Origin of the sequence: Weissella cibaria, from assembly GCF_004521965.1 — a bacterium.
Lineage (GTDB): Bacteria > Bacillota > Bacilli > Lactobacillales > Lactobacillaceae > Weissella > Weissella cibaria_A.
In genome coordinates this window covers 1-86,676 of record NZ_SDGK01000080.1, presented here as the reverse complement: position 1 = coordinate 86,676, position 86,676 = coordinate 1, and the positions used below count along the sequence as shown (strand labels likewise).

The following is an 86,676-nucleotide window of genomic DNA, read 5'->3' as shown; positions in this document are numbered from 1 at the left end:
TCGCATCCGCACACAATTGGTTCACCCACGAATCATTCCCGCTTAAAAAGAAAAACCTGGATTGTGTAGGCAATTGGCCGTTGCCAATCACCCACACAATCCAGGTTATAAAAACTCAATAATCACCAATTTTAGTCAGAATTTTCTCCGACCAACACCATTTGACAAAGAGCCAAAAAAACGGTCATCACTGACCGTTTTTTCTTTAACTGAACATCAACGTTGAAATCCCCGCAACGAAGACGTATGTCATATATGCACCGAATACCCAGTGAAGCGCATTAAACAGTACTGGAAATGCCCGCAAAATGCGGTGCCCAACGAAATACAAAACCGTTGGTGCCACCATAATTAAGGAGAAAATTTCCAACCCCATTAGCCATGTATTTGGTGCCATTGGCATCAAAAAAATCATAGCTTTTTCTCCAAATCAACATCTGGATACTTGTCTTTAAACCAGCGTTCTGCGAATTGGTTTTCAAACAAGAATACCGGTTGCTCAGACCGATCACGTACCAACAAGTTACGTGATGAGGCCATGCGTGGATCTAATTGTTCAGGGTTAATCCAACGGGCAATCTTTGATCCCATTGGCTCCAATGAGACTTCGGTATTGTATTCATTTTCCATACGGAATTGGAACACTTCAAATTGCAACACACCCACAGCACCCAAAATATAATCGCCTGAATCCCAAGCAGTGTACATTTGGATTGTTCCTTCTTGCACCAATTGGGTCACACCCTTGTGGAATGACTTTTGCTTCAAGACATTCTTTGCGTGCACCCGCATGAATAATTCTGGCGTAAACGTTGGTAGCTCTTCAAATTCAACCGCCTTCTTACCGGCATAAATCGTGTCACCAATTTGGAAATTACCCGTATCATAAACACCGATAATATCACCTGGATAAGCATTTTCAACGTTTTCGCGAGTGTCTGCCATGAATTGGGTCACGTTCGACAAACGCAACTTCTTGTTAGTACGGGCCAAAGTGACATCCATACCACGTTCAAATTCACCAGATACAATACGCACAAAGGCAATACGGTCACGGTGATTTGGGTTCATATTGGCTTGAATCTTAAACACAAAGCCAGAAAATTGGGCTGTCGCTGGTTCAACTTCATCCCCACTCACCGTCTTCTTAGCAGAAGGCGCTGGCGCAAATTGCATGTATGTTTGCAAGAATGTCTCAATACCAAACCCTTGCAAGGCAGAACCGAAGAAGACTGGTGTCAATTCTCCGTTCATCACGGCTTGCTCATCGAACTGGTTACCGGCATCCTTCAACATTTCGATTTCATCGCGTGTTTCCGCCCACAATGAATTCTCCTGCAACTCGTTTGGTTCAGCCAAGTCCGTGCCTGCAGCGTTCAAGGGCAAGAAACGCTCTGCTTCAGACTCTGGACGGAAAACCTCGACATTGTTGTGGTACAAGTCAAACAAGCCCGCCAAAATTTGACCTGATCCAATTGGCCAGTTCATTGGATAAGCGTTGATTCCCAACGTCGATTCTAGCTCATCCACCAGGTCCAACGCATCACGACCATCGCGGTCTAACTTGTTGAAGAATGTGAAAATTGGAATGTGGCGTTCACTAACGATTTCAAACAACTTCTTCGTTTGTGGCTCGATACCCTTGGCTGAGTCGACCACCATGATAACTGAGTCAACCGCCATCAACGTACGGTACGTGTCTTCAGAAAAATCTTCGTGTCCTGGTGTATCCAGAATGTTGATACGCTTACCGTCAAAATCAAACTGCAAAACTGATGAAGTAACTGAGATACCACGTTTTTGCTCAATTTCCATCCAGTCAGATTTTGCGAAATTTCCCTTACGGCCCTTAACAGTTCCAGCTTCACGCACAACACCACCAAGCTTCAACAGTTGCTCCGTGATGGTCGTTTTACCGGCGTCAGGGTGGGAAATGATGGCAAACGTGCGGCGCGTTTGCAATTCCTCTTGTAATGATGCCATTTTTATCGACCTTAATTTCTTTACTTTATTTACCGATTTTTTGAAAAATCTTAATAATTTAGTATACCGAAAAAACGTCCGTGATTCAACACCACGACCGTTCCGTTTTTGACGTATTTAGTTGTCCGAAAGGTGCTTACCACTTGTGTTGCTTGGCAATATCTTCGAGCGTCATGCCACCATGTGAGTCAATCACCTGGTTCATCGCCGCTTGCAATTCCGAGGCTGGCAAATCTTGCACATTGTATCCCTTAGCAATCAACTCTGCTCGTGCTGCTGCGACATCAGCTGAATCCATCTGACGTTCTGATGATGAACCTGCCGGAACTGAACCTGCGTCTGAAGACGTCGTATCTGATGAATCACTAACAGAGCTCTCAGTTGTGCTGGCACTAGCTGCCTTGCTTGACTTGAACGCCCCGCTAATTGATTGTGAAGCCGATGAACGACTAACAGACGCCGCAACAGATGATGATAACTCCGCTGCTTTCCGTGATGAGGATGCTGCTTCACTTGCTGCCTTACTCTGCGAGGCGGCGACACTTGCAGAAGCTGCCTTAGAAGACGCAACAGACGCCGCCTTGCTTGATGACACCTTGGCCTCAGAAGACGCCCGGCTCGTCTTGACCTTACGAACAGCCACATCAATGTTCTCGTTCACTAAGTCCACCGCACCGTCAACGACTTTCGCAGTGTGGTACCAATCCAGGGCATCTTGCCAATCACCCTTATTGGCACCTTTATCTGCCCGAATAGCATAAACCAGTTGATCCAACGCTGTTCGCGCTTCAACTGACTTCTTTTCCTTTTGTGCTTCTTGGTAGTAGAACTTGGCATCTGACCAATTCTGCTTATTTAATGCATTGTGCGCATTTGTCATCGTTGCCTCATACCCTTGATTGTTGGTGACGTGGCGGTACCCGATAATACCACCAACAAACACGATAATTAGCAATAAGACTAACCCAAACTTTTTCATATTGTTTATCCCCTTAGAACATTTCCGTTTTTGATTATAAAGTAAAAGCAGCCAAAATGCGCTAACATTCTGGTTGCCTTTACAAAATCATATTGCGACTAACGATTATTACGACGCTTGATTTCCAAGTAGCGTCGATACCACAAGTCGATGTACTCATCAGAGAATGGGCCCTGGTGCTTATTGATCCAATCCACGAGAATTTTCACGTGCTCCTTTACGATAAAATCAATATCCGCCGGGTATTGCCACTGCGCTTTGTGTAGTTCGTACTCATCCGTATCCAACAGACGCTTCTCACCGTCTGGGAAAACCTTCACGTCTAAGTCGTAGTCTACGTATTTTAGGGCTTCTTTATCCAAAACAAATGGTGAAGCGAGGTTGCAGTAATATGACACCCCATTATCTCGTATCATCGCGACGATGTTAAACCAATACTTACGGTGAAAATACACAATAGCCGGCTCACGTGTCACCCATCGACGACCGTCATCTTCGGTCACCAATGTGTGATCGTTCAACCCAATAATTGCATTTTCACTGGTTTTAAGGACCATCGTATCACGCCAAGTTCGATGTAAACTGCCGTCGTGCTTGTAGCTCTTAATCGTAATAAAGTCGCCTTCCCTAGGTAGTCGACTATCTTTCATCTTTGAGCCCTTTTACGGCCTTTCACCAAATTTATTCTTTTTTATTGTATCACGTGACACGGTCCAACGCACTGTTGTCTTGGGATGCATCTCTTAACAATGCTTGTGGATCCCCCAAATTTTAATCATCACAGTGACGATGGCCACAACCAACACAAGCAATATCATCACCAGCACGGTATATAACCACGACCAAGTATTGACGTGACGCGTCATGAATTCATCGGCCATGTCATTTTTGAATAAGGGGCCATTGTCATGCCTGCCTGTTCGCGTTGCAAGACAATCTTGCCGTTCTTATCCACTACCTGCGCTGTAACTCGGAATTTATTTACGAAATTACCGTGCGGGTTGCGAACTAAAATACCCAGTGCTGGTTTTCCTTTAATGCGCTTAACCGCTGCTGAAGCGAATGCCTATTTTACCACGGGCAGGTCGTCTTTATTACGGACAAAGACGTCAATCGTTGTGATGCCTTGATCGTCACCACTTTGTGATTTTTTAGTTGCCACTTCGCCACGCGGGGAAATTTTAATGCCACCAGCTAGTAACCCTTGCCAAACCGTTTTAGACGTTACAAGTGTGACATTAAACCCTGTATTTGTAGACGCCTTGGCGGTCACAGTTGCCGGAATCCGCATGTCCTCACCGATTGGTTCGGGCAACGTTGCATCAAATGTCGTATCGTTCGCCGTGTAGTTGATGTTCCCATTTACCGTGGTTTTAGCCGTTCCTTTGGCAATATCAAATACGATATTTTTGTCCGTGTGATTTATAATCACACATGACATGTTCTGGGTTTGATTTGGCACCAGCACCATATCAAATGCTCCCGTGTGATTTCCTTTAATCTTCGTTGTCGGAATTAATGCATGGACTTCATAATCCGCGACATCTGCATGCACCTGGCTTTGTAAGCCAACCAATGCTACAACGAATACCAATGCTAACCCAAAAAACGCCCCGCCGACAAATCAGAGCGTTAGCTTTATATTCATTAATTTGTATATTATTGCATTTCCGTCTCGTTTTGCTTTATCCACTTATCCACAAGGGATAAGTCGTAACCTTTTCGAAACATCGCGGCTTTTACTCTTTTCTTAAATTCCCACCCCTCATACTGGCGGTAACGATTGGCAGCTGACGACGCATCCCGCTCTAAGTTCTCCCACTCCTGGTCTGTGTCGGTTTCATTCTCTGCTTCATAACGCTTCAGCGCTGCCACAACAAGTTTACTATCATAACCCAGTTGAGCCAGTTTTTGTTTGGTTTTCTGCTCCGCCATAAAGTGCGCCTGTCGAGCGTACTTCTGCATAAGTTTTTCGACTTTTTCATCAAGTTGCACGGCTTGGTCTTCTTCGTCATATTCCACCAAAGCATCTTCAACTAGATACTTATCGACCCCAAGTTGTTGCAGCTTCGTCCTAACACCGCGTGGTCCCAATTTACCCGAGTGAATCGCACTACGGACATACTCTTCAGCAAAGCGAGCATCATCAATCACATTTGCTGCCTCTAACCGGTCAATCACATGCGCAATCACGATGCCTGGAAATTCGTTTTCCTTTAGCTTGATAATAACTTGCATTTTTGAACGCATTCGACCAGTTGCATAGACAAGCGCCTTCGTATAGGCTTTCTGTTCAAATTCCGCATCTTCAATTTTCTTGAGATCTTCATCAGACAGCTCAGTATCTTTGAACAAGTTATATTTAATCAGGATTTTTTCATCAACCGCCCACGCAAACTCATCATCCAAATAGATATTATAACGCCCTGGTTTCCGTTGCCGGGTGACCTTCGTGACTTTTTTCATGCCATCCTCCTGTTAAACTAATTTCGCCAACATTAAGTTTAACCTAAAATCACAAAAAGAGCCAATGCTTGTGCGTTGGCTCTTTTAATTTATCGCTTAAATAAATGATGAAATTCCTGGGTTCAATTCAACAATCTTACCCGTGCGCTTGTAGATAATCCACTCCGCAATGTCTGTCACGTAGTCTGACGTACGCTTCAAGTAACCAGCAACCACCAAATAATCCGTTGAGGCCGTCACCAATTCTGGGTCTGACTTCATGGCTTCGATTGCCATTTCACGAATCTCACCAGTAACATGTGATACCGACGTTGCCACTTCAGCAATCGCTTCAGCAGAAGCCGCATCGTCATTCACGTAGTAATCCAACACATCCGACACCATCTTGGCTACTGTTGAACCAGTCATACCGACCTTTTCTTCAATTGCCGCCACACGCTTGTTACCCTTCACGTGAATTGTTGAAAGTGCAATGTTTCGTGCATTGTCACCAATTCGCTCCAAAACTGAAACAGCCTTTAAGACCGTTACAATTTCACGCAAATCAGTCGTTACTGGTTGGTACAAGGCAATCATTTCGAAAGTCTTCTTTTCCAAAGCAATTTCGCGTTGGTTGATAGCCTTGTCACCATCGATAATTTCTTGTGCCGTGGCACGGTCGTGGTCCAAGAAAGCTTGTACCGCGCGACCCAACGTCTCAGATACCAGCAGTCCCATTTCCTTAAAAGACGTATCCAAATCAGCTAGTTCTTCATCAAAATATTGACGCATTTGATAATTCCCCGTTTCTGTTAATTGTTTGTTTAGTATAGCACAGGCTATCCGAAGCGACCTGAGATATAATCTTGGGTCTCCTTCTTGTCTGGATCCAAGAACATCTTCTTTGTGTCATTCGCTTCAATCAAGTCACCGTTCATAAAGAAGGCCGTTCGATCAGAAATACGTGATGCTTGCGCCATTGAATGCGTTACAATAATCATCGTTAACTTATCACGCAATTGCATCAATGTGTTTTCAACCGCGTGGGCTGACACTGGGTCCAGCGCGGCCGTTGGTTCATCCAACAACAAGATTTCTGGTGATGTGGCCAAAGCGCGTGCGATTGACACACGTTGTTGTTGTCCACCTGACAACGACAAGGCTGACTTGTGCAAATCATCCTTCACTTCATTCCAGATAGCTGCTTGCTTCAATGATGTCTCAACCATTTCATCCAATACAGCTTTATTCTTCTCACCAGAGATGCGCATCCCAAAGGCCACGTTATCGTAGATTGAGAATGGGAATGGGTTCGGTTGTTGGAACACCATGCCAATATCCTTACGCAATTCAACCGTGTCGGTAGATGGCGCGTAGATATCTTGCCCCTTGAACAGGAACGTGCCGTTAACCGTCACGTTATCTGTCAAATCGTGCATACGGTTCAAAGCACGTAGGTACGTTGACTTACCTGAACCAGATGGTCCAATCAACGCCGTAATACCGAACTTATCATAGTCCAAATTGATGCCGTGCAACGCTTCTTTTTCACCGTAGTAGAGACGCACGTTTTCAGTTGTCAAAATTTTTTCTGCCATTTGATAATGCCTCTCTTAACCAAAGTTCCCGTTCACATAATCAATCGTCAATTGTACCTTTGGGCGTGTGAAAATCTTACGTGTTAAATCGTATTCGACCAACTTACCGCTATTAAAGAACGCTGTATAGTCAGAAATACGTGCTGCTTGTTGCATGTTGTGCGTCACGATAATAATCGTGTACTTTTCCTTCAATTGCATCAATGTATCTTCAATCTTCGCTGAAGAAATCGGATCCAACGCTGATGATGGTTCATCCATCAACAAAATATCAGGATTCATGGCAATCGCGCGGGCAATAACCAAACGCTGTTGTTGCCCACCTGACAATGACACGGCTGACTTACCCAAGTCGTCCTTCACTTCATCCCACAAAGCAGCTTGACGCAATGACGTTTCAACAATTTCGTCCAATTGTTGCTTGTCACGCATGCCGTGTTGCTTCAACGCGAACGTGATGTTATCTGAGATTGACTTTGCGAATGGATTTGGCCGTTGGAAAACCATGCCGATGTGCTTACGCATCTCATAGACATCGATACCTTTTGAGTTGATATCCAAGCCACGGTACATAATGTTTCCCTTAACCGTCGCCACTGAGTCATTCATGCGGTTCAACGAACGCAGGAACGTTGACTTACCTGAACCAGATGCCCCAATCAATGAGGTAATCTTGTAGCGTTCAAACTTCAAATCGGCATCTTGCAAGGCCAACTTGTCGCCGTAGAACACTTGCAAGTCCTTTGTTGACAAAGCAACCTCGTGCTTCGCTTCGTCCATATCATAGACGTAGCGCTCTGGTTGTTCCTCGTCAAAAATTAAATGTTGCTCTTCAGCCATGACAAATGTCCTCTTTCTTACTTCGTTGCCGTCAAACGCTTGAACAAAACTCCACTCAAGTAACGAGCAAAGAAGTTGAACAACAAGACAGCGATGATCAAAACGGCAGATGAGCCAGCGGATACGTCAGCCGCATCAGGCATGATGCCTTCTGAATTAACCTTCCAAATGTGCACCGCCAACGTTTCGGCGGGACGCATAATGTTCAATGGAGATGAAACGTTGAATGGGTTCCAATCCGTAAAGTCCAAAGCTGGTGCTGATTGTCCAGCTGTGTAAATCAATGCGGCGGCTTCACCGAACACACGACCTGCTGACAAAACCACACCGGTCACGATCGATGGCAAGGCAGCTGGCAAAATAATGTGACCAACAGTCTCCCAACGAGACAAACCGAGGGCCGCACCGGCTTCACGTTGCAAATCAGGAATCGTTCGCAATGACTCTTCAACGGAACGTGTTAGCAATGGTAGGTTGAAGAACGTTAGTGAAATCGCACCTGACAAAATTGAGAAGCCAAGTTTGAATTGCACAACGAACAACAAGAAACCAAACAACCCCACAACCACAGAAGGAAGTGATGACAAAATTTCAATGGCCGTGCGAATCAAAGCGGTTGCACGACTCTTCTTGTTAGCATACTCATTCAAATAAATTCCAGCACCCAATGCAATTGGGAATGAAATTAACATCGTAATAACCAACAAGTATAGCGAATTAAATAGTTGGATACCGATACCACCACCGGCAGTAAAGGCTGTCGCAGGCGCCGTCAAAAAGTGCCATGACAAATGTGGTACACCTTGGTACAAAATATAACCAAGCAGTGCTGCCAAAATCAAAATTACAAAGCCTGCAATTGCGTAAAGAACGACACTTGCAATTTTATCGACTTGCTTTGGGTTCAACATCTTACATGACTCCCTTCTTAGCAATTGCACGGATAACTGAGTTGAAGACCAACGACATCAACAACAAGATCAATGCCAAACTCCACAACGCGTTATTTTCGAGTGATCCCATAACCGTGTTTCCAATTCCTTGCGTCAAGACTGACGTCAATGTGGCGGCTGGTGATGTCAAATTCTGTGGCATCAACGCCGCATTACCGACAACCATTTGAACAGCCAAGGCTTCACCAAAGGCGCGGGCCATGCCGAAGACTACGGCTGTCAAAATACCAGGCGTTGCTGCACGCAAGATTACCTTGTAAATCATTTGCCAGCGGGTTGCGCCTAGGGCCAATGATGACTCGCGGTAGTGACGTGGTACTGATTTCAACGTATCAACCGTCATTGATGTGACCGTTGGCAAAATCATGACGAACAACACCATGGCCCCGGCCAAAATCCCGAACCCAGAACCGCCAAACAAATGACGCATCACTGGTACGATGACTGACAAACCAATAAATCCATAAACAACGGATGGAATACCAACCAACAATTCCGTCACAGGTCCCAAAATTTTCGCACCACGCTTGGGTGATATTTCAGTCATAAAGACGGCGGTTCCAATGGCAAATGGTGTGGCAATTAAAGCCGAAATCAACGTAACCAAAAATGAACCAACAATCATCGGTGCAGCACCGACGAATGGGTGACCGTTGGCATCCTTTTGACCAGGTGCCCACTTAGTGCCTGTTAGAAAATCCCATAGGTTAACTTTATTTGCAAAAAACGTTGCCAAACCTTTTGAAGCAACAAACCAGAAAATTGATAATACAACCACAACAATCAATAGCAAAGCTGCTAGTGAAATATAACGTCCAAAACGATCCTTGCGGGTTGCGGCTGATTGTTTCAATAGTGATTCACGGATGTTATCCATGTGCCCACACTCCTTAATTTTCAGATGTAATCTTTCCGTTCACGTCACGTGAAATTTCCATATCGTGAATGGCAATGTAGCCCAATTGTGGAACTAGTGTCGTTTGAATGTGCTTTGAATCGATGAAATTCAAGAACGCTTGGACATCCTTAGTTGGCTTGCCCTTTGTGTAGACGTGTTCGTATGACCAGATTGGCCACTTGCCGTCCTTCACGTTGTCATCATCAGCCTTCACACCATTCAAGGTTGGCACTGAAACTGTCTTATCCAAGTAGGCGAACGCCGCGTATGAAACGGCACCCGGCGTCGTTGAAACAATCGAACGTACCATTCCTGATGAATCTTGTTCTTGCGCGTCAGCTGACTCTGCCCCCTTCAAGCCCCACTTTTCAAATGTTGCGCGGGTTCCTGAACCTGACACACGATTTACCAAAACGATTGGCAAATCAGCACCACCGACCTCTTTCCAATTTGTAACCTTCTTCGTGAAAATCGCAATTAATTGGTCTTGCGTTAGATTTTTAATATTGGCTTGCTTATTAACCATTGGCGCGATCCCAACAACCGCTACCTTGTGGTCAACCAATTGATTGGCTTTGATACCGTCTTTTTCTTCGGCAAACATATCTGAATTACCTAGGTCGACGGCTCCTTGCTGAACCTGTGCCAAACCGGTGCCTGTTCCACCACCTTGCACGTTAACGAACACGCCCATGTTCTTCGCAGCATAATCTTCTCCAGCTGCTTCAACTAGCGGTTGCAACGCGGTTGATCCGACGGCGGTGATATTCACACTGCCGTTTTTCTCTCGCGTTGTGTATCCCAAAGCTAATAGGCCGCCTACAACCACGACGATTGCGGCACTTATCAACCAACTGCGCTTCATAATGAACGCCTCCTAATATTCTTCTGCTACTGTAAACCATTATCTCTAACTTTTGTAAATGTCACACTGCAGTCTTGTAAAGGTTTTCGTTACATATCGTATATAGTTATTATTCTACCCTACTGTTAACTGGATTTCGCGGTTTCGACTACTATTTTTATAACTTTTTTGCGTCGTGATTGCGCACGAGGCATGGTTGTGGGGGAGTGGCTTCGACAAAAATGACAGGAAGGAAACTTCGCCGGCGCGAGCACCGGCTAACTCCCAAATAATTGGGCTAAGGGGGTCGGGTTCCTAGTACATTATTTAACCGGCGGTCGGCCGAACTTGTGAGTTCTCTATCTGTTATCGCTACGCCACTCCCCCACAACCATGACGGCAGCCAAGATATTCTCTGTTAGTTTGAAATCATTAATAGACCAAAAAGCCAGGCGCTTTTTTTGCACCTGGCTTTTAATTATCGCGTGATAATTGTTGTTAGGCGTTGCCTTGGACACTTAATACATTCGTTGCCACTTTGGACGCAAAGTGGTGCGTTTGGCCGGATACGGAGTCGCGTGCTATCAGCCAAACACCGGATGTTTAAGTGTTCATTTTGCAGTGTCCAGGCAATTGTGCCGACTGCTGGTAGTTTTGGCTGGCATGTTAAACAGAGTTCACCATTAATGACGCAACCACCGGTTAGCCAACTTAAGAAGCCGGTTAAACGTTCTTCTAAATCCGTTTCGTTAGTTAAATTATGCAAACGCCCTGTTAAGTCGGTTGCTGGTTGTACTAACAATTCATAAAGTTTTTGCTCCCCTAATTGCAACCGAGTACGATACAGTGCCCAGCGGATGTTTCGTTGCCAATTATGATCCGCACTAATTTGTACATCTGTGCGCGCCCAAAAGGTTTGCCAGCGGGCTCGCTTTTGGAGCGCGACTTGTTCAAACGACAGTCCTGTTCGTCCATCTAGATAGTAACTGATTTTCAGCGGACGTTCTGGTGTTACTTGTTGCGAGATAACTAGTCGACCATGCGCCCGTGACAAACGTCCGGTCGTCACAATGTCATCAATTAACGCCAGTGGGAGTGTGACAACAACATGATGATTACCAGCAATCGTTAAACGCTTCGCGACATCACTATTATCTTCGAACTCGCGTACCGTGCTAATTTGCACATCCAAATAATCGTGATGCCGCATTTCGTAGGCAAAATTCGTCAGCTGACATCCCCACCGCATATCCTCGACCGTCAACCACGGATTATTATCCTGCGGCACAATTGGCAACCGCTCCCCATCAATCATCAGCGACCAATCTGGTAGCACGTTTGGCGCAACAGCTGGTGCAATTGCATTACTTGTCCGTCGGGTCCACAGCACCGTCTCATGGAGTTGTCCATTATCTAGACCGCGCACCGCAATATTTAAATTACAGCGGACAATCCAAGCGTGTACCCAAATCTCCGTGACGATTTTCCAACGCATTGGACACGTTTGTTGCAGACCATCGTTTACCAAATTAATCCGATCAACTCCTGTAATTTCTTGCAGCGTCGCCGTCACCATATGGTACATTCCTAACACGCTTTGATTGTCCCAGGCCAATTTATCGTGGCGCCCAATCAGCACTTCATCAGCCGTGAACCGAACTGTCATACTTTTCATTACTCAATCACCCAAATTTACGCTTCCCAATTAAAATTCCCATACAAAAAAATCCCCCCTAACCGCAAATTATACGGAAGTGGGGGATTTTGTCTAGGCAAGGTGTTAACTGTTAACAGCTGAAATAGTTAACCACTTATCACCATTAATGCGGGCTTGGAATTCCTTTTTGCGACGCCAGAACGCTGCCAAAAGTCCAAACATACCAGCAACCATCAAGCTAGCAATGATAATGCCAATATAGTTTTCTGAGGTATTTTCAGTCATGTTGATTGAAGCCTTGTTAACCTTAGCCTCATTCAACATATCGTGAATACGATCTGCATCAGTCTTTGGTGTATCGGCAGTTGTTGCAATAACTCGATTATTAATCTTGGCAACACTTGCCCCGTTATTCAACGCAACGGTTACCTTGTTACCACGCGTTTCCGCTTGCTTAGCAGTCGTCATCGTCGCCACATCTTGCACCGCCTTTGCCACAACAGTCCCCTTAGCGTCTGACGTCTTTCTTGCCGCCACAGCAGTCGTGCGAGACATATTAACACTATCGTGATGTTCAGCCACAGTTGCCACTGGCTCCTTGGTAGCCGGTACGTTTGTGTTCACAATTGTCTCACCTTGGTGACCGTCAACAACCCCTTGGTGCATTGCATTCAACTCCGCCAAACGGTTTTGCACCGCCGTCAAAGCTGTACTTAAGTCTGAAACAGTTGTATCAGTCTGATTAGCTAGGTCTTTCAAGTCCGTTACCATTTGGATCAAGTCACCAGCATTGTTTTGCAAGTTTGCTGGTACCTTGATGGCATTAGCTTGGTCGACAACCGAACGCAACGTTGCTTGCGCATTTGCAACCGCCGTTGCCAAACTTGTGGCTAACATTTACATCAGCTGTGGCGTTTGTTCCTTGGAAATATGAGATACCGCCATAAAACAATTCCAAGCGCGTTCCCTGTGCTGCAAACAGTCCAACAGTCATCAAGAGAGCGCGCCCGCCTTATTCTTAACATTGGGGGTTAGGGCCTTCCAATAGATTCCGTTATCGTCCGTCACTTCTGGCAACGTGGTATTCACCAAATTATTTGCCGTATCCAAATCATCTGTAAATTGAATGCCACGTGCAGCCAACGCGTCCTGATCTGCGGAGCGCTTGTTCAATGACGGCGTGTAAATCGTCTTAATTACCACATTTTCATTTTCCATTAAGTATGGCAAGCGATAACGATTTGCACTGTTCCCAACAGCCTACCAAGGCCATCACTAATTTATCTGACATGTTTATTACTCCCCGAATCAATGGATTTATTCATTTATTAACAAGGATAGTTGTACGCGGTTGCAAATAAATAAGCAATCAAATTCACAGAATGTTCAAACTATTATCTTTAGGATGCCATTGGCCAGGTCTTTAGGTTCTATTCTTTTTGGCGTTGGTGGTTAATCGCCAACGCTTTTTTGCATTTATCAATCATTCTCAGAACAACAATAAAAACACCAATAGCTCGGTGTATCCTAAAGTCGTCTAAGACCAAAATACAAGGAGAGCTATTGATGTCTTTAAATGATTCTATCCTACGTAGCGTCGGATTAACAGACCCAAATTTCGAATTTTTAATGGATGATAACGGTGAATTCAACCACATCTCATATCGTGGAAAAGATAATCATAAAACTATCGTTTATGAAGCTGCACTACACGGTGATATGGATCGATGCACGTTGTGTGGCCAAGAGAGTATATTAACCAAAAATGGTTTCAGCAAACCCACCGAAGTAAAGCTACCCGCAACTAACGGTTTCGACAACCGCCTACGCCTGCGTAAGCAGCGCTATTACTGCCATGAGTGCAACGCTTCCGTAGTTGTGTCATCACCCGATTTAGAAGAAGCCCGAAACATCTCTAAACCCCTACGCCTTCAAGTTATTCGACTGGCTATGGAGGATATTTCAGAGAAAGTTATCGGTTTTATTTTGCGTCTTTCACACTCAACAGTTCACCGTGTTATCAACGACGAACTCCAGGATTATCGTTATGACTACAGTCATTTACCAGCAGTTCTAAGCTTCGATGAAATTCGAATTAGCAGATCATACGCTTTCGTGTATGCATCACCTGACAACTTTATGGAGATATTGCCAAGTCGTGATTTAAACACAATCCGAAGTTATTTCTATGGCTTCTCTTTGAAGCAACGCCAGGCAGTCACGCACGTCGTCATGGACATGAACGCTAGCTACGCTACCCTCGTGCCGGAACTATTTCCTAATGCCCAAATTGTCATTGATCGATTCCATATCGTTCAACTAATGACCCGTGCCATCAACACTATTCGCACAGGCATTCAGCATCTACTTGATAAGCACTCTCGTGAATACAAAATAATGAAAAACGGCTGGCGCCTTTTCCTCAAAAAATACAGCAACTTAGAAACTACCCATCGTAAATATATGCGAGGCTTGAACGAATATATCACGGAAGAAGAAGCTCTCACGCTAGTGTTCAAATCATTTCCGGTTCTCGAGGCGGCTTATTTAGTGTACCAAGAAGCTTTAGAAGCAATGGACAAGCGTAGCCCCGAGCTAATTCATGCATTGATCAGCACTTACAAACCGGTGGGTTCCGCCATGGACGTGACCATCGGTACTTTTAAGCGCAATTTAAAAGGCATCCTCGAAAGTCTTCGTTGCCCATGGTCAAACGGTAAAATCGAAGGCATCAACCGTCGCCTTAAGCAAATAGCTCGTACCGCATACGGTTATCAAAACCTCGGTAATTACATGCGACGCATCCGTATCCAAATGAAGTATGGAAAATTCTAAAAAAAGTGGTGACAACATTTCTGTCATCACCACTTTTTGCGACTCTTCAAATCGCGTTAATTTTCAAATTCATTGTCGACCAACGCTATTTGGCATAGAGCCAAAAAGACGCCGTCAACATCACTGTCGATAGCGTCTTTTCAATTACTTATTAAGCTTCTGGCTTCAAAACCTTCTTTGAAACAACTGACAAGTTATCTGCCAAGTCGTATACCAAAGGCTCACCGTTAGCGATTTCAACACCCAAGATATCGTCATCTGAGATACCTTCGATGTGCTTTACCAAGGCACGCAATGAGTTACCGTGGGCGGCAATCACAACGTTCTTACCTGCTGCCAAATCCTTTGAGATGTTTGACTCCCAGAATGGCAATACACGTTCCAAAGTAACCTTCAAGTTTTCGCCGAATGGCAATTCACCTTCAGGTACATCAGCGTAACGACGGTCGAAGGCTGGGTATTCCTTACCCAAAACTTCAACAGTCTCCGTTTGCTCTTCTAGCAATGGAGGTAAAACGTCGTATGAACGACGCCATTGCAAAACTTGCTCGTCGCCCCACTTTTCAGCGGCGTCGGCCTTGTTCAAACCTTGCAAAGCACCGTAGTGACGCTCGTTCAAACGCCATGACTTCATTTCAGGAATCCACAATTGACCAGCTTCTTCCAAAGCGTAGTGCAATGTCGTGATCGCACGCGTCAAAACTGACGTGTATGCTTGGTCAAATTGGATGCCTTCCTTAGCCAACAATTCACCTGCAGTACGAGCTTGGGCAATACCCTTGTCGCTCAACTTCGTGTCTACCCAACCATTGAACAAGTTCAATGCGTTCCATTCACTTTGACCGTGACGGATCAAAACCAACTTTGCCATTGGTGATACCTCTTTTGTATTAGAATATTTCGTTACTATTGTAACAAAGTTTCAGCATAATTAGTAGTGATTAATTAGTCTCCACCATAATTTTGTACATCATAAACAGAATTGGTACTGCATAAAACGTTGCGACCCACATCATGACCTTATTCGCCTTTTCAAAGTTGCGTGCTATGTTATCCATACGCACGTTAAGCGCCTTCATGTCTCCGCGTATTTCAGCGCGGAACTCAGTAAACTCATTCCGCAACTCACGAACATCATCTTGTAGTTCACACACATCGACCTGTAGCTCACGAACATCCGAGCGTAGTGCCTCAAAATCCCCATCCCGAAACGCTTGAAACTCTATTTTTGTCACATACTTTTCATCCATTTTGATTCCTCCGTTAATTGGTTAGCATTGGTACCATTTCCTCTAATACGACAACAGAGGTACCGCATAGTTGCGATACCTCTGTTAAAAATCGTTTTAATTGTTAAATCCAATATAACGGATTATCGATTAACAAACAAGCTTTTAACGCTTGATTTCACCATTCTCAATAACCAATCCTGATGAGTGAACAGGGCCTTGGCGATCTGGGTAAATACGCTTGATAATACTGTTCACAGCCGTTGGCACTTCACCAAAACCAGTCGCAATCAATTCTGCTTTACCAAGGTATTCAGCCACATCACCGACCGCAAACAAACCCGGCACCGTCGTTTCCATCTCTTGGCTAACCGTGAACTTCTGGCGTTCTACTTCTGGTTGGACGGTCCAGCCAGCAACAATCTTGTTCTCTGATGTAAAGCCGTAGTTGACCATCAAGTCATCGACATTCAAAACCTTCTTTTCATCTTCGCGGACCTTAGCCAAAGTCACATTCAATGAACCATCTTCAACCTTTTCAACCGTTTCAATGTTATATGGTGTCTCAATAGCAACGCATGACTTTTGCAACTCAGATACAGCGTGCTCCATCGCACGGAACTTATCACGGCGGTGCGTCAAGTGAACCTCGGCTGCAACTGTATCCAACAACGTTGACATATCAACAGCTGAATCTCCACCACCAGCAACCAACACACGGTGATCACGGAAGTCTTCAACGTCGTTCAAGAAGTAGTGGATGCCTTGCCCTTCAAGGCCATTTTCGACGGCTTCTGGCAAACGACGTGGCTCAAAGGCGCCCTTACCCGTTGCAACTATCACAGACTTCGTGTGGAATGATCCCTTATCAGTCGTAATATCAAATCCAGTCCCAATTGGCTGAACATCGATAACCGTTGTATCAAGGTACAAATCTTGTGGGAATTGACGCATTTGCTTATCCAATTCCTTGATAATTTCAGCACCGGTCGTGTTCACATATCCAGCGATATCCAAAATCGTCTTTTGTGGGTAAAGGTTAGCAACTTGGCCACCAACACTCTCCAAACTTTCGATAACTGTGACATTCAATTCACGCAAACCAGCGTAAAAGGCGGCAAACATCCCTACTGGTCCCGCACCAATAATTGTTAAATCTGTATCTTTAAATTCAGTCATGATTGTTTCCGTTCCGTTTCTATCGGTTTCATTATTTTTCTTAATTACGAGTGTTATTATACGCCAACAAAAAATCCCCTGCACGGTATCAAGGAACCAGCAGGGGTATTTAAGTTACAAATTACGGTCGTACAAACTCGTGAATTCCGACAAATCCACATCAAAATCAGCTGCCGCGACAATATCAACCGCACTGCCTTCTTCGCCCGCCTTCTCTTCGAACGCCTTAGCAAAACGTGGGTATAGTTCTTGGAATGCATCCTTGTCAGGACCATCCACGACCAACAAATAATTAGCTGCGTTTGTCGCTCCATTCGTCAACCACAACAAGTGCATGTGTTCTACTGCACCCATGGCGTCATCCGCTATACCAATCAATTCGTAACGCAATGGCGTTGGAATGATTTCTTCAGCAGATGCAATTTGCATCTCGGCATCGCCATCCCCTTCTTGTGCTGCCACCATGCCGGCAATGTAAGCCAAGTTATCACGTGTGATTGGCATGCCATTTGTGAACGGGTTCAAGGCCAAGCCTTCAATATTTTCTGAATCATCATTTTGCAACAATGGCAAGTAATCAGCCAGTGACATCGCCCAAGGGTGTAACGGATCTTCTGAGTCAATTGGACCGGCATTGAAAGCATCCAAATCCGTAAAGATTGGGAATACTGAATGGCCGTTTTCCATCTCAAACGTCAACAAGCGCATCTCTGAGCCTTCTGGAATCTCAACGTCACCGTCTTCCTTAATAATTGGTGCTTCAGTGAAGTTAACCGGCGCAATAAAAACTGCCTCTACAAGCCCTTGAACAAATGCTTGTTCATTAGCTGGATTTTGTTCTTCGCGGAAAGCTTCCAACGTAGCTAAAAGCTCGTCGTTACGCAATACTTCTTCTTGGTTATCCATTGTCGTACTACCCCTGCTAGTTCTCGTTATTTGTTACTTAGTATAACGGAAATTCACCCCTTTGTCAGTGAAATCCGACGGCTAACGAAAAACCGCATCTACTTGAGATGCGGTTTTTGTATCAATTAGTTAGCCTTGTTGTAAATTGGCGTAAAGGCGGCTGCACGTGGGTAACCAATTTCCTCAATGCTCAACACATTTGAAAACGCTGGGGCATTGTTAATCGTTGCAAATGCAAAGAATTGTGCCTTAGCTTCTTCTGGATCACCTTCAGTGTGGATCACGTAAATCAATGTACGTTCTGGTGCACGAACCAAATCGATTGCCCATACCGTGTTCATCTCTGGCATGTTTTCTGGCAATTGCTCAGCCAACTTTGCCGCAAAGTCTGATTGGTCATCAACTGGCTCTTCCAGCGTGATTGGGTCTTGTTCGCGCATTTGCGTCAACGTTGCCATCACATAGTTCATGTTGTCTTGGTTCATCACAACATTTTGCCCAAATGCATTAATTACCAAACCAGTATCTGGGTTAGCTGACATCAAAGCTGCATAAGTTTCCAATGAAACCGTCAAGGCCACAACACCTTCAACATCTGTTGACCACTTGTTGTACTCTCCAGTGCTCGTAAATACTGGGAAGAACACTTCTTCCCTTTGGTTTTGGATAACTTGGTAGTTCAATTGTGCAGCTACTTCAGAATCAATTGAGAAAGTACCATCCCCATTATCAGTCAATTCCGCATCAACTTGAACTGGCGCAAGCAATTGCGCAGCGCCCAGCATCGCAATGAAATCATGCTCTGTTTCAGGGTTTACATCTTTCTCGTAAGCATCAAGCGTTGCTTCAAGATCTTCATTTTGTAGTGGACGGTTGAAAATCACATCTGCCATGTTCAAATTCCTCATTCGTTTATTTTTAGTTAGTATAACCCAACCCTAAATAAATGTGGTGGAAAAAGGGTTACTACTTAGACGACACTTTAACATCCCCCGCGACAATCGCCTTTTGCGCCTTTTGCACCGCTTGCCAAGCGCCATCAGACATTTGGCCGCGGGTCACCGCAACCCCCTTGTTTTTCAAACCATAGACTAGGTGTTGACCACCCGGGAACTTATCAGATGCGGCGCGTTCAGTGACATCCTTGACCGCTGTACCAACGCCCTTCGTTGCCGATGTTAATGTAAAGTTGCTCTTACCATCAGTTGCTTGATAAGCCCCATCGGCTGCTTGATCTACATCAACCCCCACAACCCAAACTTTGCGGGCCTTTGTTTGCTTCTCGTTCAAATCCTTTGCTTCAGTGAACACCCCAGCCCCGGCACCACCTGCCGCTTGATAAATTACGTCTGAGCCATTTTGGTACATTGAAGCGGCAATCGTTTTGGCCTTACCAGCATCAGCAAAATCACCAACATACTGCACATCGACCTTAATATCAGGATTAACAGACTTGGCCCCGGCAATAAAACCTGTCTCAAATGTCTTAACAACGGCGGATGCCATCCCGCCGACAAAACCAAGTTGATTTGTTTTAGTTGTCTTCGCAGCCGCAACACCGGCTAAGTAAGAAGACTGTTCAGTGTGGAACGTAACCGAGACAATATTTTGGCGTTTCTTAGCAATGTCATCAATAATCATGAAGTTATTTTTAGGATATTTTTTGGCAGCTGCATTAATCGCAGGCGTCTTAGGGAACCCAATCCCATAAATATTTTGGTAACCATTAGCCACGGCTTGATTGATATTTGTTTCAAAATCGGCAGATGTCTTTGCTTGGAAATAAGTGTAACCACCCTTACCTTGCTTCACATCATTTGCCTTAGCCCAACTCGTTAGCCCTTGCCAAGCCGATTGTTGGAACGACTTATCATCAATACCTGCCGCATCCGTAATCAATGCCACAGAAGCTTTACTAGTTGCCGCATCACTTTTATTTGCGCTCGCATAGAATCCAATTGCAACTGCTGCAACTACAACAACACCCGTACCCAAAACAACCTTACGATTCATAACTAACCCCTATTTTGTAAAATAAATTAATTTAAAGTTCGTGTTTTGCGTTAATTAAACGTTTTAATTAACCAACCTCACAATGATAACCCGAACAAAACGTTTTGTAAACACAATCATTCGTTTTTAAACAATAAAGTTCAGGACAAAACATAACAAACAGCACAAAACACGAACAAAAAGCACTCATCACGCTTTATGATGAATGCTTTTCGAACTTTAAATTACTTCACAGGTACTTCTACCTTACCGTCGATGATTTGCTTCTTAGCCGCTTGAACAGCATCCCAAGTTACTGCCGACATGTGTCCACGAGTCACGGCAACACCCTTATCTTCCAGCCCATAAACTAAGTGCTCATCTCCAGGAAACTTATCCTTAGCTGCCTCTTCAGTGACATCAACAACAGCCTTGCCGACCTTCTTTACTGATGACGTCAACGTAAAGTTTGACTTGCCATCCTTAGCCATGTAAGCACCGTCTGCGTTTTGATCACGGTCAACACCGATAACCCAAACCTTATCAGCCGCCTTCTTTTCACTGTTCAAATCCTTAGCTTCTGTGAAGACACCGGCACCAGCTCCACCAGCCGCTGCGAAAATAACATCAGCGCCGTTTTGGTACATTGATGCGGCAATCGTCTTACCCTTACCGGCATCAGTAAAGCTACCAACGTATTGCGCATCGACCTGAATGTCCGGGTTAACTGACTTCGCTCCAGCCGTAAAACCAGCTTCGAAAGTCTTCACTACGGCTGACTCCATGCCACCGACGAAGCCCAACTTATTCGTCTTAGTTGTCTTGGCGGCTGCAACACCAGCCAAGTATGATGACTGTTCAGACTTAAACGTTACTGACACCACATTCTTTTGCGTCTTCGCAACATCATCGACAATCATGTAGTTTGTCTTGGGGTGCTTCTTAGCTTCCTCATTAATGGTTGACGTCAATTGGAAGCCAATCCCATAAATATTTTTGAATCCGGCTGCTACCGCTTGATCGTAGTTCGTCTTGAAGTCAGCGTTCGTCTTTGACTGGTAGTATGTGTAACCACCCTTCCCCTGCTTAACGCCGTTCTCCTTACCCCACTTTTTCAAGCCTTCCCAAGCTGATTGTTGGAAAGACTTGTCATCGACACCCCCACCATCAGTTACCAAAGCCACTGATGTCTTGGCGGATTCGCCTGAAGCTGACTTGTTTCCAGATAGAGCGGCATAGGCGCCACCAGCAATAACCAGCACCGCAGCACCGGCAAGCAACATCTTTACGTTTGAAGCCATGTTTATTATTCCCCTTTATGAATAAAACCCTATAATTTTTGATAACTTTGTCATCTGTGTGAATAATATAACTGACTTTCGCGACTTTGTAAACCTCTTTGTTCGTGTTTTACCCAAAATAGCGAATTCACTTTTTATAATGTTCATTTTTAAATGGTTAAACGTTTAAATATTGAATATTCGTTCGTCAAATAAATGTTTAACGAGAACAAAAAGAAGCAATCATATCTGACCGCTTCTCAATGACTTAATTTACAAGTCGCACCATATACGTTTCGGGAACAAAACCACGTACGGCATTGTAAATCCGCTTTGCACGCGACGCTTTATCGGTAATTGCGAAAACGGTCGGCCCAGTACCTGACATTTGAACCGCTTCAGCCCCAAATTTAAGCATTTTTTCTTTTAATTTGATAATTTCCGGATACTTCGAGGCAGTAACCGGTTCAAGCACATTGAACATGTTATGAAAAGCCGTCTTAAAGTCACCAGCTTCAACTGCTGCCATTAAGCCACCCATATCTCCATGCACCAAACTATCATAATCAATCATTTTCAAAATTTTCGGTGTTGAAACACTTACAGCAGGCTTCGAAACCACTAGCCAAAGTGGTGGTAATTTTTGCGCCAGCGGATCGACCACTTCACCACGGCCGGTCACCCGGGCAGGGCGAGAGTAGACACAAAAGGGCACATCGGCATCAATCTTCAAGCCAATGTCAGCCAACTGGGCTTCTGTTAAGTCCAGTTGCCAAATTTTATTGAGTCCCCTTAAGACAGCAGCTGCATCTGAAGAGCCACCGCCCATTCCTGCCGCAACCGGTATATGCTTATCGATATGAATTTCCACCCCGTCCGCAACATCTGCGCGCTGTCGCATCAATTCTGCCGCTTGATAGGCCAGGTTTTTCTCATTCAACGGCAACAAGCCACTTGTCGAATCGACGATGATATTCGTATGCGCCGTAGTCGTCCTGATTGTCACCGTATCGGCCAAATCAATTGCGACCATCAACATGTCCCACTCTTGTTCACCGTCTGCGTGGGCAAACGGGGTATCAAGGCTAATATTGAGCTTTGCGTAGGCACGTTCCAATATCTCCATGGTCATGGCATCCTTTCGAGTCTTTTGTTTCATTATAGCAACTTTATAAGGGTTTGCGAAATTCTACCGTATCGGTTATGTTTCCCTTTTGTCGGACTGTTATCCTTGCTATACTGAAACTACTATCCAAAAGGACAACGATTTATGCGCTATTTATATATATTGGCCGGTCTAATTACCTTTGGTATCGGAACCGTCACAATTTGGGTGCCCGGGATACCAACCACCCCATTCTACTTACTAACCGCCTTCTTTTGGGGTCGTTCATCAGAGCGACTACACAGCTGGCTGATTAACAATAAACACTATCAGACGTACATTCATGAAGGTATCTATCAACGCAAACTCTCACAACGAGGGCGCATTGTGATTTACTTGGTGACCGCTGCGATGATGAGCATTCCGTTATTTACATCCGGTAAACTATGGCTCCAAATCACCTTGGTTCTTGCCTCATTGTCACAGATTATTTCCATGGAAGGCTTCTACCGTGGTTGGTGGATGAACAACTGGTTCCTTGTGAAAGAGGACGACGAAGCTTAAAAAGCCGTGTCACTACGACACGGCTTTTTAAGTTAGCATCACATATCAAAACGACTCTTCAAACTGGTCACCACATCAGGTGTCAACCGCATACTATTCTGTTGGATAAACTGTTGTAGATCCGTAAACGTGTCAAACCGCTGTCTAACTGGTTGTACCAAGTCAGCTTGCAACAATGCTTCCGCAAACTGGACATCAGCCATATTAATTGTTGTCATCCCCCAGGGTTGTGATAACAATAAATCTTCCCAAGCCCCCTTAATTAAAGCCTCCGCCCGTTCATAACGGCGATCCTTATTAATAAATGATCGTAAATCAATTGGGTTCAAATCAGTTTCGGCCATCAGTCCACTCCTTTATCCAAACAACAGCCTCATCGCTTAGCCATTGTTGATTTGTTTCGAAAAATTCTGCTGACGTATCGCGCAATGCCGCTTCCACAACCAAATCAGCATCAAGCAAAGCGGTTGCGAATTGTGCATCATCAAGTGCAATTGTCGTTGGTGAAATCGGATGACCGATGACAAACCGATTCCACTCGTTCCATAATAGTGCTACTGCACGTTCGTATTGTGGTGCTCGTAAAATGACAGCACGCAACATTAATGGATCTAACACACTAGTCCTCCCACTTTGTTAATCGCACGACCTGACCGAACGGTTCGGTCAATGATAAGTCCACGCCCTCGGGCAGTACCCAGACCAAACGGCGATACTTCGGTTGTACCATATCATGTTCGCCATCACCGTCCGTAAATATTACGACAACCGTACTTTCAGGACGATAAAGATCTTGCTGTAGTTGTTCAAATATCGGCGCAAATGCAGTGCCACCACCCGCACGGCGTTGACCCTTGGCCAGCCATTGTTTATCAATTGGTGTTGCAACTGTATCAAAGGCATAAAAATGGACACTCGCCGCCAATTGCTTCTGCATTTGAGCAACTTCAGCCATAAAACGCATCGCCGTCTCGTCTGAAATTGATGCTGAATTATCAATAAATACAACGACATTTGTTTGCGTGGCATCAATTTTTCCGGCCAGTTCCATCCGATATGGTTGACGACGATTAAATCGCGCGCGGCTATCTTGTTTATCTGCCGGCACATTACTAATAGCCTCCCGCAATAAGCCTCGCCAATTACGCCGTGGTGCTAATAGTTGTTCGATTTGCCGTTCAACTTCGCCTGACATCGTCCCACGACCAGCCACCAAGGCATCATGATTAGCATCTGCAACTACATTCCGCAAAGCAGATTCTGCTTCTTCGCCAGCTTCAGCCCCGGTTGACCATCCCTTATGATCATCACCTGGCAACTGCGAACTTGCGCCTTCATTATCGATTGTATCCATCAACGGATGCAACAAATTGTAGTAGGTACTTGAATCTGAATATTCCGGCAGTTGCAAGTCAATCATATCTGTCACCTCTTGCAAGGTATGCGCCCCCGGGAACCCGCCACGGATATATTGGTTAACCGCTAAGTCAGTTGCTAGACCAACCATTTTGGCTTCAGCTGCATTCTCATTCATTTTATCTGCATAACGAATTGGGTGTTCCCACACCATGTGTAACACCTGATGCGTGAGGGCGCCCTTTACTTCGGCAACCGTATGATAAACTTCTTCAAATAAAATCGGATTAATTCGCAATTCCCAAAATGGTGCCTGCCATGACAAACCCATCGTGCCCCCAACTGTTTCATCATAGATCCGATTTAATCGCAAAACGACTTCACCATAAAATCGGCTTTCGTCAAGCAATTTCATTGTGGCTTTCTGAACCAATCCATCAATCTTCTGATAAGTCATAGGCCGCAACCTTCGTAATCAATTGATACAACGCCTTAGCTGATTCATCATCTGCGCCATAAAGTTTTTCTAAGACATCACCAGCAGCCACTTGCTTCACAATCGCATACTGACCATCCTTGGCTGTTGCCGTTAAAATTTGTGCGAATCGCCCGGCATTATCTGGCTGGGCGACATCAATTGCGACCAAAGTTGACTTAAGCAAGGCCAACTTTTGAACTTCTGGTAAACCTTGGTACGTTTGCATCACCTTTTCGGGCACTACCGGACCCAAAGGTTGACTCACAAAAATATCCATTGGCGTCAGTGTTTCTTGATTAGTTTGCTTGAATTGCACAAAACGTTGTGCGGCAACTTCACCCAAATCACCCGCGACCAAATCAAAAACTAAAGCTCGTTGCGTCTCATCCGGCAATACCAGCAACTCAAACAAATTATCCGAGACACGCTGCCAAGCACGAGGGGTTGGATTCAAATCGTCTCCTCGGTCAACAGGATACAATTGGGTCGCATCCTCTTGAAGATAACGTTGTATCAAATCATGAATATGTGGGCGTTGCTTTTGTGCATCTTCTTCAGCAGCCCAGGCAAGCCAACCGGCTACATCAACCTTCATCACCAATCGCACCGTACGATCCTTGATAGCTGCATCACCAGCAACAACCCCATAATCTGCATTTTCAAATCCAGTCATCGTTTCATCAGGGTTTTCAGCAATTACCAACTTCACTTCTTCAGGCAACACCAACGAATTGATTTGCCGTTGCAACACTAGATTCATTAATTCACTTTGCACTGCTTGTGACCCACGATTAAATTCATCCAAGAACCACAAAATAGGGCGACCTGGTTGCGCTTGTGCGGTTTCAATAATTTCAATCAATGTGTGAGTGTAGCCATACTGCACATCGGCTAACGAACCATACTTTTCTGTTTCGACATAAGCCTCGCTTGTCAAAGGTGGTACAGGAATTGCCAAGTCACCTTTTTCTGACAATGACACAACCGTCGTAAACAAAGTTGCCCCCATTTGACGGGCCACTTCAGCAACTAAGGCTGACTTACCAATTCCTGCTTCACCGACAATATTTGGAACGTTACCACCCCGCAATACCACAGGTACTGCCGTTAATAACTCTTTAAATGATAATGCCATTTGTGTCACCTCAACCCTTTTAATCTTGATTCTAGTTTACGCTGTTTAATCGGCTTTTGCTTATGAAAAGTCATTTGGTCGATCGTAGTTTGTATCGATCGTCGCGTTGCGACGAGGCATGGTGGGTGGGGTGTGACTTCGCCAAATCAGACAAAAAACCCAGCAAACGTCTAGCAGGCGTTTGCTGGTTACCATGGTGTTTCGGTTGTCTCTCAGTCTGCAATCGCTTAATCATTCGCCGAGAACAAGGAAACAGGTTCGTCTTTCTGTTCGCTTCTTATCCAAGGAGGGCCTTGTCTTGGTAAATAATTAGGTTTAGGCACTCGCAATTCGCCTATCAAAAAAGGAACTTATTGCAAATACTGTTTTGCAATTGCTTCGTATAGGCCAACCATATCCAAATACGCCTTGCGTTCAACGTACTCATCAGCCTTGTGCGCTGTCGCATTACCCGGTCCAATTACTGCAAGTTCTAAGTTCGGATTAGCTTTGATAAACTGTGAAGCGTCTGTTCCCAAGGATACCGCAATAGCTGGTGCAGCCAAGGGTTCGGGCAAGTAGTCTGGCACCAACCGTTGAATCAATTGAATCAGTTGACTATCTTTTGGTGTCACCACCGCATCATCATAAGCGCTCACATGCAAGGCCAATTGCATGGTTTCATCGGTCGCATTTACCTCTGCAACCAGCCGCTCTAATCGTGCAATCAACGCTTTTGGTGGTAACTCAGGAATGATTCGGGTTAACACCGTTAGGGTTGCTGAGTCAGGCACTGAATTCTGTTGTTGCCCTCCCCGAATGACATCCGGTCCGTACAATGTCCGATCCAAGACTGGACTAACCTCTGGCAAGGTGCCATAGAATGTCTTCTCAGCTAAGTAATACGTTACCAGGTGGTCAATCGCGTTCACGCCAAGCTTGGGCATTGAACTATGCGCAGCTTTTCCCGTCGCCGTTACTTCATACGCCAAAAAGCCCTTGTGCGCGTGAAAGATGAAGTGTTGCTCCGGTGCTGTTGCAGTTTCAATAGCTACTTGCAATTCCTTCAAAGTCGCTTCATCAATTACTGCGCCACCACTTTGGAAATAGTCTGTAATATCTGGCAAAGCAACCCCTGTCGGCTCGGCAATGACCATCGCATCGATATCATCCGCATAACCCCGATCAGCTAACAGGCGTGCCCCGGCTTCAGTCTTTTCCTCATCAACCGTCACTAACAAACGTAATGTGCCATGGAGTGGGACAGCTTGTTCATGCAGTTCAATCATCGCAATCACATATTCTGCCAAACCACCCTTCATATCAGTCGTACCACGACCATATAAACGGCCATCTTGTTCAACCAGCGTAAAGGGATCCGTTGACCAAGTCGTTAAATCACCTTCGTGAACCGTATCTGCGTGACCAGCAAATGCCAATACTGGTCCTTGACCATCCCCAATTTCGGCCACCAAATTGGCACGCTTCGTATTATCGTCTGTCACCAATTGTGCATCAATCCCATGCTTGCGCAATAGACCCTGTAAAAAGATTGCAACCGATGTTTCATTATCCGCAACTGTATTCAACGTAATCAAATCACGCAAAATGGTTAACTTATCTTGTTCCCGCATACTTGTATCCCCACACGCTTAGTTTTCTCATGTAATTCTAATATAAGTTGCGGTAATATGCAAAAAAAACCTGGATCAACAACCCATTCAGGTCACTAAGCCAGACTTTTCGATCATCATTTTTTACTATGCCGTTGGCGCTCAGCCAAATCAGCCGCAATCGTAGCCACGTCACGCGGATGAACGCCAATGTTCATCACAATTGCAATCACGGTACCTAAGAACGTATCAAAGACACGTTCGATAGCATACATATAGCTGGCTCCTTCAGGGATCGTTAACGAAATCATCAAGAAGGCCGCTACAGAACCAATTAATCCTTTATTGTTGTTCAAACCGTCATTAATTGAAATCAATAGCATCAATAATAGCGGTACCACGATAATTGTGACCCACTGCGATTCATCTAATAAATCAAAAACAAAAAAATAGGTAATCGCGAAAATACCACCAATGGCGTTTCCAATCACACGCGACTTACCAAAGTCTAACGTTGTTTCAAAGTCCTGTCGCAACGAAAATACGGCAGCCAGTGAAGCAATCATTGGATTACCACGATGTAAAAACGCAAACAAGGCAATGATAACCATCACTGATAGTCCCGTTTTAAACGTCCGCATCCCCAATCGGAACATCCCTAATTTCATTGCAGACCCTCGCTTTATTCATATTGCGTGGTGTGGCGATAGCCGGTCATTATCATGATTGCTACCCCAATAAAGGCGATAAACACAACTCCTGCACCACCATAGAACATAGTACCATATCCACTTTGTTCTATGACAGCACCACCAATCAACGGTCCCACCGCCCGACCAACAGATGGTGCGGCAGCCGTCATTCCCTGATAACGCCCCTTTAGCTCTAATGGCGATAACTCATTAACTAACGCTGGAATCATTGGGAAGGCCGTTGCTTCACCAATGGTCGTGACAACCATTGCAATCGCAAAGCCAGTAAACGACTTTGCAAACGGCAAAATCATAAAGGCAAGGCCAAACATAATCAGCCCAGCATAAATTTGGATGAACATTGATTTACGGTCTGCCGATAAATTCAAGGCATTCATGCCCAATTGAATAATTGCAATCAAAACACCGTTGATAGTCCATAGCATTGAATATTGCCAAACTGGCAACTTCAAGATGCTAGACATGTAAATTGACAGATTTCCCTGCCACTGTGAATATGAAACCCACAGAACAACCAATCCAATAACGCCTGTGTAGATTAAGCGCACATTCCACTTGGGCAACTGCAGGGTTTGTTTTCGCTCAGTTTGTTGGATGCGTTCCACTTTAATTTTGAAGGTGAATTCTACGATTGCCATTAGCACTAAATACATGACGAGAGCCAACCAGAATAGCCAGGTAATGCCAAAATTATAAATTGGACCAACTGCAGCAGTCGCAAACACCATGCCAAAATTGCTAATAAAGTACAACATGTTGAATACAAAACGACCATCATGGCTTCGTACATATGTCCCATAAGAATTAATCGTGGCCGTGTTCCACCCACCGAAGAAACCGGCTAATGTCAAAATAACGGCATAACTTGGCCAGCCATGGAAGAAGATGAAGAGCAAATTAATGACAATCATCATTAGTGTACCAACCTGCATCAATTTACGGGGTTCAAACCGGTCAAATAATCGGCCACTTACTAGTGAACCAACCGCCTGTCCAATCGCGTTAGCCATCATGACCCAACCGATAACAACCAAGGTCTGATACAGTTGGTCATGTAGATAAATTGAAGTTAAGGGCCAGATAAATCCATAAGCCACATTATTAATAAAACTTGCCGTTAATAACCAACGAAGTGACATGCCGGCTTGTTGTGTTTGCATGATAACTGTATCTCCTTTTTTCCAAAAATAAGAACGAGGTTACCAAGTTGGTAACCCCGTTAATAACCGATATTGTTTAACCGAATCCACCCGGTTCTTCAGCGTGGAACTCAATGTTTGAGAACTTATTGTATGACTTAACAAACAATAAGCGTGCCGTTCCACGCGCACCAGAACGGTTCTTTTCCAAGATAACTTCAATTTCTCCCACGTCCTGTTGTTCTTCATCGCGTGGGTCATTGGGGTTATCTGAATCATCGTTAGCCTTCTCATAGTAGTCTTCACGGTACAAGAAAGCAACGATGTCGGCGTCCTGCTCGATTGATCCAGATTCACGGATATCTGACAGCATTGGACGCTTATCTTGACGCTGTTCCACACTACGTGACAACTGCGATAGTGCAATAATCGGCACATCCATCTCCATCGCCATCATCTTGATGGCACGTGAAATGGCTGACACTTCTTGCTGACGACCTTCACTACCCGTTCCTTCAATCAGCTGCAAGTAATCAATAATGACCAATCCCAGCTTACCTTCACGCTTATAAAGACGGCGTAACTTTGAACGAATTTCTGTTACCTTAATTCCAGCCGTATCATCGATATAGATTTTTGTATTTGCTAACGATCCCATCGCGACCGCCAACGCATTCCATTCTTCAGAATCAAGTTGACCAGTACGCATATGCTGTGAATTAATATTTCCTTCAGCCGCGAGCATACGGTTAACCAGTGACGTATCCGGCATTTCCAGCGAGAACACAACAACTGGTAAATCTGGATCGGCTACGGCCACCTTCTGGGCGATGTTCAAGACGAACGCGGTCTTACCAACGGCAGGACGCGCAGCCACAATAATCATTTCACCACCGTGAAAACCAGTTGTTAGATTATCCAAAGCCGGATAACCGGACGCCAATCCAGTTACCGTTGCTGTCGTGCGTGAGTTTTGTTCAATTTGTTCAAATGACTTCTCAACCACGTCCGCGATATTCTTAAAGTCAGCGCTCTTTTCGCCACCGTTAATCATATCCAGCTTGGTTGATAATTCGGCAACCGCGTCATCGACCGAATCAGCGCCTTCATACGTTTGCGTCAAACTGCTTTGCAACGTATCGATCATATTGCGGCGAATTGACTTCTCACGGACAATTCGGGCGTAGTACAACGCATTACTAGCAATCGGCACCGTCGAGGCCAGCTCCGCCAAATAGGCCATTCCACCAACGTTCTCGACTTGATTGTCTTTATTCAATTCATCGACAATTGTCAATATATCGATTGCGCATTGCGATTCATCAAGCTTCAAAATTGCCGCATAAATCAAACGATGGGCCGTGCGATAGAAATCAGACGGTTCCAAAATTGTCATCAAATCGGCAATTAAATCTTGCGGATCCGTCGACAATAAAATTGATCCCAAAACTGCCTGTTCAGCTGTGATATCTTGTGGCACGCTCAACGCGACAGTTTCTGTTTCATCTGCCATGGAATGACCTCCTATTTTATCAGTACTAACTATTGTAACAGATATCACCATATCTATCCGCGTTAACTTCAAGAAAAAAGCACCAAGGCCGTTTAGCCCAGTGCTTTTACAGGTTCTTACAATTCGTCAGTGTGGATACGAATATTGGCTTCAACGTCGTGGTGCAACTTCACCGTCACATTACGGTAGCCCAAGGCACGAATTGGTTCCTTCATATCCATCTTACGCTTATCGATTTTCAAACCGAATTGGTCGTTCAAAGCTTCAACAACTTGCTTTGATGAGATGGCCCCAAACAAACGACCGTCGGTTCCGGCCTTTGCCTTCAACTCAACCACCGTCTTATCATCTTCCAACTTCATCTTCAATGATTCAGCCGCAGCCTTCTCCTCGGCTGCTTCGCGATCAGCAGCCTTCTTTTGGCCACGCATTGCTGACACATTCGCAGTTGTTGCTGGTTCAGCCTTCTTGTTTTTAATCAAAAAGTTGTTCGCATAGCCATCAGGAACTTCTTTAACTTCGCCCTTCTTACCGCGACCCTTAACATCTTCTAAGAAAATAACCTTCATGATTATCGACCTCTACTTTATTAATTTTCTTCTGCTTCACTATCGTCTGATGCTTCAAGTATCGACAATAGTTGGCTGTAAACATCGTTTGTTGCGACGTCTGCAACCTGGGTAGCTGCATTACTTAAGTGACCGCCACCACCCATTGCTTCCATTACTAATTGTACATTAACTGACCCAGTTGAGCGCGCTGAAACGGCAACCATTTTATCATCGCGTCGCGTAATGACGTATGATGACTCAATACCAATCATCTGCAATAATGCGTCAGCCGCTTGAGCTGCCACCACTGAGTCATATGGTACATCATTCTCACCAACAACAATCGCTGCGGTGTCATGAATCTCTGCTCGTTCAATCAAGTGGGCCCGCTTACGATACGATGACACAGTTTCTTTCATAAAGTCCTGTAACATCTTACCATCAGCGCCCACCGAACGCAGATAACTAGCCGCGTCAAACGTACGCGTACCAGAACGTAGTGTAAAGGACTTTGTATCCACTTGAATACCAGCTAGCATAGCTGTTGATTCAATCTTCGACAAGCCCTTCGCCCGATGAGGCTGGTACTCAAACAATTCCGTAACTAATTCTGACGTTGATGATGCATAAGATTCAATGTAAACCAATTGTGGCTCTTCAGGGAATTCCTCGCCCCGACGGTGGTGATCAATAATCACCACTCGACCGACCAAATGGTTGTACACATCCTGCGATTCAGAAATTGATGGCTTCGAGTGATCCACCATCACCAGCAAACTGCGTTCAGTCGCTTCGGTAATCACTTGGCTGGGCGTCATCATCGCGGTCTCGTCAGCGGGGTCATGCTTTAACTCATGTAACAACAACTGAATATCTGAGTGCTCATAACCAGTCTCTTCGTACACAACCCATGCTGGCTTTCCTAGCATCTGGGCCAAACGACGCACACCCAAAGCCGCCCCAAACGAGTCCATATCAGACCGTTTGTGACCCATGATAAAAATTTGATCTGCTTGCGTCATCAAATCCGCCAGTGCCTGAGAAATCACACGCGCTCGAACACGCGTACGCTTCGCCATTGGATTAGTATTACCACCATAGAAGCGGGCATCCTCCGTTGGTGACTTGACCACAACCTGATCACCACCACGGCCTAATGCCAAGTCCAAATTAGCTTGGGCATTTTCGGCCAACACGCTAATCGCCTCTTCTTTATAGGCAATGCCGATACTCAACGTAATTGGCGCGTTTTGCATTGACGTCGCTTCACGGATTGTCGTCAGGACATTAAACTTATCTGACTCTGCAGCTCGTAGGCCACTACGGTAACCAATCAACATATAACGATCAGCCGATAAACGGCGTACATATATCTCATGGTCAGACATCCAATCTGAAAGGGTCTTCGTTACGAATGTACGCAACGCTGATGCATCTGAATCGCTCATGCCTTCAGTCACTTCATCATAATTATCCAGCGACACAATTCCCAAAAAGAGACGGTGCGCTTCATAATCTGAGGATAATTGCACAGATGACGTCGCATCAAGCAAATAGACCGCCCGTAATTCAGGCTGAACTTGCACATCAAAAGTGCGGTCTAACCAAGTTAGGCGGGTTACCCGCTTATCCTCATCAGGCCAACGCTTAATCACGTCAGCAAGCTTAGCCGAAACATCTGTTAGCGTGCGACCAACAATGATTTCTTCCCCAAGATAACTCTGCAAATATGGATTAACCCAATCAATCTCGGCTTGTTCATTAAACAAAATCACCCCAAGTGGCATTTGAATAATGGCTTCTTGTTCACCCCGATTAACTCGGTAAGACAAATTTTCAATATAATGCGCGGTATCTTCCCCAATAATTTGCAACGTTTTAAAGATGACGATTAAGGCAAAGACTATCAACCCTAACCAGACTAATCCAATTAGCCAATTGACCATGAACCCTAATATCGCGCCCATCAATGCCATCAATGAAACTAAAACGGCAACCCAAGCAAGGCGCCGATTTTGAAAGAATGCCGGCAAAGCATCCAACTTTTTCACGTGATTCACCTAACCTAACTCCGTTTAATTTAATACTTTCTTTAGTATACCATGAACGACCATAGGACTTATACCGCTATTCAATGAGTTTTCCATGTTTAATTGATGGATAAGAAAAACGATTCGATGATCGCTGTCATCGAATCGTTTTACTGGTTAATCAATCAAGCCGGCCTCACGGGCACGATCTTGATACATTTGAATTTCATTTTCCGCCGCCCAAACAAAGTGGTCAGGTGCGATTTCCACCATCGTACGGTCGCTACCATCCATCTCATCAGTTGGGTCATAAACAATTGGCTCACGGGCCGTTTCAACTGATGGGTCTGGTACTGGAATCGCACTCAACAAGGAGCGCGTGTAATCGTGCAACGGTTGATTGTAAACATCATCTGCTGGTCCGATTTCCACCATCTTTCCCCAGTGCATCACCCCAATGCGGTCTGAGATGTACTTCACCATCGACAAGTCGTGGGCAATGAATAGGTATGTTAAGCCCTTATCCTTTTGCAGTTGCTTCATCAAGTTAACAACTTGTGCCTGGATAGAAACGTCCAATGCCGAAATCGGTTCGTCAGCGATAATAAACTTAGGTTGCACTGCCAAAGCACGTGCAATACCGATACGTTGCCGTTGTCCTCCTGAGAATTCGTGTGGGTATCGATTTGAGTGGTCACGGTTCAAGCCAACGATTTCAAGCAAGTCTTCAACTCGTTGTGAGCGTTCCGCATCCGACTTAGCCAAATGGTTCACATCAATTCCCTCGGCAACAATATCCTTAACCTTCATACGGAGATTCAATGATGCTTGTGGATCTTGAAAAATCATTTGCACGTTTTGTCGGAAGTTTGACAAGTCGCTCTTCTTTTTCAACTTTGCAATATCTTGCCCGTCGAACAATACCTCACCGGCAGATGGATCATACAACTTCATAATCGTACGCCCAATTGTCGTCTTACCTGAACCTGACTCACCAACCAACCCAAACGTTTCACCTTCGTAAATATCAAAAGTGGCATTTTGAACGGCTTTCGTCTCATTGCTACGGCCCTTGTTAAAAGTGATATCAAGTCCTTTAATTTCAACTAACTTCTTCTTTGCTTCAGCCATTAGTTGTTGTCCTCCGTTCCAAGAACTGCCGTTGCGTCGACGGCGACTGCCTGATTACGGTCAGCATCTGGGTGCGCCGCTTGATAACGGGCCCAACGCTTTTGTACTTCCAATGGTGGCACAACTTCTGGTGCTCGTGCATCCAACAACCACGTTGCCGCAAAGTGTGTTGGTGACAATTGGAAGAATGGTGGCTTCTGCTCTTCGTCGATTGCCAAAGCATACTTGTTACGCGCCGCAAACGGATCACCAACAGGTGGCTCTAACAAATCTGGTGGCGTACCGGGAATTGCTTCCAATTCGCCACGTTCCGTCTCTGTCGTTGGCATTGAATTCAGCAAGCCCCATGTATATGGGTGTTGTGGGAAGTTAAACACTTCATCCACTGTACCAATTTCAATAATCTGGCCCGCATACATGACCGCAACACGGTCAGCCATACCGGCCACCACACCCAAATCGTGGGTAATAAAGATAATTGATGAATTGATTTCCCTTTGAACCTTCTTCATCAAGTCCAAGATTTGTGCTTGAATCGTCACGTCCAACGCGGTCGTTGGCTCATCGGCAATCAACACTTCAGGACGGTTAATCATCGCAATTGCAATCACGATACGTTGACGCATACCACCTGAGAATTGGTGTGGGTAGTCATTGATGTGAGCCTCAGCATTTGGAATACCAACTAGCTTCATCATTTCCAATGCCTCGCCCCAAGCTTTCTTCTTGCTCATCTTCTTGTGCTTGATAAGCGGCTCCGCAATTTGTTGGCCAATCTTCATCGTTGGATCCAATGATGTCATTGGGTCTTGGAAAATCATCGCAATTTCAGCCCCACGCAACTTTTGCATTTGGTCTTCTGACTTACCGATAATTTCATCGCCACGGAACTTGATTGAACCGTGCTCCACTTCCGCATTCTTGGCCAACAATCCCATTAGTGAACGTGTCGTAACAGACTTACCTGACCCAGACTCACCAACGATAGCCAATGTCTCACCCTTGTACAAATCAAATGAAATGTCGCGGATGGCTTGCACCTTACCGTTGTAAGTCCTGAAATTAATTTTTAGGTCTTCAACCTCAAGAATTTTTTCTGCCATTTGCTAACTCTCTTTCATTAATCCTTTGTACGAGGATCAAAGGCATCACGCAATCCATCACCCAACAAGTTAAAGGCAATCATGATAACCGCCAACATTACGGCTGGAATAATCAATTGATATGGATAGAATTGTAGCGCCTTTTGACCATCGTTAAGCAACGTTCCCAAAGATGCCATTGGCACTGGAATTCCCAACCCAATAAATGATAAGAGGGCCTCGAAGAAGATTGCTGATGGAATCGTGAACATCAATTGCACGATAATGGTTGAACTCAAATTTGGCACCAAGTGACGCAAACCGATACGCCATGCTGACGAGCCCAGTGTGCGGGCAGCCAAGATGTAATCTTGCTCTTTAATCGTCAACACCTGCGCTCGAATCAAACGCGCCATTGATGTCCAAGATGTCATAGCAATTCCCAAAGCAATTGAGAACATACCGGGCTTCAAAATCAAAATCAACAAGACGAACACAACCAGGTTCGGAATTGATGAGATGATTTCGATGATTCGTTGCATCACAACATCAGTTTTACCACCGCGCCAGCCGGAAATGATTCCGTATGTTACACCGAAGACCAAGTCCATTGCAGCCGCAATCAACGCCACTTGCAATGAGATACGCGTACCGTACAACACACGCTTGAAGATATCACGACCAAATTGGTCAGTTCCAAACCAGAAGTTCTTCTTCTTTGAAACACCCGCTGAGTCATATGAGTCAATCTTCACACCATCTAACTTGGCGTGCCCCGTAAACCCTGGGATATCACCCAGAACACCTGGCAAACGTGGTGGTAGGTTTTGCAATGTCACATCTTGATGAGATGTAGCTTTTGAATTTGCAATTGGTGTTGAACCAAAAGCAACAACGAACACAGCAACCAATACCCACAATGAGATAAAGGCACCTCTGTTCTTCTTTAGTCGACGCCAAGCGTCTTTTACGAAGCTCAATGAAGGCTTCATAATTTTTTCGTTATCAACATGACGATCAGCTGGGAGCAGCTTAAAATCATCTGCCGTCAAATTTACTTGTTCAGCCATGCGCTTCTCCTTACTTAGCCAAACGGATACGTGGATCAATCAATCCATACAAAATATCCGTAATCAACAACACAACCATCAACATCATGGCATAGACGATTGTTGTTCCCATGATGATTTGATAATCATTCGTCAAGATTGAGCTAACAAATTGACTACCAATTCCAGGAATTGAAAAGATTTGCTCGATAACGATTGAACCCGTCATCAAGTTAACTGCCATCGGACCAATCAACGTTACCAACGGAATCAATGAATTACGCATTGCGTGCTTCCAAATAATTTCACGTTTTGACAATCCCTTGGCACGTGCCAATTCAATGTAATCAGACCCCAAAACATCGACCATTTCAGTTCGAATGAATCGTGCTGATACAGCCAATGGGCTCATCCCCAAAGCAATTGTTGGCAAAATAGTTGATGCAAAGCCCTTCCAACCGGCGATTGGCAACCAACCCAACTTCAAGCCAATCCAGTATTGGAGCAATGCGGCGAAAACGAATGACGGAATTGAAATTCCCAAGACAGCCAAAATTGACAACGCCGTATCCGTCTTTGTGTTGCGGCGTACCGCCGCAGCTGACCCCAAACCGATTCCGGCAATCACACCGAAAATCAAAGCTTGGATACCCAATTGCGCTGAAGGTCCCATACGTTGTGCAATCAGCGTTGAAACTTCTTGGTTAGCAAATTGGAATGAGACCCCAAAGTCGAAGTGCAAGGCATCCCACAAGTATGTGACGTACTGAATGAAGATTGGCTTGTCCAAGCCGTATTGTGCTTCAATCAACTTTCGTTGCGCTTCAGACAAGCGCTCGGCGTTAGCCAATGGTGATCCTGGCATCAACTTCATCAAGAAAAATGTCGCTGATATAACCAGCACCAGCGTCAGCAAGATAATTGCTAGACGCTTTAGAATATATTTGATCATAGCGATGACCTTCCCCCACTATTTTGCTTTCTACTTCTAATATGAAAGAATCAAGTTGCTTATGAGATATAAGCGTTTGGTTTCTTACAAAACTAGTAGCTTTTATTAGACTTTTATCATTTTAACAGAGATATCTACAATGTAAAAGGCTTTGTTAGCTAATATCACACGAGACTCTCATTTTCTTAATAATTTTGAAGTTGTTTGCGTTTACATACGTTCGGTATCACAAAAGCATTCATTCTTTGCGGTGGGCTAGATTTGTGTGTCGTCGCGTTGCGACGAGGCATGGCCGTCACTATTCAGAAAAGCCCGCACAGACCTTGAAGGTTTTAGGGGAATTATTTGCCCCGCTGAATGGCGTCCGCGCCATTCGGTTGCCGAGTTTTTAAACAAAGGCGTAGGATACGATTCGACCCCATTGTTCGTGCGATAGCACGACACACACCAATACAACAAAAAACCACCAGCACAAAAGTACTGGTGGTTTAATCAGTTTAAATTAAGCTGCCATTCGACGGTCCAAAATACGACCAATCTTTGAAATCACGTAATTCAACGCGAAGTACAATACGGCCAACGCAAAGAACATCGCCACAATAGCATTTGGCTCTTGGGCATAAATGATTTGTGCACGGTATGTCACTTCTGGCAACATGATAATCGTTGCCAAAGACGTATCCTTAATCAATGACACAAATTGTGACACGATTGGTGGAATCATCTTCTTGTAAGCCTGTGGCAAAATAATGTGCCACAAGGCTTGCTTAAAGCTCAATCCGTTCGACAAAGCACCTTCTAATTGCCCCTTTGGTACGGCGACAATTCCTGATCGAATAACTTCTGCCAACATCGCTGACTCAAAAATCGTCAATGCGAAAATCGTTGACGTCATAACGCCCAAGTGAATGCCAATCTTTGGCAATGCAAAGTACGTAAAGAAGATAATCAACAATAGTGGTAGGTTACGAATCATGTCAATGATAAAACCAACAATGCTTGATAGATATGGGATCTTGACGTAACGGATAACACCAAGTAATGAACCAATAATAAAACTCAAAATGACCGAGACAACCGCTACTTCGATAGTGACCCATAGTCCCATCAACAAGAAGCGGATGTTAATCCATGAGAACGCTGATAAGAATTCTGCCATGATTATCTCTCCTTATTCAACTTGGTTTCCAAGTAGCGCATGTAGTAACTCATTGGCATCGTCAAAATCAAATAGAAGATAGCAACGATGATAAATGGCCCAAACGTATCAAATGTTTCTTGCGAAATCATATTTGCTTGGTACATCAAATCCATGCCAGCCACGAAAGCTAGCACTGATGAGTTCTTAATCAAATTAATAAATTGGTTTCCAAGTGGCGGGATAACTAGCTTAAACGCCTGTGGCAATACCACGTAACGCATTCCTTGCCACCAAGACAATCCATTAGAAAGTGCACCCTCCAATTGACCATGTGGCACGGCGTTAATTCCCGCGCGCACTGTCTCAGCAATAAAGGCTGACGTATATAGCGTTAGTCCCAACGTTCCAGCTGCAAACCCGCTAATTTTTACAACGTTTGCAATTACCACATAGAAGAACATCGTAATAACCAACAATGGAATATTACGAAGTACTTCAATATAAATACGCCCAATAATATTGGCCGCCTTATTTGGCACAACTTCCATCAAAGCAAAAACAGTTCCTAGAATCAGTGAACCAATCAATGCCAGCACTGACGAGGCGATTGTCCAACCAAATCCAGCTAGGAAGTCATGAGCGTGTGTTTGAAATAATGACAACATTACTTAGCCAACTCCTTCCAATCCATTCCCTTAACACCAGCGAACCACTTCTTGGCTAGCTTGGCGTAAGTACCGTCTGATTTGATATCATCAATCGCCTTATTAACAGCCTTGACTAACTTAGGGTTGTTTTCATCCATAGCAACGCCATATGGTTCCTTAGTAAAGGGACCACCGACAACTTCCAAACTCTTCGAGCCGGCCGCCATACCATACAAGATACCGTTATCAGTCGTCAATGCATCTCCTTGACCAGCCTTTAATGCTGTTAAAGCAGTTGCATAATCAGACAAAGCAACAACCTTAGCCTTAGGCGCGAACTTCTTAACAACCACCGCTGACGTCGAACCAGCAACGGCCAAAATACGAGCTCCCGGCTTGTTCAAATCGTAGATATCCTTAATGCCAATACCCTTCTTAACCAAGATAGCTTGCCCAGCATTAAAGTAAGGCTTTGAAAAATCAACAACCTTCTCACGATCTGGCGTAATTGACATCGTAGCAATAATCGCATCGATATTACCGTTCAACAACATCGGAATACGCGTTCCAGATGTAATTTGCGTCAATTCAACCTTCGCTTTTGGATTAACACGCTTCGTAATTTGCTTCGCCATATCAACATCGAAGCCTTCCAACTTACCAGTCTTTATATTCATCAAGCCCATTAACTTCGTATCACCCTTAACACCCCAGACCATCTTATCTGACTTCATGATACGATTGTAAGCTTCGTTTTTCTTATCGCTGGCATGCACCGGGGTGGCAACCACACTCCCTGCTAGTAAAGCGACGGTGGCACTAGCAAGCACCGCACGCCAAGTACGCTTAAACTTGCGACTCATACTCCGCACCTCCTAGTGAATGATTTGTGACAAGAATTGACGTGCACGTGGCTCCTTAGGATTTGAAAAGAATTCTTCAGTAGGAGAATCTTCCAAAATTTGACCATCTGCCATAAAAATAACACGATCGGCAACTTGCTTAGCAAAGCCCATTTCGTGTGTCACAACCAACATTGTCATACTTGAATCCGCCGCGATTTCGCGCATAATCTTCAAGACGTCGTTAACCATTTCTGGGTCCAAAGCTGACGTTGGTTCATCAAACAATAAGGCCTTTGGCTTCATTGCCAATGAACGCGCAATCGCAATACGTTGTTGTTGCCCACCTGAAAGCGTTGAAGGCATCTTGTCAGCCTTGTCAGCAAGACCAACTCGCTCCAACAATTCCATTGCAATCTTCTTGTTTTCTGCTTCATCACGCTTCAATACCAAACGTGGGGCCAACATAATGTTTTCCAAAACCGTCTTGTTCGCATACAAGTTAAAGTGTTGGAAAACCATGCCAACATTCTTACGCGTACGGTTCATGTCAGTTTGTGGGTTAGCCAAGTCTTGACCGTTAACAATTAATTGGCCTTCTTGAACAGGCTCCAAACCATTTACGGTGCGAATCAACGTTGATTTTCCTGAACCAGATGGGCCAAGCAAAACGACCGTTTCACCAGCTTCCACGTCAAGGTTAATATCCTTCAAAGCGTGAAAATCGCCATAGTACTTTTCGACGTCCTTAAATTCGATCATCGACATAATGGTGTTCCTCCTTATTGACAATTGTCTCAAAAATCATCATTCAATATAAAATAACCCGTCGCGATTTTTCGTGACGGGTCGCTATGTTTAATAATAGTCTGTAAATAAGACTAGTGTCAATTATCTTGTCAGGTTTCTTGACAATCACCTGACAGACTCACCTTTGCTTATAAGCTAGCTCAACGGCTAGTTGATAAGGCGTCGTTGTTTCTTGTAGGTTTACGCGACCACGTGTATGACCAACACCACCCGTAATTACCGCCGATGCAATAAACAAATCATAATTTTCGAGGGCTAACTCAACTGGTTGCAGGCCAACCGTTTTAATCCTAGCAACGCGCTGCGCAAACATCTCGTTCAAGCCGCCGTAAACGGCCAAGCCACCACGCTCATTCTCCAATCGGAAGTATGGCAATGGTGTCCCCGGATGATTAGCATAGATGACCTCGTTACCAGCCGCCAAATAGGCTAACTGATCAGTCTCTGAAATGCCGTTATAGTCTTGTTGGAACATCCCACTAGCTTGTAACTGCTCGGCAACTTTCGTTAATTCTGCTTGCATATCAGCGTCAGAAATTGCCGTTGCTGGTAGCACATTTTCTTTGGCGTATAATCCGGTTGCTGGTACATAAGGCATTGCTGCTTTAGTAGTCTGACTTTCTTCATCAGGCCGGCCACCTAAAACCTTTTCAATCTTTGGTGAAATATCCCACTTCACCGTTTTCTTCGTATAGTAGTACACCATATTCAGAACCGCAAAATAGGCAATCACAATGAAGGCTAGCATCAATACCGCCCCACGAAGGTAGGCCCCATTTTCAATGTGCTTTACGCCCAAGTACAAGACATAAAAGTCTCCCGCTGTGGCCAAAAGTGAATATACTTGCCCTTTCCACCTGGTATTAACATTAAAGAACCCCAGGTAGTGGTTTAACAAATCTAAAATAGTCAGCATTAGTTTGTTGCACCTCCGTTCGCTGTCGATGGTGTCGTTGCTGGCGCAGTTGAACTAGCCGTAGACGAACTCGTTGCGCTTGAGGCCGGGGCACTTGAAGCACTTGAAGCACTCGACGTGACGGCACTTGAACTGCTTGCCGGACGACTCGTTTCGCTCGACGAACTCACCCGACTATCAGTCGTATCTTTATTTGTCGATGCCGTACTTGCTGATGACGACTCCTCTTGTTTACGATCCGACTCTGTTGTGGCAGACGAGTCTGTCTGACTATCACTGTCGACTTGACTCGTCGATGTTTCAGCAGTGCCAGCGGACTTACTCTCTTCAGACTTAGCCGGCGCACTTGTTGATGTCGATGATGACACAATGCTTGAAGAAATTTTTGCACCATTCGATGTGTTCGTTGAAACATTAACAATTGCGTTAGCTGCACTTAACGCCAAAATAATTGAAACTAGTGCAACCGGCGTGATAACGGGTGGTGTTCGATATGCCATAATACTCCTCCTATCGTGGCCAATTATTCTTGGACAACCTGCTTAACAATTTGATTGATCTCTTCTTTGGTGGTTTCCCAATCATCATTAATCACGACGTGGGCAACGCCGCGTAACGCATCAGGCAATGCAGCATCGCGTTGATATTCTTGACTGGCTAAACGCTCCTTAACCGCAGTTACATCATCCCCACGCTTTTCTAAACGCGTTAACAAATCATTTTCTTCGCTAACAGTGAGATAAATAATAACCGCCTCGTCACCCAATTCTTGCGCATATGTAATTGCGCCAGCCGTATCCAACACAATGGTAATGAATGGATTCTTCTCCCACGCCCTAGCTAATCCTTCATGGGATGACCCGTAGTGATAATTTGAATACGTCACACTCTCTAGGTAATGATTTTGTTTAAAACTTGCTTCAGTTTCAAAATAATAATCAACTTGATCAACTTCACCTTCTCTTGGTGCTCGAGTTGTGTGTGTAATAACTTTTGGCATTTCAAAGAATTCATTGAGGTAATTTGCAACAGTGGTTTTGCCAGTACCGGTATTTCCAGTTAGCACAAATACTTTACGATTCATGGGTTTTAACGACTCTCTTTAAACTTAATTATTTCCATTATAAAACCCCGAACTTAAGTTGGCTTAATTCGGGGTAAAACGTTAATATTCCTTACCGATTGGGAGACGCATCACCCGGCCAATCATCATCGCCAAAGCAATGACAATGACAACCTTGATTAAAGTTGGCACGATGAAAGCCACCAATCCGGTAGCCATTGCATTCGCCAATGGCATCTTAGCCGCTACTGCCAGCCAAACCGTGCCGAATACCAACTGCAAAAACGCCGCAATTAAGTTCCACGCTGTCAACGCATACCACTTGGCACTCAACTTGATTCCCCACCCAATAATAAGCGGGAACAAAAGCATGCCGATAAGGTAACCACCCGTTGGCCCAATAACGATACCAACACCAGAGGTCCAGCCTGCAAATACAGGCATCCCGACCACGCCTAGCAATAAGTAAACTGCCACAGCTGACAACGAAATTGGTAGCAATGTCACCGATGCAACCAACGGCACAATCATCGTTTGTAGGGTTAACGGCACAACCCCCGTTGGAACTGACAAAGGTGCCAATACCGCAATCATTGCTGCAAAAACAGCTGCTAGCACAAGCTGTCGTGTTTTCATGAAATAGTCCATCCTGTCATATTTAATTTCGTGATTTCACCGGAATAGAAAGTTTGTGGGCCAGCGGTTGTTTGCACCAACAACCCACCATCATCCAGCACATCTTGAACACGCCCTTGGATGGTTTGCTTACCAACAACCAGCTCAACCTGTTGACCAATTACGAGTGATAATTTGCGATAGTCGCGCATCACATCACGGGCATCTAACGAAAAATAGCGAACGAAATAATTTAATAACGATGCCACCAGCTGTTCCCGATCAACTTGTTGATCAGTTAACGCACCGGCCTTTGCTTGGATGTCAGCCGGATAATCGGTTGGATTAATATTCAAACCGATGCCAATAATCAAATGATTACCGACCGATTCAACTAAAATACCGGCCACCTTTTTATGTTGATAGTACAAATCATTGACCCATTTAATGCCAACATGTACACCCAATTCAACTGACAATGCAGTGGCAGCTGCCACCGCCACGCTTGTTGTCACCTGACCAGGGTTGAGCGTTCGACTATCAGCCACTAGCCAAACCAAAGTTAGATAAACACCAACTTGATCTGGCGAAAAATACTGTCGACCATGCCGGCCATACCCTGCCGTTTGCTCATCTGCCACAATCGCTACTGGCGTCTTTAATTGTGTATTATCAATCAACCGTTTTGCAGCAGTATTGGTTGAATCGATCGTGGCATAACTTGTAATTGTCACTGGGCTTAATTGTGTCAATCGTAATTGATCCATGGTCCATCCCTCCAAACTTTCTAGTCCCCATTATCACAGTCAGTCATGGTATTCTCTGCCAGCACAACCAACTGTTCTATCATACCATGTACGCACACTGGTCAGGTTACCCGCTTTAACCCAAACGGACTAGCCCAAAAATCTCTGCACTAGTCCTTTTTAGGTTAATTATTCTAATGAAGCTTGTTGTTCATAAGAGCAAACCCGATCGATAATCGATTGCACTAATTGACGATAACGACCCACTAAATCAATTTGATTTGTTGGCATTTCCTCTAATTCTTTCACGTGTTCTTCCGCAATCGCGCGACCAATCTTTTTAATCCACCACACCGATAGTCGATGCCAACGCCCCATTTTGTCATGGTTTGTCGCACTCCGTAGCTGAAAGAAATCAGCACACTGTTGGACAAGGTAATTAAAATTATCAATACAAATATGTTTGAAATAAGTCGCATCAATCAGATGGAGGCCCACCGTGAACAGCAAAATATGCTTATCATACAGTGCCGGATTCCGTGTATTGACTAGGTTAGAAATTTTAACGCGACCATGAAATACTGGGCCACCAAAAACAATCGTATCGTACGTCGTTAAATCCAACGTGCCGATTCCATCTAGGCGATACAAACTAACCTGCAACTCATTCGCAATCCAGCGGGCACATTTTTCAGTATGCCTGTAGTGACTATCAAAAATCACGACCGCACTCATTCACGTCTCCTCCCCATCTATCTTTCTGCCATTATTATACGAGTTGTAAGTTGTTGACGTGTACAAAAGTTTCGAAGATAGTGTGAAGTCTGACAAAAATCATTACTTATTCAATAAACCCTTGAAAAAGTTAACAATTGGATTCCAAATGTTCGTGACGAACCAATTAGCAGCTTGCTTAACATCCTCTGAATTCGCAAAATCCTTCGCCTTAGCCATCGCATCTCCAGCTGAGTTTTCAAGCTTATTTGATAGACTCTTAGCATTATCAACGAAGGAAGATGAGTCAGAAATAGGTGCGTCTGCAACCCCTACCAACGCTTGCGCCATTGTTTGTACCGCCGTATCCGACGTCTTTTCGGCAATACCTTGCTTATCCAAGTTAATATTTAATTGATCAACTGCAATATTAATTGTAATGTTTTGCCCGTCTTGCTTTTTCTCAGCCAGTTCGCTAGCTGTGTTCGTTACCGCTGACGTTAACTTACCTGGGTAGGCCTTATCGTCTTTGTTATCATTCACGGCATCCGTTGTAGCGGCTAGCATGTTATTAGCTGCAGACGTATTTTGTTCGTTCAGCGCAATCCCATCTGTATCCAAAGCTTTATAAACACCAGCCAAGGCTGCTTGCCCAGAAACTTGTTGGTTGGCTGTTACCGTAATAATCACATCTTTTACACCGGCCATCGTGGCTGCCATCGCATACTGTTGTGAGGTCACTTGCGTAATATTATCCTTACCATCAAAGTTCTTAATGTTTACCAGTGTCCCTGTACCAGGCTCAGCCGGTGCAATGGCAACAGAACTAATCATCGCACTATCTGCCACTCCCGAAAGGCCAATGTACGAGGCGTCAGCCCCGGTTGTGGTTAGTTTTTCATAGCTGTCTGTTACACCAAGCGTTGTTGCAAGAGCACTTTGATCTGAGGCCCCAGCCCCATAAACAACATACGACTTTGATAAGGCTCGTGTTTGCACATTCGTTGTTATCGCTGCTTGCACAACGTTGGGTTGCACCAGAACGGTCGCAGTCACCGTTGAAGCCCCCAACAAGGCAGTTGCTAGCAACGTCGTCGTTATCATTTTCTTAGTTTGCATCATTATTTCCTCCGATACCATCGTTTTCATTGTTACATAATTGTAACATATCGCGCCTTAAACCGAACTTCAAAACGTAACGCGCTTAATTTGTGAATTTATTGTGAACAGTTTGCACGAAGCTTGTGTATTTCGCTCACAAATAAGGAAGAAAAGAGTACTATTTTAAGGTAATATCTCGTTTAGAAAGTAAGGCAATTGTGACATGGCAATTCAAAAATCAAGTTTGTTAACAGCATCTATTTTATTGGCTAGCGTTTTATTCACTACCCCTGTGTTTGCTGATGACACGGAAACCCCCGCAACAGTGTCAACATCCGTCAGCATCGTTAATGACGATACCGCAGACTCTGCGACAAGTACACCAACGATAGATGAACCAACGCCAGCCACACCCATTGCCTTACCAGCATCAGTTAAATCTGAAGAAGAAACCAGCACAGCTAGCGGAAAAACTGCTATACCAGAAACGTTAGAAGCGTGCGTACCCAACACACCGGTTGTATTACCTGAAGAAACAACTACCGATTATGTGCCCCCTGTTATCGAAACACCCACTGAAAGCAACACTTCTGATAGTAACAAGGCCAGTGAAGTCGTTTTGTCAGAGTCAGTTGGGCAAGCCACAACACCAACTGAAACCGACTCGGCTAATAAGGTGACAACTTCAGAAACACCGGCCCAACCCATTACTGACCAATCCGTTACACAAACGTAAAAGGTCACGACTAGTAAAACGTCTGACGCACGGACTGCCACAACTTATCGAACGCCAAGCGCCACTACACAGCGCGCTTCGGTCACTGCACCAACGACAGTCACAACTAGTCAAGCTACAAATCAACAGGTAGCCACCGTAAACAGCAATGCCGCACAACCTGAACAATCGGTTACGCTGACCACAGCAGCCACATCAATTCATGAGGTGGCTGTTCGCGCTGGGCAAATGGCTGACGACATGTTGCCACCTAGTACTTACCAAATGAACTGGGGCCCGGTTGCAATCACAACATTTTCAGTTGCTTTGGCTTCTTGGATTATTGCCTACTACACAATTCGCCGACGTCAAGCTGACCGTGAACGTGACATTATTAGTCATTAATTTTTGAATAACAATAAAAACCGCAATGATTTGTCGTCATTGCGGTTTTTATTGTTATTAATCTTCAACGTTAGCCAATTCGTACATTGATTGTCCGAAAATAGCCATCGCACGTGTCAAATCTGATACTGGGTAGAATTCGTCAGCTTGGTGCATCGTGTCGGGCACACCTTCGAACATTGCTCCAAAGGCAACACCACGCTTCAACAAACGTCCAAACGTACCACCACCGATAACTTGCTCACCTGCTGGCAAACCTGTTTGCTCACGATAAACTTGTAACAACGTCTTAACAAGCGGATCATCACCAGGTACGTAGTGAGGCACTTGTGCGTGACCTTCTTGCTTGGCCGTTGCATCAAAACCAGCAGGCAATGATGCCGCTACGTGACCTTCAATTTCTTCAGCCGTTGTGTTTTGTGGGTAACGGAAGTTAGCATTTACGAAGCCATCTTCGCCATCAGTAAAGCGTTGGATACCAATGTTCATTGACAAGTCGTGCATCAAATCGTCGTGCGTCTTTGCACCAATCTTCTCAGCAACCGTGTCATCGTGTAATTGCGTTCCCAAGAACGTCAAGAAGCCCTTAGCGTTGCCACCAAAGTCTTGATCTTGCAAGAAGTTAGCCAAGTAAGTACCCGCGTTTTCACCAGTTTCAGGCATCGCACCGTGAACTTGCTTACCATAGAAAGTAAATGTCACTTGGTTACCATCAATCTTAGATTCTCCCTTAACACGCTTTTCAGCGGCCAAGTAAGCATCCATATCTGAAACCAAAGCAGCAGTATCTGCAGCCTCAACGACGGCAATAGCAGTTCCAGGCACCATGTTTGGACGTGAACCAGCTGAGAATGACACCAACTTCAATGAACCACCTTGCGTACCAGCAAAGCGCGTTACGATTGAAACGTTACCCTTCTCACCGTTGATAATTGGGAATTCAGCATCAGGTGAGAAGCCCATCGTTGGCATACCGTACTCCTCGAAGAAGTCATCCATACCAGTCCAGTCAGACTCTTCATCAATTCCCATCACCAAAACTAGCTTGCGCTTCAAATCCAAGTTCAAGTCCTTGATCATCTTCATTGCGTAGTAAGCCGTAAATGAAGGTCCCTTGTCGTCTGATGCACCACGCGCATACAAACGGCCGTCTTCGATAACTGGTGACCATGGATCCTTTGTCCAACCGTCACCAGCTGGCATAACATCCAAGTGACCAATAATGGCAACTGTTTCCTCAGCGTCTTCGGGTCCCAATTCTGCATAGGCAACCAAGTTCTTGTAGTTGCCAACACGGAAACCGTCACGCTTTGCGAATTCTTCGAACTTTAGCAAAGCTTCCTTAGGGCCAGGTCCCAAAGGTGCGTCCTCAGTCGCTGCCTCATCATCACGAACTGACTTGATGGCCAACATTTCCTTCAAGTCAGTTAACAATGCATCTTCATACTTCAATGCTTCTGCACGCCATTGCGTTGTCATATCTCATTGACCTCCACTGTCATATTGGTGTAATTATACGCCATTTTGCGAATCTTTGCAGAACTTAATCATGATTTACCCGGTCAACTTCCCTTTTGACAGTCTTATTTTCACCATAGAACAGCTAAAATGTGAACGCTTTGTAAATTCCGGCTTTTTCGTATTTTTTAGTGATATTATGATCATGCATTAAGCAATTACATTTCTATATTTTGAGGCGTTTGTTCTTATGAATGCAAATACGCAATCTCTTAAAAGGACAAATTCGCTAAGTTAACATTGATGGACCGGCCGTATTTCCTATGGTTTGGGTGACTTTGCCCAAAACTTGGTTTTCGGTACTGTTGGTGGTTTCTTGCTATTCTTCCTAACAACTGTTAACGGTATTTCATCTGCAGCTGGTGCCACTTTTTTCTTGGTCGTTCGTTGGATCAACGTTGTGGGGGATCCTTGGGTTGGTGCCACAGTCGATAAGTCATACCCTAAGGGCGGTAAGTACTTACCATACCTTCGTAGCTTCGGTATTCCGCTAATTATCTTGGCTGCCTGCTTTTTCTTACCAGTTGGTCAATGATTCCCTGCTTTCAAGGTGCCATATGCCTTCTTATCATATATGGCAACAGCCGTGGTTTACTCGTTCGTTAACATCCCATACGGTGCCTTGAATGCATCATTGACACCTGATAACGATGAAATTGCCAAGTTAACAACGGTTCGTATGACGTTAGCTAACATTGCAAACCTGTTGGTTTACACATGCTTACCTATCTTCGTGCAATTGGCAACATCTGTTGACCGTTCATCAAAGGATATTGGGATGTTCGGTATCCAAATGAACTTGGGTGACTACTCATCAGCACAATCTGCTGGTGCATGGTTCAAGGTTCACGGCGTCTACATGGTCGGATCAATTGTCTTGTGGATTTGGACGAAGTCACCTGAAAACATTGTTTTGGGTTACATCGGACGTTTCTTGCAAAAATGAGGATTGACTTCACCCACTGGATTCATGTGGTCGTTGGTTCCTGAAGTTGTCTCATACAGTGAATACACTTCTGGTAAGCGTGTTGCTGGTATCATCAACGCCATCATGGTCTAGTTCTTCAAGATTGGTTTGGCTTTGGGTAGTATCATTCGTGGTTACATCAACGCCGCTACTGGCTTCGATGGTACTAAGCAGGTTCAATCTGCTGCCGTTTTGATGGGATTGCAATGGTCAATGATCTGATTGTCAGTTATCATGGCTGTACTTGCCATCTTGGTCATCATGAAGTACCCATTGACTGACGAAGAAGTTAACAAGATAAACCACGAAATTGAGGCTCGTCACAAGTAATTTCAATCGGTTAATCAAAATACCGCCACTCAGTTGCGAGTGACGGTATTTTTTTGTCTACAAGTTAGATTGAATGCGTGCCATGTAGTTTGGCAAAGAATCCGCAATAAATGTCGGCTTCACCACATAACTGTGTCCGGCCATCTCTTGGGCAATAGCTGAATGCGCGTATACCGCCGCCTCAACGGCTTTAGTCGTATTAGCTTTGAATTGACCTGCAAAACCAGCCACAATTCCAGCCAACACATCACCCATTCCCCCGGTCGCCTGGTAAGCCCCACCAATTTGAAGTTGCTTTTGCTCAGTCTCGGTATAAATGAGTGTATGGTGTTGCTTAAGTACCAAGACGTTTAGGTTTAAAATCTGTCGTTGGACTTCATTCAACTGGTGATTATCTTGGTAATTGAGCTGGACACCACTCAAGCGAGCCCACTCCATTTGATGTGGTGTTGCAACTGTGAAAGTATCGCGTGGAAATGTCAGATTGTGCTCGGCCATCACCGTTAATGCCGATCCGTCAGCGATTAAAATTTGGTCCTTGTTAACTGAAGTCAACACCTTACGCACCAGTTGCGTCGCAAATTCATCCGCGCCTAAGCCAGGCCCAATCAAAATCACATCGTTCGTTTGAATGGCTGTTGTCAATTGCTCATCATTACGCCAATCCACGAACATCGCTTCCGGTGTACGAGAACGCAATGCTGTTAAGTTAATTAAATCCGTGGCCACGGTTGTCAAACCAGCACCTGATCCAACTGTCGCCTGTGTGGCCATCAAAATAGCCCCACCATATTGAATGTTACCGCCAATTAACAGCACCCGGCCAAAATTTCCTTTGTGACTGTCGTCTGGACGGCGCAAGATAACCTCATGTAAAATTTCTGATTTTAGTTCACTAAGCATGGCGCGTCTCCGAATTTATTAATAGTACCTTCATTATACCGCGCGAAACCCGAATTGCGGAACATTCTCCATCCGCTGCAATTCGTCACAAAATAGCCAAGGGTTTTTAATTGCAAGCGCTTACGGCGGGTGTTATTATAATCATGTACCAAAGGAAAGGCAGGTAATTGAATTGCAGGAAGAATTCATTTCAACCTCTATCATCTCTCTACCTACCGACATCCATGCGGGCGTGTCACAGTAATGACGCAAGATAACAAAACGTATCAATTTAAGAGATAAACACTTTAGTCATGATTTGACATCTCTTGCGGTCATTAGCATCGGTTACTTCGAGGACGTACGATAATCCAATTTGGATGTAAGCCTGTACAGAGTTCGAAGGCTGCTCCCGACACGGTTTGCTTTTTAAACAGATAGCTGTGGATGCGGTAGAGATGGAGAAGACAGATTTGGTTGCGACCAAACCCTAGCGACAGACGTCTAAAACTGCAGATTAGACCTCTGGGGTGGTCCATGACAATTGAATAAAGGGTGGCGAATTAGCGCTTCCCTCACGATGTGTCGCCAAGCATTGTGAAAGTTACCGCGGGCCAACGAGCCGGCGGTTTTTTTGGCATTTTTTTGTATGTGTCGTGCTAGCGCACGAGTAACAGATTTGGCGCCACTTTGAAAAGCCTAGACATCATAGAACGCCTTGCTATCTGGCATCCTACGCCTTTGTTGAAAAACTTGCAACTGACTGACGGAGAAAACGAAGAAGACTTCAGCTGGCGTAAAATTCCGCCTCTCTTAGTCAGAATAATCTGGTAATTCTCTAATGATTAAGTATTCAAAACACGCCTAATTCAGTCCTCGTAAATCACATACGAATCTAACTTAGGGATGACAACCAAATCATGATAGATACATCTCAGCTGCTGGCATGGTGGTTGGGGGCGTGACGTAGCGATTTGTCTGGGTGAACTCACAAGTTAGGCCGCCCGCCGGTTAGATAAGGCGCTGGGAGCTAGTAGACCCTTAGCACAATTATTTGGGTGCTAGCCGGTGCTCGTGCCGGCGGAGTTTACCCAGTCAAATCTCTGGCGAAGTCACGCCCCCAACCACCATCCGAAAAAAAAACACCACAATTATGCGGTGGTCTTAATTAATCATTTTTTACAGTGTCATGCGATACTCTTGGAGTAACCCTTCACGAACGCCTGAAGCTGAGAAAATAACTTTGTCAGCACTAGTGCGTGAGATTAACTCAACTAGTGGCAATAAGCCGCTGATAATAATATCTGCCCGGTTAGCTTCTGTACCTAAAGCGGCCGCCCGTTCTTCATAGGTCATGTTGGCCATTTCATTAAATGTCTTTAGCACTGATTCCGTTGTCATTTCATAGCCGTGGAAATTTGAATCGGCCGGCAAACCATGGCGCAAGCGATCCAAACGGGCCAGTGAACGATTTGCGCCACCCAACAAAATAATTGGCAATGTCGTCTCGTCCTCTAACCATGGTAAATGGTCGTATTGATCAGATACATATTGACTAGCTTTAGTAATCAACAATGGATCAACTACCCCGGCACCATTTAATTGGAATTTTTCCGACAGGTTAACCGCACCAAATGGCAAGCTAATAAAATTAGCGGCCATCCGTTCTTCAATGCCTACCAACTCAACACTGGCACCACCAGTATCCAATAACCACGCATCACTAATATCCAAGGCTGATACTGCCCCTAAATAATCGTAATAGGCTTCTTGGTCACCGGTTAAGACACGAACTTCAACACCGACTGCTCGATAGACTTGGTCCAAGAAGTCAGCTTGGTTGGTTGCTTCGCGGACGGCCGCCGTTGCAATTCCAACGACCGTAATATCTTCATAGGTTTGGTAATCTGCTTGGAATTCAATCAAAGCATCAATCACGCGGATCATCGCGACTTCTGTCAGTTCACCCGCGTTATTGTCCATCCCCTCAGCTAAACGCGTGTCTAACTTACGACGCTTTAGCTCAGCGAAAGTACCATCTGCTTGTAGTTCTTCAACAACCATGCGGGTCGAATTTGAACCCAAGTCAATGACTGCTAAATAGCTCATTTCTATACCCTCCACGGTATTCGTCAGTACAACGGCTTAACCCCAGTATTGGATGCCCATTGCTTCGCGGACTTCACGCATTGTTGCTTGCGCCGTAGCCTGTGCCTTATCTGACCCTTCACGAAGCATGTTCAAGACAGCTTCAGGATCCCCGGCAAACTTCGCGCGACGCTCACGCATTGGTGCAAGTTCAGCATTCAACACTTCAAACAAGTACTTCTTTATCTTCATGTCACCCAAACCGCCAGCTTGGTATTGCACCTTCAACTCAGCAACCTTTTCTGTATCCTTGTCAAAGATATCCAAGTACGTAAAGACCATATTACCTTCAACGTGACCAGGATCTTCGACGCGAATGTGCTCTGGATCAGTGTACATTGACTTAACCTTCGTCCACAAGGTCTCTTCATCATCACTCAAATAGATGGCGTTGTTCAACGACTTTGACATCTTCGCATTACCATCCAAACCAGGGATACGTCCTTGCCCCTTAGGTGGGAACACACCTTGTGGTTCAACTAGAATCCCCTCACCGTAGTAGTTGTTGAAAGTACGTACTAGCTCACGTGTTTGCTCCAACATTGGCTCTTGGTCATCCCCAACTGGTACCACTTGTCCCTTAAACAAGGCAATATCAGCAGCTTGAGAAACTGGGTAAATGAAGAAACCAGCTGGAATGCTTTCACCAAAGCCCTTTTGTTGGATTTCAGCCTTCACCGTTGGATTACGTTGCAACCGCGCAATTGAAACCAAGTTCAAAAAGTACTCCGTCAACTCTGATAATTCAGGTACAGCCGATTGTACAAAAATTGTTGACTTAGCTGGGTCGATACCGACAGCCAAATAATCCAAAGCAACTTCCAACAACGAGTTGTGAATCTTCTCAGGGTCACGAGCGTTATCAGTAAACGCTTGCTTATCTGCAATCATAATAAATGGTTCATATTCACCAGAATCTTGCATCGCAACACGATTCTTCAATGAGCCAACATAGTGTCCGATGTGCAACTTACCAGTTGGACGGTCACCCGTTAGCAAAACTTGCTTTTCTGCCATGTGTTTCTCTTCTTTCTAATAGCGGTATTGTGCCACTAAAATCAAATTTCGTCACTGTTCATTGTAAGAGTTTTTCCTACTGATAACAAGCATTCCCGGCCATTCTCTTATTCACCAAATGCATGAATTTCTAAGGTGTCTTGCACCTGGCGAATTAAACTCGATACTGGGCCAACGCTAATGAGCGTCAAAGCGTGCATAGCCCTGGATGCTAACGTATAAAGTAAGCCCGTTGCTTCAGAATCAGGATAGTTTGTTTGTGACACATCATAACCAATCACTGCATCAAATTCTAGTCCTTTGGCTAAGTATATTGGCATCACGACTAAGTTAGACGTTCGTGTCCGATCACTGGCCTGCAATAATTGGAATTTTTCAGGATACTTGCGTAGCATTCGGTACACTGCTTCCGCTTCCGGTTGTGTCTTGGTCAAAATAGCAACGGTGTTATACTCTTGGTGTAACGCATCAACTTGACGCCACAATTCATCAGCGACGCCGGTTGTATCGGTGATATAGAGGGCTGGTTTGCCACCAGGACGCGTAAATGCCATGATGTGGTCGCCGTCTGGCAAGAGTGCTTTCACAAAATCCATGATTTCCTGCGTTGATCGGTAAGCTTTATTCAATGTAATTAAATTAGGCTTAGTCGCTTTAAATGCGGCTGTATACTTGGTCAACAACGCTGCTGGTGTCTCAACTTCACGGAAGAGCGCTTGTTCAGCATCCCCCAACACCGTAAATTTAGCAGCTGGGAAAGCATGCTTCAAATACAACAATTGTGCCATGGTATAGTCTTGCATTTCATCAACGAAAACGTAAAACATCGACTTATTCGTACCACCACCCGTAATCAAATCACGCAAAAAGAGCATTGGGGCTGCATCTTCTAAATCGATTCGGTGATACTCTAGCTCGCGTAAAAAGCGATCGCGCTTTGATAGCCACCACTCCGCTTCCGCTGGCCGTTGATTTGCCATGTAAGATAGGAAATCACCGTATTGGTTATAGATATCAAAGAAGTGCATATTGTATAGTGCATCATCAACCACTTGGAATTCTCGCTCGAGGTAGCGCTTCGCAGCCACATCAATCGCATCACTCATTTCTTCTTCTTCTGCAACTTGCTCGGCGAGTTCATCACCTAATAGGTCACGGTATTGTTGGTCATCCAAATTATTCAGTGCTTCTAGCACCCAGTCTTCATCAACCAAAGCGTCAATCCGGTTATTCAAGCGTTCCATCAAGCGCTTTTGAGTCATTTGAATCCGCTCACGTACTGAATAGTTGCTCGAGAATTCAGCAAACAACAACGTCATCGCTTCCTTGCTGAAAAAGACATCATCTTCAAAATAGATATTGTCAAAACGTAGTGTTGTAGGTGTTAGTTGTTCGACAAAAGCTGTCAAGGCATCCAAAATCGTCGCATCCTCAAGTACTTCTCGAACCTGCAAACTTGCATCACTAACTGTATTTTGACCTGCCTCATACCGTTCGAACAACGTTTGTACTTGTAGTCCTTGTAAACGCGCGCTGAAAAACTCAGCTAGCGTAACTTGTCGCATATTGCGCTCACCAAGTGATGGCAGAACATCGGCAATATAACTTGAGAACAACCGATTGGGTGAGAACAAGACGATTTGATCCGAATTAAGTTCTTCACGGGCATGGAATAGCAAAAAGGCAATGCGTTGCAAAATTGCCGACGTTTTACCTGAACCTGCCACACCTTGCACCACCAGCAAGTCACTTGTTGTATCTCGAATAATTTGATTTTGTTCTTGTTGAATCGTGGCAACGATGTTGCGCATCGTCAGGTCATTTTGTTGTCCCAGCGCATACTGCAACATCTCATCACCCACGGTTTCATTCGTGTCAAACATATTAACAATACTGGCATCTGCAATGGTGAATTGACGCTTCTTCAATAGTTCCGCATCCTGCTCGCCCATTGGTGTGGGATACGATACCTTCCCCAGCGTTCCGTTGTAGTAAATACCACTAATCGGAGCCCGCCAATCGTACACTAAGAAATCACCAGTTTTGTCTTGAACCGAGGCCAGGCCAATGTACAACGACTCCTGGTCACCTTCTTCATCAATATCAACGCGTCCAAAATAGGGACTTGGTCGAAGCATTGTTAAGGTATCCACCGTCTTACGCATGATATTTTCAGTTTCCGTTACACGGGCCACAATGTTTCGTTGCTGCTGAATTTCGGCATTTGTTTCCATGGCATCATCGACTTCAAACGTGTTAATTGACGTATTGTCGATGTAGTTACCTTCAACGGCACGTGTTTCATAATGAGCTTGTGTGTATGCGTCCTTCGCATTTTCCAACTGCTGATCAATTTCAACAACCACTTTATCTAGTCGTTCTTGTTCTACTGGTTGATCTGCATGCATAATCGCTCACCTTACTTTCTTTCCTTATTTTAATTCAACCATTATACGCTCAATTCCCTCAGAAAAACTATTTCGATAACGTCAGATGGTTCGTCGCGTTGCAACGAGGTGTGAGGGTTGACTGATGTGCTGCTCCGTCTTGCTGAATTAGAAGGCTGAGACACGGTCCCCAAAAAAAATCGCACGAAAAAAGCACCAGGTCTCTCCACCTGGTGCTTTTTTCCAACCAATTCTCTTTATCCCTCTCAGCCGCTCTTACCCAACTAAGAATTTTAGTAGTTGGCGTTTGCCACCGTCAACTACCTTTCAAAAGTTACTTACTAACTCTTCAAAACTATTTGTAGTAAGTGGAAATGGTGAATTAAATTGTGAACGACGAATTTTTAGCCATTTCAGTATTACAAAATCGCAACACATCTACGACTTAGGTCGGTTCAACTCACTTCCCATGGGCTTTGGCAAGACATTTTGCTGAATTAGCTGCACGATTTGATCGTTCTGTGGCAAATCAGAATGCTGTGCATCATCCCCCGTCACCGTGATTTGTGTATAGTGGGCAACTTGCTTTTGGAAAATATACTTACCGGCCTCGACTGATTCTTCAGGAACAATTCCGTCATCGTCATACGTCTCCGTACCCAAAATCGAATACACCGTCAAATCAATTGGAAGAGCGCTCCGGTGCTTAATAAAGTCCGCCAACATTTGCGTCTTGTTATTAATGCTCTTTTCCGCAAAATTATATGGTGACCCAATCGTCAATAAGACATTAACTTGTAGTTCTTCCGCTTGATAATACTGTTCTAAATACCGCGTCCAAATTAGTCCCCCATTCGAGTGACCAATGGCTTGGAAGCGACGGAAATGGTAACGCTTTTGCAGCATTAGAATTGCTTTATTAAACCACGCGGCTTGCTTTTTGATATTAGCATAACCATCATGGTTGTTTTCAAAGGCCACCACCATATAAGGGGCCTGATCGCGGGATCGCAATTTACCGCTAACCGTCATCGCTCCTGTCTCTTTCACGGTCACTTTCAGCAAGCTGTGCTTATTAACCCCTTTATTTAGTTCCTTTACCAAACCATCAAAGCGATTTTGTGATGCTGATGATCCTGGAATTAAAATCGTTGGCGTCATTTTAGAATTAAAAATCGCACGGTTTGTTGAGGTTTTAGCCTCACTCCATCGTAACCCCAGTATAATCATCGCCACGAGTAATATGAACATACCCGCGGCAACTACCCATTTAGGTCCATTGCGCATCTGTCACCTCTTCTAAAATTCGTTTTGCTGGTTGCCAATAAAGCCAAATATCTAACAGTAATATCGCAACCATGACAATCACATAAGCCCCCAATTGGTGAGAGGCCAGTCCACCCAACAGCAAGTTAGGCGTACCACTTGGAACCCAATAAACTGCGGGTGCTAAGTGGCGGAATAACAGTAGTGCCCCTAATAATAAGTTCACAATTGTGACCAGGGCAATCCGCCCTATCAGCCGTGGTCGCCACATAATTGGTATCATAAAGGCTAATGGCCACCACTGATCTAGTAATAATGGAATCAACACCAACAACCAAGTAATCGATACATGTTTCACACGGCGCTGAATCATCACCGCCAAGAACAAAGCCAATAACATGCCAGCACTACCCACTAACGCAAATGGCGCCAACGGATAAAGACTGTATGGATTGGGTAAGGTGTGGTGTTGCAACATTGCGACCAAATTTGTGTTGGCCGTTGTCGTACTGATATCTGGATTCACCACTGCTGACAGACTATTTAAGCCAAGGCCATTACAAACCACTGCCATCACGTACCAGACAATGCTAGACCACAAATGTTGCGGGCCATCACCAAACCAGCCACTGACAACTTGTTGTAAGTAAGCCGTCAAACTAAATTGCCACCAACGCTGTACCACCAAAATATAAAGCGCATAGAAAGCATTCACCACAACGCTCATAGCAAAGCGCCATTCAGGCCTGACACGTTGCACTGGCCAAACCAATGACATGACAAACACTGGCATAATAAGCCAGTTAATCATTTGTGGGTTCCCTAGCAAATGCCACACAATTAAGGCAGACAAAGCAATTAAAACCCCTAGCTGCTCCGTTTTTAGGTGTGTCTTTAGCAAGGTCATCAACGTTCTGGCGACAACTAACACACCGACTAATTGAAATCCCATGGTCAATGCGGTTGCAATCAACCCATTTAACATAACAAACTTACCCACGAATTTTGTGTAATGTAACACCGTCGGAAAAAATCCATCCGGCAGCAACACAAGTCGTTGTCCTAACGCTAACCACGTTAAGGCCAATACAACCGGCAATAACGTTGTCATATTTTGTTGCGTCGCCGCCAAATATCTTTTCATAGCATCCCTCTCTATTCAGTCGCCGCCCGGAACATCAGTTGCGCAAAGGCCGCGTTTGCATGCGTTTTTTGGGTCATACGATTACTGAACCAAATCACCATTGTGTGTCCATCACGGGACGTTTTAATAGTCGGTTCGTATCCCTGAATTAAACCGTGCAAATAGAGCGAGCCGTCTGCTTGATGGTAAAGTCCACTAGCATATTGCTCATTACCATTTGTTTTGGTCATATTTTGCCAAGCACTTTTAGACAATAGTTTGCCGTGTAGTTCGTCTTCTAAGAATTCATACATGTTAACAACAGACGTTGCCTTTGCCCCAGTACCAATCTCACGGTTATAAATCATGGCCGGCCCATCATAATGTTGGCCGGTTTCTTTTTGACTTTCAGTATAGTACGGCGACTTCGTAAATGCATCATAACCTTGGAAATTATATCCTTGGTGTTGGTTATACAGCGCATTAAATTGATCATCATACGATTTACCTTGTAACTGACGAAGAATCATCGCGATGACATCATAATTACCAGCTTCGTAACGCCACTTTGGCGTTTGCTTGATCTTGATATGTTGCATGTCAAAATTCAAATACGCCTGTTCATTCAAATCTTCCTTAGAAACTCTCGTCAAATGGTAATTAGACGTCATCGTCAATAACTGACGCATGGTAATTTTTTTAGCGTTTGGTAGCGATGGCAAAAAGTGGCTAACCGTTGTGCCTAATGTCAGATGATGATCTGCAAGTGCCCGCATCAACATGATGGCTGTTAAATTTTTCTGAATTGAGGCCATTTCGTATTCCGATTGGACATTCAACGCTTGATTAGGCGTCGTCAGGGTGTGCCCATACGCCTGATACAAAACTGGCTTATTATCACGAACAACTAATAGACTACCTGAAAGCTTGTTTTTAGCAACTGTGCGCTTTGCTAAATCGGTCATCGCTGGATCGTGACTAAATGGGGTTTTGGCCCAACTAACGTGGTGCTTCGCCGCCACAACAGGTCGCGCTACGCCACCAACCATTGTCATGACACTAGTTGCTAAGACAACTACACTAATCATTAATTTTCGCTGATTCATTTCCTTACTCCTACTAAAAAAGTGGTGACGCATCGCCACCACTCTTGGTTTAATTCACTGATGTCGCCGTCATCCAGTCATGACCATAATACTTATCCCGCATGTGATAAGTAGGCGTTGATTGTGGTGTTGTTAAGAAGTGGTTAACCCGCTTATCGAACGCTAGCCAACCGCGCCACCCCATGTGGATGGTATCTTGCATGAAATATTGCTTACCCCCTGATTGGGAAAAATCAGCAATATTCATAAAACCTTGTGTCGTTAACTGTGACTTAATCTTCGCAACTGTCTGGTCATACATCTTCATATCAAGTCCCGTGTATGCCGCCCATTTTTCATTAACTGGTTGGATAACAAAGAGCACATTGGTATGTGTCGCTGCAAACTGTTGTAAGGCCAACTGCAAATCGCCATATTCAGGTGACTGCAAATAATTAAACTGACGCTGTGACCCACGTAGCTTCCCCAATTGCTTGGCAACACGTTGTTGATAAAACTTATCATCAATACCAAACTGGTTTGACTTCGTGTGCTCTGCGGCATACTGATCAGCTAAAGCGTTCAATTTTGTTTCATTGTACGTTTTTGGCAAGTTATCTGTCTTAGGCAACACACGCTTCGTATAATTATTACCCAACTGCATATCAGCAAATAATGAATCCTCATGGTTCAAGAAACGTAGCTTCATACTAATCCAGCCTTGATCATTTGCTGTCAGTTTTTTACCGTCAGCAATACGTCGTAGATAACCGGTCAGTGATGAAGAGACATTCATTGCCAACAAACGCTTCGCCGCATAACGATCAGCTGTGGTCCCCTTAGCATGTTGTAACCACGTTAATGCTTGTGCTTGGTTAAAGTAATATTTAAACGCATTTGGATCTTCACCCTGCTTCACAAACCACTGTGGTGAAATCACGTACACCGCCTGCTTATTGGTCAATTGCTTTGTGATTTGTTGCATGCCAAAGTACTGCGTCAATGACTGTGCCCCACGTTGTCCCAATAAGAAAGGCCGGTATGATCGGTGATACCCTTCCGCCAAAACGGATGGGTGGAACGTATCCATACGGCTCCACTCACTAGAACCGAAGAACGGTACGAAGCGGTGTCGCTTATCGCTTAAGGCCCGTTGCTTAAGGGTTTGGTTCTTAAACACAATTGGTGTTAAGGCATTGGCAGATCGCTGCTCAGATTGATAAGCGTGCTTATTATTGTCCTCCGGCATCAACATAATACCGGCCACAACCGCAACGACCGCAACGATGACTGGACCAAAAATCAGGCCCAAACGCTTAAGCATTTTGCAACTCCTTGATACCTTCAATAATCTTGTTTACTGTGTTCCAGTCATCACGACCCATTTCAGAAACTGGTACCTTAATGTTAAACTTAGATTCGATTTCAAGCACTAGTTCAACCGTTCCCATTGAGTCTAAGACACCAGCATCAAACAAATCTTCATCCATCATGTCTGATACGTCTTCCAAGAACAAATCGTTAATCATTCCCAATACTTCAGTCTTTACATCCATTTTTATATACCTCATTCATTACTAGTGATTATGGAACCAAAGTTGGTCCAAGAATCCAGAGAACAGCAAGAAGCTAATCATAACAATGTTAAACGTTAGGAAAATTGCAAACCCTTCCGTGAACTTATTGTGCGGAATATGCTTCTTATGGCGACGCTTATAACGCAGCCACCAATCATTAATCACCAAGGCTAGCCCGTGGAAAATACCATAACTGATGTAATACCAAGTTACACCATGCCAAAATCCCATGATCGTCATGTTAATCACATAAACCACACCAGACGTGACATTACGGTTCTTAAACACCTTGTGGCGCATGAACACCATCACTAGGCGCATAAAGATAAAATCACGGAACCAAAAACTTAGTGACATGTGCCACCGATTCCAAAAGTCCTTTAAGTTTTTTGCCATAAATGGCTTATCAAAGTTCATTGGCGTCTCAACACTCATTAAGTACGAAATTGCCACTGCGAACAATGAGTACCCGGCAAAGTCGAAGAACAAGTCGAAACCGTACGCATACATGACACCAATCGTTGGCCAATTAATTAGTCCTCCAGCAACCAGTGCCTCATGCTTTAAGCCCGGCAAAAGCAGTGTCCCAAAAATGTAAGCCAAGATGAACTTGTAAAAGAAGCCTAAGAACAAATAGTGGACCGCTTTTTCAATCATCCCCAGGTACTTATCCCGGTCAGGTACCGTTTCATAATCTTCCGCAAAGCGCCGGAACCGATCAATTGGTCCTGAAGACAAGGTTGGCATGAAGAGCATAAAGCGTAAGAATTGGCCAAAGGTGAATTCCTTCAACACACCATCACGCATCTCCATCAACATGCCGACCGAACGGAACATCAAGTAGGAAATCCCTAGAAAGCCAAGCAATGAATTTTGCCCCATCGCAACAGCTGGTGTGATCTTCACGATCGCTAATGGCAATACATCTAAGAATACGGCACCATAGAATACCCACTTATTATCCGCCTTTTGTCGATATTTAGCATAGCCAAAGACCATCACAGCCTGCCAGATAATATACCCGATTAAGGCAATAAATTGTTGCCAGTGCGAGCCGGCGAACATCAAGACAATAAACGCTAATGATACTAAGCCTTCGTACCAATTAATGCGCTTACCAAAGAGTAATGCCACCACAACTGGAATTAGCGCAACAAGCAAATAGATGAAATATTGAGGATCGCCGTATGGCTGCCAATTCGGTAGCTCTTGCAACCAGTTCATCATCGGTTATTAACCTCAGCAATCAACGCCTTAATATTAATCTTACCATTTGGCGTAATTGGCAAGTCTTCGCGGTACATGAAGCGTGAAGGCATCATGTATGGCATCATATCATTTTGCAAATCTTCCTTAATTGCCTTAGTCAATTGCAAATCCTTTTCGAATTGCTCACGAACGCCAGGCTTGACCACGACATAGGCCAATAAGTTTTGCACCTTGTGTTGGTCGTTATAACGTGGCACAGCAACCGCTGATTCAACATATTGTGACAATTTCAAGATGTGTGACACTTCTTCCAACTCGATACGGTAACCATTGAACTTGATTTGGAAGTCTAAACGACCACCATAGTGCAACAAACCCTCTTCATCAAAGTAACCTAAGTCACCCGTGTGGTAAGCTGGTTGCCCATCTAACTCAAAGAAGGCTGCAGCAGTCTTTTCAGGATTGTTCAAGTACCCCTTTGAAACTGCTGGGCCAGACACAATGATTTCGCCTTGTTCACCAGCTGGCAACTTGTTACCATCTTCGTCCATGACAAAAGTTGGTGAATCTGGCTTAGGGAAGCCAATTGGCAAACGCTCAGCCTTTTCAATCATTGCTGGTGTGATCGCAACTGCAGACAAAGCAACCGTCGCTTCAGTTGGACCATAGGCATTCACAATGCGAGCTTCTGGGAAGCGCTCGTGCAACTTTGCTGCTGTACTTACAGTCAATTCTTCACCATCAAAGTAGAAGTACTTAATAGTTGGCATCTTTTCAGCGTTAAAGTATTCTGACAACATGGCCATATCAGCGAATGATGGCGTCGATGTCCAAACTTGAATTGGCAATTCAGGCAAAGCTGCAAACAATTCCTTGAAGTTTTCAGTGACGTGCTTTGGCAAAGCGTATAACGTACCACCCATTACCAACGTTGGGGCCCAGTACATGACTGACAAATCGAATGAGTATGGTGGTTGTGCCAACATTTGTGGTTGTGTTGGGACATCAAAATCATCCGTATTCAACATCCAGTTTGTGTATGACAACAAGTTGTTGTGTGAAATTTGCACACCCTTAGGCAAACCGGTCGTTCCTGACGTAAAGATAATGTAGTAGTTATCGTCACCAGATACAGCGTGCGTCATCTCATAATCAGCCTTTGAAGCAAAGGCTTCGTGCACTTGGTCCAATGTCACAACGGGTACCGATGTAATGTCGATTGGCAATGGATCGATAGCGATCACCAACTTTGGTTCACCAATTGTCAAAATATTCGTTAAACGCTCGTTAGCTGAGTTCACGTCAACTGGCGCATAGGCGTGACCTGACTTACTCAACCCAACAAAGGTCGCAAGCATCTCATATTCTTGACCACCAAACACCATCACCAATGACTTATCAGGCAAGCCCAATGAATCAACATAGGCAGCCAAGCCATCTGAATCGCGCTTCAAATCAGCGTATGTGTGCGTGTCACCAAGGACGTTGTAGACAGCCATATCTGGTTGCGTCTTAGCATAGTCATCAATCGTTGCAAGCATGTTTGTAATTTGCATGATAATCTCAAAATCTTCTTTCTATAAATAAAACAATCTCAAATTAGAATTCGTTATAAATAAAGTGGCCCTGTCCCAAGCCTGAATAACCATAAAGGTAAATCAAAGCCAGGATAACCAATGCATAAAATACGGTCTGTCCAATAAACTTCATCACAGGCTTTGTCTTGCGAAAATCCTGTTCTTCCTTCATGTCTATCTCCTTGTGTAACTTTTTTTAAATTTACTTATCGTCAATATGACAAATATTTCGTACCTTAAAATACCCCCGCAACCTTAAACACATATTAAAATTACATATTATCGGTTAACCAATTTTTTATGTGGACGAAAATAATAAAAAAATTCTATTTGACAGCAAAATTCAATAACAATAAGAGAAACCAAGTTACTGTTCTCAGTGTAATGTTATTTTAAAGTGATACTATGCAAAAAATACCATATAACGAAAAAGCCATCGACAACTTTTTAAAGTCATCAATGGTTTTTCATTATTTATATGATTAGGCAAAGAAGCCCATATCTGATGCAATAGATGGGTATGAGTACAAGTTGTGCTTAATCGCCCACTTGTCTTGCTTTTGGTTGATAGCCACTGTGAAGTAGTTCAACAACTCATCCGCCTCAGCACTCAAAACAGTTGCACCGATAATAACGCCCTTTTCGTCTAAGACAACCTTTGCTTTCGCAATCGGTTCCTTATGACGCCAATATGCTAGCCAAGGTGTCATGTCAATTGAGTTAACACGCATGCCTTTTGCTTCAGCCTCAACAGCTGACATACCAACTTGCCCCAGCTTTGGTGATCCGTAGACCATCGTTGGAATAGCCGGGTATGAAATTTTTTCTGGCTCGGTACCAGTCAACAAGCCAGCCACATAACGTGCCTCATAGGCACCAGTTGGCGTCAACTTTGGTACAGGCGATTCAGCAACGTCACCTACCGCAAAAATGTTAGGGTTCGTCGTACGCAAATCAGCCATAACCTTGATACCGTTACCCGCCACTTCAACGCCGGCTGCATCCAAGCTCAAGTCTTCTGTATTACCTGCACGACCAGCTGCAATAAATGGCATACCGCTTGTTACACGACGACCATCTGCCGCAACGATATCAAAGCGACCGTCTGCCGTTTCTTCTACGGCAGCGGTATCGAAGTTCCAGTGGAACGTAATTCCCTTGCTCTCCATTTGCGCAATCAAATCTTGCGTCAAATCTTGGTCAAACTCACGTAGAATAACATCGTGCTTAGCAACAACGTGTACCTTAGCACCCGCCGCCGCTGCAATACCGGCAAATTCGATGGCAATGAAGCCAGCACCGATGAAGGCCACTTCTTCTGGCATCTTAGGCAAGTTCAAAAAGTCCTCATTGTCGTGCAACAATTCATCACCAGGCACTGACAAACGCGCGGGACGCGCACCCGTTGCGATAATCCACTTATCAGCCGTGAACGTTTCCGTTCCCGTTGAGACAGTGTGCTCATCAACAAAGTATGCATGTCCGTACTTGTGTGTAATACCCGCATCATCCAAGCCCGCAATTTTACGAGCAGGTACAGGATCCGTGTATGCCATCTTGTGTTCCATCAAGGCTGGCCAGTCAATCTCATTGTGACCGATCAAGCCTGTGTGTTGCATCCATTCTGCTTGTTCCTTAGCTTCAACAGCCGCCAACAAGACCTTCTTAGGATCGCAACCATAATTAGGGCAGGTACCACCCCAGAGATACTCTTCGACAATCACAACTGATTGGCCAGCTGCTTGCAATGGAAAGGCCGCTGACAAACCAGCAGGGCCTGAACCAATAATACCCACATTAAAGTGTTCCATGAGCACCACTCCTCCTTTTATTTATTGCTATTATTTTAACAGCTATTTGCAACTATTCTGAAAAATAAGGGGTTAAACTAAGCCTAAACTAATAACCAGCGCTTGATCTAGCTTTGCCACCAGATGACCTGGGACAAGACCAATTTTATCTTGCAATCGGCGCTTATCAATCGTTCGAATCTGTTCCAACAAAATTACCGAATTGCGAGCGATCCCAGTATCCTCTAATTCAGCCGGTAACCCCACATGGGTTGGCATCTTAGGCTTTGCAATTTGCGCAGTAATCGGTGCAACAATCACAGTTGGCGCGTGTTGATTACCCACATCATTTTGAATAATCACTACTGGCCGTTGCCCGCCTTGTTCCGATCCCACAACAGGTGACAAATCCGCAAAAAAAATGTCACCGCGTTTGATATCATGTCGACTTGCCATACGCTCTCTCTACTTCACTAAATGACGTGGTAATCTTGGTGACAATCCGGTGGCGATTTCATAGGGAATCGTATCCATCTTATTTGCCAAATCAACTAACGTAATTTCTTCATCGCCGACCCGGCCAATCAGCGTGACAACCGTTCCAACCGGCATCTCTTCTGGTAGTCGAATCATAAATTGATCCATTGCAATTCGGCCAACTAATTCTGCTCGACGGCCATCTGGTAGCAACACATCCATGCCTTGGAGAGCACGTGGATAGCCATCCGCGTATCCGACTGGCACTGTCCCAATCCATTCTGGTTCCGTCGTTGTATAAGTTGCCCCGTACGAAATTGACGTACCAGCTGGCACCTGCTTAACGTGAACCAACTCAGCCTTCAATGACAAAACTGGTTGTAAATCACGATTTGGCAAGGCTCCCTGTGAGGCATCGAATCCATACATGGCCGCCCCAACGCGAACTGCATCCGTGCTTGGTTGATCATGCCACAATGACGTACCCGAGTTGGCCAAATGGCGCCAAATATCGGCTGGCAAATCCAATTCATCTGTCAACTCGTGCCACTTGGCTAATTGCCTTTCAAAATAGACCGTATCATTCCCATCAGCTGTTGCAAAGTGCATACCAATACCTTGGAACACAACGTTATCAGTCGCATTCAACTTTGCAACCACCCGCTCAAGTTCCTCGCGATTACGAATACCGATTCGGCCCATGCCAGTATCCACCGCAACCGATACTGTTAAGGTTGCCTCAGACTTAAGTTGACTTAGGGCTTCTTCCAGCCATGCCTCGCTGGCTACAGCGGGAATTAAAGCATACTTTGCTAAGTCGGCCACATACGACACTGACGTCACACCCAAAATCAAAATAGGTAACTTCACACCAAATTGGCGCAACCAAACCCCTTCATCAATTGTCGCCACTGCAAATCCATCCACACTAGCACGTTTAGCCGCCGTCACAATTTGTGGCAGTCCATGCCCATATGCGTTCGCTTTAACAACCGCAAAGAACCGGTTGGTTTCGGTCAGTTCGCGCACGTAGGCCACGTTATTTGCCAAAGACTCGGCTGAAATTTCCAACCAAGAGGGGCGACGTTCACTGACCGGTTGGTGTAAAGACGCCAACGATTCCAAAATTACTGAACTATGTACGGTACCACCTGTGTGTGAAATTGAAATATGTGCCACCGCCTCGTCTTGCTTGGGGTGCTTGACCATGACTGGTTGTCCAGCTTCATTTGGTAATACTTCCATGTCGTGCCAGTGGGCCTCAGACCCAATGCCCGTACCAATGGCTTTACTGTACGCTTCTTTAATAGAAAAACGGCCAGCTAAAAATTCCATTTGGTGCTTACCCTTGCGTACGTCAAACACCTCACGCTCTGCTGGTGTCAACACGACATCAATAAACTCAGGGCGACGTTCTGCCAAACGCGCAACATCGCTAATTACTTGTGCATCGATGCCTTGTCCGATAATCATTATAATCGACCTCCCAGTCCGTAAATTATTGTCTCATTATACCCCGATTACCGTGCATAAAAAAGAGAACTTGTGCTGAGAAATCTGGTTTGCTATTCAAAATTTTTGCGCAAAAAAAGGCCGGTCATGCAACCAGCCTTCTTTATTAATCGTTATTCTTAATGACAAAGTCACGTGATTGACGACGTGGTGCACCTGAGCGACCACGTTGTGAACGATCACCTGAACCGGTGCGGGCACCGCGGTCGAACGAACGACGTTCGCGTTGTCCGCGTTCGCCATCGCGACCACCATCACGACGACCACGGTAACCACCGCCACGACGATCGCCATCACGACGACCACGGTAGCCACCACCATTGCGTGAACCACCACCGAAGCCTGAACGCTTACGTGGCAATGGACGCTCACGTGACAACGTGAATTCAGCATCCATCTCTGAAACGTTTGCAACAGCTCCCAACAATGCTGTAGCCAAAGTCTTTGCATCGTACTTTTCAACCAAAGTATCGATAACTTCTGAATCAACTGATCCTGAAGTTGCTGCAATAACTGCTTCAACTGAATCAGCTGCAACTGACATACGACCAGCCAATGCCTCTTCACGAGTAGGTGGCTTCAATGGCAACATACGCTTCTTAGTCAACTTTTCAATGTCCTTCAAGTAGTCCATTTCAGCATTTGAGATGAACGTTACAGAAGTTCCGTGCGCACCAGCACGACCAGTACGGCCGATACGGTGAACGTATGATTCTGAATCTTGTGGAATGTCAAAGTTGTAAACGTAGTCAACACCTGAAACGTCCAATCCACGCGCAGCAACGTCAGTGGCAACCAAAATCTTGATTTCACCATTCTTAAATTGCTTCAAAACTTGTGAACGCTTTTGTTGCGTCAAGTCACCGTGGATACCAGCAGCGTTAAAGCCACGCAATTCCAAACCACGTGTCAATTCATCAACACGGCGCTTTGTACGACCAAACAAAATGGCCAACTTAGGTTGTTGAACATCCAAGATGTGCGTCAACGTGTCAAACTTTTCAAAGTCACGCACGCGAACGTAGTATTGCTCAACCAAATCAGTTGTCAATTCCTTGGCAGCGATTTGAATGTGCTCTGGTTCCGTCATAAATTGCACACCAATACGCTTGATAGCAGGTGGCATCGTTGCTGAGAACAACAACGTTTGACGTTGATCAGGAACAGCCTTCAAGATAGACTCGATGTCTTCCAAGAATCCCATGTTCAACATTTCGTCAGCTTCGTCCAAGACCAAAGTCTTAACGTTTGATAAGTTGATCGTGCCACGGTTGATGTGGTCGATCAAACGACCAGGTGTTCCAACAACGATGTGAGCACCATGGCTCAAACCGTTGATTTGGCGGCGAATATCAGCACCACCAAAGACAGCTTGTACCTTAACACGCTTATCGCGTCCCAACTTGAATAGCTCATCTTGTGTTTGAATAGCCAATTCACGTGTTGGTGAGACAACAAGTGCTTGTACTTGGTTGCTATCAGTGTCAATCATGTTCAAGATTGGCAATCCGAAAGCGGCCGTCTTACCGGTTCCCGTTTGGGCTTGACCGATAACGTCCTTACCAGCTAAAGTCAAAGGAATCGTCTGTTCCTGGATTGGCGTGGCCTCTACATAGCCATGCTTCTCAATGGCCGTCAATAGGTCTTGTGATAGACCCAACTCTGAAAACTTCAAAATATTTCCTCCAGTTGCGATTGCGGAGTCAATCGCGCTCTATATATCGCGAACTACGAACAAAATTCAAACTAGACACAATCCGGCATCCATACTGCGTTTGATTTTGGCAACAGTCCTTTTTGTAACTTATCTATCATATCTTGTTAACAAGTAATTAGCAAGTAACACGGTAGCAGAAAATTAATAGAATCATAACAAAACCGCCCTCACGACGCGTCATTCCGGTCGTAAAGACGGTTTAATTTTTAAAATTTAAAGCTGTGATTAACGTAAATTAATCTTCCACAATTTGAATGTCAGCATTCAACATCGTTAACTTGTGGATGATGTGATCGTAACCACGCAAAACGTGCTCAGCATTGGTTACTTCTGTAATGCCATCTGCCATTAGGCCAGCAGTGACCAATGAAGCACCCGCACGAATTTCAGCAGCAGCCACACTAGCGCCATGGAAGTTATTACTCTTAGTAACCGTGATTTGACCATATTCAGGGTTTTCAATTGCCACACCTAACTTTTGCAGTTCTGGAATGTGGCGTGTGCGCTCTGGATAAACCGTGTCCGTAATCACGCTTTCACCATCAGCTAATGTTAGCAATGCCGTAATCGGTTGTTGCAAGTCAGTGGCAAAACCAGGGAATGGCGCTGTCTTAATGTGAATTGGTGTCAGGTTTTCTGACTTCGGTACGTAAATACTATCTTCACGTACATCCAATTGCACACCCATCTCAATCATTTTAGCCGTAAACGATTCTAAGTGTTCTGGAATAACATTCTTAACCAAAACCCCATCACCTTGCGCCGCAGCCAACGCCAAATAAGTTCCCGCTTCAATACGATCAGGAATAATCGTGTGCGTATTCTTTGACTCTAGCTTAGGCACACCAGTAATTCGAATGACATCCGTACCAGCTCCACGAATTTGTGCACCCATGTTGTTCAAGAACGTTGCCAAATCGATAATTTCAGGCTCACGGGCTGCATTTTCCAGAATCGTTGTTCCTTCAGCGTGTACAGCAGCCAAGATGATGTTCATGGTTGCACCTACTGATACCATATCCAAGAAAATACGAGCACCCTTTAGTCCATCGTCGGCTGTGATGTAGACCGTATCATTTTCTTCGCGAACCTTCGCACCAAGCGCTTCAAACCCTTTAATGTGTTGGTCAATTGGTCGTGGCCCAATGTTATCCCCACCAGGGAACGTTACCGTTGCGCGACCAAAACGGCCAAGCAAAGAACCCATAAAGTAATATGAGGCACGCAAAGACTTAATCGCCGTCGAAGGCAATTTTGCTTCGACAATTTCAGTTGGGTCAATCATCAATTCGCCACCCTTAAATGTTGACGTGACGTTCATTGATTCCAAAATCACTTGCAAGTTGTATACATCTAAAATATCAGGCACACTATCAAACTTCACTGGCGTTTCTGCTAGAATCGCCGCCGGAATCAATGCCACTGTTGAATTCTTTGCGCCACCGATAGTCACTTCGCCACTCAGGCGTCGACCACCATGGATAACCAATTTCTTCATTATTTTCACCCTTTTTATTAACAGGGGTTGCCCCCCCTACGCCCGTTCAGGCCCATTCATTTCATTAATTATTGTCTGTTACCACAGTTACCAATCGACTATCGCCGATTAGGATGTTTTCTCATCACCTGGATAACATTCTTTGTCAATTTTACAGTACAGATACACCAATAACAAGGAAACTTGCCATTCCGGCGCAAGGCGTAAACATTACTTTAAAATTATCAGTTTGGCTAGTTTTATGACGAAATATTGAGAAATTCAGTCTTCATAAAAAAAGAACCCGTCTCCTATCGTTGGAAACGAGCTCTCGCATTAACTAAATTAAGCTTTCTTCTTATCCAAAGCAGCCTTAACAAAGGCACCGTACAAAGGTTCTGGACGGTACGGACGTGACAAGAATTCTGGGTGGTATTGGGCCGCCACGAAGAAGTCATTTTCTGGCAATTCAATAATTTCCATCAAACGATCATCAGGTGACGTTCCAGCAAAGACCATACCAGCATCTTCGAATTCCTTACGGTAATCGACGTTGAATTCGTAACGGTGACGGTGACGCTCTTGGATCTCATCTCGACCCTCGTAGATTGCCTTCGTCAACGTACCATCCTTCAAGTCGGCTGGGTACAAACCAAGACGCAAAGTACCACCACGATCCGTAACTTCCTTTTGCTCGTTCATCAATGCGATAACTGGCGCATCTGTGTCTGGGTTCAACTCAATTGAGTTGGCGTCCGTGTAACCAAGGACGTGACGAGCAAATTCAACTGAAGCCAATTGCATGCCCAAGCATACGCCCAAGAATGGCACATTGTTCTCACGGGCAAATTGGATGGCTGAAATCTTACCTTCAGTACCACGAGCTCCGAATCCACCAGGCACGATCACACCATCAGCGTCAGCCAATAATTCTGAAACGTTCTCATCGTTAACATTTTCTGAGTTGATGGCGTTGATTTCTACATCAGCGTCAACAGCGTAACCACCAGCACGCAATGCTTCATTAACTGAAATGTAGGCGTCTTGCAAGTCAGCATACTTTCCAACCAATGTAATCTTCAACTTCTTCTTCAAGTTGCGGATCTTTTCAATCATGGCTGTCCATTCAGTCATGTCAGCTGGTTCAGCCGTCAAGCCCAAACGCTTCAAGATAACATCATCCATGCCTTGCTTTTGCATGTTCAAAGCAATCTCGTACAAGATGTCAACATCCAAAGACTCAATAACCGCTTCAGGCGCAACGTCCGTGAACAATGCCAACTTTTCACGCATCTCTTGCGTGATTGGTTGCTCAGTACGAACAACCAACATGTCAGGTTGAATTCCCAATGAACGCAACTCAGCAACTGAGTGTTGCGTTGGCTTCGTCTTCATTTCTCCTGCAGCTCGCAAGTATGGGATCAATGACGTGTGGATGTATGCGACGTTTTCAGCACCAACTTCGCGCTTCATTTGACGCAACGCTTCGATGAATGGCAATGATTCAATATCACCAACCGTTCCACCAACTTCAGTAATCACGATGTCAGCGTCCGTTGTTTCAGCGGCGCGCATCATCTTTTCCTTCAATGCATTCGTGATGTGAGGAATAACTTGTACAGTTGCACCATCGTAATCACCACGACGTTCCTTGGCCAAAACTTCAGAGTACACACGACCTGACGTCACGTTTGAATACTTGTTCAAGTTAATATCGATGAAACGCTCATAGTGTCCCAAGTCCAAGTCAGTTTCCAAACCATCATCAGTGACAAAAGTTTCACCGTGTTGATATGGTGACATCGTTCCTGGGTCGACGTTAATGTATGGATCAAACTTTTGTACGGCAATCTTGAAACCGCGGTTCTTCAACAAGCGGCCCAATGATGCTGCGACGATACCTTTACCCAATGATGAAACCACACCACCGGTAACAAATACGTACTTAGCTGTCATAAAAATAATCCTCCGAGTTCTTTGTGCAGGAGCAATAAAAAATAAAAAAGCCCCCAATGCTAATTATAGCGTTGGGAGCGTTAATCAACTTTGATTACGTCTTGTATTAAACAAATACAAGAGCCCGGAACTTAATAATACACACCTTTTCAAAGTAAGTCAATATAAATGCCAACATTATTGATTTTAGTCCTTATCTGCAACACGCAAACTCTTCTTAAACCATGGTGAAGCAAAGAAGGCGATGACGTCGTTTCCCATGTACAACATGTACGTAAAGAACAAGACCAATGAGGCATCCCCTTGTGCGGCGGTCATCCCCCACAAGACGACTTGTGCGATTCCCTGTAGGAACCACATGTAGTAAGCCTCCGAAAAGCGGAGCGTCGTCAACACTGCCCCAGTGATTCCGATAGCAGCTGCACCCGCGTCAATCAACGGACGTGGTGAGTGGGTGATGTAAATTTCGAAAAAGTACAGGGCCACAAATGACAAGACAAAGACCAAAGCGAAGAACGTTCGTGTCTTAGCAAAGGTCATCTTTTCGCCACGATCTTTCACTTCACTAAGCTTACGTACATTCATGGCCACATCCTTGGACCATGACGGCATTAAAATAACTGGCAAATCCAACAAAATAATATAAACGAATTGCAAAATTGCATCTGCTGGATTGTGCGCTTCAATTGCCAAACCAATGTATACAAGGGCTGAAACTAATCCTAAGATACCATTCACAGGTCGGGCATTCGTAATTGCCAAAGTTGTCGTAAACCCTAGCAAAGCGGCAATCAACGTCCAAACAGCTATCCCCGTAACTGGGTTAGCAATCGTTTGACTAATCAGAAAACCAAAACCGAACATCAACAACATATATGAAGCTGTTGCCCAGCCCTTCATTTGTTCGACGTACCATGATGGCTTAAAGATTTTAGCGACGTGTTCCCAAGAAAACTTTGGGGACGTTTGTGGTGCATTCATAATGAATACCTCTCTTCCGGTTCTTAATTAACGTGCGGTTTACCGCGCACGCTTTACTTTATTACGCGAGGGCTTTCTCGCGGTCACCTCTAAAAAAGCAACTTTACCAGTTTACGGGAATTCTTAAGAAAATGCAAAAACGTTTTAACAATCACAAAAAAACACATAGCCATCACAGCCATGCGTTTTTAGCGTTAATTAAAAATTAACGCTCGATGTCACCTGAGCCGTAGTCGTCGTCGACCGGGGCGATGCCACCGATTTCTTCGCCGATGCCACCAGCAACTTCGTCATTACCGAAGTTGTCATCTGAATCGTCTTCATCGTCGTCATCTGAATCGTCATCATCATCTGATGCAGTTGCCGTCTCGTCTTCTTCTTCAATGTCACCGAAATCATCGTCTTCAGGATCATCATCGTTGTAGTCGATAACATCGTCATCATCCGCAACGTCTGCCAAGAATGCATTGATCTTCTTACGCTTCTTCTTCTTTGGTTGACCTTCTTCTTCTTCAAGATCCAAGTGAACAGCTTCATCGATTGAGTCGATTGGGTACCATGAACGAAGCCCCCAAACGTTATCACCCAAAGAAATGAATGAACCGTCAATATTCAAATCAGTGTAAAATTGTGCCAAGCGCGCACGAATCTCTTCGTCCGTCTTACCAGTGAATGATTGTACTTCATTCAACAAATCACTAAACGCCATGGTGTCATGACGGTCAGACAAAATCGCACGAGCAACTTCAATCATTGAAAGCTCAGCCTTATTTTGGCCGTCAAATTGTGTTAATGCCAAATCACTGCACGTCCTTTCGCGGTCTTACTCAATGTTTTATCTTACAATATTTCAGGCATTTTGGCAAATATTATTCTCGGTTAATCCGCTAATTCCGGCACATCTCGACCAAGAACCCATTTTTCGACTGCCACACCAACGCCATCTTCATTTTGTGTCGTGGTTTCAACGTCTGCAATCGCCTTCACCTCAGGTACCGCATTTCCCATGGCAACACCCAAACCAGCCGCCTCAATCATTGTCAGATCGTTTTGTTGGTCGCCCAATGCCATGGTCTCTGATCGGTCGATGCCCAGCAATTCTGCTAGTGCCAACAACCCGCTCCCCTTCGTAGCATCCTTGTGCATAAACTCCAAATGCTGGGGCGTTGACTTGACGATATAGTACTTATCACGAATGGATTGTGGCAGTGCTTCACGCCAGCGATCCACGTCTGCTTCGTCACCGATAAACATGAACTTAACATAATGGTCATTTGGATCCATCTCAGCCATATCCGTCACATGCAAAGGCATCTTAATCAAGAAGTTTTCACGACTTGCCCAATAGTTGATTGTGTCATCCGTCGTATACGCAGCATCCAATGTTTCAACTTGCAGATACGCTCCCAAGTCATTGGCCACTTCACGCAACGTCAGATAATCGTCGTACGACAACTCTTGACCGCCCAGCGCCTTACCTGAAGTAGTTTGCACAACGCCACCGTTATACGTCACTGCATACTGGTCATCACGATTGTTCAATCCCAATTCATCCAAGTATTCTTGAACGCCCGGCAAAGGACGCCCTGTCGTCAGCACAACTTTAACGCCTTGCGCTGTTGCTTCGTTCAAAGCTGCCTTCACGCGTGGCGTGACTTGCTTGGCTGTATTCACCAATGTGTCATCAATATCAATTGTAATTAGCTTAATTGTCATATTTATCCCCCATAAACGGTTTAGTCCGGCAGCGCTTAGCCTACCTTATTTAGTTACTGGTGCAATCAGTGTTTCGTTATGCACATATCGCTGGAATTCATTGTAAAGTGGCGCCATGACATCGTCAACAGCATGTTCACTCATCATCTCACGTGGGAAGAAGAAGCGGGCATTACCAAAGATACGGCCTGTCATCGCTTCAACCAGCGCACTTTGCGTTGACAATTCAACCAATTCACCAGCTGGTTGAATTAATTCAATTTGAGTTCGTGGCTTTTTATCACGCGGATTATAGGCATCATACGGCAAGTCATAACTATCATTTTCTGCGGTGTAATAGCGCTCATCAAACCCAGCCGATGAAATCAATTTCGTAATCGCTGGTAACAAATTACGTGCGTCATCTTCAATCAAAATCGACTTCAGTGGTTTACGATCCAAGAAACGCGTTGCCAAATCAGCTAAAATCGCATCGTCCGCCAAGCGCCATTCGCTAATATTAGCCAGCATGACTGAGTCATCTAACATCAAGTATTGTTGTAGCGTCATTTCGCCGGCGAAGAGCGGTTGTAAGGCTGGCGAAATGAAATCCGCTGAAATACGTGGATCTGCCTTACTCTCATCATACAAGCACTTCGCACGTTCTAGTATGTGTTGTAGTAACACCTCAAACGAACGTGACACTGGGTGGAAATACACCTGCACGTACATTTGGTAGCGTGAGACCACATAGTCTTCAATGGCATACATCCCTTTTTGATCGAAGGCGATCCCGCCCTCATAAGGACGCATCACGTGAATAATGCGTGACAAATCAAATTCACCGTACGTTGCACCAGAATAATAAGCATCCCGTAACAGATAATCCATCCGGTCGGCATCGATTTGACTTGAAATCAACTGCACCACTTGCGGGTTCGGATAGGTCTTGGCAATCACACTCGCTACCTTGGCCGGAAAATCAGGTGCCACTCTAGCCAACACTTGGTGAATTTCTGTTTCTGGTGACAAAATAATTTGTTGCGTATAAGCTTCATGATCAGTATTAAAAATATGTTCGAACGTGTGGGAGTATGGACCGTGACCTAAATCATGCAGCAGCGCCGCACTCAACAACACCAAGCGTTCATTTGCATCCCACAAGCCATCCCCGGGTTCCTTAGAAGAAAAAAACTTCTCAAGGTGGTCGGCAAATTGCCGTGCAATTTCATAGACCCCTAATGAATGTGAAAATCGTGAGTGTTCCGCACCGTGGAAGACGGCACTGGCAACGCCCAACTGCTTGATACGTCGCAACCGTTGAAACTCGGTGGTGCCGATCAAGTCAAGAATAACCTGATCTTGTACACGAATAAAGTTATGCACCGGGTCACGGAAAACCTTCTCTTTTACTGTTGTCATCATGATTGCCACAACGCCTTTCTGATTTGTCAGATTACTTGTTTCTTACATTATAACGTACAAAAGCCTGTATAATAGGTGCAATAGGATTTTATAAGGAGATTTTATATGTCTACCACTAACAACGAACGACCCGTATCAGTAAAATTACAAACAACTATCCAACAAGATGGTGATAAAGAGACCTTTACTTTTACAGAAACAGGCACCCTTATCGAAATGAATGGCACAGCCTACTTACGCTATACCGAACACCAAGCAGGGTTTGAGACCCCCGTCACGTTCAAAGTGCGTCCTGATGGTGAAGTGTCGCTAAAGCGTTCTGGCGAAAATGCCACTCATTTGCGATTTATGGCCGAGCAAACCATCCCCACTCGTTACACCACAGCCCAAGGTTCAATGCTCCTTGATGTTCAAACAACAACTTTATCAGCAAACGTGGCTGATTCTTTCGATAATGGCATTGTTGAAATCGCTTATTCTTTGTTAACTGGTGAAACGGTTCTTGGTGACTATACGTTACGGTTGGAATTTAGTGTTAATTAACGCTAACGAAAAAGGTTCGACAGCTTATGCTATCGAACCTTATTTTTTGTACAAAAAAAGACCATCGTGCAAGAGGGGGAACGCAACGATGGTCCGTCGCCGGCTACTATCGCAACCAGCGAGGGGGGGTGTCACGCAGCTTGGGGAACTGCGTGACGCTTCATGTACTTTGGGGAGTAATGAAATCCACTAGGAACAGCGGATGAATATATCATATCCAATTCGTATGAAATTTATGTAAACAGAATGTTTCAATTGATTAACAAAACTAACTTTCGACAAGAAATTAGTTGCAAAAACAGGACCCATCGCAAAATGTGCCCTGTTTTTCACGTTTTTTTAGTTTTGATTTGCTTCTGACTTCGTTGATAATGAGCTCGTTGTCTTCGTCAATTTCACGTCAGTCGTCTTTTGCTTACCATCGCGGTAGTAAGTTACTTTAATCGTGTCACCAACCTTGTGCTTATACAAAGCATCTCGCAAGTCACCCGAACCAGTAACCTCAGTATCGTCAATCTTCGTAATCACATCGTACTTCTTCAAGCCCGCAGTCGCAGCTGCTGATCCATCCTCAGTACTAATAACCACAACACCACCTGAAACACTGGTTGGCAACTTCAAGATTGTTGATTGATCCGTCGTTGAAACATTACTCAAATCAACCATTGAAACACCCAAAGCTGGTCGTTCAACCTTTCCATTCTTCTCCAACTCATTAATGATGTTAACCACCGTGTTAGCCGGAATCGCAAACCCCATTCCTTCAACCGACGTACCATCAGTTGATGACGCCAACTTCATTGAGTTGATACCAACTACTTGACCGGCCAAGTTCACCAATGGGCCACCTGAGTTTCCGGGATTGATTGCTGCGTCCGTTTGGATAACCGTGGCCTTACCGAGCGAATCACCATTCTCATTCGTGGCATCGACTTCGCGCTTCGTTGCTGAAATTATTCCTTCCGTCACCGACGTCGCATACTCCGATCCCAATGGTGAACCGATGGCCAAAACTGATTGTCCCGGTTCAATCTTACTTGAGTTAGCAAAGTCAGCTACTTCTGATACCTTACTTGCATTAATCTTCAACACAGCCAAATCAGTTTGTTCATCAGTTCCGACCAACGTCGCCGTCAACTTAGTGCCATCGCTCAACAAGACTTGCAACGCATTTGAACCCGAAACCACGTGATTATTCGTGACGATATAGGCCGTGTTCCCATCCTTCTTGTAAATCACTCCCGATCCCTCAGAAGCCGTCTGTAAGTCTGACGAATCCGTCGACTTGCTATCACTTGATGATGAATCACTACCCCCGAACAACCCGCCGAATAATGAGTCGCTGTCTGAAAGCGATTGTTGCTTTTGCAAGTTAATCACTGACACAACTGCACCCGACACCTCGTTAAAGGCCTTTGTGGCATCAGATTCACCCTTCACGTTTGAGTTACTTACCTTCACCGGTGTCGTCTTACCAGTTGTAGCTGTTGAAAAAGTGCCGGCGTTATTCAGGTAAGTTACACCACCAACAGCGGCACCACCGCCAACAAGACCGGCAACAAGACCGATAATTGCTATTTTTGTGGTTGATGTCTTTTTCATACTTTTCTCTCGCTTATCTCCGTTGTCCATGGTTATTCCCCTCCATGTCTATTTTCCGATTATTATACCGTAATTATAGAAATAAACCCTTTAAGACGTCTTAAGGTCGCTAATTTAGACCTCAAATAATTTCGTCGCTACCGCTGGATCCGTGTCAAATAAATTAAAATCATGGTTAACACCAAAATCATGTTTTTCCAATACTTGTTGGACCGTCAAATGTGCCAATGGCTTTTGATTGTTTTCTTGACTCAGGTGCCCCAAATAGACGTTTTTTGTTCGATCGCCCAAAATTTCTGTCAACGCTAAGGCACCATCTTCATTTGATAAGTGTCCTTGATCACTCAAAATACGTTGCTTCAGTGACCAAGTGTAACCACCCATCCGCAACATTTCGTAATCGTGATTTGCTTCCATCAAAATGGCATCGGCATTACGGATTGTGCCAGCGATGCGATCATTCACATAACCTGTATCAGTTAACATAGCGAACGCTTTATTATTGTGATAAAACGCATAGAACTGCGGATCAGCCGCGTCGTGCGACACTCTGAAACTCTCGACGTCTAAATCACCAAACAGCTTCGTATCCCCTGCTTCAAACAGGTTCATTTGTTCTGGCCTTACCTTACCAATCTTGCCAGCCATCGCATCCCAAGTTTTGGCATTCGCATAAACATCAAACCCATATTTACGCGCTAAAACACCAACCCCCGCAATGTGATCGCTATGTTCGTGTGTCACAAACAAGGCATCAACATCCTGTAACGATCGTCCAATTTGGGACATTAAGCCATCAATCTTTTTACCTGACAACCCTGCATCCACTAACACTTTATGTGTGGGGGTTTCAATATAGGTCACATTTCCTTGGCTACCCGAAGCCAACATCGACACACTAAATTCACTTGCCACTTTGTGCATCCCCTATCTTAATCATATTTATCACCTGTAAAAAAACGCCCCACGACAAAAATGTCATGTGGCGTTTCGTCATTAACTATTCTAACACGTGATTATTTCATCAATGAGCCATTTAGCGCATTGACCCGTAAAATTGTCGTTTCATCAGAAGGATCTGTCACTGAAAAAATCCAAGCCGGTACAAAAATGATATCACCATGCACCGTCATCAATGGCGAATACCCCAACTCACTCCAGTTAACCGTACCATTATTAGGAATCTCATTATACTGATATACCCCAATCAACGCTTTCTCTTCTGAAATCAAACTCGTTGAGTCACGCAGCACCTGTGGATTTTCAACATAACTTTGCGTATAGCTCTTTAATTCATGATTTGCGGTGAGCACAAATCTAATTTGCGCCCGCTGCGACATGAACGACCGTGAACCGGAAATCTTCTGGGCATAAACCACAATGTCCGACTCTGTCGAAGTTTTGTTAGCATACTCCGTTAATTTCTCATCATAGCGATACTGCGACCCGGCAACAACCTTGCATGGATCGTTAACAATCTTATCAATTGCTTTGCGCACATCCGCACGTGACTTCCCTAGATTAATCGTGCGACTAGGCGTAACGGTTAACTGATCGTCCGTCAACTTCGCATCCCACGCCTTGCTTAGCGTCGATAACCGATTTCGCAAAAACGTCTTGCCACTCTTACCTGCAAGATAGACCCCCGTATTTTCCGCTTGACTGAGTTTACCAACCTTAATCCCATCATTTCGCATTTCAGTGAGAATACTTTCTGATGACGTTGGATTTGAAGCAGGCTGATGTAATTGAAACCATTGCACAGCTAAAAAAATATCAATCACCACAAACACAGCCAGAAAAGTCGCTAATATCTTTTTAAAATCCATTAGTCGTCACCCTCCTGTCGCGCATCAGCAATCGCATCCTTTACCGCTTGCCATTTGTCGTCGACCTCAAAGTACCACTCGGGCTGCAAAGTCACGACATTTTCAGTCGTATCAGATACCCAACGATAACCATATGCTAAATCAACAACTTGTTTCTTACTAATACCAATATCCGCCAATTGTTTGTAAACTGCAGCAGAGTCAGAAAGCGTGGTCCGTGAATCGTTGTCCGCCGGTAGTGGCACCTGAAGCGAATACTGTGAAAAGTCAATCTCTTCGTGTCGCTCATCATGCTGTTTAATTTGAACCGTTCCATACGTCGTTTGGTTATAAATCGGTAACCCGTTCACATATAATCGGTACGTTAAATCACGCCCCATATCGTGGCTCTCAAAGAAATAAATGTTATCCGGAATCTGATGAATCCGGACTAGCCAATCGTAGCCCTTCCGCATGCGTTCATTAAAGTCATTGCCGACATTATCAACGTCATAGGCATCAAAATGTACCACACCGCTGTTCGTATGCAATGTCATTTGTCGTGATGACCCATCATTATACGTTAGGATATCTCCCTTACGCGTTGCACTTGGTGTGGTCGTGCCAGCAAATAACGAAGACAAATAATTATTTGTCCCATTTGTCTCCATTAGATAACTATACGACCGTAGTGACACATCGGATAACGTATCTGTCAAAAGATGCTTGCCGTTTAAACGGTACGCCACTGGCACAGTTTCAGAGCTCATTTTAAAGGAAGCCATCGTCTTAGCAGCCGACGTCACTTTGTAGCGATAAACGATGCGTTTTTTATCGTCAAAAAACGCTACCGTATTCGCATCACCCATCGGTACACAAATACGACTAATCTCAGCATTCGTTGGCAAATCTAAATCACCACTCAGCATGTCATCCACAATGTTACCCGCAACTGCATCCGGAAACGCCATAACCATTGTGTTTGTTTGTGCCAAAGCTTTCAGATAACCTTTATGCGATAAGCGTTCCTTCTTATCAAACGTCATCTGCCAATCCGCTAAGCGTTTAATCATCTTAGTTGTTGTTGGTTTGTAATCCACGACCATGTATTGTCCATCTTTTTGGTTATAGACCAGTTGATTTAAATCATACAATCCGGTCACCGACTTGGCTGCCACAACCTGCTTAGTAGCGTCCGCATCCGACGCGTTTTTCAAATCACGCCCCGGACTCCGCCACAACCCAACCGATAAAATTAAGCTCACTAAAATCGCAAGTATCAACGCCGTGACAAGGCCGAAACGGCGCATCAACACCTTCAAACGAAAATGCAGACGATTAATCATCCCATTCTCCGTCGTCCCACTCATCATCAGTGGGATCGTATGGTTCATATGGCAATGAAATCGAGAACGTCGAGCCCTGTCCCTCAGCCGATTCTACCCAAATTCGGCCGCCAAAACGTTCAATGATTTCCTTTGAAATCGCCAATCCCAGTCCCGTACCACCTTGGGCACGCGAACGCGCTTTATCCACACGGAAGAAACGATCAAAAATATGGCCCAAATCTTTTTTGGGAATTCCCAAACCTTGGTCTGTGATACTCAATACAACTTCCTTCTGATTATCAATCATCCGGGCCGTTACCACACCACCATCCGGTGAGTACTTAATGGCATTGTTCATAATGTTATCAATTACCTGGGTGAACTTAGACGTATCTAGCTCAACCCAAATTTGTACCTTTGGAATTTCACGTTTAATTGTGTAGTACTTTTCAGGTTTATCAGCGTTCGCAATAATCATGTCGAAACGATTCAAAACATAATTAAACAACTCACCGACGTTAACATATTCCGTTTCAAGCTTCATTGTGCCTGAATCCATCCGTGATAACTCAAGCAAATCATTAATCATACGAATCATACGGGTCGTTTCATCTTGTGCAACCGCTAAGAAATTGCGCGCCACTTCAGGATCATCAATCGCACCTTCCTGCAACGCATCAACGTATGACTTCACAGACGTCAACGGCGTCCGTAACTCGTGTGACACGTTTGAAACGAATTGCCGACGCTCCAATTCAATTCGCTGCTGTTCCGTAACGTCATGCAACACAATGACTAGCCCTGAAATAAAACCTGACGCGCGTTGTATCAAACTAAAGTACGCTCGAATAATCAATTGACGCTCATCCGTACTGAAATCAAGCAATAATTCTTCTTGATTATCAAGCAATTCACGCAAATTGTAACGGTCTGATATTTGTAGGACTTCCAGAATTGATTGCCCCATCGCAACCGTACTGTCATCAATCCCCGTCATCTGCAACGCCGCTGTATTAATGATATTGATGCTACCACGACGATCAGTTGCAACGACCCCATCCGTCATGTGTTCCAACACCGAATCCAATCGACGACGTTCAAACTCTGTCGAATTCGTTGTCTCTTCAATTCGAATAGCCAAGGCGTTAACATTTTCAGCCAGTTGACCAATCTCGTCATTTGAACGAACTAAAATACCACCTGAATAATCACCTTGTGCAATACGGGTTGTTCGGTCATTAATTTCCGCAATCGGCTTCGTTAAGCTGCGCGAAATAATAACCGCCATCACGACACCTAACATTACGGCCAGCAACGACGCAGAGAAGTAAATCAGCGAAATATGATTCAGATTGTCATAAACCGTCTCTAAACTAGCTCGAACCTCGACAACCCCAACGATGTTACTTTCACCAGCTGACAAACTCACCAGCGGCTTCACCATCACTTGATACCGTGTGCCTGAGCGCTGCTCAACTGGATTTTTGGTATATTTACCACCAGCCAACGCGGCTTTCACATTGGCATCCGTTGTTTTTTGACCCACTTCGTCTTGATTATTAATATCACTTGTACCACGTACAATCCCTGAGGAATCAACAACTGTAATCTCAGAAATTGACGCATTATTCACCGATGTCAAAATCGTGTGAATATCCGCATTCACTTTTGTCTGGTCACTACTTGTTAATTGTTGCGTTAATGAATCATTAACATACGCTGGTAAAGCAATTTGGTTTCGGAAACTCGCCAGGTTCTGTTGTTCCAAACGCTTTACGAAAAAGGCACCAACTAATTCAAGTGTCACCAACAGCGTGAGTGTAAATACTAATGCAATCTTAAAATGAATCGACGAGAAAAAACGTCGCCACTTCTTCGGCCCTTGCATATCTTCAGCCATCAAAATCTCCCACTTTGACTAAAAAAGGCTAATGCCATGCCAACTGGCAGGGCATTAGCCTGTTACGTACGTTATTTATAGTAGCTAATAGCCACGTCATCAAATGTTTGGTTATTATTCTTCAGAAACCTTCAAATAGTAACCAACACCACGCCGGGTCATCAAAATTTGTGGGTGACTTGGTGTTTCTTCAATCTTTTCACGGATTCGACGAACCGTAACGTCAACCGTGCGCACGTCCCCAAAGTAATCGTAGCCCCAAACCGTTTGCAACAAATCATCACGCGTCATCACTTGACCAATGTGCTTGGCCAAGTGGTGTAACAATTCAAATTCTCGGTGCGTTAATTCGATATCTTGACCATTCTTAGACACCATGTATGCATCTGGGTGAATCGTCAAAGCACCAATCTTAATATCACCACTGTCATCCATCACATTTTGACCAACAACTGACGTCTGGCGACGTAGGTTTGCTTTAATGCGCGCCAATAACTCACGATTTGAGAATGGCTTCGTCACGTAATCGTCCGCCCCCATCTCCAATCCAAGCACTTTGTCGATTTCTGAGTCCTTAGCAGTTACCATAATAACTGGTGTCTGTGACTTCGTACGAATTTGACGCAACACTTCGGTCCCTTCAAGTTCAGGCAACATCTGATCCAGCAACACTAAATCAGGATCTTCACTTTCAAATAGATCTAACGCTTCACGACCATCCATGGCCACGGCAACGTCATATCCTTCTTTTGTCAAATTAAACTTAATAATATCTGAAATTGGTTTTTCGTCATCAACGACTAGAATTTTACTCATTAATTTTCATCCTCCCAGTGGCGGGTTTCTGACTACAATTATATCATGTTACATCGTTTCCGTAACTTTTCAGACGATTTTCGTAACTTTCTAGTCACATAATTCATTCTTTGCACAAAAAGGGGTTGCAAAACATTCATAGTCTTGGTATGATAGTTTTGTTGTTGAGGCAACGGCATAGAAATATGGGCAGATAGCTCAGTTGGTAGAGCAACGGACTCTTAATCCGTGGGTCCAGGGTTCGAGCCCCTGTCTGCCCATTCCGCAAACCACCAGGTCATTTGATCTGGTGGTTTTCTTTTTGCATCAAAGTTACTCACATAACTGACACACCCCTCATACAGCCGACTTCTTTCAATAACTTTCACACCCCAAGACGCCACACCAAACATCCCTACCATTCACGGCCACTTTTAGCCATCACACACAATTGATTAATTTAAACAAAACACTTGCACAGCCCGTATTATTCTGGTAATATATATCTTGTTGTTGAGGCAGCGACATAGAATATGGGCAGATAGCTCAGTTGGTAGAGCAACGGACTCTTAATCCGTGGGTCCAGGGTTCGAGCCCCTGTCTGCCCATCCTATAAACCACCAGGTCATTCGATTTGGTGGTTTTTTTGTTCGCAATTCCCCCACCGTTAGATAAACAAACAACACATACGCCATCACTCTCATCAATCGCCTCCGAGCCAATCAAAAAACATTTTAACAAAGCACTTGCACAATCCGTATTATTCTGGTAACATATATTCTGTTGTTGAGGTAACGACATAGAAAATATGGGCAGATAGCTCAGTTGGTAGAGCAACGGACTCTTAATCCGTGGGTCCAG

The 86,676-nt window shown here is 44.6% G+C and carries 83 protein-coding genes, 2 tRNA genes and 1 pseudogene; 8 read left to right on the top strand and 78 right to left on the bottom strand.

Annotation, left to right across the window (positions count from 1 at the left end; all coding sequences use genetic code 11):
• Nucleotides 1-205: 205 nt before the first annotated feature.
• The 16 genes from EST42_RS09200 to EST42_RS11215 all read right to left on the bottom strand — a co-directional run bounded on the left by EST42_RS09200 (nt 206) and on the right by EST42_RS11215 (nt 13,400).
• Nucleotides 206-415, bottom strand: coding sequence for a hypothetical protein (locus tag EST42_RS09200; RefSeq protein WP_134645148.1), 210 nt, complete (start codon nt 413-415; stop codon nt 206-208).
• Nucleotides 412-1,989, bottom strand: coding sequence for a peptide chain release factor 3 (locus EST42_RS09195; RefSeq protein ID WP_425335785.1), 1,578 nt, complete (start codon nt 1,987-1,989; stop codon nt 412-414). The genes EST42_RS09200 and EST42_RS09195 overlap by 4 nt, the downstream gene beginning before the upstream one ends.
• Before the next feature lie 130 nt (nt 1,990-2,119).
• A complete protein-coding gene (locus tag EST42_RS09190; protein WP_134645146.1) occupies nt 2,120-2,962 on the bottom strand; it encodes a hypothetical protein in 843 nt (280 codons plus the stop codon).
• Between the two features lie 98 nt (nt 2,963-3,060).
• Nucleotides 3,061-3,612 carry a nucleoside tri-diphosphate phosphatase gene (ntdP, locus tag EST42_RS09185; RefSeq protein ID WP_010373437.1) on the bottom strand — a complete coding sequence of 184 codons (552 nt, stop codon included), beginning with the start codon at nt 3,610-3,612 and terminating at the stop codon, nt 3,061-3,063.
• Nucleotides 3,613-3,824: 212 nt separating this feature from the next.
• Nucleotides 3,825-3,977 (bottom strand): WxL protein host-binding domain-containing protein, encoded by a 153-nt coding sequence (locus tag EST42_RS11225; RefSeq protein WP_245150456.1) that lies wholly within the window; start codon nt 3,975-3,977, stop codon nt 3,825-3,827.
• A gap of 51 nt (nt 3,978-4,028) precedes the next feature.
• Nucleotides 4,029-4,556 carry a WxL protein peptidoglycan domain-containing protein gene (locus EST42_RS11220; protein ID WP_245150454.1) on the bottom strand — a complete coding sequence of 176 codons (528 nt, stop codon included), beginning with the start codon at nt 4,554-4,556 and terminating at the stop codon, nt 4,029-4,031.
• A 65-nt stretch (nt 4,557-4,621) separates the two neighbouring features.
• Complete coding sequence (locus EST42_RS09175) at nt 4,622-5,428, bottom strand: RecX family transcriptional regulator (protein WP_134645145.1); 807 nt, start codon at nt 5,426-5,428, stop codon at nt 4,622-4,624.
• A 96-nt stretch (nt 5,429-5,524) separates the two neighbouring features.
• A complete protein-coding gene (gene phoU / locus EST42_RS09170) occupies nt 5,525-6,199 on the bottom strand; it encodes a phosphate signaling complex protein PhoU (RefSeq protein ID WP_134645144.1) in 675 nt (224 codons plus the stop codon).
• A 47-nt stretch (nt 6,200-6,246) separates the two neighbouring features.
• On the bottom strand, nt 6,247-7,005 hold the full coding sequence (gene pstB, locus EST42_RS09165) for a phosphate ABC transporter ATP-binding protein PstB (RefSeq protein ID WP_010373426.1): 759 nt from the start codon (nt 7,003-7,005) through the stop codon (nt 6,247-6,249).
• Between the two features lie 15 nt (nt 7,006-7,020).
• Nucleotides 7,021-7,845: a phosphate ABC transporter ATP-binding protein PstB gene (pstB, locus tag EST42_RS09160; protein WP_134645143.1), complete on the bottom strand. Its 825-nt coding sequence runs from the start codon at nt 7,843-7,845 to the stop codon at nt 7,021-7,023.
• 17 nt (nt 7,846-7,862) lie between these two features.
• Nucleotides 7,863-8,753: a phosphate ABC transporter permease PstA gene (gene pstA, locus EST42_RS09155; RefSeq protein ID WP_134645151.1), complete on the bottom strand. Its 891-nt coding sequence runs from the start codon at nt 8,751-8,753 to the stop codon at nt 7,863-7,865.
• 4 nt (nt 8,754-8,757) lie between these two features.
• Nucleotides 8,758-9,675, bottom strand: a complete 918-nt coding sequence (gene pstC / locus EST42_RS09150) for a phosphate ABC transporter permease subunit PstC (RefSeq protein WP_134645142.1) — start codon at nt 9,673-9,675, stop codon at nt 8,758-8,760.
• A 13-nt stretch (nt 9,676-9,688) separates the two neighbouring features.
• Nucleotides 9,689-10,561, bottom strand: coding sequence for a phosphate ABC transporter substrate-binding protein PstS family protein (locus EST42_RS09145; protein WP_134645141.1), 873 nt, complete (start codon nt 10,559-10,561; stop codon nt 9,689-9,691).
• A 457-nt stretch (nt 10,562-11,018) separates the two neighbouring features.
• Nucleotides 11,019-12,215: a hypothetical protein gene (locus EST42_RS09140; protein ID WP_134645140.1), complete on the bottom strand. Its 1,197-nt coding sequence runs from the start codon at nt 12,213-12,215 to the stop codon at nt 11,019-11,021.
• Nucleotides 12,216-12,320: 105 nt separating this feature from the next.
• On the bottom strand, nt 12,321-13,094 hold the full coding sequence (locus EST42_RS09135) for a hypothetical protein (RefSeq protein ID WP_134645139.1): 774 nt from the start codon (nt 13,092-13,094) through the stop codon (nt 12,321-12,323).
• Between the two features lie 96 nt (nt 13,095-13,190).
• Nucleotides 13,191-13,400 carry a hypothetical protein gene (locus tag EST42_RS11215; protein WP_245150453.1) on the bottom strand — a complete coding sequence of 70 codons (210 nt, stop codon included), beginning with the start codon at nt 13,398-13,400 and terminating at the stop codon, nt 13,191-13,193.
• A 363-nt stretch (nt 13,401-13,763) separates the two neighbouring features.
• Here EST42_RS11215 and EST42_RS09125 point away from each other — a divergent pair, with 363 nt between their 5' ends.
• Nucleotides 13,764-15,032: an ISL3 family transposase gene (locus EST42_RS09125; RefSeq protein ID WP_134643756.1), complete on the top strand. Its 1,269-nt coding sequence runs from the start codon at nt 13,764-13,766 to the stop codon at nt 15,030-15,032.
• 151 nt (nt 15,033-15,183) lie between these two features.
• On the opposite strand, the gene gpmA is transcribed toward EST42_RS09125, so the two are convergent.
• The 8 genes from gpmA to ispE form a co-directional block, all read right to left on the bottom strand.
• Nucleotides 15,184-15,903 carry a 2,3-diphosphoglycerate-dependent phosphoglycerate mutase gene (gpmA, locus tag EST42_RS09120; RefSeq protein ID WP_134645138.1) on the bottom strand — a complete coding sequence of 240 codons (720 nt, stop codon included), beginning with the start codon at nt 15,901-15,903 and terminating at the stop codon, nt 15,184-15,186.
• Nucleotides 15,904-15,973: 70 nt separating this feature from the next.
• The gene (locus EST42_RS09115; RefSeq protein ID WP_134645137.1) at nt 15,974-16,282 is read right to left on the bottom strand and encodes a coiled-coil domain-containing protein; all 309 of its coding nucleotides are present in this window, start codon (nt 16,280-16,282) and stop codon (nt 15,974-15,976) included.
• 144 nt (nt 16,283-16,426) lie between these two features.
• Nucleotides 16,427-17,440: an NAD(P)/FAD-dependent oxidoreductase gene (locus EST42_RS09110; RefSeq protein ID WP_134645136.1), complete on the bottom strand. Its 1,014-nt coding sequence runs from the start codon at nt 17,438-17,440 to the stop codon at nt 16,427-16,429.
• Nucleotides 17,441-17,554: 114 nt separating this feature from the next.
• Nucleotides 17,555-18,346, bottom strand: a complete 792-nt coding sequence (locus tag EST42_RS09105) for an SseB family protein (RefSeq protein WP_134645135.1) — start codon at nt 18,344-18,346, stop codon at nt 17,555-17,557.
• Nucleotides 18,347-18,471: 125 nt separating this feature from the next.
• A complete protein-coding gene (locus tag EST42_RS09100) occupies nt 18,472-19,239 on the bottom strand; it encodes an SseB family protein (protein WP_134645134.1) in 768 nt (255 codons plus the stop codon).
• 73 nt (nt 19,240-19,312) lie between these two features.
• The gene (locus tag EST42_RS09095; protein ID WP_134645133.1) at nt 19,313-20,359 is read right to left on the bottom strand and encodes a BMP family lipoprotein; all 1,047 of its coding nucleotides are present in this window, start codon (nt 20,357-20,359) and stop codon (nt 19,313-19,315) included.
• Nucleotides 20,360-20,583: 224 nt separating this feature from the next.
• Nucleotides 20,584-21,639, bottom strand: a complete 1,056-nt coding sequence (locus EST42_RS09090; protein WP_134645132.1) for a BMP family lipoprotein — start codon at nt 21,637-21,639, stop codon at nt 20,584-20,586.
• Nucleotides 21,640-21,886: 247 nt separating this feature from the next.
• Nucleotides 21,887-22,744, bottom strand: a complete 858-nt coding sequence (gene ispE / locus EST42_RS09085) for a 4-(cytidine 5'-diphospho)-2-C-methyl-D-erythritol kinase (RefSeq protein WP_134645131.1) — start codon at nt 22,742-22,744, stop codon at nt 21,887-21,889.
• 144 nt (nt 22,745-22,888) lie between these two features.
• On the opposite strand from ispE, the gene EST42_RS09080 reads away from it, so the two are divergent.
• Nucleotides 22,889-23,287: a YbaN family protein gene (locus tag EST42_RS09080; protein WP_134645130.1), complete on the top strand. Its 399-nt coding sequence runs from the start codon at nt 22,889-22,891 to the stop codon at nt 23,285-23,287.
• A gap of 38 nt (nt 23,288-23,325) precedes the next feature.
• On the opposite strand, the gene EST42_RS09075 is transcribed toward EST42_RS09080, so the two are convergent.
• The 25 genes from EST42_RS09075 to EST42_RS08955 all read right to left on the bottom strand — a co-directional run bounded on the left by EST42_RS09075 (nt 23,326) and on the right by EST42_RS08955 (nt 46,621).
• Complete coding sequence (locus EST42_RS09075; protein WP_134645129.1) at nt 23,326-23,631, bottom strand: hypothetical protein; 306 nt, start codon at nt 23,629-23,631, stop codon at nt 23,326-23,328.
• Entirely contained in the window at nt 23,618-23,905 is a 288-nt protein-coding gene (locus EST42_RS09070; protein WP_134645128.1) for a hypothetical protein, read from the bottom strand. Before EST42_RS09070 ends, EST42_RS09075 begins: the two co-directional genes overlap by 14 nt.
• Before the next feature lies 1 nt (nt 23,906).
• Nucleotides 23,907-25,100, bottom strand: coding sequence for a VWA-like domain-containing protein (locus tag EST42_RS09065; RefSeq protein WP_134645127.1), 1,194 nt, complete (start codon nt 25,098-25,100; stop codon nt 23,907-23,909).
• A complete protein-coding gene (locus EST42_RS09060) occupies nt 25,081-26,256 on the bottom strand; it encodes an ATP-binding protein (RefSeq protein ID WP_134645126.1) in 1,176 nt (391 codons plus the stop codon). The genes EST42_RS09065 and EST42_RS09060 overlap by 20 nt, the downstream gene beginning before the upstream one ends.
• A gap of 350 nt (nt 26,257-26,606) precedes the next feature.
• Entirely contained in the window at nt 26,607-27,869 is a 1,263-nt protein-coding gene (locus EST42_RS09055; protein ID WP_134645125.1) for a M20/M25/M40 family metallo-hydrolase, read from the bottom strand.
• A gap of 116 nt (nt 27,870-27,985) precedes the next feature.
• Nucleotides 27,986-28,516, bottom strand: coding sequence for an FUSC family protein (locus tag EST42_RS09050; RefSeq protein ID WP_134645124.1), 531 nt, complete (start codon nt 28,514-28,516; stop codon nt 27,986-27,988).
• A 14-nt stretch (nt 28,517-28,530) separates the two neighbouring features.
• The gene (locus EST42_RS09045) at nt 28,531-29,721 is read right to left on the bottom strand and encodes an MDR family MFS transporter (protein WP_134645123.1); all 1,191 of its coding nucleotides are present in this window, start codon (nt 29,719-29,721) and stop codon (nt 28,531-28,533) included.
• Nucleotides 29,722-29,797: 76 nt separating this feature from the next.
• Nucleotides 29,798-31,213 carry a replicative DNA helicase gene (gene dnaB, locus EST42_RS09040; RefSeq protein ID WP_134645122.1) on the bottom strand — a complete coding sequence of 472 codons (1,416 nt, stop codon included), beginning with the start codon at nt 31,211-31,213 and terminating at the stop codon, nt 29,798-29,800.
• Between the two features lie 116 nt (nt 31,214-31,329).
• A complete protein-coding gene (rplI, locus tag EST42_RS09035; RefSeq protein ID WP_134645121.1) occupies nt 31,330-31,782 on the bottom strand; it encodes a 50S ribosomal protein L9 in 453 nt (150 codons plus the stop codon).
• A 20-nt stretch (nt 31,783-31,802) separates the two neighbouring features.
• On the bottom strand, nt 31,803-33,815 hold the full coding sequence (locus tag EST42_RS09030; RefSeq protein WP_167711219.1) for a DHH family phosphoesterase: 2,013 nt from the start codon (nt 33,813-33,815) through the stop codon (nt 31,803-31,805).
• Between the two features lie 156 nt (nt 33,816-33,971).
• The gene (locus tag EST42_RS09025; protein WP_134645119.1) at nt 33,972-34,925 is read right to left on the bottom strand and encodes an ABC transporter ATP-binding protein; all 954 of its coding nucleotides are present in this window, start codon (nt 34,923-34,925) and stop codon (nt 33,972-33,974) included.
• Nucleotides 34,925-36,028 carry an ABC transporter ATP-binding protein gene (locus EST42_RS09020; RefSeq protein WP_134645118.1) on the bottom strand — a complete coding sequence of 368 codons (1,104 nt, stop codon included), beginning with the start codon at nt 36,026-36,028 and terminating at the stop codon, nt 34,925-34,927. The genes EST42_RS09025 and EST42_RS09020 overlap by 1 nt, the downstream gene beginning before the upstream one ends.
• Nucleotides 36,029-36,045: 17 nt before the next feature.
• Complete coding sequence (locus tag EST42_RS09015) at nt 36,046-37,077, bottom strand: ABC transporter permease (RefSeq protein ID WP_134645117.1); 1,032 nt, start codon at nt 37,075-37,077, stop codon at nt 36,046-36,048.
• Between the two features lie 10 nt (nt 37,078-37,087).
• Nucleotides 37,088-38,008, bottom strand: a complete 921-nt coding sequence (locus EST42_RS09010) for an ABC transporter permease (RefSeq protein ID WP_010371533.1) — start codon at nt 38,006-38,008, stop codon at nt 37,088-37,090.
• 502 nt (nt 38,009-38,510) lie between these two features.
• Entirely contained in the window at nt 38,511-39,167 is a 657-nt protein-coding gene (locus tag EST42_RS09005; protein ID WP_134645116.1) for an amino acid ABC transporter permease, read from the bottom strand.
• Nucleotides 39,168-39,169: 2 nt separating this feature from the next.
• Nucleotides 39,170-39,814, bottom strand: a complete 645-nt coding sequence (locus EST42_RS09000; RefSeq protein WP_134645115.1) for an amino acid ABC transporter permease — start codon at nt 39,812-39,814, stop codon at nt 39,170-39,172.
• On the bottom strand, nt 39,814-40,659 hold the full coding sequence (locus EST42_RS08995; protein ID WP_134645114.1) for a transporter substrate-binding domain-containing protein: 846 nt from the start codon (nt 40,657-40,659) through the stop codon (nt 39,814-39,816). Before EST42_RS08995 ends, EST42_RS09000 begins: the two co-directional genes overlap by 1 nt.
• A gap of 12 nt (nt 40,660-40,671) precedes the next feature.
• Nucleotides 40,672-41,400, bottom strand: a complete 729-nt coding sequence (locus EST42_RS08990; RefSeq protein ID WP_134645150.1) for an amino acid ABC transporter ATP-binding protein — start codon at nt 41,398-41,400, stop codon at nt 40,672-40,674.
• A gap of 166 nt (nt 41,401-41,566) precedes the next feature.
• Nucleotides 41,567-42,364 carry a DUF6681 family protein gene (locus EST42_RS08985; protein ID WP_134645113.1) on the bottom strand — a complete coding sequence of 266 codons (798 nt, stop codon included), beginning with the start codon at nt 42,362-42,364 and terminating at the stop codon, nt 41,567-41,569.
• Complete coding sequence (locus EST42_RS08980) at nt 42,364-42,864, bottom strand: hypothetical protein (RefSeq protein ID WP_134645112.1); 501 nt, start codon at nt 42,862-42,864, stop codon at nt 42,364-42,366. Before EST42_RS08980 ends, EST42_RS08985 begins: the two co-directional genes overlap by 1 nt.
• Before the next feature lie 23 nt (nt 42,865-42,887).
• Complete coding sequence (locus EST42_RS08975; RefSeq protein ID WP_010371558.1) at nt 42,888-43,448, bottom strand: guanylate kinase; 561 nt, start codon at nt 43,446-43,448, stop codon at nt 42,888-42,890.
• 81 nt (nt 43,449-43,529) lie between these two features.
• Complete coding sequence (locus EST42_RS08970; RefSeq protein WP_134645111.1) at nt 43,530-44,063, bottom strand: biotin transporter BioY; 534 nt, start codon at nt 44,061-44,063, stop codon at nt 43,530-43,532.
• Nucleotides 44,060-44,809 carry a biotin--[acetyl-CoA-carboxylase] ligase gene (locus tag EST42_RS08965; protein ID WP_134645110.1) on the bottom strand — a complete coding sequence of 250 codons (750 nt, stop codon included), beginning with the start codon at nt 44,807-44,809 and terminating at the stop codon, nt 44,060-44,062. Before EST42_RS08965 ends, EST42_RS08970 begins: the two co-directional genes overlap by 4 nt.
• A 168-nt stretch (nt 44,810-44,977) precedes the next feature.
• Nucleotides 44,978-45,523, bottom strand: coding sequence for a flavodoxin domain-containing protein (locus EST42_RS08960; protein WP_134645109.1), 546 nt, complete (start codon nt 45,521-45,523; stop codon nt 44,978-44,980).
• A 102-nt stretch (nt 45,524-45,625) separates the two neighbouring features.
• Nucleotides 45,626-46,621 carry a DUF1002 domain-containing protein gene (locus tag EST42_RS08955; RefSeq protein ID WP_134645108.1) on the bottom strand — a complete coding sequence of 332 codons (996 nt, stop codon included), beginning with the start codon at nt 46,619-46,621 and terminating at the stop codon, nt 45,626-45,628.
• Between the two features lie 205 nt (nt 46,622-46,826).
• Between EST42_RS08955 and EST42_RS08950 the strand changes: the two genes are divergently transcribed.
• Together EST42_RS08950 and EST42_RS10630 are read left to right on the top strand one after the other, a co-directional pair.
• Nucleotides 46,827-47,339, top strand: coding sequence for a hypothetical protein (locus EST42_RS08950; protein WP_134645107.1), 513 nt, complete (start codon nt 46,827-46,829; stop codon nt 47,337-47,339).
• 207 nt (nt 47,340-47,546) lie between these two features.
• A complete protein-coding gene (locus tag EST42_RS10630) occupies nt 47,547-47,723 on the top strand; it encodes a hypothetical protein (RefSeq protein WP_167711216.1) in 177 nt (58 codons plus the stop codon).
• Nucleotides 47,724-47,780: 57 nt separating this feature from the next.
• On the opposite strand, the gene pepV is transcribed toward EST42_RS10630, so the two are convergent.
• Entirely contained in the window at nt 47,781-49,202 is a 1,422-nt protein-coding gene (gene pepV, locus EST42_RS08945) for a dipeptidase PepV (protein ID WP_134645106.1), read from the bottom strand.
• A gap of 279 nt (nt 49,203-49,481) precedes the next feature.
• On the opposite strand from pepV, the pseudogene EST42_RS08940 reads away from it, so the two are divergent.
• Nucleotides 49,482-50,538, top strand: a pseudogene (locus EST42_RS08940) (MFS transporter).
• Between the two features lie 57 nt (nt 50,539-50,595).
• Here EST42_RS08940 and EST42_RS08935 read toward each other — a convergent pair.
• From EST42_RS08935 to EST42_RS08830, 22 genes are all read right to left on the bottom strand, one after another.
• Complete coding sequence (locus tag EST42_RS08935; RefSeq protein WP_134645105.1) at nt 50,596-51,441, bottom strand: NAD(P)H-hydrate dehydratase; 846 nt, start codon at nt 51,439-51,441, stop codon at nt 50,596-50,598.
• 1,158 nt (nt 51,442-52,599) lie between these two features.
• A complete protein-coding gene (locus EST42_RS08930) occupies nt 52,600-53,529 on the bottom strand; it encodes a Ppx/GppA phosphatase family protein (RefSeq protein WP_134645104.1) in 930 nt (309 codons plus the stop codon).
• A gap of 36 nt (nt 53,530-53,565) precedes the next feature.
• A complete protein-coding gene (gene trpS / locus EST42_RS08925) occupies nt 53,566-54,585 on the bottom strand; it encodes a tryptophan--tRNA ligase (RefSeq protein ID WP_134645103.1) in 1,020 nt (339 codons plus the stop codon).
• Nucleotides 54,586-54,692: 107 nt separating this feature from the next.
• On the bottom strand, nt 54,693-56,993 hold the full coding sequence (gene helD / locus EST42_RS08920) for an RNA polymerase recycling motor HelD (protein ID WP_134645102.1): 2,301 nt from the start codon (nt 56,991-56,993) through the stop codon (nt 54,693-54,695).
• Between the two features lie 417 nt (nt 56,994-57,410).
• Nucleotides 57,411-58,259 (bottom strand): alpha/beta hydrolase, encoded by an 849-nt coding sequence (locus tag EST42_RS08915; RefSeq protein ID WP_134645101.1) that lies wholly within the window; start codon nt 58,257-58,259, stop codon nt 57,411-57,413.
• Nucleotides 58,243-59,382 (bottom strand): hypothetical protein, encoded by a 1,140-nt coding sequence (locus EST42_RS08910; protein WP_134645100.1) that lies wholly within the window; start codon nt 59,380-59,382, stop codon nt 58,243-58,245. The genes EST42_RS08915 and EST42_RS08910 overlap by 17 nt, the downstream gene beginning before the upstream one ends.
• Nucleotides 59,383-59,393: 11 nt before the next feature.
• Nucleotides 59,394-60,467 (bottom strand): serine hydrolase domain-containing protein, encoded by a 1,074-nt coding sequence (locus tag EST42_RS08905; protein WP_167711214.1) that lies wholly within the window; start codon nt 60,465-60,467, stop codon nt 59,394-59,396.
• Nucleotides 60,468-60,516: 49 nt separating this feature from the next.
• A complete protein-coding gene (gene dltD, locus EST42_RS08900) occupies nt 60,517-61,770 on the bottom strand; it encodes a D-alanyl-lipoteichoic acid biosynthesis protein DltD (RefSeq protein ID WP_134645098.1) in 1,254 nt (417 codons plus the stop codon).
• A complete protein-coding gene (gene dltC / locus EST42_RS08895; RefSeq protein WP_134645097.1) occupies nt 61,763-62,002 on the bottom strand; it encodes a D-alanine--poly(phosphoribitol) ligase subunit DltC in 240 nt (79 codons plus the stop codon). The genes dltD and dltC overlap by 8 nt, the downstream gene beginning before the upstream one ends.
• A 21-nt stretch (nt 62,003-62,023) precedes the next feature.
• Nucleotides 62,024-63,250, bottom strand: coding sequence for a D-alanyl-lipoteichoic acid biosynthesis protein DltB (gene dltB / locus EST42_RS08890; protein ID WP_134645096.1), 1,227 nt, complete (start codon nt 63,248-63,250; stop codon nt 62,024-62,026).
• Complete coding sequence (gene dltA, locus EST42_RS08885) at nt 63,247-64,788, bottom strand: D-alanine--poly(phosphoribitol) ligase subunit DltA (RefSeq protein WP_134645095.1); 1,542 nt, start codon at nt 64,786-64,788, stop codon at nt 63,247-63,249. The genes dltB and dltA overlap by 4 nt, the downstream gene beginning before the upstream one ends.
• A 43-nt stretch (nt 64,789-64,831) precedes the next feature.
• A complete protein-coding gene (locus EST42_RS08880; RefSeq protein ID WP_134645094.1) occupies nt 64,832-64,981 on the bottom strand; it encodes a teichoic acid D-Ala incorporation-associated protein DltX in 150 nt (49 codons plus the stop codon).
• A gap of 310 nt (nt 64,982-65,291) precedes the next feature.
• A complete protein-coding gene (locus EST42_RS08875) occupies nt 65,292-66,620 on the bottom strand; it encodes a dihydrolipoyl dehydrogenase family protein (RefSeq protein WP_134645093.1) in 1,329 nt (442 codons plus the stop codon).
• A gap of 72 nt (nt 66,621-66,692) precedes the next feature.
• Nucleotides 66,693-67,055, bottom strand: coding sequence for a type II toxin-antitoxin system PemK/MazF family toxin (locus EST42_RS08870; protein WP_134645092.1), 363 nt, complete (start codon nt 67,053-67,055; stop codon nt 66,693-66,695).
• A 9-nt stretch (nt 67,056-67,064) separates the two neighbouring features.
• Nucleotides 67,065-68,549 carry an alanine racemase gene (alr, locus tag EST42_RS08865; RefSeq protein ID WP_134645091.1) on the bottom strand — a complete coding sequence of 495 codons (1,485 nt, stop codon included), beginning with the start codon at nt 68,547-68,549 and terminating at the stop codon, nt 67,065-67,067.
• A 145-nt stretch (nt 68,550-68,694) separates the two neighbouring features.
• Nucleotides 68,695-70,263, bottom strand: a complete 1,569-nt coding sequence (cshA, locus tag EST42_RS08860) for a degradosome RNA helicase CshA (RefSeq protein ID WP_134645090.1) — start codon at nt 70,261-70,263, stop codon at nt 68,695-68,697.
• A gap of 277 nt (nt 70,264-70,540) precedes the next feature.
• On the bottom strand, nt 70,541-71,803 hold the full coding sequence (locus EST42_RS08855; protein ID WP_134645089.1) for a UDP-N-acetylglucosamine 1-carboxyvinyltransferase: 1,263 nt from the start codon (nt 71,801-71,803) through the stop codon (nt 70,541-70,543).
• A gap of 324 nt (nt 71,804-72,127) precedes the next feature.
• Nucleotides 72,128-73,738, bottom strand: a complete 1,611-nt coding sequence (locus EST42_RS08850) for a CTP synthase (RefSeq protein ID WP_134645088.1) — start codon at nt 73,736-73,738, stop codon at nt 72,128-72,130.
• 186 nt (nt 73,739-73,924) lie between these two features.
• Nucleotides 73,925-74,719: a nicotinamide riboside transporter PnuC gene (pnuC, locus tag EST42_RS08845; RefSeq protein ID WP_134645087.1), complete on the bottom strand. Its 795-nt coding sequence runs from the start codon at nt 74,717-74,719 to the stop codon at nt 73,925-73,927.
• A gap of 205 nt (nt 74,720-74,924) precedes the next feature.
• Nucleotides 74,925-75,518, bottom strand: a complete 594-nt coding sequence (gene rpoE, locus EST42_RS08840; RefSeq protein WP_134645086.1) for a DNA-directed RNA polymerase subunit delta — start codon at nt 75,516-75,518, stop codon at nt 74,925-74,927.
• Nucleotides 75,519-75,598: 80 nt separating this feature from the next.
• On the bottom strand, nt 75,599-76,435 hold the full coding sequence (yidA, locus tag EST42_RS08835) for a sugar-phosphatase (RefSeq protein ID WP_134645085.1): 837 nt from the start codon (nt 76,433-76,435) through the stop codon (nt 75,599-75,601).
• A gap of 45 nt (nt 76,436-76,480) precedes the next feature.
• Nucleotides 76,481-77,839 (bottom strand): HD domain-containing protein, encoded by a 1,359-nt coding sequence (locus EST42_RS08830; protein ID WP_134645084.1) that lies wholly within the window; start codon nt 77,837-77,839, stop codon nt 76,481-76,483.
• 105 nt (nt 77,840-77,944) lie between these two features.
• Between EST42_RS08830 and EST42_RS08825 the strand changes: the two genes are divergently transcribed.
• On the top strand, nt 77,945-78,382 hold the full coding sequence (locus tag EST42_RS08825) for a YwiB family protein (RefSeq protein WP_134645083.1): 438 nt from the start codon (nt 77,945-77,947) through the stop codon (nt 78,380-78,382).
• A 339-nt stretch (nt 78,383-78,721) separates the two neighbouring features.
• Here the strand turns inward: EST42_RS08825 and EST42_RS08820 are convergent, their stop codons facing one another.
• The 6 genes from EST42_RS08820 to yycF all read right to left on the bottom strand — a co-directional run bounded on the left by EST42_RS08820 (nt 78,722) and on the right by yycF (nt 85,836).
• Nucleotides 78,722-79,984: a S1C family serine protease gene (locus EST42_RS08820; protein WP_134645149.1), complete on the bottom strand. Its 1,263-nt coding sequence runs from the start codon at nt 79,982-79,984 to the stop codon at nt 78,722-78,724.
• Between the two features lie 114 nt (nt 79,985-80,098).
• Nucleotides 80,099-80,908 carry an MBL fold metallo-hydrolase gene (locus tag EST42_RS08815; protein ID WP_425335784.1) on the bottom strand — a complete coding sequence of 270 codons (810 nt, stop codon included), beginning with the start codon at nt 80,906-80,908 and terminating at the stop codon, nt 80,099-80,101.
• A gap of 92 nt (nt 80,909-81,000) precedes the next feature.
• Nucleotides 81,001-81,813 carry a two-component system regulatory protein YycI gene (locus EST42_RS08810; RefSeq protein WP_134645081.1) on the bottom strand — a complete coding sequence of 271 codons (813 nt, stop codon included), beginning with the start codon at nt 81,811-81,813 and terminating at the stop codon, nt 81,001-81,003.
• A complete protein-coding gene (gene yycH / locus EST42_RS08805; RefSeq protein WP_134645080.1) occupies nt 81,813-83,138 on the bottom strand; it encodes a two-component system activity regulator YycH in 1,326 nt (441 codons plus the stop codon). The genes EST42_RS08810 and yycH overlap by 1 nt, the downstream gene beginning before the upstream one ends.
• Nucleotides 83,131-85,020: a cell wall metabolism sensor histidine kinase WalK gene (gene walK, locus EST42_RS08800; RefSeq protein WP_134645079.1), complete on the bottom strand. Its 1,890-nt coding sequence runs from the start codon at nt 85,018-85,020 to the stop codon at nt 83,131-83,133. Before walK ends, yycH begins: the two co-directional genes overlap by 8 nt.
• A gap of 114 nt (nt 85,021-85,134) precedes the next feature.
• Complete coding sequence (gene yycF / locus EST42_RS08795) at nt 85,135-85,836, bottom strand: response regulator YycF (RefSeq protein WP_134645078.1); 702 nt, start codon at nt 85,834-85,836, stop codon at nt 85,135-85,137.
• 187 nt (nt 85,837-86,023) lie between these two features.
• Here yycF and EST42_RS08790 point away from each other — a divergent pair.
• Both EST42_RS08790 and EST42_RS08785 read left to right on the top strand, forming a co-directional pair.
• A tRNA-Lys gene (locus tag EST42_RS08790) sits at nt 86,024-86,096 on the top strand.
• Between the two features lie 254 nt (nt 86,097-86,350).
• Nucleotides 86,351-86,423, top strand: a tRNA-Lys gene (locus tag EST42_RS08785).
• Nucleotides 86,424-86,676: the final 253 nt, after the last annotated feature.

Bases quoted from the DNA above. Each gene is read 5' to 3' on its own strand.
- EST42_RS09200 (WP_134645148.1), bottom strand. From the start codon at position 415: ATGATTTTTTTGATGCCAATGGCACCAAATACATGGCTAATGGGGTTG.
- EST42_RS09190 (WP_134645146.1), bottom strand. From the start codon at position 2,962: ATGAAAAAGTTTGGGTTAGTCTTATTGCTAATTATCGTGTTTGTTGGT.
- ntdP (WP_010373437.1), bottom strand. From the start codon at position 3,612: ATGAAAGATAGTCGACTACCTAGGGAAGGCGACTTTATTACGATTAAG.
- EST42_RS09175 (WP_134645145.1), bottom strand. From the start codon at position 5,428: ATGAAAAAAGTCACGAAGGTCACCCGGCAACGGAAACCAGGGCGTTAT.
- phoU (WP_134645144.1), bottom strand. From the start codon at position 6,199: ATGCGTCAATATTTTGATGAAGAACTAGCTGATTTGGATACGTCTTTT.
- pstB (WP_010373426.1), bottom strand. From the start codon at position 7,005: ATGGCAGAAAAAATTTTGACAACTGAAAACGTGCGTCTCTACTACGGT.
- pstB (WP_134645143.1), bottom strand. From the start codon at position 7,845: ATGGCTGAAGAGCAACATTTAATTTTTGACGAGGAACAACCAGAGCGC.
- pstC (WP_134645142.1), bottom strand. From the start codon at position 9,675: ATGGATAACATCCGTGAATCACTATTGAAACAATCAGCCGCAACCCGC.
- EST42_RS09145 (WP_134645141.1), bottom strand. From the start codon at position 10,561: ATGAAGCGCAGTTGGTTGATAAGTGCCGCAATCGTCGTGGTTGTAGGC.
- EST42_RS09140 (WP_134645140.1), bottom strand. From the start codon at position 12,215: ATGAAAAGTATGACAGTTCGGTTCACGGCTGATGAAGTGCTGATTGGG.
- EST42_RS09135 (WP_134645139.1), bottom strand. From the start codon at position 13,094: ATGTTAGCCACAAGTTTGGCAACGGCGGTTGCAAATGCGCAAGCAACG.
- EST42_RS09125 (WP_134643756.1), top strand. From the start codon at position 13,764: ATGTCTTTAAATGATTCTATCCTACGTAGCGTCGGATTAACAGACCCA.
- gpmA (WP_134645138.1), bottom strand. From the start codon at position 15,903: ATGGCAAAGTTGGTTTTGATCCGTCACGGTCAAAGTGAATGGAACGCA.
- EST42_RS09115 (WP_134645137.1), bottom strand. From the start codon at position 16,282: ATGGATGAAAAGTATGTGACAAAAATAGAGTTTCAAGCGTTTCGGGAT.
- EST42_RS09110 (WP_134645136.1), bottom strand. From the start codon at position 17,440: ATGACTGAATTTAAAGATACAGATTTAACAATTATTGGTGCGGGACCA.
- EST42_RS09105 (WP_134645135.1), bottom strand. From the start codon at position 18,346: ATGGATAACCAAGAAGAAGTATTGCGTAACGACGAGCTTTTAGCTACG.
- EST42_RS09100 (WP_134645134.1), bottom strand. From the start codon at position 19,239: ATGGCAGATGTGATTTTCAACCGTCCACTACAAAATGAAGATCTTGAA.
- EST42_RS09095 (WP_134645133.1), bottom strand. From the start codon at position 20,359: ATGAATCGTAAGGTTGTTTTGGGTACGGGTGTTGTTGTAGTTGCAGCA.
- EST42_RS09090 (WP_134645132.1), bottom strand. From the start codon at position 21,639: ATGGCTTCAAACGTAAAGATGTTGCTTGCCGGTGCTGCGGTGCTGGTT.
- ispE (WP_134645131.1), bottom strand. From the start codon at position 22,744: ATGGAGATATTGGAACGTGCCTACGCAAAGCTCAATATTAGCCTTGAT.
- EST42_RS09080 (WP_134645130.1), top strand. From the start codon at position 22,889: ATGCGCTATTTATATATATTGGCCGGTCTAATTACCTTTGGTATCGGA.
- EST42_RS09075 (WP_134645129.1), bottom strand. From the start codon at position 23,631: ATGGCCGAAACTGATTTGAACCCAATTGATTTACGATCATTTATTAAT.
- EST42_RS09065 (WP_134645127.1), bottom strand. From the start codon at position 25,100: ATGACTTATCAGAAGATTGATGGATTGGTTCAGAAAGCCACAATGAAA.
- EST42_RS09060 (WP_134645126.1), bottom strand. From the start codon at position 26,256: ATGGCATTATCATTTAAAGAGTTATTAACGGCAGTACCTGTGGTATTG.
- EST42_RS09055 (WP_134645125.1), bottom strand. From the start codon at position 27,869: ATGCGGGAACAAGATAAGTTAACCATTTTGCGTGATTTGATTACGTTG.
- EST42_RS09050 (WP_134645124.1), bottom strand. From the start codon at position 28,516: ATGAAATTAGGGATGTTCCGATTGGGGATGCGGACGTTTAAAACGGGA.
- EST42_RS09045 (WP_134645123.1), bottom strand. From the start codon at position 29,721: ATGCAAACACAACAAGCCGGCATGTCACTTCGTTGGTTATTAACGGCA.
- dnaB (WP_134645122.1), bottom strand. From the start codon at position 31,213: ATGGCAGATGAAACAGAAACTGTCGCGTTGAGCGTGCCACAAGATATC.
- rplI (WP_134645121.1), bottom strand. From the start codon at position 31,782: ATGAAGGTTATTTTCTTAGAAGATGTTAAGGGTCGCGGTAAGAAGGGC.
- EST42_RS09025 (WP_134645119.1), bottom strand. From the start codon at position 34,925: ATGGCTGAAGCAAAGAAGAAGTTAGTTGAAATTAAAGGACTTGATATC.
- EST42_RS09020 (WP_134645118.1), bottom strand. From the start codon at position 36,028: ATGGCAGAAAAAATTCTTGAGGTTGAAGACCTAAAAATTAATTTCAGG.
- EST42_RS09015 (WP_134645117.1), bottom strand. From the start codon at position 37,077: ATGGCTGAACAAGTAAATTTGACGGCAGATGATTTTAAGCTGCTCCCA.
- EST42_RS09010 (WP_010371533.1), bottom strand. From the start codon at position 38,008: ATGATCAAATATATTCTAAAGCGTCTAGCAATTATCTTGCTGACGCTG.
- EST42_RS09005 (WP_134645116.1), bottom strand. From the start codon at position 39,167: ATGGCAGAATTCTTATCAGCGTTCTCATGGATTAACATCCGCTTCTTG.
- EST42_RS09000 (WP_134645115.1), bottom strand. From the start codon at position 39,814: ATGTTGTCATTATTTCAAACACACGCTCATGACTTCCTAGCTGGATTT.
- EST42_RS08995 (WP_134645114.1), bottom strand. From the start codon at position 40,659: ATGAGTCGCAAGTTTAAGCGTACTTGGCGTGCGGTGCTTGCTAGTGCC.
- EST42_RS08990 (WP_134645150.1), bottom strand. From the start codon at position 41,400: ATGATCGAATTTAAGGACGTCGAAAAGTACTATGGCGATTTTCACGCT.
- EST42_RS08985 (WP_134645113.1), bottom strand. From the start codon at position 42,364: ATGCTGACTATTTTAGATTTGTTAAACCACTACCTGGGGTTCTTTAAT.
- EST42_RS08980 (WP_134645112.1), bottom strand. From the start codon at position 42,864: ATGGCATATCGAACACCACCCGTTATCACGCCGGTTGCACTAGTTTCA.
- EST42_RS08975 (WP_010371558.1), bottom strand. From the start codon at position 43,448: ATGAATCGTAAAGTATTTGTGCTAACTGGAAATACCGGTACTGGCAAA.
- EST42_RS08970 (WP_134645111.1), bottom strand. From the start codon at position 44,063: ATGAAAACACGACAGCTTGTGCTAGCAGCTGTTTTTGCAGCAATGATT.
- EST42_RS08965 (WP_134645110.1), bottom strand. From the start codon at position 44,809: ATGGATCAATTACGATTGACACAATTAAGCCCAGTGACAATTACAAGT.
- EST42_RS08960 (WP_134645109.1), bottom strand. From the start codon at position 45,523: ATGAGTGCGGTCGTGATTTTTGATAGTCACTACAGGCATACTGAAAAA.
- EST42_RS08955 (WP_134645108.1), bottom strand. From the start codon at position 46,621: ATGCAAACTAAGAAAATGATAACGACGACGTTGCTAGCAACTGCCTTG.
- EST42_RS08950 (WP_134645107.1), top strand. From the start codon at position 46,827: ATGGCAATTCAAAAATCAAGTTTGTTAACAGCATCTATTTTATTGGCT.
- pepV (WP_134645106.1), bottom strand. From the start codon at position 49,202: ATGACAACGCAATGGCGTGCAGAAGCATTGAAGTATGAAGATGCATTG.
- EST42_RS08935 (WP_134645105.1), bottom strand. From the start codon at position 51,441: ATGCTTAGTGAACTAAAATCAGAAATTTTACATGAGGTTATCTTGCGC.
- EST42_RS08930 (WP_134645104.1), bottom strand. From the start codon at position 53,529: ATGAGCTATTTAGCAGTCATTGACTTGGGTTCAAATTCGACCCGCATG.
- trpS (WP_134645103.1), bottom strand. From the start codon at position 54,585: ATGGCAGAAAAGCAAGTTTTGCTAACGGGTGACCGTCCAACTGGTAAG.
- helD (WP_134645102.1), bottom strand. From the start codon at position 56,993: ATGCATGCAGATCAACCAGTAGAACAAGAACGACTAGATAAAGTGGTT.
- EST42_RS08915 (WP_134645101.1), bottom strand. From the start codon at position 58,259: ATGCGCAATGGACCTAAATGGGTAGTTGCCGCGGGTATGTTCATATTA.
- EST42_RS08910 (WP_134645100.1), bottom strand. From the start codon at position 59,382: ATGAAAAGATATTTGGCGGCGACGCAACAAAATATGACAACGTTATTG.
- EST42_RS08905 (WP_167711214.1), bottom strand. From the start codon at position 60,467: ATGAATCAGCGAAAATTAATGATTAGTGTAGTTGTCTTAGCAACTAGT.
- dltD (WP_134645098.1), bottom strand. From the start codon at position 61,770: ATGCTTAAGCGTTTGGGCCTGATTTTTGGTCCAGTCATCGTTGCGGTC.
- dltC (WP_134645097.1), bottom strand. From the start codon at position 62,002: ATGGATGTAAAGACTGAAGTATTGGGAATGATTAACGATTTGTTCTTG.
- dltB (WP_134645096.1), bottom strand. From the start codon at position 63,250: ATGATGAACTGGTTGCAAGAGCTACCGAATTGGCAGCCATACGGCGAT.
- dltA (WP_134645095.1), bottom strand. From the start codon at position 64,788: ATGCAAATTACAAACATGCTTGCAACGATTGATGACTATGCTAAGACG.
- EST42_RS08880 (WP_134645094.1), bottom strand. From the start codon at position 64,981: ATGAAGGAAGAACAGGATTTTCGCAAGACAAAGCCTGTGATGAAGTTT.
- EST42_RS08875 (WP_134645093.1), bottom strand. From the start codon at position 66,620: ATGGAACACTTTAATGTGGGTATTATTGGTTCAGGCCCTGCTGGTTTG.
- EST42_RS08870 (WP_134645092.1), bottom strand. From the start codon at position 67,055: ATGGCAAGTCGACATGATATCAAACGCGGTGACATTTTTTTTGCGGAT.
- alr (WP_134645091.1), bottom strand. From the start codon at position 68,549: ATGATTATCGGACAAGGCATCGATGCACAAGTAATTAGCGATGTTGCG.
- EST42_RS08855 (WP_134645089.1), bottom strand. From the start codon at position 71,803: ATGAAGAAATTGGTTATCCATGGTGGTCGACGCCTGAGTGGCGAAGTG.
- EST42_RS08850 (WP_134645088.1), bottom strand. From the start codon at position 73,738: ATGACAGCTAAGTACGTATTTGTTACCGGTGGTGTGGTTTCATCATTG.
- pnuC (WP_134645087.1), bottom strand. From the start codon at position 74,719: ATGAATGCACCACAAACGTCCCCAAAGTTTTCTTGGGAACACGTCGCT.
- yidA (WP_134645085.1), bottom strand. From the start codon at position 76,435: ATGACAATTAAGCTAATTACAATTGATATTGATGACACATTGGTGAAT.
- EST42_RS08830 (WP_134645084.1), bottom strand. From the start codon at position 77,839: ATGATGACAACAGTAAAAGAGAAGGTTTTCCGTGACCCGGTGCATAAC.
- EST42_RS08825 (WP_134645083.1), top strand. From the start codon at position 77,945: ATGTCTACCACTAACAACGAACGACCCGTATCAGTAAAATTACAAACA.
- EST42_RS08820 (WP_134645149.1), bottom strand. From the start codon at position 79,984: ATGAAAAAGACATCAACCACAAAAATAGCAATTATCGGTCTTGTTGCC.
- EST42_RS08815 (WP_425335784.1), bottom strand. From the start codon at position 80,908: ATGCACAAAGTGGCAAGTGAATTTAGTGTGTCGATGTTGGCTTCGGGT.
- EST42_RS08810 (WP_134645081.1), bottom strand. From the start codon at position 81,813: ATGGATTTTAAAAAGATATTAGCGACTTTTCTGGCTGTGTTTGTGGTG.
- yycH (WP_134645080.1), bottom strand. From the start codon at position 83,138: ATGATTAATCGTCTGCATTTTCGTTTGAAGGTGTTGATGCGCCGTTTC.
- walK (WP_134645079.1), bottom strand. From the start codon at position 85,020: ATGGCTGAAGATATGCAAGGGCCGAAGAAGTGGCGACGTTTTTTCTCG.
- yycF (WP_134645078.1), bottom strand. From the start codon at position 85,836: ATGAGTAAAATTCTAGTCGTTGATGACGAAAAACCAATTTCAGATATT.